This is a genomic window from Actinoplanes couchii (assembly GCF_016862075.1).
Lineage (GTDB): Bacteria > Actinomycetota > Actinomycetes > Mycobacteriales > Micromonosporaceae > Actinoplanes > Actinoplanes couchii.
This window is the reverse complement of record NZ_BOMG01000048.1, coordinates 1-113,826: the sequence shown is the minus strand read 5'-3', so window position 1 is coordinate 113,826 and position 113,826 is coordinate 1. Positions and strand designations below refer to the sequence as shown.

Here is a 113,826-nt window from a genome sequence, read left to right as displayed (position 1 = left end):
GGTCGGCAAGGGCATCACCTTCGACACCGGCGGCATCTCGATCAAGCCGCGGGACAGCATGAAGCTGATGAAGAAGGACATGGGCGGTGCGGCCGCGGTCGCCGCCGCGACGCTGGCCGCGGCAGACCTCGATCTGCCGGTACGGGTGACCGCGCTGCTGCCGCTCGCCGAGAACGCGATCGGGGCGGGCGCCTTCCGCCCCGGTGACGTGATCACCCACTACGACGGCTCGACCAGTGAGAACACGAACTCCGACGCGGAGGGCCGGCTGGTCCTGGCCGATGCCCTCGCCTATGCGGCGGACCGGCTGAAGCCCGATCTGACGGTCACCGTCGCCACCCTGACCGGAGCGAACGCGGTGGCCCTGGGCAAGCGCACCGCGGCCCTGCTGAGCCCGGACGACGAGCTGGCCACGGCACTGTCCGCGGCGGGCGCGGCGGCCGGTGAGCAGATCTGGCGGCTGCCGCTGGCCGACGAGTACTCCGAGCTGATGCGCAGCGACATCGCCGACCGGGTCAACGCATCGCCCGGCCCGGGGATCGTGATGGCCGCGCTGTTCCTGCGGGACTTCTTCGGCGACACCCGGTGGGCGCACTTCGACATGTCCGCCCCGAGCTGGGCCGAGGCGGACGATCGGGAGCTGACCAAGGGCGCCACCGGCTGGGGCGCCCGCACCCTGCTGCGGTGGCTCTCAGCGCTTGACGGCGGCCAGCAGGCCGGCGCCTGACGGGATCACCGCGGGGATCCAGTCCTCGGACTCACGGATCGCCTTCACCGTCTCCCGGACGATGAGGGTGTCCACGTCCCGGGCGGACGGGTCGTTGATCCGGCCGCCCGCGTGCGCCCCGTTCACGATCAGGATCCCGCCGGTCCGGAGCAGCCGCAGGGCGGCCTCGGTGCAGGCGGCGAACTCGGTGGTGTCGGCGTCCACGAAGATCAGGTCGTAGACGCCGTCCGCGAGCCGGGGGAGCACGTCCAGGGCCCGGCCGCTGATGATCCGGGTCCGGGACGGCGCGAACCCGGCCTCCAGGAAGACCCGGCGGGCGACCCGCTGGTACTCCCGCTCGACGTCGATGGTGGTGAGGATTCCGTCCGGGCGCATCCCGCCGAGCAGCCAGATGCCGCTCACGCCGGTGCCGGTGCCGATCTCGACGACGGCCTTGGCACTGCCCGCCGCGGCCAGCAGGCGCAGCACGGAGCCGGCGCCGGGCGAGACGCAGGGCAGGCCGAGCTCGTGCGCCAGGGCACGCGCGGTCTGCAGGACCGGGTCCTCTGTGGCGTAGGTCTCGGCGAACGGTATTGACTGAGTCGCCGGCTGACCGAATGAACGAGCAGGACCGATGATGACGACCTCCGTACGGCTGGGATGTCTCGTGGCCTAACCACACACATCGGATAAGAGAGTAGAGCGATGTTCTCCGGTGATGCACCGTGCCGTCGATGGATAAACCGTCCGTTCGTCGCAGGTGCGGACCCGTGGCAAGGTGTGAACCGGTGAATCCGTGTCATCCTGGATGCGCGGAGCCGGGCGAGTGGATGGAGGCACCGACGTGACCGACGGCTGGAACTGGCGCCGGCCACCGGCCCCCCATGCCTCTGGCGAGCCGCAGCAGCCCCCGTACGGGCCGCCGCCGGAGTCCGCCTTCTGGTCGGGCGGGCCCGCCGATCCGTGGCGTGATCCGTACGCGGCCTCCGCCGTGGTGCTGCCCCCGCCACCACCGGTCGGCGGCACGCCGCTGGACAGCGCGCCGGACCCGGACCAACCCCGCCGCGGATTCTTCCCGGTCCTGATGATCTGCCTGGTCACAGCCCTGCTGGCGGGTGCCGTCGGTGGCACGCTGGGGTTCGTCTTCGCGGTCCGCGGTGGTTACGCCGAGGGCGGCGGCACCCAGCTCGGGGCCTCCGGGCCGAACACTCCGGAGAGCACCCAGCGTGACCCCGGCAGCCTCGCCGGGGTGGCCGAGCGGGTCCTGCCGAGCGTCGTCACGGTCCGGGTCAGCGGGGCGATCGGCTCCGGTTTTGTGGTCTCCACGGACGGCTACGTGATCACCAACGACCACGTGGTGGAGGGCGGCGACGACGGCATGTCGGTCTCGTTCTCGGACGGGTCGACGGCGAGCGCGAAACTCGTCGGGCGGGATCCCGAGTCCGACGTCGCAGTGATCAAAGTCGCAAAGAACGGGCTCACCCCGGTCGCTCTCGGCAACTCGGACGAGATCGCGGTGGGTGACTCGGTGCTCGCTTTCGGTTCACCGCTGGCCCTGGTCAACACCGTGACGTACGGCATCGTCAGCGCCGTCGACCGGACCATCCAGGCCGGCGAGAGCGGCGGGACCACCCGCTACTACGCGGCCATCCAGACCGACGCCGCGGTCAACCAGGGCAACTCCGGTGGCCCGCTGGTCACCGCGAGCGGTCAGGTCATCGGGGTCAACTCGGTGATCCGGTCGGTCGGCAACAGCGACACCGAGGCCGGCAACATCGGCCTCGCCTTCGCCATCCCGATCAACCAGGCCAAGCGGGTCGCCGAGGACATCATCGACACCGGTAAGGCCCGGCGCACGGTGATCGGCGCCGAGGTGATGACCGGGGAGGGTGCGGCCGGCGCCCGGCTGCGCAAGGTCGAGACCGGAGGTCCGGCGGCCGCCGGTGGCCTGCGCTCCGGCGACATCGTCACCCGGCTGGACGGGCACCCGCTGGAGGACGGCACCGACCTGATCGCCCTGGTCCGGAAGTACGCTCCCGGCTCGGTGGTGGCGGTCGAGTACCGCCGCGGCACCAAGTCCGCCTCCGCCTCGGTGACCCTCGCGGCCGACACCAACTGACAGGCTCCTGGGGTGTTCGCGCACAGCATGCGTGCGTAGTCTTGGCGCGGGAAAGGCTGGGAGGCCGGACGTGTTCGAGAATCTGAACTGGTGGGAGATCGGCGCGCTGCTCATGCTGGCGCTGCTGATCTTCGGGGAGAAACTCCCCAAGGTGATCGGTGACGGCCTGCGCATGCTCCGGGGCCTGCGCAACATGGCCCAGGGCGCGACCGCCGACCTGAGCCGTGAGCTCGGCACCGACATCCAGCTCGAGGATCTGCACCCGAAGGCGTTCATCCGCAAGCACCTGCTCAGCGAAGAGGACGAGCAGGCGCTCCGCAAGCCGATCCAGACGCTCTTCGACGACGTGAAATCCGACCTCAACGGGGTCAAGACCGAGCTGAACGACGTGGCCTCGGCCGTCGACGTCCGGAAAGGCAGCGCGCCGGCCGAGAAGGCCCCCGTGGAGGCTCCTCGACCGGCGCAGCGTTACGACCTCGACGCGACCTAGGGTCAGCCGCGCTTGGCGTTGACCATCAGGCCCAGCGGCTTGCCGACCAGCGACTCGCGGCGGACCGCCAGCTTGTCGGCCACCCCGTCCAGCGCCTTCGCGGCCGGGGCGTCCGGCTCGGCCAGCACGATCGGGGTGCCACCGTCGCCGGCTTCCCGGACCCGGGTGTCCAGCGGGATCTGACCCAGCAGCGGCACCCGCGCGCCGATCGTGGTGGAGAGCGAGTCGGCCACCGTCTCACCACCGCCGGAGCCGAAGACCTCCATCCGGGAGCCGTCCGGCAGCTCCAGCCACGACATGTTCTCCACCACGCCGACCAGGCGCTGGTGGGTCTGCAGGGCGATCGCGCCGGCCCGCTCGGCCACCTCGGCGGCGGCCATCTGCGGGGTGGTGACGACCAGAATCTCCGCGTTCGGCAGGAGCTGGGCCAGGGAGATGGCCACGTCACCGGTGCCCGGCGGCAGGTCCAGCAGCAGCACGTCCAGGTCGCCCCAGTAGACGTCGGCCAGGAACTGCTGCAGCGCGCGGTGCAGCATCGGGCCACGCCAGACCACCGCGGCGTTCCCGGCGGTGAACATGCCGATCGAGATCACCTTCACGCCGTGCGCCTGCGGCGGCATGATCATTTCCTCGACGCGGGTGGGCCGGCCCTCGACACCGAGCATCCGCGGCACCGAGTGGCCGTAGATGTCCGCGTCGATCACACCGACCGACAGGCCTCGCTTGGCGAGCGCCGCGGCCAGGTTGACGGTGACGCTCGACTTGCCGACCCCGCCCTTGCCGCTCGCCACGGCGTAGACCCGGGTGCGGGATCCGGGTTGGGCGAACGGGATGACCGGCTCGGCGGACTCGCCACCACCGCGCAGGGTGGTCTGCAGCGCCTTGCGCTGTTCCTCGGTCATCACCCCGAAGTTGATCTCGACCCGGTCGATGCCGGGGATCTTCGTCAGGGCGGCGGTGATGTCGCTGGTCAGCTTGTCCCGCAGCGGACAGCCGGCGACGGTGAGCAGCAGATCGACCTTGACCAGGCCGTCGCCCACGGTGAAGCCCGAGACCATGCCGAGGTCGGTGATCGGGCGGCGGATCTCGGGGTCGTCCACGGTCGCCAGTGCGGCCTGGATGGCGTCCTCGAGCGTGGAGGCAGGAGCGGACATGCAGCCCACTCTACGTCGCGGTCAGGTGTGCTCCTCGTCGCGCTCCATACGCAGCCGCTTCTCCCGCCGGTGGGCCGCCTCGTCCAGCTCGTCGGCCAGCCGGGACAGCTCCGAGCGCAGGAAATCCCTGGTCGCGACCTCGCCCAGAGCGATCCGCAGCGCGGCGATCTCCCGGGCCAGGAACTCGGTGTCGGCCTTCTGCATGGCGGCCCGGCGCCGGTCCTCCTCCATGCCCAGGCGGTCCCGGTCGGTCTGCCGGTTCTGGGCCAGCAGGATCAGCGGCGCGGCGTACGACGCCTGCAGGGAGAGCGCCAGGGTGAGGAACATGAACGGGTACGGATCGAACTGCAGGTGCTCCGGCACGAGACTGTTCCACAGGAACCAGCCGGTGATGACCACCGTCATGTAGACGATGAACTTCGCCGTGCCCATGTACCGGGCGATCCCCTCCGACCAGCGGCCGAACGCCTCCGGATCGAATTTCGGCAGCTTCACCCGGCCGGGTTCACGGGGCTGGTCCAGGCGATCCCGCCGGTTGTCGCTCACGGCGCGACCTGCTCTTCCTCGTGGCTGTCCCGGTCACGCCAGTCCCGCGGCAGCGAGTGGTCCAGCACGTCGTCCACGGTCACCGCGCCCAGCAGCCGGTTCGTCGAATCCACCACCGGCATCGCCATCAGGTCGTACGTCGCCATCCGCCGGGTGATCTCCATCAGCCCGGTCTCGGTGCGCAACGGGTCGATGCCGCTGTCCACCAGGCCACCCACGATCGAGGCCGGCGGCTCCCGCAGCAGCCGCTGGAAATGCACCATACCCAGGTACCGGCCGGTCGGTGTGGCACTCGGCGCCCGCGCCACGAACACCTGCGCGGCGATCACCGACGACAGCTCCGGGTTCCGGATCCGGGCCAGCGCCTCGGCCACCGTGGCGTCCGGGGTGAGGATCACCGGCTCCGAGGTCATCACACTGCCCGCGGTGCCCGGCCGGTAGCTCATCAGCTGCCGCACCGGCGCCGCCTCCTCCGGCTCCATCAGGTCCAGGAGCACCGCCTGCTCGGTCTGCGGCAGCTCGGCCAGCAGGTCGGCGGCGTCGTCCGGGTCCATCCGCTCCAGCACGTCGGCGGCCCGCTCCCGTTCCAGCGCGATCAGGATCTCCACCTGGTCGTGCTCGGGCAGCTCCTCCAGCACGTCGGCCAGCCGCCTGTTGTCCATCGCCGCGGCCACCTCGTTCCGCCGGGCGTCGGGCATGTCCTGCAGCGTGTTCGCCACGTCGGCCGGGCGCATCTGGTCGAGCAGCGCGATCATGTTCGCGGTGCCCTGCGCGTCGGTCGGGCCGACCAGCCCGCGGACCCGGTCGTACTCCGCCTGATAGACGTGACCCCGGCGGGCCAGTCGTCCGGTGTGCTCCCGGACCGCCACCCGCGTGATGATCCACTCGGTGTTCCGGTTCAGCTCCATACCGATGTCCACCACGGTCCCGACATGATCCGGCCCGTCACCCTGCTCCGGCGCCACCGACACCCGGCGGTCCAGCAGATCCTCCAGGACAAGCAGCTCGTTCGGGCGTTTCTCGAACCGGCGCAGGTTCAGCGAGCCCGTCCCGAGCATCACGGACTCGGCGTCCATGCTGGTCACGCGCCCGATCGGCAGAAAGATCCGGCGTCGCAGGGCCATCTCACCGACCAGGCCGACGATCTGCGGCGGCCGGTTCGTGGTGCGCAGCCGGACCACCGCGTCCCGCACCCGGCCGACCCGATCGCCGATCGGGTCGAACACCGGCAAGCCCGCGAGGCGAGCCAGATAAACCCTCGTCCCCATGGTCACGACCTCAGACTAGGTTAGGGTCCGGGCATGTCCACCGTGGCGTACGAGATCGTCGACGTGTTCACGGACCGGCCGTTCGCCGGCAATCCCCTGGCGGTCGTCTTCGGCGCCGAGGACCTGGCCACCACCCAGATGCAGACCCTGGCCCGCGAGTTCAACCTGTCCGAGACGGTCTTCCTGCTCCCGGTCACCGCCGCGACGGCCGGCTACCGGGTGCGGATCTTCACCCCCGAGTCCGAGATCCCGTTCGCCGGCCACCCCAGCGTCGGCGCCGCCGTGACCGCGATGCGCCGCGGCCTGATCCCACCCGGCGACGTGATCCAGGAGTGCGGCGCGGGCCTGCTGCCGGTCACCGTCACCCCGGCCGGCACGGCGACCCTGACCGGCGCGTCCCCCACGCTGGGCGCCCCGATGCCGCCCGGCCCGCTGCTGGCCGCAACCGGCCTGACGGCCGAGGATTATGCGGGTGACGAGGCGGCTGTCCCCCGCACGGCGAGTTGTGGCCTCCCTTGGACCTATCTGCCGGTACGCCGGGAAGCCCTGTCCCGGATCCAGATCGACCAGAGGGCGATGTCTGCCCTGAACCTGACCGACATCAGCATCTTCACGTGGACCCCGCCCACTCCCGCCGCCGGCAGCGCGTCTGCCGTTTCCGGTGGTCCCGCCTCTTCCGCGTCGATCGGTGAGGCCCACGCCCGGGTCTTCAGCGCGGGAAGTTCGGTGCCCGAGGATCCGGCAACCGGTTCAGCGGCCCTGGGCCTGGGAGTGTGGCTGGTCTCCGCGGGTTGGCTACCGGCGGACGGCACCTCCACCTACCGGATCCACCAGGGCGTCGAGATGAAACGCCCGTCCCGCCTGAACTGCACGGTCACCGCAACGGACGGCAGGGCCGTGTCCGCCACGGTCAGCGGCCAGGTCTGGCCGGTGGCCGAGGGCCGCATAGCCGTCCCACCTTTCATCGGCTGACCCACCTGCCACGGACCGTTCCCAACCTCCAGCGGCTCGCCCGCTACCGCCTTCCAGCGGCTCGCCCGCCACCGCCACTTGCGGGTTGCGGGTGGGTCAGGTGGTGGGCTTGCGGACGTGGTGCAGGCGGAACGGGCGGCGGGTCTCCACCCGGGCCGGGGTCTCTCGCGGGGGTGCGGCGTGTGACTCGGCGGGGACGTCGGAGGAGCCGACCGCGGTCTCGGCTGCCGGGGTCAGGCGGACCAGAGCGCATCCGTCGGCGGACCAGCGGCTCACCACGTCGTCGGTGCTGCCCGAGGCGTTGAGGCGTTTGCCGGCCAGCTGCGGGGCGATCTGCTCCCACTCCTCGGTGCCCGGGGTCAGGCGGGCGACGGTCGCGTCCGCCAGCACGATCAGTCCGCCGTGGTCGCCGCGCAACCGGACGGTCGCCTGCCGCGCCTCGGCCAGCCCCGGCGCGAACTGCTCACCCGGCCCGCTGACCACCACCAGCGACGTCTCGAACGGCATGCACCAGAGCGCATAGGCCGGCCCGTCGGCCACGGAGACCCAGGCGATGGCCGCTTTCTTGATCGCCTCTTCCAGCACCCCAGAACTCACCCCGCCATCCTCCCACGACGACCGAGCCCTCCCCGGCCGTCGACGCCGACCTTTCCGGCCCGGCGGAAGTGGTCCGCGGGCAGGGTCGGTAGCCGGTGCGGGTCGCTCCCGGCCCGGCGGGCGCGGGGTGGGCCCGGAGGGGCGCCTGCCTCGCGGTGTGGTCCGGTTCGGGGGATTGCGGTTGTCCAGCCCCGGTGGCGTACCGGAAAAAGGGGTGGGAAAGAACCTCGCGAACGGTGCGCGGGCCGCAAAGAAGTGACCTGTGCCACCGATGACGGAAAACCCGCGGAATGGCTCGTGGAACGGGAACGCTCCGCGCGACGCAGTGGCAGGCGTCAATGGTTGTGCGGCATCCGGGAACGGCCCGGCCGGAATGGGGTCAGACCATGGCGGGCATCGGGTCGAGGAGGGCGACGACTTCGGTGAGGGATCGGACGGTACGGCCGGCGAAATTGGTGTCGGCGTCGAAGACCAGATGGTTGGCGAGATCCGGAGCGGTCAGCCGGACCGGGGTCATGCCGACGGCCGCGGCGCCGGTGAGTTCGTGGCTGCCGCCGTCGCCGATGTACAGGCAGTCGGCCGGGGCCACCCCCAGGCGGTCGCAGGCGGCCAGGTAGATCTCCGGGTCCGGTTTGCAGACGCCCAGCTCAACCGAGAAGATCTGGGCGTCCAGCAGCGGGGCGACGGGCAGGCTGGGCAGGAAGGCGGGGAGTTCGTGGGTGCAGTCGCTGATCACGGCGGTGCGCACGCCACGGCTCCGGATGGCGGTGAGGGCCCTGATCGCTTCCGGTCGGAGCTGGGTGTCGGCGCGGAGGGCGTCGACGCGGGCCGGCATGGCGGCGCGGATGGCTCCGGGGCGTGGGCGGCCGCCCGCCTGCTCGATGACCCAGCGGAGGGTGGCCTCGGCGGATCCGTAGCGGCCGCAGGCCCGGGCCCGGAAGGTGCGGTCGAGGACGCCGACGACGGCTTCCGGATCGGCGCCGAGCGACCGGGCGATGGCCGCGTGTTGTGGACCGCGCTGAACGGACCGGGTCAGAGTGCCGAAAAAATCAAAGACGACCGCGCGGTACGAAGGCATGGAATTCGGCTTCCGAGGCATCGAGGGATGGAAACGGACAGTGAGCCGTCGGTGACTGTATCGACTCCGTCACTGTCCGCCAATAGAGGGTCGCAAACTGTGGTGTACGACTGTGCGAGAAGCGACGGCCGGGGATGAATATGCGCTCACCAGCACCTACCGTCGCCGCGCTGGCCGTCGCGATTCTGGCGGTCAGCTCCTCGGGGCCGCTGATCGCTTTCGCGGCCGCACCGGCTCTGGCCATTGCTTTCTGGCGGAACGGGATCGCCGCGGCGGCCCTCACCCCGTTCGCGATCGGGCCCCGGCGGGCCGAGGTGCGCGGGGCGGTCCGCAACTGCGCGGGGGTCTTCTCGGTGCTGGCCGGTTTGGCGCTGGCCGCACATTTCGCCACCTGGATGCCGGCCGTGCAACTCGGCTCGGTGGCCACCGCGACGGCGCTGGTCGCCACCCAGCCGGTGTGGCAGGGCCTGATCGCGGCGGCGCAGGGGCGCCGGCCGTCGGCGGCGGGCTGGGTCGGGATCGCCCTGGCGGTGGCCGGCGCGGCCTGGGCCACCGGCGCGGACGTCGGCGTCTCCGCCCAGGCCGTGGCCGCGGACGTGCTGGCGCTGCTCGGCGGGATCTTCGCGGCCGTCTACACCGCGCTCGGCGAACGGGCCCGGACCGAGTTGAGCACCACCGTCTACACCTGGATCTGCTACGGCACCTGCGCCGTCGTACTGCTGGCGGTCTGTCTGGTCTTCGGGGTGGATCTGGGCGGTTACGACGGCCGGACGTGGGCGGCGATCCTGGCGATCGTGGCCGGCGCCCAGTTGCTCGGGCACTCGATGTTCAACTACGCCCTGCAGCACACCTCGGCGACCACGGTCAGCGTGCTGATCCTGCTGGAGGTGCCGGGCGCCGCGCTGCTGGCCTGGTGGTGGCTGGACCAGGTGCCGCGGGCGGACGCGCTGCCCGGCCTGGTCCTGCTGCTGGCCGGAGTCGCCGTGGTGATCCTCAGACCGGCCTCTTTCAAGGTAATTCGGCGCTGATCGCACCGTCGTACCCCGGTGATGCCGTTGTTTGGTCTGGCGGGCCTCACCGGGGTATTGAAGGGGGATGCGATGCATCGCGAACGAGTGGTCCGGCTCCTTCTCGCCGGAGCGCTCGTCATGACCGCCGCGGCCTGCGGTGAGGGCGACGGGTTCCGGGCCGACGGCGCCGGGCCGACCGGTGACTGGCGCACGGTCGGCTGCGAGTTCAGCCGTCCCGCGCAGTACACGACGTCCGGCCGGCACCGGATGCTGGTCACGCCGCCGGGCCTGGCCGCGGTGATGGAGCGGATCGACCGGGGCGGGCGGGAGCGGTTCGCCGACAGTTTCGCCGGTCTCGAGGTCGATCAGGAGAAGGTCCGGGCGGTGATCTACCGGGTTCCGTCCGGCGACTTCGACGACTTCGTCCGGGCCAGCGCCGGCGACGAGTGCGTCGTGGTGCGCGACGCCGCCCACCCGCTGTCCGAGCTGACCACCTGGCACGAGCGGGTGGTGGCCGACCTGGCGTTCTGGTCCGCGCAGGGCCTGCACATCACCACTGTCGGCGGGCGGCACGACGGCTCGGGGGTGGAGGTCGGCACCCGTGATCTGGAGCCGACCCGGCGGGCGCTGCTGGGCCGGTACGGGGAGCACGCTCCGCTGATCTTCGTCGCCGAGGGGCCGTTCCGCCCCTTGGCCCCGAGGACCGGTGACTGATACGCCACAGCGGCACGATGTTTGCTCCGGCCCTCCGGAGCAGGCAGGATTCCGGCATGGTCTTCGACGCCCGTTCGACCGGGGGTAGTCCGTCCCGGCGCGACACCACCCGCCCCGCCGCCGGCCGACCACCGCGTTCCGGCGCACCCGATCACCCGGCCGAGTCCGGCGCACCGGTCGCCCTGGACCCGCCCGCCACCGAGACGGACGCCCCGTCCTCCGACATGCAGGAGCTTGTCGAGGCGGAGATCGAGGCGGCCGCCGACGGCCCGGTCACGCTCCGCCTGGACGGGAAGGTCGCCCTGGTCACCGGGGCCGGCAGCCCCGACGGCATCGGTTACGCGATCGCCCGCCGCCTGCGTGACCTCGGCGCCCGGGTGGCCATCGTGTCCACCACCCGCCGCATCCACGAGCGCGCCTCCGAGCTGGGTGTGACCGGCTTCGTGGCCGACCTCACCGACGAGTCCGAGGTCGGTGCGCTCGCCGACGCGATCTCCGACCAGCTCGGTGACGTGGAGGTGCTGGTCAACAACGCCGGTCTGGCGAGCCGGGCCAGCCCCGAGGTGCTGCGCCCGGTGGCCCAGCTCACCTACGACGAGTGGAAGGCGGAGATCGACCGGAACCTGAGCACCGCGTTCCTGTGCAGCCGCGCCTTCTGCGGCAGCATGTCGGAGCGGGGCTGGGGCCGGATCGTGAACCTGGCCGCCACCGCCGGTCCGGTGAACGCGCTGCCCACCGAGGCGGCCTACGCGGCGGCCAAGGCCGGCGTGGTGGGTCTCACCCGGGCGCTCGCGATGGAGCTGGTCGCCGACGGGATCAACGTCAACTGTGTGGCCCCGGGGACGATCTACACCGGCTCCTCGACGGTCACCGAGATCAAACAGGGTCTGGGTACGCCGATCGGACGCCCCGGCACCCCGGACGAGGTGGCCGCCGCCGTGGCCTTCCTCTGCTCGCCGGCGTCGTCCTACATCACCGGGCAGATGCTGGTGGTGGACGGCGGCAACAGCGTCCGTGAGGCGCAGTTCCGCTGACGATCCCGTCGTGCCGGCCGGCACCCCCGTCGGCCGGCATGACCCGGTCGTCTCAGGTTCTGTGTGGTAGACCCCACGAGGTCTGCCACACAGAACCTAGTACGACGTGGTGGTGCCGCCCGTCCCGATGCCGAAGGCGATCGCCGCGACGAAGAAGGCGCAGTACAGCACGATGATGACGGTGCCGATGTAGCCCAGGATCAGGCCCGCGGTGGCCAGGCCACTGCCCTGCTCACCGGTCTGCGAGATCTGCTTCTTGGCGATGTGCCCGAGGACGACCGCGGCCGGCGAGAAGATGAACGCGAAGACGAGCGCCAGGATCGCCATGGTGTTCGTCGGCATGACCTGCGGGCCGTACGGCGAACCGTAGGCGGGCTGGCCGTACTGCGCCGGGCCACCGAACGGGTTCTTGTCGGTGCCCGGGGCGCCGTAACCGGGCGGCGGCGGATAGCCCTGCGGCTGGCCGTAACCGGGCGGCGGCGGGTAACCACCGGGCGGCGGCGGGTAACCCGAACCGCTGGTCGGCTGCCCGGGCGGCGGGTAACCGGAGCCACTCGTCGGCTGCCCGTAACCCGGTCCGCTGGTCGGCTGCCCGTAACCCGAGCCGCTCGTCGGTGCGGGACTCGTCGGCGGGGTGTAGGGCGGCGGGTAGTGCAGCGTCGGGTCGGCCGGCGGGGGCGGCGGGGTCTGATATGGGTCCGGCGCGCCGTCAGCGGGCGGCGGCGGGGGATAGCTCATCGATGTCCTCCTAGACAGAGTCCTCGCACCGTACAGCAGGTTTCCATCTTTGCCGGTCCCGTCGACTCCCGCGCACTGCTCAGGACGGTGGTGTGAGGTGGCCGACAGCCCGCTCGACGGCCAGACAGCGGTCCTCGACGTAGTCGATGCCCGCCTCCTCGGCGATCGCCCGCGCCTCGGCCGAGACGATGCCGCTCTGCAGCCACACCGCGGGCGCCCCGGCGGCGACGGCCTGGCGCACCACCTCGACCGCGTCGCGGGCCGGACGGAACACATTCACCAGGTCGACCGGCTCGCCCAGATCGGCCAGCGTGGGAACCGCCGGAACCCCGAACACCTCGGGCACGAACGGGTTGACCGGGATGATCCGCCAACCGTGCCGGATCATCTGCAACGGCACGGTGTGTGCCGGTTTGGACGGGTCACGGGAGGCGCCGACCACCGCGATGACCTTCGCTTCCGCCAGGATCCGCTGAGCGCTCCGCATCCGTCGAGTCTAGGTCCTGTGTGGCAGACCCCGCGGGAGCGAGGCGAGGTCCAGGTGGTGGCTGGCGCCAGCCGGATAAAGGTCCATACCGGTGTTTTATGTGGCCTTTGTCCGGATGCCGTCAGGCGCCGCCTTGGCCACGCCGTAGCCACACGGGGTCTGCCACACAGGACCTGATGCTCAGAGCAGGGTCAGTTGCTCGGACTGCTTCTCGGACCGTCTCTCGGCCGGTGGGCGCCGCTGGTGCTCGGGACGGTGCAGCCCGTGCCGCCGGGCCGCCAGCCGGACCCGGGCGCCGATCTCCTCCTGGTAGACCTTGGGCAGGTAGGAGCCGTTGCCGTAGAGCTCCCGGTAACGAGCGCTCAGGTGCGGGTGCTCCCGGCCGATCCACGCCGCGTACCACTCGCGGGCGCCGGGGCGCAGATGAAGTGCGAGCGGGGTCACGCTCGCGGCGCCGGCCGCCGCGATCCCGGCGACGGTCTCGTCGATCGACTCCTCGGTGTCGGTGAGGCCGGGCAGGATCGGGGCCATCAGCACACCGACGGAGAAGCCGGCGTCGGTGAGCCGGCGGATCGTCTCCAGCCGGCGGCGCGGGCTCGGGGTGCCGGGCTCGGCCGACCGCCAGACCGTCTCGTCCACGAATCCCACCGAGAACGACAGGCTGACCCGGGTCACCTCGGCGGCCTGCCGGAGCAGGTCGAGATCCCGCAGGATCAAAGTGCCCTTCGTGAGTACGGAGAACGGGTTGGCGTGGTCGCGCAGCGCGGCCAGGATCTCCGGCATCAGCCGGTACCTGCCCTCGGCCCGCTGGTAGACGTCGACATTAGTCCCCATCGCGATCGGCGCCCCGGACCAGCGCGGGCTCGCCAGCTCACGACGGATCAGCTCACCGGCGTTGACCTTGACCACCACCCGGGTGTCGAAGTCGTGGCCGGAGTCGAGGTCCAGATAGGTGTGGGTGTTGCGGGCGAAGCAGTTGTGGCTGACCACCCCGTCGGCGATGAAGTCGCCGGTGCCGGTGGAGATGTCGAACAGCGGCAGGGTGAGCCCGAGGTCCTCGATGTCGACGACGGTCAGCCGTCTCTCCCGGCGCACCCCGACCCCGGACGCGTCCAGCGGGGGCATGGTGGCCCCGGTCAGGTGCCGGAACCGCAGGGCGGCGTCGAGGTGGCGCTCGGTCTCCACCCGGCCGACGGCACCGGGGCGGACCCGGCCCGGCCCACGGGCGACCAGGCCGAGGTGGGTGAGCGCCTCGGCGATCCGGTGCAGGTAGGCCGTCTCGCCGCACTCGAACAGGACGGCCAGCCGGTCGGTGCGCCCGATCGCGCCGAAGGCCCCGGCCAGGAACCCGCGGAACCAGTCGCCGGTGGGTGTCTCGGGCCAGCGGACCGCCTCGGTGAGCGAGACGTCCTCGAGATAGCCGTCGGCCCGGATCCACGCGTCGCTCTCGACCGCGCCACCGCCCCCGGCCGCGTCCCCGCGGACCAGGCCGCAGACGAAGCCGGACTGGTAGTCGGGTGACTCCTTGGGCGGGTCGGCGAACCGGCCGACCCCGAACATCAGGTCGCCGACCGCGAGCGCCGGCAGGTGCGGCTCGGAGGGGCTGACGTGTCGCCAGCCGCGGTCGGTGAGGAAGCGGTGGTCGCCGCTGGAGACCAGCCGGGTGCCGTCGGCCAGGGTGACCCGGAAGGACGGCTTGCTCGTCTCCCAGTGGTCCCGCACGGTGGTCGGCACGTAGCGGCGGTGGGCCCCGGCGCCCATCGTGCCCATCACGGCGTCGCCGGGGCGGATCTGGGCCAGCGGCCGGGTGGAGCCGTCGGCCAGCAGGATCGGGGTGTCACCGGCCAGGCAGTAGGTGCAGGCGTGGGAGCAGCCGCGATAGGGGTTGACGGTCCACTCGAACGGCACCCGTGAGGTACCGGGCACCCGGTTGATCAGAGACTTGGCGCGGACCTCGTAGAACGTCATCCCCGCGAAGCCGGGCGTCTCGAACGTGCGGACCACGGCATCCGGCAGCGCCAGCGGCAGGGGCTGGTCGTCGCCGGGCCGGGTCGACAGGTTGGACCATCGCATGGCGGATATTCGAACACACGTTCTATGGCCTGTCCATGACATTCCTCGAACGAGCGTACGATGAATCCGGGCACGAGAAAGCCCGCGGACCGAACCGGTCCACGGGCTTGTCGGTGGTGCTGGTCAGCCGCGCGCGGCAGCCGGCTCGTCCGCGGATGTCGCGGGCTTGCTCTGCGCGGCGATCTGCTCACGCACCTCGTCCATGTTCAGCTCCTCGACCTTCTCGATCAGGCTCTCCAGAGCCGTCTCGGGAAGGGCGCCGGGCTGGGAGAAGACCACGATGCCGTCGCGGACGGCCATGATCGTCGGGATCGAGCGGATGTCGAACTTGGCGGCCAGGAGCTGCTCGGCCTCGGTGTCGACCTTGCCGAAGGTGATCTCCGGGTGCTTCTCCGAGGACCGCTCGTAGGTCGGCGCGAAGCGGACGCAGGGCCCGCACCAACTGGCCCAGAAGTCCACCAGGACGATGCCGTCCTTGTTGGTGACCTCGTCGAAGTTCGCTGCTGTCAGCGCAACCGTCGCCATGATGCCTCCGTCTGCGGGAATCGCTTTCGTCGGGTGAAACTCCACGCACCCACTCGTCATTCCCGTTTCGGGCTCCGCGACACGTGTCGTACGGCACCCTCATGGGTTCGACCCGTCAAACGACCATGGGCAACTCATAGTAACTGAAAGTAGGCGGACAGTGTCCGGTAACCGACACGATCGTGGTGGGGGTTCCGCACCAGATCTTCGGACGTGAGTGATTTGCCCTGCCTGTGGGCCGCCTGTGGGAGCGATCCCGCCGGTCCGAGACATTAGTAAAGAAACCTAATTGTGACCTGGCTCACACCTGAAGGTCCTTCACATGGATACGGACGGTAAGGCAAAATCTCTTCCAACAGAGCGTGGGCGGCGGGTGCCGGGGAGGGCCCCGCCGCTCATTGCGTCTCCTGAAGGTTTCGCCGATCCCTTGATCACCTGACCGGTGCTCCGGGTCGAATCGGTAGCCTAACGCCCCATGACTGCGGGCGACGACCAATCCGGCGAGGATCGATCCATCGAGGTCGGCGTGGGCCCCTGGCCGGGTGACCGGCCGGCCGGCGACCACTGGGATCCGGAGCTGCTGGAGCAGGGTGACCGGCGCAACGTGGTGGACCGCTACCGGTACTGGACCCGGGAGGCCGTGGTCGCCGACCTGGACTCCCGTCGCCACGGTTTCCACGTCGCGATCGAGAACTGGCAGCACGACTTCAACATCGGGACCGTGGTCCGCAACGCCAACGCCTTCCTCGCCGCCGAGGTGCACATCGTCGGCCGGCGCCGCTGGAACCGCCGGGGCGCCATGGTCACCGACCGGTACCAGCACGTGCGCCACCACCCGACCATCGAGGAGTTCGCCGCCTGGGCGGCCGCCGAGGACCTCGCCGTCATCGGCATCGACAACCTGCCGGGCTCGCTGCCGATGGAGTCGGCCACCCTGCCGCGCCGCTGCGTGCTGCTGTTCGGTCAGGAGGGTCCCGGCCTGTCCGACCCGGCCCGCGCCGCCTGTACCGACTTGTTCTCGATCGCCCAGTACGGCTCTACCCGGTCGATCAACGCCGGCGTGGCCAGCGGAATCGCCATGCACGCCTGGATCCGGGCGCATGCCGGCCCGCCCCCGGCTCAGAACTAGCCTTGGGTTGGGCCCGTCTTCGGCTGATCCGCTTGACGGCGGCCGTCGCGGCAAGCACGGTAGGTGATGTGAGTGTCACCGTGAGTTGCCCTCGATGTGCTGCTCAGGTCCGGAAGCCGGACCTGATGCACAGCAGCTGGCGGTGTGACAACTGTGGCGACGTCCCGCCGTTCCACGTCGCCGAGCACATCAGCGCGGAGATCGTCGGAGCGGTGCTGCGGGAGTCGGCGTCGAGCGCGGAGCGGATACCGCTCTGGTGCCCGTGGCCGCTGCCCGCCGGGTGGATGGTCACCGGGGCGGGCTGGTCCGGCGACGACCGGTTCGGGGTGCGGGCCACGGTCCTGGCGTGCAGCGGCCCCGAGCCGCTCGGCGGTGGGCCCGCGGACCTGGTCCTGATCGCCGAGCAGCCGGGTGTCGGTCTGGGCACGCGGTTCGCCGGGATCCCCGGGATCGACCCCGGCCACCTGCTCTCCGAGGCTCTCGCGGACCGGGGGCCGCACGCCGGTCCACACGCGAAGATCAAGGCCGCCGGGCACCCCACTCCACTGTGGTGTGTCAAATCGCCGGAGGATCGAAGCGCATACGTGAGTGAGGCCAAAGGCATGTGGCTCTATGCGGTAGCGTGGCCCGCGAGCGCGGGCTATCTTCTCGCGGAGCATGTCGTCCTGCACGACCTGTCCGAGGGGGTGCCGCCCGAGCTCGTGTTCGGAGCGCCGTCGCCCTACCTGCACGGACGCGCCTAGACCCCTAGGTGTGACCAGCTGTTATGGCAATCGACTTTCTGGCCACTTTGTTCACACGAAGCGACGAAGCTGATACCGTCAGTGTTGCTGCGGCGCTGAACGTACACCTGCACCGGAGGAGAAGGCCCCCATGGTCAAGAAGGTCCTCACCTGGCTCGGTATTGCATTCTTGATCTTCTTTATCGCCTTCAACCCGAGCTCCGCCGCGGCGGTGTTCGAGTCACTCGGCGGCACGATCGCCGACATCGCACGGGGCTTCGGCACCTTCTTCACCGACCTCGTCGCATAGCATCTCTACATGGATCCTGGTGCGCCGCGCGACCCGCGAGGTGAGGGTGCTCGTCACCCTCAGGACGACGATGAGAGCTATGGGTACAGAGACCCCGCCTTCGACGACGATCCTGATTACCCGGACGCCGCCTTCGACGACGATCCGGCGTATTCACGACGTCGTCGGACGCCTGACGACTCCTTCGACGACACGGACGAGTATCAGGCGCCGAGCTTCACGGCGGAGGAGTTGGAAGGCCTCGATCGCGGGGGCGGCCCACGCCGCTTCCTGCCGCTCGAGGACGAACCGACCACTCTGGTCGCCCGCTACCTGTTCCCCACGGAGCGATACCGCGGTGAGTGGAAGCGGCACTGGATCCACCTCTCCAAACCACTGGCGATCGGTGCCGGGGCCACATTGGTCCTCGGCTACCTCGCCGGCTTCCTGACCCGCCAGGAGATCAACGGCCTGGTCACCGTCGCCGTGCTGATCTGGCTCGGCGTGATCGGCTGGGTCGCCTGGGAGGTCTTCGACTGGTACTTCGACAGGTTCATCCTCACCAACAAGCGGGTGATGGTGGTGAACGGCATCGTCACCCGAAAGGTGGCCATGATGCCACTCGCCCGGGTGACCGACATGAAGTACGAGCAGTCCGCCCTCGGCCGGATGCTCAGCTACGGCACGTTCGTGCTCGAGTCGGCCGGTCAGGACCAGGCGTTGCGCGAGGTCAAACACCTGCCGAACCCGAACGAGCTGTACCTCCGCGTGGTCGAGGAGATGTACGAGCCGCAGGCCGTCGAGGCCCGTCTGGGCAAGGAAGAAGAGGGCGACGACGCCTGACCGTCGACGCCCGGCGGTAGCGTGGCAGTGATGACCGATATAGATCTTCACTGCCATTCCACCGCCAGCGACGGCACGCTGACGCCCGCCGAGCTGGTCCGGGCGGGCGCCGCGGCCGGCCTCGCCGTCATGGCGATCACCGATCACGACACCACCGGCGGGTGGGCCGACGCCGCGGCGGCCCGGCCCGACGGGCTGCGACTCGTCCGCGGCGCCGAGCTGTCCTGCCGCTGGCACGGTGCCGAGCCGTCGATCCCGCTGCACCTGCTCGCCTACCTCTTCGACCCGGCCGAGCCGGTGCTCGCCGCCGAGCTGCTCCGGCTGCGGGTGGACCGGGAACAGCGCGGCGAGAAGATCGTGGAGAACCTGCGGGCCGCCGGGGTGCCGATCACCTGGGACGAGGTGCGCGGTTACGCGGCCGGCGGCTCGGTCGGGCGCCCGCACATCGCCCAGGCCCTGATCCGGGCCGGGCTCGTCACCACGACCAGTGAGGCCTTCGCCTCGGACTGGCTCGGGGCCCGTTTCCTCGTACCGAAATCGGACCTTGATGTCTTCGAGGCCGTGGCAGCGGTGCGGGCGGCCGGAGGCGTCGCGGTCTTCGCCCACCCCCGGGCCACCAAACGGGGCCGGGTGGTGCCGGACGAGCTGATCGTCGAACTCGCCGACGCCGGGCTGTTCGGCCTGGAGGCCGACCACGAGGACCACTCACCCGCCGAGCGGGCCGAGATCCGGGCGCTGGCGGAACGGCTCGGGCTGGTCGTCACCGGATCCTCCGATTTCCACGGTTCGCACAAGACGGTCCGGCTCGGCGCCTTCACCACCGACCCCGCGGCGTACGAGAAGATCGTCTCCGCCGCGACCGGAGTACCGGTGCTCGGGTGACGCTCGACGCACCCGCCTGCGCCGGAGGGTGACGGACCCTAACCTGCTCGGGTGAATGTCAAGCTGTTCGGCGAGTTCTTCGTGACTCTGCTGGTGATCGTCGATCCGCCCGGGATGGTCCCGGTCTTCCTCGCGCTGACCGGATCCCTGCCCGCCAAGGCCCGCAACCGGGCCGCCACCCAGGCCGTGCTGCTCGCCCTCGGCGTCATCATCGGGTTCGCCGTCGCCGGACAGACCCTCCTGGACTATCTGCACGTCCAGCTCCCGGCCCTGCAGGCGGCCGGCGGTCTGCTCCTCGTCCTGGTGGCCCTGCAGCTGCTCACCGGCAAGACCGATGAGCCCTCCGACCAGGGCGGCGGCACCACCAACGTGGCACTCGTCCCGATCGGCACCCCGCTGCTGGCCGGTCCGGGCGCCATCGTCGCCACCATGCTGTTCGTGCAGCGGGCCAAGAGCCCCGACGAATACCTGATCCTGGCCGCCGCGATCCTCGCCGTGATGGCCACCGTCTGGCTGGTGCTCCGCTTCTCCGGCGTCATCGTCCGCCTGCTCAAACCGGCCGGCATCGAGGTGCTCACACGCATCGCGGGTCTGCTGCTGGCGGCCATCGCGGTCCAGTTGATGGCCGACGCGATCTTCGCTTTCGTCCAGTCGTACGCCGGCCGGGTCTGAAAATCCTGTCGGGGGGTGCTGGCAGGATTGGTCCCGTGCCCCCCACCCGACCCCGTGCCACCAAAACCGCGATCCCCGAGCAGCTGGGCTTCGCCGGCATGCCCGAGCGGCTCTTCGTCTGCACACCGAGCAAGCTCGGGGCCTACACCGACTGCCCCCGGCGATATCGGTATTCGTACGTCGATCGCCCCAGCCCGGCCAGGGGCGCGCCCTGGGCGCACAACTCGATGGGCGCGAGCGTGCACACCGCCCTGAAGAACTGGTTCGGCCTGCCCGTCGAGCGGCGGGTGCGCGAGTCGCTGCCGGGCCTGCTCAAGGCCACCTGGGTGCGGGAGGGTTATCGCGACGTCGAGCAGGAGCGGATCGTCTACCGCAAGGCGCTCGACTGGCTGGACACCTACATCGCGACCCTCGACCCCGAGGAGGAGCCGCTCGGTGTCGAGCGGGTGGTCGCCGCCAAGACGAGTGTGCTCGCTCTCAATGGCCGGGCCGACCGGATCGACGAGCGGGTCGGTCCCGAGGGCTCCGAGGCGGTCATCGTCGACTACAAGACCGGCCGGTCCGGTCTCTCCGCCGACGACGCCCGAGGATCACAAGCCCTTGCGCTGTACGCGTTCGCCGCCGAGCGGGTCTTCCGGCGGCCGTCCCGGCGGGTCGAGCTGCACCACCTGCCGACCGGCACGATCGCGGTCCACGAGCACACCGAGGAGTCCCTGGCCCGGCAGGTGCGCCGGGCCGAGGAGACCGCGACCGACATCATGGCCGCGGAGAAAGCGGTGGCCGCCGGGGAGTCGCCGGACGACGCCTTCCCGGTCAACCCCGGGGTGCTCTGCGGGTGGTGCGACTTCCGCAAGGTGTGCCCGGCCGGCGCGGAGGCTACCGGGAAGGAACCGTGGGCCGCGGTGGAGCATCTGACCGCCTGATCCGTTCCAGAGCCTCGAGACGCTGGGCCGATGTGCGGTACTGCTGCGGCAGCGCCGCCATCAGCGCCCGGATGCCGCGCGCCGAGAAAGCAGCGGCCAGATCGGTGGACGGCCAGCCCAAGCCGCCGTAGATCCGGCGCGCCCACGGTGGCAGCAGGCCGATCGCGGTCGACGCGATGCCCAGGTAGGCCCAGCGGGGCGGGCCCAGGGACAGGCTCAGCCGGAGCGGCAGCCCACCCCAATTCGACGGCACCGGCGGTACGGTCAGGAAGAGGGCCGTCTCCGCGCCGTCCTTCGTCAGGGCCAGCTCCGGGCGGATCGCCTCGTAGTACTCCGCCACCTCGGCAGCCGTCGACGGGACCGTGGCCGGATCCAGGCCGACCAGCTCGGCCGATCGCAGCTGCTCGGTGAAGTAACCGTCCACCTCGGCCGGGGTCAGTCGCACCCCGGCGCGAACCGCGGTGGACAGGAACGAGTCGACCTCGGTCACGTGCACCCAGCGCAGCAGATCCGGCTCGTCGATGCGGAACCGCTCACCCGTCCGCGGGTCGGTGGCCGACAGGCTCGCGTGCAACCTTCGGAGCCTGCTCGCCGCCTGCTCGGCCTCTGCCGTGGTGCCGTAGAGGAGGGTGACGATGTAGTCCGAGGTGCGGTTCAGGCGGCCCCACGGGTCGGTTCGGTAGCCGGAGTTCTGGGCTATGGCGGCTACCGCTCGGGGGTGCAGTGCCTGGAGGTATAGCGAGCGTAGGCCGCCCAGGAACATGACCGGTTCGCGGTGCAGTTTCCAGGAGACCGAGTTCGGTCCGTACAGTCCGGTGTCTGCTGTCATGTTCGCCTTTCAGGCTCTTTTATGCCCTTTTTGGTGCTGCCTCGGCTTCCTCGTTCTTCGTGTCGCTCGCCTCGGCTCTTTCGTTTTTTGTGCGGCTCGCCCCGGTCTCCTCGGTCTCCTCGGCCTTTTTGCTGCTCGCCTCGGTTTCGTCGTCGCGGCGGGCTCGGCAGGACGGGCACAGGCCCCAGAAGGTGATCTCGGCTTCGTCCAGCTCGAAGCCGTGCGCCTCGGCCGGCATCAGACACGGCCGGCGGCCCACCACACAGTCCACGTCGGTGATCTCGCCGCAGCCACGGCACACGATGTGATGATGATTGTCGCCGACCCGGGCCTCGAACCGGGCCGGACTGCCGGCCGGCTCGATCCGCCGCGCCAGACCGGCCCGGGACAGCGCGCCCAGCACGTCATAGACCGCCTGCGTCGACACCGAGTCGAGACGCGACCGCACCTGCCGGGCGATCTCGTCGACCTCCAGATGGCCGCCGCCGGTCAGTATGTCGAGCACGGCGAGCCGCGGACGGGTCACCCGCAACCCGTGCGTACGCAGCAGTTCCTCACCGGTCGACACCGATCCATGACAGCACGCCGAATCCGATTCACCAACCGGGATGCCCGTCACACACTGTCGGGCGCGGTTCGATCACGCTTTGGGCCCCGGGGATGTTTGCGTAGTCAATGACTTCTAAGCTGCCTAGAGCCCGGGCCCTCGTTGCGTTTCCCTCCGGATCGCCGCGGGAATGTCCGCCCGGACTGCCCGGACCGAGGAGGAATTGTGTTAGATCAGGTCAACGGCTTACCGGTACACATCCTCGTGCTGCACGCCGCCGTCATCTTCGTGCCCCTGCTCGGCCTGGGCGCAGTCGTCTACGGTTTCGTCCCGGCGTGGCGCCCGAAGATCGGCTGGGCCGTAGCACTGCTGGCAGTGGTCGCTCCGGTGGCGGCCCTGATCACCAAGCTCTCCGGAACCGAGTTCTACAACCGGCTCCTCAGCGAGGAGCGCGTCTCCCCGGCCGGCAAGGTGATCCTCGACGGCCACATGCAGAACGGCACCACCACCCTGTGGCTGACGTTGGCACTGGGCGTACTGAGCCTGATCCTGGTGGTCCTGACCACCCGGAACCCCCGGGCCCTCCCGAAGATCGCCGACCTGCCTTGGGCCGTGGTGCTGTTGGCGCTGGCAGCAGCAAGCGCCTACTACCTGTTCGAGACGGGCGACTCCGGGGCAACCGCAGTCTGGGGAACCTACTGACCCACCCGGCCCCGGCCCCGCCCCGGCCGTTGTCGCTGTCGTTGTCGTTGTCGTTGTCGCTGTCGTTGTCGTTGTCGCTGTCGCTGTCGCTGTCGCTGTCGAGAGCCCACCGCCCTCGAGGCTGAGCCCTTACCTGGTTCCGCCGCACTCGCGGCCCGGGCTTTCGCCGGCCACATCCACCTCCGCGGCGCGGGTCTGCGCCTGTGACCCGCACAGCGAGCCCCGCGCCGTCCAGCGCAACACTCGTTCGCGGTTCCAGATCCTGGCCGCTTCATCCGAGTTCATGGGCCGGGGTAACGCCGTTCGGTCTGCGGTCGTGGCCGAGGGCCGCGCCTGGCCGGTCTGCGGTCGTGGTCGGGGGCCGCGCCTGGCCGGTCTCCGTTTGGGGTTCCGGGAACCCGCCGAGACGCCAAGCGTTCAGCTGGCCTGGCATGCGTCCAACCTGCCCTGCGTTCGGGGTTCCGGGAACCCACCGAGTGTCGGTGACGCCACCCAGCAGTGAACACTGCCTAGCGGGCACGATCCGGTCCGCCGACGCCAAGCGTTCAGCTGGCTGGCAGGCGTCCAACCTGCCTGCCAGGCAGCCGATTCGCCCGGTGTGCAGCCCGGATCGGGTGGCCCTCCGATATGAGCCACCCCATCCGCCGCTGAAACCGGCACCGCCGACTCAGCGCGTCGGAGAGCGTCGCCACGCCCCGGCGCATCCCAGTCGGAATCAGGCCCTGGAGTCTGTCGACCAGCTGGCACGAGGGAGTCGTGCGGCGTCTGACGGCTGGCTGGGAGCCTCAGAAGACCAGGCGTGCGGCGTCTGACGCCGGCTGGAAGCTTCGGAAGACCAGGCGTGCGGCGTCTGACGGCCGGCTAGGAGCCTCGGAAGACCAGGCGTGCGGCGTCTGACGGCCGGCTGGGAGCCTCAGAAGACCAGGCGTGAGCAGAGCAGGCAGACGACGACCAGGGAGATGGCCCCGGCGATCAGGCCCACCCCGTAGGTGAAGGTTCGGGCAGAGCCCTCGGCCTCGTCCAGAGAGTCGTCGTCCTGAGCCGGCAGGCGACGCGGCGGCGGCGGATGTGCGATCGTCGGCGGGCGCCAGTCGGCGGGCGGCGGCTCGGCGCGCGGCGGACCCGAATAGCTGATCGGCTCGGCCGCCGGAACGGGCTCGGGACGACCGAGTGACTCGGCTGCCGGGTCGGGCCGCTGCCAGTAGGCGTCGTCGCCCGGAAGGTTGGGGGAACTCACGTTCACCGACGGTACAACCGGAGGGGGACGACGGCTGCGGTGCTGTCCGCTTACCCTCATAGACGTGGACATCCTGGACCAGCCCGAGCGTGACAACGACGCCGAACGCGAAGTCGACTTCGAGTCCGAAGAGGCCCCGGTGCTGCCCGAGCAGACCCGAGACGACACCGAACGAGGCTGGGGCGAACGCTCCTACTCCAACGACGACCGCCTCCTCGAAGACCGCCCGCCGCACTGGGGCTGACCCACCCTCCCGCCGGAGACCAGAGATCACCGGCGAAGAAGGGCAATCTGTCGCGCCCGGACTACACCGCCCACGTCCGGGCGGGCCCGGATTTCACCGCCCACGTCCGGGCGCGGGCAGGTTAAGGGCCCGCTGGCCGCGCCTTGCACCCAGCCCACCGCGGATAGCCCCGCCACGCTCGGCCCCGCTGCGCTGCGCTGCACCTGCCCGCTGCGCCGGCCCAGCCCGCCGCGCTGGCCCGGCTGGCCGTGCCTTGCACCCAGCCCACCGCGGATAGCCGCGCCACGCTCGGCCCTGCTGCGCTGCGCTGCACCTGCCCGCTGCGCCGGCCCAGCCCCGCTGCACCTGCCCGCTGCGCCGCCCTGCCCGCTGCGCCGCCCTGCCCGCTGCGCCGCCCTGCCCGCTGCGCCGCCCTGCCCGCTGCGCCGGCCCGGCCTGCCTCACCTGATCGGCGTGGACGGTCGTGTCCTACTTGGGTGGCGGGTGCCAGCTTGTGGGGGTGGGTGGCGGGTGTCAGCTCGGGCGGATCACGATGGCGAAGCCTCGACCGGTGGTGGCTATTGCCTGTTTGGCCTCCTCGGGGGCCAAGGCCAGCAGGAGGCCGCCTAACACCGGGTCGTCGGCTCCGGTCACCTCCAGGACCAGGGCTGCGTTGGCTACCGGGGTGGTTCTGTCCTTGTCCGACTCCAACCGCAGGAGATCTACTCGGTTTCCGGGGCGGACCACGGACAGGGCTGTCGGGTCGGCCAAGCGGATCGGTACGCCGACGCTGCCCGATGGGATCGCTCGGGCTGCTGGCTTTCCTTCGGTTTGGTCTCGGGCCTGGTTCTGGGTGGAGGACTGGGGTGCTGCCTTGCCTGTGCTGGACGCTGTCGGGCCTGGGGCGGTCAGGAGCGGGGTGCAGGTGGCCGGCTTGAACCAGAGGACTGCGGCTGCTGTGAGCAACAACACTGCCACCGAGATCAGGCGCAATGTGGTGCCGCGGGTCGGGCGGTGCCAGCGGACCGGGTCCAGGCGCTCGTCGCGTTCTGCCGGGGATGCTCGGGACATCTGACCTCCAGGATCTGTCGCTTCGTCAGCGGACGCCGTGGAGGTCGAACGTTAGGACTCCGCGAAGCGCCGTGGGCGTGAGCCTGTGGACAACCGGGCGCTGTGGATATCGGCGGAAATTGCAGCAGATCTTGGTATGGCCGTTGCTGATGACAAGGCGAATGAATCCGGCGGAGGCAGGCCCGCTCCACGAGGTGGGAGGGAAGGGCGCAGACGGGAAAGGCGGAAGGGCTGGAGGGCAGAAGCATTGAAGGGCGTGAGGGCGTGAGGGCGTGAGGGCGTGAGGGCGTGAGGGCGTGAGGGCGTGAGGGCGGAAGGGCGGAAGGGCAGGAGGACAGGAGAGCGGAAGGGCGGAAGAGCGGAAGGGCAGGAGGGCAGGAGAGCGGAAGGGCAGGAGGGCAGGAGAGTGGAAGGGCAGACGGGCTGGAAGGCGGGAGGGCTGCAGGTCAGGAGGGCAGGAGGTCAGGAAGGCGGGAAAGTAGGAAGGCAGGGGTAAGGGAGAGGCGGTAAGGGCAGGGCCAGCGAGGGCGAGACCAGCGAGGGCGAAGGGTGGGCCTGGGCCGGGCGTGGGACTGACGAGGCACAACGACTACGCGCCGGGCCGGAAGTCCGGCTCGGCGCGTAGGGAGTCTGGTTGAGCTGTGGTGTGGCCTCGTGTCAGGAAGCAGCTGCGGTTTTGGTGCTGCTGCCTGATGACGACGAGGACGACGACGTCGTGGAGGACGTTGACGAACCTGACGAGGTCGACGACGACGTGGATGAGGTGGACGCGGGGGTTGCGTCCGGCTTCTTCGTGGGGGTGTCGGAAGATGCCGCGGACTTCTCGGCGCTCACGCTGCCGGAGCGGGAGTCGTTGCGGTAGAAGCCGGAACCCTTGAAGACGATGCCGACCGAGTTGAACACCTTGCGGAGTTTGCCCTGGCAGTTGGGGCACTCGGTGAGTGCGGGGTCGGAGAAGGACTGCACGGCTTCGAGCTGCTCACCGCACTCGGTGCAGGCGTACTGGTAGGTAGGCACGGCCCCTCCGGATCGATCGGCTGCTGGCACTCGCCAACTCCGAGTGCCAATGTTGCGGCATCGGAGGTCAATTCGTCCACTCGGCGCCCGGTCTGAGCGCGAAGCCGTAGGTGGCTGTGGTCACAGCTGGCCGGGACAAAAGGGCAGGACCGGGCCGTGAGCCTAACGGATGTCGCGGTCGGATCGCAGGCTACGAGACCCTCGATATCGGCTTGCAGGCGACCACCGGGCAGTTCGACGGCGATCCTCGACGGCGGTCGGCGAGAAGTTCGACGGCGATTACCGGGCGGCTCGAAGGCGACCACCGGACAGCTTGAAGGGTGATCAGCGAGCAGCCTGACGACGATTGCCGAGCACGGCGGCCGGATCTGGAGATGGCTGCGGACGCTCGGCCCGCCGGGCGCGAGGCTTTCGGGTCATGGATGTCCGGACGGTGTGGGCCCGGGGCCGGGCCCGGGGCAGAAGGTAAAGCCTCCGGAAGGGGTCACGACAGCCTGGACGGCTCGGTCGTGAGGGTCGGCGGGCACGGATGGCAGGGCCTCGCCGTCGTGGAGCAACGCCACCGTCAGCGGGCCAAGAGTAGGACCAGAACTAGGACCGACATCGGAACTGGGACCAAGGTGAGAACCATGGCTGGGGCTGGGGCTGGGGCTGGGGCTGGGGCTGGGGCTGGGATCGGGGTCAGGGCTGGGGGCGGCGCGGGGGTCGATACCAGGATCGGGGCTGTGGGCAGGGTGAAGGGCCGGGTTGGGGCCAGGGCTGAGGTCGGGCTTGGCGGCGAGGTCGGGGCTGGAGGCCGGGTCAAGGTCGGACGCGGGGTCGGAGGTGGGGCCGCGGAAAGTGGGCAGGTTGCGGTGGGCGGTGGTGGGGGTGGGGAGGCGGGACAGGGCTCGGTCGTAGGAGCCGCCGCCGCGGCCCATTCGGGTGCCGTTGTCGGCTACTGCCAGGGCTGGGATCAGGGCCAGGTCCACGTGCCGGATCGCTGCGGGGCCCAGGCGCGGGCCGGTCGGCTCCAGGAGACCTCGGGGCGCGGGGCTCAGCGTGCCCGTGAACACCCCCCAGTCCAGGTCGTTGTCGGGGAGCAGGATCGGCAGCAACAGGCGGCCACCGGGCGACAGAGTGGCCGCCAGCCGGTACGGAAGGTCGGGACCGCCGGGCTCGGACCCCACCGGCACGTAGGCGGCGATGTCACGGGCGTTGATCAGGCGTACCAGCGCAAGAATTTGATCTTGAACTTGAATCGCAGCCAGGGACCGCGCCTCGACCGAAAGTGATCGACGGACGGTGAGCAGGCGCGCGCGCAGCGCGATCTTTATTTGGTGTGATTTTTCGGCATCAGCGGTTAAATCCGACATGCAACACCCCCTTTTGGAACCCGGCAAACGGCGCACACTATGTCAGCATCGCTGGAACGCTCACGTCACTCCGGGAGGACGTGTGACACTTCGTGGCCGGCTGACCAGCGCATTTCTGGTGGTCGTGCTCGGTCCGGTTCTGCTCGGATCCGTTTTCGTCGCGCTGACCGTCGGCACGGTCAACCGGGAGCGGGCCGTCGAACGCCTCGATCACGCCGAGACCACCGTGGGCACCGCCGTGGGCGCGATCTGCCGCCAACTGCAGGCGGCGGCCGACGCGGTGGCCGTGGTCCCGCCGGAGAACCGGGCCGCAGTCGCCGATCAACTGGTCACCCGAGGCCTCGCGACCGAGATCAACGTGTCCGATCCAGATCAGTTGATCATGGGCCGCGCAAAAGCGAGCGTGAACAGAAGCGGCGGAAACTGCACGAGCCCCACCAGAACCCCGACATCCGCGATCTCCGCCACCGCGTACGCGCAAGGAATCTCGGTGACCGCCACCCACCGCATCGACACCGCCTTCCTGGACCGTCTGAGTGCGGCGTCGGGAACGACGGTAACCCTGGGCGAGACGAGGATCCCCGGGCAGAAACGGGAGATGCCCCCCGAACCGGGCCAGCCCCTGACCCTGGTCCTGACCGCCACCCCGGCCGCCGAGGCGCCGTTCCAGAGCCTCCTCCTCCCCCTGATCGTCCTGGTCACCGCGGTTCTGGCAGTGGTCGCGGCCCGCTGGCTGGCGAGATCCACCACCAGGCCCCTGGGTGACCTGGCCTGGGCCGCCGACCGGGTGGCCAACGGCGACCTGGACACCCGGGTGCCGATCCCGCGCCCGGACGAGCTGGGCCGCCTGGCCGGCACGTTCAACCGGATGACCCGGGAGCTGCAGTCGTACGTGCAGGCCTTGACCGCGAGCCGCGACCAGCTGCGCCGCCACCTGGCGATCCTCGGCGACACCCTGTCCAGCACCCACGACCTGGACCGGATCCTGCCGGTGATCCTGCGGACCGCGATGACCGCGACCGGCGCCCGGGCCGGGTTGATCCTGCTGATGGAGGACGGGCGGCTGGCGGCGCGGCACGGTGACGGGCTGACCGGCGACTGGGCGGGTGACCTGTCGCAGCGACGGCTGACGCCGGGCCGCGGGATCCTCGGCGCGGTGGCGGCGACCGGTTCACCCTTGCGGGGGACGACCGGCGCCGACCCGGACGAACCGGCGTGTGAGTCGTATCTCGCCGTGCCGATCTGCGCACCACCCGGCGAGGACACCGATCAGGGCCCCGGGATCCTCGGGGTGCTCGCCCTCTACGACCGGCTCGGCGGCCCCGGTTTCGAGGACAACGATCTCCGCACGGTCCGTACCTTCGCCGGTCAGGCCGGGGTGGCGGTGCACAACGTCCGGGTGCACGAGGAGGCCCAGCGGCTGTCGTTGACCGATCCGTTGACGGGGCTGTGGAACTACCGGTACCTGCGTGAGGTGCTGGGCCGTGAGGTGGAGCGGGCGAACCGGTTCGGCCGCACGCTCACCGTCCTGGTCCTCGACCTCGATCACTTCAAGGAGGTCAACGACACGTACGGCCATACCGCCGGTGACCAGGTGCTCGGTGAGTTCGCGCGGCGCATCCGGATCGGCCTGCGGGAGGTGGACGTGGCGTTCCGGCAGGGCGGCGAGGAGTTCGTGGTGCTGCTGCCGGAGACCGACGCGTACGGCGGGATGATCGTCGCCGAGCGCCTGGGCACCGCGGTGCGGGAGCGGCCGGTGCCGGTCGACCCGCGACGGCCCGGCCTGGACGACCGGATCGCGATCAGCGTCTCGATCGGGATCGCCGTCTTCCCCGAGCACGGTGAGACGGCGCAGCAGGTGCTGGACGCGGCCGACGAGGCGTTGTACGCGGCCAAGCACGCCGGCCGTGACACGTACCGCTTGGCCGAACGGGTTTCCGGCGTCGTACCGGAAGGGCATCTGGATGCCGCGAGACAGGCCCCTGGCCGCTAGTCTCGGCGGCATGCTTGAGGCCGAACCAGCCGGGCACGACAGCGAAGGTGAAGTGACTGAATGACGACGAAGCGCGCCGTCAAGGCAGTGATCCCAGCGGCGGGGTTGGCTACCCGCTTCCTGCCGGCCACGAAGGCGGTCCCCAAGGAGCTTCTGCCGGTCGTCGACCGGCCGGTCCTGCAGTACATCGTCGAGGAGGCGGCGGCTGCCGGCCTGAGCGACGTCCTGCTGGTCACCGGGCGCGGCAAGACCGCCATGGTGGACCACTTCGACCGCCGTCCCGACGTGGAGGCGCGGCTCGAGGAGAAAGGCGACAAGACCAGGCTTGCGGCGGTACGCCGGACCAGTGAACTCGCCGACATCTACACCGTCCGCCAGGGTGAGCCGCTCGGGCTCGGCCACGCGGTCGGTTGCGCCGCCTCGCACGTCGGCGACAATCCGTTCGCGGTGCTGCTCGGTGACGAGTTCGTCGAGGAGGACAAGCCGCTGCTCCCGCAGATGCTCGACCTGCAGGCCGAGACCGGTGGCATCGTCCTGGCGTTCATGGAGGTCGCGCCGCACGAGACGTCCCGTTACGGCATCGCCTCGATCCGCGAGACCGGTCTCGGCGAGAACGTGGTCGAGGTGACCGGCCTGGTCGAGAAGCCGTCGCCGGAGGAGGCCCCGAGCAACCTGGCGGTCCTCGGCCGTTACGTGCTGCCCGGCAAGATCTTCGACGTCATCGCCGACACCAAGCCCGGCAACGGCGGCGAGATCCAGCTGACCGACGCGATGGCGACGATGCTCGCCGACGGCGTTCCGGTGCACGGCATCGTCTACCGCGGGCACCGCTACGACACCGGCATGCCGCTCGGGTACCTCCAGGCCGTCGTTCAGCTCGCGGTGAAGCGGCCCGATCTGGGCGAGGAGTTCCGGGCCTGGCTCACCGACTTCATCGGCGCCCCGAAGGGATGACCGCCACGGCCGATCGCGAGGCGGCCGCTGCCAACAACGAGCTGATGCCTCTCGCCGAGTACCTGGGCAGCGTGCTGCGCAGGCTCCGCGCGCTGCCTCCGCTCGACCTCGACCTCACCGAGGCGCACGGGAACACGCTTGCGGCCGATGTGATCGCCCCGCACCCGTTCCCGGCGTTCGACCAGGCCGCGATCGACGGGTACGCGGCCCGATGGGAAGACCTGGCCGGCGCCGGGCGCATCGGGTCGCACCCGTCGTTCGGGCAGTTCGAGAACACCGCCCGGACCGTCCGGCTGAACGTGGTCGGCGACATGGGCGCGGCGCACTGGCGACCGGTTCGGATCAGTCCCGGCACCTGTTTCTCGGTGGCCGCCGGGGCGCCGCTGCCGATCGGCGCCGACGTGGTCGTGCCGGTGCACTGGACCGACCAGGGCATGGCCGCGGTGGAGATCATGCACGCCCCGAAACGGGGCTCCGGGGTGCGGCGGGCCGGTGAGGAGATCGCCGTCGGGCAGGTCCTCGCGTCGGCCGGGTCGTACGTCACGCCGCCGATAGTGGCCGTCTTCGCCGCCGCCGGCATCGGGCACGTCCTGGTCCGCCCCAGCCCGCGGGTGGTGGTCGTGGCCACCGGTGACGAACTGGTCGACGTGGGCCGGCCCAGCCAGCCCGGCCAGGTGGTGGACGCCAATTCGCACGCGCTCACCGCGGCCGCCGTCGAGGCGGGCGCGATGGGCTTCCGGATCGGCATCTGCGACGACGACCCGGAAGGTCTGCGCGGCCTGCTGGAGGACCAGACGCTGCGCGCCGACCTGATCATCACGACCGGCGGCACCGGCACCGGGCCCGGCGACATGCTGCGCCGGGTGCTGTCACGTCCCGGGCCGGGCCGGGGGACCGTCGAGTTCATCGACGTGGCGCTCTCGCCCGGCACCTCCCTCGGCTTCGGCACGGTCGGCGGCGAGGAGGTGCCGGTGGTCTGCCTGCCCGGGGAGCCCGGCGCCGCCCTGATCGGCTTCGAGGTGCTGGCCCGGCCGGTGATCCGGCTGCTCGCCGGGGCGGAGCCGGTGTTCCGCCCCGGGGTCAAGGCGCATCTGCTGGAGACCGTGTCGTCACCCGGTGGCCTGCGCGAATTCCGGCCGGCACACGTCGCCGAACGACGAGGTGGCGGTTACACGGTGCAGCCACTCGCCGGTGGGCCTTACACTCTCTCCGGTTTGGCCGAGGCGAACGGCCTGCTGGTGCTCGGCGAACGGGTCACCACCGCAGCCGCCGGCTCGACCGTTGACGTCCTGCTGCTCGACCGGAGGCGATGAATGCTGGGGGCCACCACACCCGGATGGCCCGCTGTGCTGACGGAGGGAGCGGTGCTGCTCCGGCCGTACAAGCGGAGTGACGCCCGGGCCTGGTCCGAGGTCCGGATCGCGAACCAGGCCTGGCTGGCGCCCTGGGAGTCGGCGCCGCCCGGCCCGTGGGCGGAGATGAACTCGCCACGGGCCTTCGGCTACGTCTACCGCGACATGAAGCGGGCCGCCCGCAACGGCGACAGCATGCCCTTCGCCGTCTGTCTGCTCGAGAACGGCCGGGAACGCCTGGTCGGGCACGTCAACCTGGGCAACATCGTGCGGCGGGCGTTCGCGTCGGCGTACGCGGGCTACTGGGTGGACCATCGGGTGGCCGGCCGGGGTGTGATCCCGACCAGTCTGGCGCTCGCCGTCGACCACGCGTTCGGGCCGGGCGGGCTGCACCGCATCGAGGTCAACATCCGGCCGGAGAACGGGCCGAGCCGTCGGGTGGTGGAGAAGCTGGGGTTCCGCGAGGAGGCGTACCACCAGCGCTACATGCACATCGACGGCGGCTGGCGCGATCACCTCGGCTACGCGATGACCAGCGAGGAGATAGCCGGCGAGGGCGGATTGTTGGCACGCTGGCGCCGCGCTCGTACCGCTAAATGATCTTGTACGTCGCGTCGCTACCGGCGCGGCGCGCGAAATAATGTCGCTACCGCCCGTAACCTCGCATCCGTCGTGTCATTTTTCCGTGGCGGAACGGAGGGGTGAGGGTGCCGACCTCGGTGCTCCTCGCCGTCCTGGCCGCGGCCGGGCTGCTCGCCCTCGCCCCGGCGCTGGTGCGCCGGTACGACGCCACCGAGCGCCTCGCCGCGGAACGGGCGTCGTCCACGGCGCGGGTGCTGCAGCGCCAACGCCGTCGCCGCACCGTGCCCGGACGTCGCCCGATAAACCCCGCCCGCCAGGTCACGGTTACGGTACCGGCCCCAACGGGTGATCCCGCCCCACCGGAACGCCGCCTGCGCCTGGTCACCGGCCGCCGCCCCGCCCGTTCCGCACGGCGCCGCGGCACCCCCGCGGTGGTCCGCCGCCGCCGCGTCTTCGCCGCCCTCGTCCTGCTCAACGCCATCGAGCTGGTAGGCGTGGTAGCCGTCGGCCCCGGCTTCTGGATCAGCTTCGCCGTCACCGGCAGCCTCCTCGGCCTCTACCTGGTCCACCTGCGCAACCGCGCCATCGCCGACCGCCACCGGCGCCGCATCCAGGCCCGCGAGGCCGCCTGGCTGGCCGCCCGCCAGGCCGAGGTCCGCCGCGAACAGGCCCGCAGAGCAGCCGCCCGCCGCGAGGCCCAGCGCCGCCTGGCCGCCCAGCGCGAAGCCGTCCGCCGAGCCGCGATGGGCCTGGACCGCGAACCCACCGACCTCCCAGCGGCAGCCGGCGGAGGCTCGGTTTCTTACCGTCGGCGCGGGGGTCTGCGCGGCCGCGCCTACGAGGCCGGGGGAAGACACCACAACGCCTCATGATCTGGTACGGGGTCAGCGTGGCCCCGCACCAGCCGTCATGCGACCGTGGGAGCCCGGCGACGGGGCTGCCTGGTCCGGGCGGCCAGGGCCACCATCCGGGCGGTTGCCCTACCGCACGCCCACCGGCCTTGCCTCGCCTCACCCACACCTCCGGGCGAGTTGATGGAGGGGCGGTTCGCGGGGCGAAGAGCCGACCTGTTAGCCTTTCATCGTTCCAAGGCGACGACGTCACCGGAAGAACATGGGGCTGTGGCGCAGTCTGGTAGCGCACCTCGTTCGCATCGAGGGGGTCTGGGGTTCAAATCCCCACAGCTCCACCAAGGCGATAGGCGATCCTTGTCCGCGGAAAGCGCGGACCTGGGTCGCCTTTGTCATATCTACTCCGGGGGCCGAGCCCCCGGAAACCCCGCATCACGGTGGGCGCGCTCTGCGAGTCGGCTGCGGGTGGCGTTGCGGTGGTCGTGCCTCGCGAGTTGGCTGCGGATGGCGGTGCAGTGGTCGCGCGCTGCGAGTCAGTTGCGGTGGACGTGTCCTGTGAGTCGGCTTTGGGTGGCTTTGCGGTTTTTGCGCGTTTCGGGTTGGTGGCGGGGGTTGGTGGCTAGCGGGATCTGGTGCGGAGCTGGTGTGCTCGGTTTGCCAGGTTGGTGATTTCGGCTGTTGCGGTGGGTGCCGTGCCGTCCGGGGTGCAGCAGGTGGGCTTTCGGCGTTCTCCGGTGGGGATGTCGGCCAGGCCGGCCAGGCGGTACAGCTCGGTGTAGACGTCCACGCCCGGGTCGGCTCGGGCATGCAGTCCGACCAGTAGTACCCAGGCCACACCGGGGGCCTCGAATCCCACTACGACCCGCAGGCTTCCGATCAGATGCTTCACGCAGAGGTGATCGATGGGCAGGTCGCCGGTCAGCCGGTATCCGAGGGCCGCGCAGCCTTGTGCTTCGAGCATGTCGAGGAACTTTTCGTAGGCCGCGCGATCCTTCTTCCGCAAGCCCCCGACCTGCTGTGCGGCGCGTGGAGTTTCGATGACCCGGGTGCGCATCGGTCCATGTTAGACAGACGTCTGCCCGGCTTTTCGGGTGTCGCCCGATCGGACGACGTTGCCCTCGCCGCGCTTCATCTGCTCGGCGCTCTCGGTGAAGTCGTCGCGTTCGATCAGCGCCTGGTCGTTGAGGCGGTACCAGACGACTTCGAGCAGGTTGCGGTCGCGGCCTCTAGCGCGGAGGTCCCGGACCAGATGCAGCACCTCGTGCAGTCGTTCCGCGTCGAGCAGCAGGCGCTTGTGGTCGCCGGGGGCCGCGGCCAGAAGGCCTTCCCTGGTCCACGCCTCCACCGTCTTGCGGCTCAGGTTCAGCAGCCGGGCCGCGATGGTGACTCGGACCGGATCGCACTCCTGGATGGCCTGGCGGACCGTGGCCAGGATCTCCCGGCGCTGCTCCTCCTGGATGTTGTCGGCGCCGGCCACCGCTTCCAGGCGCTCGGCCCTCTCGAACAGGTGGAGCACGCGCGTCTCTTCGGCTGCGACAGTCATGGCGACCTCCCCGGTGACCTGACTTCCGATTATGCGCCTCTTTTTAGGAAGCGTGAAGGTCCCGTACCGCGACGGTCTGGGATTCGCTCATTTCGCCTGTGGGGTGGAAGCCCAGAGCCTTGTAGAAAGGGGCCGGGCCGCCCTCCCGGGGCTCGTACGTCACGTACGCCTGGGTTTCGCCCTGAGCGCGCAGTTCGGCGCAGACCGCCTCCACCGCGTACGTGCCGTAACCCCTGCCCTGGTGGGCCGTGTCGATGTTCAGGCGCCACAGGCCGGAGCGCAGGTCTTCGCCGGGGACGTCGTTCCAGGGGGTTCGGATGAAGGCCATCACGAAACCGACCGGCTGCTCGCCGTCCATGATCAGGCGGGGCCAGGCGTGATCTCCGTGGACGTAGGCCTCGGCCAGGGATTTGACCACCGGGGCCACCAGGTCCTGCTGGTCGGGGCGGACCGTCACAGCCAGGGCGGCGTCCAGATTCGCGGGGGTGATCCTGCGTAGCTCCATCCGGTGAAGGTTACCGATGCAGGTGGAAGGAGGCGATCTCCTCGACCCGGGCCCGGGTGATGCCGGCCAGCTGCTCGACCGCCAGCGGGTGGCCGGTGGGCTCCAGCTCGATGTACGGCAGTTGGCCCACGGCTCTGGTGTGCACGTTGGTCCGCAGGTTGAGCGTGGACGGCTCGTACCCGGCGATGATGTTGGAAAGCCAGCCGAAGTAGGGCGGCTCCGCCTCGCGGCCGGCCTGCTCCCACACGTCCACGGCCCGGGTGAAGTTGGAGCGGCTCAGGGACACCCACATGCTGTACGTGAAGACGTCCCCGGTGTCCCAGACCGGCAGTTCGATCAGGCCGCGGACGAAGAACTGTTCCCCACTGATCACGCACAGGTCGGCGTCCAGCAGGCATCCCTCCTGGCCGGCCATCTCCGGGCGCCAGAAGTCCGGTGCCGGCGCCGCGAAGCTGAGCGGCGGGCCGTCGTGCGTTTCCCCGCACGTGCCGCAGGAGAACTGCTCGGTGCTCATGGCCGGGAAGCATACGGCCGTGACCGCCTGTGATCAGCGGTGCGTTCGGCCAGTCGGGAAGATCTGGGCGAAAAGCAAGGGTTGCTACTTATGGGTGGTAACTCTGAATCATGAAAGCACCGCTGCCCGACAACGAGATCGAGCGGTTGGCCGCTCTTTACTCGCTCGACATCCTCGACAGCCCGCCGGAGAAGGACTTCGACGACATCGTCGCGCTGGCCGCGACGGTCTGCGAGACCCCGGTGGCGATGGTCAGCCTGGTCGATGCGGACCGGCAGTGGGCCAAGGCCCGGACCGGCGCCGGCATCGAGCCGGTGGAGTCGCCGCGGGACGTGTCGTTCTGCGCCCACGCCATCCTCAGTCGCGAGCTGCTGGTGGTGCCGGACGCCCGGGACGACGCCCGGTTCGCCGACAATCCGGGGGTGACCGCCGGGAACGGGATCCGGTTCTACGCCGGCGCCCCGCTGATGACCACCGACGGCTTCGCGCTCGGCACCCTCTGCGTCTCCGACACCGTGCCCCGCCAACTGGACGTGGAGCAGCAGCAGGCGCTGCGCGCGCTGGCCCGGCAGGTCACCGCCCAGCTGGAGCTGCGCCGGTACGCCGTGGCGCTGGCCAACACCACGGCCCGGCTGCAGGAGCTGGAGCGGCGCAAGGACGACCTGGCCGGGCTGGTCGGCGGGGAGTTGCGCTCGTCGCTGCGGCTGATGGCGGCGTACCTGGAACGCCTCGGCGACACCGGGTACCACGACGCCGAGATGGCCGACCTGGTCGGCCGGGCCACCGCGGCGCACGTGCGGGGCTTCCGGGAGTTGCTGGACCACCTCACCACGATGGCCGAGGCCGGGCTGGGCGGGGAGAGCCTGCACATGCGGCAGTGCGACCTGACCCGGGTCACCCAGCGCGCGGTGGAGGCGGTCCGGCCGATCGCCGCCAGCAAGCACATCTGGATCCTGAACCAGGCCGGCGGCCCGTCGCTGCCGATCATCGCCGACCCGGTACGCCTCGAACAGGTGCTGACCCACCTGCTGTTCGCCGCGGTCAAGTACACCCCTGAGGGCGGCCGGGTCCGGGTGGGCACCGAGATGGAGTCCGGGCCGACGGTGCGCCTGGACGACATGGACCTGCCCGACGGCATGCGCCCGGACCTGTTCCCGCACCTCTACTACGGCGCCATCGCGAACCCGGGCGACGTGCCCGGACCGGACCGGGGCCTGGCCGTGGCGAAGCGGATCCTGGACGCTCACCATGCCACGGTGGCCCTCTCCGACCGGCCCGGCGACGGCACCTCCCTGCACGTGGTCTTCCCGTACGCGGAAATGATCCCCAGCGAGTTGATCAGGGACCTCGCCGTGGCGTGACGGCCGGAACCGCCAGGCCGGCCCGGTTGAGTTTGTGCCACCGGAGCCGGCCGCCGGTCAGGGCGGTGGTGGCGGACTGGAGCAGGACCAGGTACATCAGCTGCCGGTACGCGAACTGTTGCAACGGCAGCCGGAGCAGCGGCCGGTACGACTCCCGGTCGAAGCGGAACGCCACCGCCGCGGTGAACAGTTGCAGCGCCAGCATGCCGAGCCAGGCCGTCACGGTCTCGCCCAGCTCCCAGAAGACCAGCCCGTAGACGAGCATGATGTCGACGACCGGCGCGAGCATCGGCAGCGCCAGCCCGAACAGCGCCAGGAACGGCAGCCCGACCCGCCCGAAGCGCCCGGACGGCCCGGAGTCGAGCAGCGCCTTGCGGTGCTTCCACATCGCCTGCATCGTGCCGTAGCTCCACCGGTACCGCTGCCGGTACAGCTGCTCCATCGTGGTCGGCGCCTCGGTCCAGGCGCGCGCCTTCTCCTCGTAGACGACCCGCCACCCGGCCCGGCACATCGCCATGGTGACGTCGGTGTCCTCGGCCAGGGTCTCGTCGCTGATCCCGCCGACCTGGGCGAGCGCCTCCCGCCGGAACGCGCCGATCGCACCGGGCACGGTCGGCATGCAGTTCATCACCTCGTACAGCCGCCGGTCGAGGTTGAAACCGATCACGTACTCGATGTGCTGCCAGAGCGCGACTGTCGTCTCCCGGTTGCCGACCTTCACGTTGCCGGCCACCGCGCCCACCGACGGGTCGGCGAACGGCTGGACCAGCAGGCGCAGCGAGTCGGGTTCGAAGACGGTGTCGCCGTCGACCATCACGATCAGGTCGTGGCGGGCCAGGGCCACCCCGGTGTTCAGGGCGTTGGGTTTGCCGCCGTTGGGCACCCGGACCATCCGCACGTTGGGCAGGCGCAACCGGTCGACGATGTCGGCGGTGCCGTCGGTGGAGCCGTCGTCGACCACCACCACCTCGATCCACGGATGGTCGCCGCCGGCCAGGGACCGGACCGCGGCCTCGATGCCCTCCTTCTCGTTGTAGGCGGGCACGATCACCGACACCGGTTCGGTCACCGGCGGGCCCCAGGTCCAGCCGGGGCGGCGGCGCTGCCGGGCGTTGCGGGTGGCCAGGATCAGCAGCAGCAGCGTACGGCCGATGGTCAGTGTCCCGACCACCAGGAACAGGCCGGCGATCAGGAAGACCATGCCGTCGGCGAGGTTGACGGTCCAGATCAGCGCGGTGCCCCGCCACTGGTCGGCGGAGGGCGCACCGGGGTTGAGCGGCAGCGGCGTGACCGTTTTCGCGGTGTGTTCGGCGATGGCCAGGTTGAGGCCCTCGGTGACGGTGGTGAACCGGTAGCCGCGGGCCTTCATCGCCGGGATGAACCGGTCGAGGGCCGCCACGGTCTGCGCGCGGTCGCCGCCCGCGTCGTGGAAGAGCATGACCGCCGGCTGGTCGCCGGGCGGCGTGGCGTTCTGGACGATCCTGTCGACGCCGGGCCGTTGCCAGTCCTCGCTGTCGGTGTCGTTGACGACGACCAGGTAGCCGAGCGCCCCCGCCTCCTGGACCAGTTTCCAGTTCACCTCGTCGATCGCCGCGTTCTTCGACGAGTAGGGGAACCGGGCCAGGTGGGTGCGTGTCCCGGTCGCCTTCGCGATCGCCATCTGGGTCTGGGACAGCTCCAGCTCCCGCCGCCACGGGGCGAGCCGTTGCATGTTGGGGTGGGTGAAGGTGTGCAGGCCGAGCTCGTTCCCGCCGGTCACGATCTGCTTCGTGAGCTGCGGGTGGCGGGCCACCTGGGAGCCGACGACGAAGAACGTGGCGTGCGCGTCGTGCCGTTCCAGCACCTCCAGGACCTTCGGCGTCCACTCGGGATCGGGGCCGTCGTCGAAGGTGAGCGCGATGGTGCGGGCCGGCAGCCGGTTGGTGCTCGCCTGGCCGCCCGTGGTGTTGATGATCGGGCCGCCGTCGAGGATCGCGGCCGGCACCCCGTCCTGGTCGCCGACCTCGCTCTCCAGATGGTCACCGGTGAACTCGGCGTTGATGTAGGCCTGCACGATCAGCACCGCGAGGAACGAGCCGGCCAGCAGGACCCCGAGGAGCACCCGGGGGCGGGGCAGGACGCTTCTCACGGCGCCGCCCGGCTGGGGGCGACGGGCGGCTGCGGTGTCGGTGAGGTGGCGCTCGGTTCCGGGGAGCGGCTGACCGACGCCGACTCCAGCGGCTTGGTGACGCTCGGGCTCGGCGCCGTGGAGACCGACGGCTTCGGGGTGGGGGACTTCGACGGGACGGGCGAGGCCTTGCGCGACGTCGGGGCGGCGATCGGGCGCCGCTGCTCCGGGGTGCGGGTCGCCGACTCCAGGATCCGGGCCGACGCGGTGGCGCTGGGCGCCGGTTCCGGGGTCGGGGGCGGGGTGGCCTCGGGTTCCGGCTCGTCGTCGAGTCCGGGGAGCGGCAGCACGGCGCTGGAGCTGATCGGTCCACCGGCCAGGCTGACGCTGACCAGTCCGACGTACCCGATGAGGACGACACCGAACGCCAGGGCCACCCGCCGCAGGAGCCGGCTGCGCCGCCCGGTCGAGTCCACGAACACCGGTGCGGGCTCCGGTACGGCGATCACTTCGGTGTCCGGGGCATGGGGGTCGATGTTGTGCTCAGTCACCCGGCGAAGCTTAAGAACATTTATCGCGATCTTGGCACGTATCACTCACAAGGGGGACAGCCGACTGATCACAAGAAATGGGACGAAATGGCGGGGCCTCGAGTTTGGCCCGGTCGGGACGGGTGCCGCAGCTGGGCTCCAGTGGTGGGACAAAAAAGTTACGGCTGCCCGCCTGTCAATTTTTTGTCGCTTTCCCGACTCGTTTTCCGAGCAGTTTTCGTGAATCGATTAAACCGATAAGAGAGCTAGGCGGCATATGTCCGAAGCGATAATCTGGCCCGGCCACCCGTTGTGCACGCCATCTCACCTCGTTAAGCTTCAGATGCACGCCCCAATCGCCCGCTTCCCCCGTGGCAGGCGATCGGGGCGTGCTCTATTTGCCGGCCGACGCGAGACGCGCGGCTCAGGCGCCGTCAGATCCGGCGCCCGCGCCGTCAGATCCAGCGCCCGCCCAGCCACATGCGCACCGACCAGTCGTCGTAAGGCATCAGCGTCCCGACGAAGACCGGGTAGAAGTAGGCGAAGCAGAGCGCGACCAGCGCCACGAAGGTCGCCGCCACCACGGTGCCGACGATCTGGCGATCGGAGCGTTCCGCCCCGGCCAGCATCCCGTCCGGTGGCGTCATGATCGCCCCGAGGGCGTAGACCACCGCCAGGATCAGGAACGGCAGCGCCGGCATCGCGTAGAAGGCGAACATCGTCCGGCCGTCCTTGACCGCGAAGTAGAACCACGGCAGCAGCCCGGCCACCACCCCGGTGAGCAGAGCGAACGCCCGCCAGTCGCGCCGGGTGATGCCGAACCAGGTCACGATGCCCAGCGCGGGCAGGAACGACCACCACAGGATCGGCGTGCCGAGCAGCAGGATCTCGGCCGCGCAGCTGGTGGCCCCGCAGGCGCCCGCCGAACTCCAGTAGAACGCGACCGGCCGGCCGAGCAGCAGCCACTGCCAGGGCCAGGACTGGTAGGTGTGTTTCTGGGTCAGTCCGGTGTGGAAGTTGAAGGCTTCCGAGTGGTAGTGGGCCAGGTTGAGCAGCGAACCGATGACCGGGGGCTCGCTCCAGCCGTTGTCGGCGCGGTAGTGCCGGAAGTAGCCGTCGTCGGTGACGAACCAGCCGGTCCAGCAGGCCAGGTAGACCAGGATCGCGATGCCGAAGCTGAGGAACAGCCAGCCCAGGTCGCCGAGGATCCCGGCGATGATCGGCCCGTGCACCCCGGCGGACCGGCGGGTCTGTGCCCGCCAGACGAGCACCAGGGCGGCCAGGAACGGGGCGAAGAACAGCGCGCTCCACTTGACCCCGCAGGCCATGCCGAAGGTGATCCCGGCGACCAGCAGCCACCACGGCACGAACCGGGGCAGGTGCGGGGTCTTGTCCGGGTCGTAACCGTCGTCCAGGGCCTGCTGCAAGCGGCGCCGGTAGTGATCCCGGTCCAGCAGCATCGCGGCGAACGTCATCAGGATGAACAGGGAGATGAAGATGTCCAGCAGCGAGGTGCGGGACAGCACCATCTGGAAGCCGTCGAGGGCCATCAGCAGGCCGGCCGCTCCGGCCAGCACGATCGAACGGAACATCCGATAGGCGATCCGGATCAGGATCAGCACCATCAGGGTTCCGGCCACGGCGGTGGAGAACCGCCAGCCGAACTCGTTGTTGCCGAACAGGTACTCACCCGCCGCGATGAGCCATTTGCCGAGCGGTGGGTGCACCACGTACGCCGCGCTGTCGGTCTTCTCGTCCCACTCCACGCCGTGCTGGAGCATGTCCCAGGCATCGGTCGGGTAGTACACCTCGTCGAAGATGTAACCCTTGGGTTTGTCGAGACCCGCGAACCTCAGGAGCCCGGCGACCACCGTGATGAGCACGGTGACCAGCCAGGAGTAGGGGTCGAAGCGCCGGTCCAGCGTCGACAGGCGGCGCCGGACGATGTCGGGGATGGCACGCACGCCCGGCGACTCCGCCTCGGCGGGGGAGTCCGCGGTGGTGGTGTCTTTCTCAGCAGTCGCCGCCGTCGTCACCCCGCGATCGTAGGACCTGGCCCTGAGAACCGATGCCCACCGTCGGCGCGTCCTGGGATGTGATGGACTTTTCCGATGTCGGATGCAGAAGAAGCCGGTGGCCGGGTCGTGCTGGCGGGCGCCCCGCTGGGTAACACGGGCGACGCCTCGGCGCGCCTCCGCGAGGTGCTGGCCTCGGCGGACGTCGTCGCCGCCGAGGACACCCGCCGCCTGAGCAGGCTCGCCAAGGACCTCGGCGTCACGGTCACCGGGCGTGTAGTGTCCTACTTCGAGGGCAACGACGAGCGCCGCACCCCCGAGCTGGTCGAGGCGCTGGAGTCCGGCAAGGTCGTGGTGGTGGTCACCGACGGCGGCATGCCGAGCGTGTCCGACCCCGGGTACCGGCTGGTCCGGGCCGCGCTCGACGCCGGGTTCCCGGTCACCTCGGCGCCCGGCCCGAGCGCCGTGACCACCGCGCTCGCCCTCTCCGGGCTGCCCAGCGACCGGTTCGTCTTCGAGGGCTTCCTGCCCCGCTCCGGCTCGAACCGGCGCTCCCGCCTGCGGGAACTCGCCGCCGAGCAGCGCACTCTGGTCTTCTTCGAGGCGCCGCACCGGATCTCCGGCGCGCTGGAGGATCTGGCGTCGATCTTCGGCGCGGACCGGCCGGCCGCGCTCTGCCGAGAGCTGACCAAGACGTACGAGGAGATCCGCCGGGACGGCCTGGGCGCGCTCGCCGCCGGCGCCGTCGAGGACCCGCCGCGCGGCGAGATCACCCTGGTGGTGGCGGGTGCGCCGGCCGGTCCGCCGACTCCGCCGGACGACGACGAGCTGCGCGCGGCGGTGGCCGAGCGGGAGGCCGGCGGGCAGTCCCGGCGGGACGCGATCCAGGCGGTCGCCGACGCTTACGGTCTGCGCAAACGCGAGGTCTACGCGCTGGTCCACGACAAAACCTGATTTTGTACGCCTACCGAAACGGTCCCGTGGCCACACCGCGAGGCCCGGCCGGGGTCCGGGCCCGTCCGGCGACCGCCGGGAGAGGGGTGCCGGGTCACGGTCAGACCCTTCAACAGGCGGCCACCATCTCGTCCTTTCAGTAGGCGGCCACCAGGAAACCGCCGAGCAGCAGGACCGGGCCGAGGAAGCTGGCGATGGTGGCGCCCCGCCGGGCCAGCCGGGAGGGCAGCCGCCGGGCCCCGGTCGTGACCGCGATGGCGTACCCGCAGATCAGCACCAACAGGAACCCGAGGCCCCACCGTAAGTGGGTCAGCGGCCCGGTGGCCGTGGTGTAGACCTGATCGCTGTCCGGGCTCACCATCCGGGCCGGCGCGATCGACCCCGGCTGCCGCCCGGTGCCGGAGATCCCGAGCAGGGTCACCCGGGCGGCGACGACGGCACCGTCCCGGGTGACGAACCGCCCGACGCAGCGCTGGGTGATGCCGTCCCCGGCGCACCGGGTGGTGGTCGCGTACCCGCGGTCGCCGTGCCCGACGGCCAGCCAGAACGGTTCCGCGCTGACCCAGCCGAAGAACGCCGCCAGCAGGCCGAGCAGCACCAGCGAGGTCAGGGCGGTCACCGGGTGCCGGGCCGGGAGCCGCTGGTGGCGGGGTGGTGACTCGAAGTCGGCCGGCCGGTGTTCCGCGGCGCGGCGTTCCTCCTCGCTGAGCCAGAACGGCGAGTTCTCCAGCCGTTCCAGCCGGGCCGTCACCTCCGGGTCGCCGGAGAACTCCGGCAGCGGCGTGACCCCCGGCCCGTGGAACTCGAGCTCCGGGAGCGGCAACGCGACGGGTGGAATCCCGAAGGGCGGCGTCTCGGCGCGCGGCGTCTCGGGGCGCGGCGTCTCCGCTCGCGGCTCGATGATCATCAGCTCGCCGGTGGTGACGAGGGGCGGGTCGCTTGGTCCGTCAGGCGTTTCCCCTGGATGAGGCGGGTTTCCGGTCACCGTTCCATTGAACGCCCGACCCCTCCGCCGAGCCCGCCAATGATCGGGCGTGTCGGGACAAATCGGCCCGTCGGCGCAGAGAGAGGCAATCCGTTCGCGGATCGGCCGGAGCGGTCACTACGCTTGGTCGCCATGAGTCACGTTCTCGCCGCGGTCGCCTGGCCCTACGCCAACGGCCCGCGCCACATCGGTCATGTCTCCGGCTTCGGGGTGCCCTCCGACGTTTTCAGCCGGTTCATGCGGATGTCCGGCCACGACGTGCTCATGGTCTCCGGCACCGACGAGCACGGCACCCCGATCCAGGTGCAGGCCGACGCCGACGGGGTCACCCCGCGGCAGCTCGCCGACCGGTACAACCGGGTGATCGTCGAGGACCTGCACGGGCTCGGCCTCTCCTACGACCTGTTCACCCGGACCACCACCCGCAACCACTACGCGATCGTCCAGGAGCTGTTCGAGGGCCTCCACAAGAACGGGTACATCGTCGCCCGGACCACGCTGGGCGCCATCTCCCCGTCCACCGGCCGCACCCTGCCGGACCGCTACATCGAGGGCACCTGCCCGATCTGCGGTTACGACGGCGCCCGTGGCGACCAGTGCGACAACTGCGGCAACCAGCTCGACCCGGAGCAGCTGGTGAACCCGCGGTCCCGGATCAACGGGGAGACCCCGAAGTTCGTCGAGACCGAGCACTTCTTCCTGGATCTGCCGGCGTTCGCCGAGGCGATCGGCGGCTGGCTGGACCACCGGGAGAACTGGCGGCCCAACGTCCTCAAGTTCTCCCGCAACCTGCTCGACGACCTGCAGCCCCGGGCCATCACCCGGGACCTGGAGTGGGGCGTGCCGATCCCGCTGGACGGCTGGCGCGACCGCGGTGACAAGCGCATCTACGTGTGGTTCGACGCGGTCATCGGTTACCTGTCGGCGTCGATCGAGTGGGCCCGGCGCACCGGCGACCCGGATGCCTGGCGGCAGTGGTGGTCGGCCGACGCGCAGGGCAAGGACGCGCTCGGCTACTACTTCATGGGCAAGGACAACATCGTCTTCCACTCGGTGATCTGGCCGGCCCTGCTGCTCGGTTACTCGGGCGAGGGCGACAAGGCGGGTGTCGCGGGCGAGCTGGGCAAGCTCAACCTGCCGACCGAGGTGGTGTCGAGTGAGTACCTGACGATGGAGGGCAAGAAGTTCTCCTCGTCCCGCCGGGTGGTCATCTACGTGCGTGACTTCCTGGAGCGCTACGACGCGGACGCCCTGCGCTACTTCATCGCGGCGGCCGGGCCGGAGTCCAACGACACCGACTTCACCTGGGCCGAGTTCGTCCGGCGCAACAACGACGAGCTGGTGGCGGGCTGGGGCAACCTGGTCAACCGCTCGGTGTCGATGGCCGCGAAGAATTTCGGCGTGATCCCCACCCCCGGTGAGTTCACCGCCGAGGACCTCGCGCTGCTGGAGGTGGCCAGGGCCGGGTTCGCCACGGTCGGCGAGCTGATCGGCAAGCACCGGCAGAAGGCCGCGATCGGCGAGGCGATGCGGCTGGTCGCCGAGGCGAACAAGTACCTGTCCGACCAGGCCCCGTGGAAGCTGAAGTCCGACGAGGACAAGCCGCGGCAGGCGACCGTGCTGCACGTGGCGCTGCAGGCGATCAGCGACGCGAACACGCTGCTGACCCCGTTCCTGCCGCACTCCGCGCAGAAGGTGTTCGAGCTGCTCGGCGGCGAGGGTGTGCACGCCCCGATGCCGCGGATCGAAGAGGTCGAGGATCTGGACGGCGGCCCGGGTTACCCGGTGCTCACCGGTGACTACACAGTGGGTGCTCGCTGGGAGTCGGTGCCGCTGGTGGCCGGCACCCCGCTCGCGGCGCCGACGCCGATCTTCCGCAAGCTCGACCCGTCGGTGGTCGAGGAGGAGCTGGCCCGCCTCGGTGGGGACGACGCCTGACCTGCTGTTTCGCTTGAGGATGCCCGTCGGCGCGCACTGCGCCGGCGGGCATTTTCGTCAATGTGTCCGATCACACTGGTGGTGATCGAAAATGGGATTGATGGTCGTGTGTGGATCCGATACTGTCACTCCGCCACGGGGGAACGGGGGCGTTTCATCGGTACCGGTACGTAACGGCGCTGGTTTCTCGTGTGGCTCCCATCTCTTAAGGAGTCTCCTTGAAGTCACGCCTCATCCGGCCGGCGCTGACCGCCCTGGTCAGCGGCGCGATCATCGCCGGCGGTGCGGTCTACGCGTCGCCCGCCCTTGCTGAAGAGCCGTCCACTCCGGCCACCGTGACCGAGTCCGAGTCCGCGGAGCCGTCCGAGTCCGCTTCGGTCGAGCCGTCCGACTCCGCGTCGCCGGTGCCGTCGGCGCCCACGTCGGTCGAGCCGTCGGTGGAGCCGTCGGGTTCCGCTTCGGTGGAGCCGTCGGTGCCGGTCCCGTCGGACAGCGTGTCCTCCTCCCCGACGCCGAGCCAGAGCCCGGTCAAGGACACCAAGGGCCCGACCAAGGCCAACTTCAAGCTGAACTACTCGTCGATCTGGCTGGGCCAGGTCGTCACGTTCACGCAGACGGCCGCCGACCTGGCCGACCCGACCGACGCGACGTCGAAGCTGTCCCGGGTGATCAACTGGGGTGACGGCACGACCAGCCCGCTCGCGGCCAGCACCACGACCGTGCGGAAGACGTACACCAAGAAGGGGTCCTTCAAGGTCGTCGTCACGGTCAAGGACCCGGCCGGCAACGCTCTGGTCACCCCGGCCAAGACCGTCGCGGTGACCACCGCGACCGGCACGGTGACCCTGAGCAAGAAGAACCTGTACCAGGGTGAGCTGTTCACCGTCACGACCAAGACGATCCCGGCGGGCGCGACCCACTTCCGGATCGACTGGAGTGACGGCTGGCCGTCGGTCCACAAGGCGAAGAAGGGCGCGGCCATCCGTGGCCACGTCATCTACCAGTGGAAGTGGGACGCCGTCCAGAAGCGGTACGTCCCGGTCAACGGCAGCAAGGTCACCGGCAAGCGCATCATCAAGGTCTCCTGGTACAACGCCAAGGGCTACAGCGTCAACCAGAACGTCGGCACCGTCAGCCTGGCCAAGGACTCCTGGAAGCCGACGCTGACGATCACCAAGCCGTCCCCGGCGAACAAGGCCAGCTCCTGGCGCACGATCAAGGGCACCGCGACCGACAAGGGCGCCGGCGTCCGGTTCGTCTACATGACCGTGCTGCGGGTCACCGCCGACGGCAAGACCTACTGCCTCAACGGCAAGAAGCAGTGGAAGCGCTACTACAGCGGCGCCGACCAGGAGCGGCTGTGCCTCCGGAGCTCGGTCGCCCTGTGGACGAAGGTCGTCAAGGGCAAGTGGTCGGTCAAGGTGCCGGCCGGCTCCAAGAAGAACCAGGGTGTCCTCGCCTACGCGTGGGCCTGGGACGACGCCGAGAACTTCCGGAGCAAGACCCGCGAAGCGTGGCTGACCCGGAACTGAACCTCGTAGCTGGGTCTTTCGTTCGATGCCCGCCGAGCCCGATGGCTCGGCGGGCATCGCCGTCTTCACGATTGATCATGCCGTTGACCTCGGGTACCTTCGCCGAAACCGCGGGGAGACGTGGGCGTTTCGTCGTGTGAGCCACCTGCGAAGGAGCCCCGTTGAAACCACGCCTCGCCGCCCTGACGGCCGCTGCCCTGAGCGGCGTGCTGGTGGCCACCGGCGTCGTCCGGACCACTCCGGCCTCGGCGGTCCCGGTGCGGGCGAACGTCCTGGCCGACGAGTCGGGCGAACCCTCCCCGGAGCCCTCGGACAGCGTGGCCCCGTCGGACATCGGCACCCCGTCCAGCAGCGCCCCGGAGCCGGAGCCCGAGCCGTCCAGCGTGTCGCCGGCCCCGTCGGTTCCCGGTGACGTCACGCCGCCGACCGGCACCTTCCGGCTCAGCGCCACCGCCCTCTGGCTGGGCCAGACGGTCCGCTTCGACCAGCGTGCCGCGGATGTCAGCCCGGACACCGCCACCCGGGTGATCCACTGGGGTGACGGCACCACCACCGCGCTCTCCGCCGGGACCGCCACGGTCACCAGGCAGTACGGCCGGACCGGATCGTTTCCGGTCACCGTGGTCCTGACCGATCGCGCCGGGAACCGGTCGACGATCGCCGCGAAGACGGTGCGGGTGAGCACCCCGGCCGGGAAGTGGGCGCTCAGCCGTACCAAGGTCTATCAGGGTGTGCCGTTCGCGGTGAACGTGTCGTCGATGCCGTCCGGAACCACCCGGATCCTGATCGACTGGAGCAACGGCAAGGTCGTCCAGTACGCCGCGCGCAAGGGCGCGTTCACCGGCGACATCCTCTACAGGCCGGGCACGGACACCCGGATCAGCGGCGTCCAGACGCTGCGGATCTCGTTCGGCAACGCCAACGGGTTCAGCACCTACCAGACCGCCGGGCGGATCACCGTCCTCGCCGACCGGACCAAACCGACACTGACCATCACCAAGCCGTCGTCACCGACCCGGATCGCGTCCTGGCGGACGGTCCGCGGAACCGTCACCGACAAGGGCTCCGGCGCGCCGTACGTCCGGCTGACCGTCGCCCGGTCCACCAGCGCGGGCAAGCTCTACTGCCTGACCCCGGCGCGCAAGTGGAAGCGGTTCGCCAACGACGCCCAGTTCTGGAGCTACTGCGCGGAGAAGGGCGTCCGGGTCACCGCGAGCCAGGGCAGATGGTCACTGAAGGTCCCGGCCGGCACCACCAAGGGCCAGTTCCTGGTGTACGCCTGGGCCTGGGACCGCTCCGACAACCTGACCCAGAAGTCCCGCCAGGTCACGCTGACCCGGAAGTAGCGTCAGATCTGGTAGCCGATGTCGGCGATGTGGTGATCGGACAGTTCGTCGACCGCCGCCCACGACTCGTAGATGCCCCGCTCGTAACACCGGGCGCCGGTCGCGCTGATCGTGTCGGCGTCCGGGCGGAGCAGCCGCAGCCGGGCCCACGTCTCGTCCCGCTGCAGCACCCAGCACGCGGCGCCGCGCCAGCGTGCCTGTTCGGCGCGCCGGCTCAGGGTCTGTACCGGGTACCGGGCGGCCCGGGTCAGCGCCCGCACCCGGAACTCGCCGGGCGGGTCGGCGACCGCCTCGTACTCGTTGTCGTCTATCCGGCCGACCAGCCGGGCCGAACCGGACGCGGTGCACGGGACGTACTCGCGGTCCGGGCTGCCGCCGGGGATCTCGCCGAGCAGACTGCGCCAGCGCGGGCCGGCCAGCCGCAGCCAGCCGTGCTGCTCCGGCTGGTACGTGTAGAGGATCACCTCGTCGCCGCCCGGCACCGAGGCCAGGATCTGTGCGTTCGCGGTCAGCGGCAGATCCGCGAAACCGGCGGTCACGTACTCCGGGATCAGATCGTCGGCGCTCGGGGTGAAACCGGTGCCCAGCACCATCGCGCCGACCCGGGAGTGCCCCGGCAGTGCGGCCAGCCCCGGATGGGACGGAGCCGCCGGGATCTCGTAGTCCAGCGGATCGACGGCCCGCCAGCGCAGCGCGAACGTCACCTGTCCGTCGCTGGCGCCGTCGGTGCGCAACAGGGCCAGATCCTGGGGCTCACGCAGGTGGGCGATGTCGCAGGCGCGGTAGCAGAAGCCGTACGGCAGCCAGCCGCCGAGATGGCCGGCGACCTGGGCCGGTGAGAGGACCTTCGTCATCCGTGTGCCCCGGCGGATCGCCGCGGTGGCCCGGATCGAGCGCAGCACCGGATCGTCCCGGTACCCCGCCGACTGACTCATCGATTGCACCTGCTGCCAGTTCAGATCCCGGCGCAGCGGTGCCATCAGCGGTGGTTCCAGCGGGTCGGTACCTATCTCACTGTCCTCGCCCGTCATGGTCACGCGGCGCAACCTAAGCGACCCTGGTGGACTCAAGGTGAACGCCCGGTTACACAAAAATACGCGGTGCACAATGTCTCACATGTCTACCCCATCGGCTTCGCGCCGCAAGAAGGACGCCCGTCGGTCCGGGGAGTTCCCGCCGGCGCCCGAGCCGTTAGCGGTCCCGGTCTTCGACAGCCACACCCACCTCGACCTGACGATCCAGGAGGCCGGTGCGGTGCCCGGCGACGACGGCGCCGACCCGGTCGAGGCGCTGATCACCGCCGCGGCCAAGAGCGGAGTCGACCGGTTGGTCCAGGTCGGAGTGGACGTCGCCTCCTCGGTCTGGGGCGCCGACCTGGCCGAACGGCACGGCTCGGTGCTGGCCGCGGTGGCCCTGCACCCCAACGAGGCGCCCCGGCTCGCCGACCTGGACGAGGCCCTGCGCGCGATCGAGGCGCAGGCGGCGAGACCGCGGGTGCGGGGCATCGGGGAGACCGGGCTGGACACCTTCCGTACCGGCGAGGAGGGCCGGGCCGCGCAGGAGGAGAGCTTCCGGGCCCACATCGCGATCGCCAAGCGGTACGCCAAGGCGCTGATCATCCACGACCGGGAGGCCCACGCCGACGTGCTGCGGGTGCTCGACGAGGAGGGCGCGCCGGACCGGGTGGTGCTGCACTGCTTCTCCGGGGACGCCGAGTTTGCCGCCGAGTGTGTGCGCCGGGGCTACTACCTGAGCTTCGCCGGCACGGTCACCTTCGCCAGCGCGGTCAACCTGCGCGAGGCGGCGGCGATCACCCCGCCCGGGCAGATGATGGTGGAGACCGACGCGCCCTACCTGACCCCCACGCCGTACCGGGGGCGCCCCAACGCGTCCTATCTGGTGCCGCTGACCGTGCGGACGCTGGCCGCCGCCTCCGGCGCCGATCTGGACACCCTCTGCGCCACCGTCTCGGCCACCGGCGACGAGGTCTTCGGCGGCTGGCGTTAAGACCTAGTCCGTCTCGACCCAGGCGGCGACGCCGAGGAGCCGGCTGAGCTGCTCCAACTGGGTGGCGAAGCCGGTCGGGGCGGACAGCAGCGGGCCGCGGGAGACCATCCGGACCGCCCAGCCGTGACCGGGGGCGACGTTGTAGACGCGGTGGATCACGTGGGAGCCGCGCGGATCGGGCTCCACCGTGGTCACCCCGCGGTACCACCACTCACCCTGCTGGATCACCGAACGGGCGGCGCGATCGACGGTCACGCTGATCCGGCTGCCCTCCAGGACCACGGTGAACTCGTCGCCGTCGCCGGGGGCCTCGACCTCGCCGTGCACCAGCAGAGGGGACCGGCCGCCCGGGCGCACGTCCAACAGGATCGCGGCGACCGCCTCCGGGGTCGCCTCCACCACCCCGCGCAGCTCGAGCAACTCCTTCATGACGTCCTTCCTACCCGGCGGTGTCCAGCGGCCTCAACGGGCCACCGTAGGCTTCGGTCATGGCGGAAAGACTTCTCGGCCCGGCGGAGATCCGGGAACTGGCCGCGCGCCTCGGCGTCGCGCCGACCAAGAAGCTCGGCCAGAACTTCCTGCACGACCCGAACACCATCCGGCGCATCGTCGGAGCGGCCGGGCTGCGACCGGACGACGTGGCCCTGGAGGTCGGTCCCGGGCTCGGTTCGCTGACGCTGGGCCTGGCCGGGGCGGTGCGGCACGTGCACGCCGTGGAGATCGACCCCAACCTGGCCAAGGCGCTGCCGGAGACGGTGACCGCGCCGCACCTGACCGTGCACCTGGCCGACGCGATGCGGGTGACCGGCGACCGGTTCGACCCGGCGCCGACGATGCTGGTGGCGAACCTGCCGTACAACGTCGCCGTCCCGGTGGTCCTGCACCTGCTGGCCGAGCTGCCCGCCCTGCGCGGTGGCCTGGTGATGGTGCAGAAGGAGGTCGCCGACCGGCTCGTCGCCGGGCCCGGTTCCAAGGTGTACGGCGTGCCCTCGGTCAAGCTGGCCTGGTACGCGGAGGCAAAACCGGCCGGCAAGGTGCCGCCCGCGGTGTTCTGGCCGGTGCCCAACGTGGACTCCGGTCTGGTCGCGTTCACCAGGCGGGAGACCCCGGCCGGAGCGAGCCGGGCGGACGTGTTCGCGGTGGTGGACGCGGCGTTCGCCCAGCGGCGCAAGACCCTGCGGGCCGCGCTGGCCGGCTGGGCCGGTGGCCCGGACCGGGCGGAGTCGGTGCTGCGCGCGGCCGGGGTGAGCCCGCAGGCGAGGGGCGAGGCGCTCACCGTCGGCGAGTTCGTCGCGATCGCGGCAGCGGCGAAGCAGTCCGGTCCCGGCGGTAAGCTCACCCCGTCCGACGTGCAGCCCGAGGAGATGAACTCATGACCGCGCCGTTCGAGATCGAGCTGCCGATCCGGGAGATCACTCCGTGACGGAGGCTTGGGGACCGGGCGACGACGAGCCCCGTCCGCACCGTGGCCCGGTCAAGGTGCGCGTCCCGGCGAAGATAAACCTGCACCTCGGGGTGGGTCCGCTGCGGCCGGACGGTTTTCACGAGCTGAACACCGTCTACCACGCGATCAGTCTCTTCGACGAGCTGACCGCCCGCCGCGGGGACACCCTCACGCTGACCATGGAGGGTGAGGGCACCGGCGAGCTGGAGCTGGACGAGTCGAACCTGATCATCCGGGCCGCCCGGGCGCTGGCCGCCCGCGGCCGGGTGCCCGCCTACGCCCGCCTGCACCTGCGCAAGAGCATCCCGCTGGCCGGCGGCCTGGCCGGGGGCAGCGCCGACGCGGCGGCCACCCTGATCGCCTGCGACATGCTGTGGGGTCTCGGCATGTCCCGGGACGACCTGGCCGAGGTGGGCGCCGAGCTGGGTTCGGACATCCCGTTCCTGCTGCACGGCGGCACCGCCCTGGGCACCGGGCACGGCGAGGCGGTCAGCCCGATCCTGGCCCGCCCGACCACCTGGCACTGGGTGGTGGCGATCGCCGACGGCGGCCTGTCCACCCCGGCGGTATACCGCGAGCTGGACCGGCTGCGCGACGACTCCTGGCCGCCCGCTCCGCTGGGCGGGCCGGACAGGCTGATGACCGCGCTGCGCCAGCGTGACCCGGAGGTGCTCGGCGCCGCGCTCGGCAACGACCTGCAGCCGGCCGCGCTCTCGCTCCGCCCGCAGCTGGCCGAGGTGCTGAAAGCGGGCCACGAGGCGGGCGCGATCACCGGTCTGGTCTCCGGTTCCGGGCCGACCTGTGTCTTCCTGGCCGCCGACGCGGCGCACGCGCAGGAGGTAGCGGCCGCCCTGACCGCGGCCAAGGTGTGCCGGGCCGCGGTCACCGCCCGGGGACCGCAGCCGGGCGCGCGGGTAATCTAGGGGCATCGTGGCAAACATCATCAACCTGGACCGGGTCAGCAAGGGTTACGGAGCTGCCGGTCAGCTGCTCACCGACGTGTCTCTCGGGCTGGACGACGACGCCCGCATCGGCATCGTGGGTCTCAACGGCGCAGGCAAATCGACCCTTCTCCGCATGCTCGCCAAGACCGAGGAGCCGGACTCCGGCCGGGTCACCCACCGGCGCGACCTGCGGGTCGCCTCGCTGCCCCAGACGCTGAACCTGGCGGGTGAGGCGACCGTGCGCGACGTGGTGCTCGGCACCGCCTGGCTGCCGGTCGGCATGGGCGCCGAGCACGAGTGGGCCGGTGACGCCGGGGTGCGCACCATCCTCGACGGTCTCGGCATGGGCCACCTCGGCCTGGACACGCCGGTCGGCCCGATGTCCGGTGGCGAGCGCCGCCGGGTCGCGCTGGCCGCGCTGCTGGTCCGGGAGAGCGACCTGCTCATCCTCGACGAGCCCACCAACCATCTGGACGTGGCCGGTGTCGACTGGCTCGCCAAGCACCTGCTGACCCGCCGTGGCGCGCTGCTCGTGGTCACCCACGACCGCTGGTTCCTGGATGCGGTCTGCACCGCGACCTGGGAGGTCGTGGACGAGCAGGTGCACAGCTACGAGGGTGGTTACGCCGCCTGGATCCTGGCCCGCGCCGAGCGTCAGCGGGTCGCCGCCTCGATCGAGGCCCGCCGGCAGAACCTGCTCCGCAAGGAGATCGCCTGGCTGCGCCGGGGCCCGCCGGCCCGCACGTCGAAGCCGAAGTTCCGGATCGACGCGGCCAACGAGCTGATCGCCGACGTCCCGCCGGTGCGCGACCAGGTCAGCCTGCAGCGGCTGGCCACCACCCGGCTCGGCAAGCAGGTCTACGACCTGGAGCAGGTGGAGCTGAAAGCCGGCCCGAAGACGATCTTCCAAGATCTGACCTGGCAGGTCGGCCCGGGCGACCGGATCGCGATCCTGGGCGCCAACGGAGCCGGCAAGACCACGCTGCTGCGACTGCTCGCCGGGGTGACAAAACCGGACGGCGGCCGTCTGGTCACCGGTTCCACGGTGCGGCCTGCGTTCCTGTCCCAGGAGCTCAAGGAGCTGCCCGGGCACCTGCGCCTGCTGGAGGCGGTGGAGGAGGTCGCCAAGCGGGTCAAGCTCGGCGACCGGGAGCTCTCCGCCGGTCAGCTCGCCGAGGTGTTCGGCTTCACCGACAAGCGGATCTGGACCCCGGTCAGCGACCTGTCCGGTGGTGAGCGCCGGCGGCTGCAGATGCTGCGCCTGCTCGCCACCGAGCCCAACGTGCTGCTGCTCGACGAGCCCACCAACGACCTGGACACCGACACCCTGGCCTCGCTGGAGGACCTGCTGGACTCGTGGCCGGGCACGATGGTGGTGGCGAGCCACGACCGTTACCTGGTGGAGCGGGTCACCGACAAGGTCTTCGGCATGTTCGGCGACAGCCGGATGGTGCACCTGCCCGGAGGCATCGACGAGTACCTCGATCGGGTGGCCACGCCCGGCTCCCCGGCCGTACCGGCGAAGGGTCTGTCGTCAGCGGCGCCGGCCGCGAGCGGTCTGTCCTCCGGTGAGCTGCGCCAGGCGAAGAAGGATCTGGCGAAGCTGGAACGGCAGATGAGCAAGCTGACCGAGAAGCAAGCCAAGATCAATGAAAGCCTGGCGGTGCACGGCAGCGACTACGGCAAACTGGTCGAGCTGGAGGCTCAGCTCAAGGCGGTTCAGCAGGAGATATCCGATACCGAAGAGGCGTGGCTGCTTCTCGCGGAACAGGTGTCCGAAAGCTGATCCGGGGGGTGTGCCTGCGCCGCTTGTCGGGGATACGCGAGAATCTGCACGAAGACACCTGACCTTGGAGACGGAACCATGGCGCACACCCCGGTCAATCACCCGCTTCGGCCGATCTACCGGATCGTCGGCTTCGTCACCGGCGCCTACCTGGTGGCGTTCGGGATCATCGGGTTCATCTCGACGTCCGGTGAGGCGTTCACCGGCCCCGGCGCCCGGGCGCTCGGCCAGGGCAGCAACCTGCTGTGGTCGATCGTCGTGCTGGCGGTCGGCGCGCTGGTGCTGCTCGGCACCGCGGTCGGCAAGAACATCGACGTCCTCATCGATCAGTACCTGGGCTGGGGCCTGCTGGTCCTGGGCAGCTACTCGCTGGCCGTGCTGCGCACCGACGAGGTGAACTTCTTCGGTTTCACCATGTCCACGGTGATCGCCACCTACCTGGCCGGCCTGCTGCTGATCACGGTCAGCCTCTACAGCAAGTCGGCGCCGCAGTCCAAGGCCGGTGCGCCGCGCCAGGTCCGCGAGGGCCGCGTCACCGCCTGAGTCCGGCTCGTTCCGCCGGGTCCGGTCAACGGACCCGGCGGGTCCGCAGTCCCGGCTTCGGTTCCAGGTGGGACAGCCCGTTCCAGGCCAGGTTGACCAGCTGGGCGGCGACGATCTCCTTCTTCGGCGGTTTGCGGGTCTCCCGCCACCACTGGCCGACCAGCGCCACCATCCCGACCAGAGCCTGTGAGTAGAGCTCGGCGAATTTCGAGTCGAGCCCCCGGTTCTTGAACTCGGCGCCGAGGATGTGCTCCGCCTGGTGTGCCACATCGGTCATCACGCTGGAGAAACTGCCCGACGCGGACAGCAGCGGCGAGTTGCGGGTCAGCACCTGGAAACCGTGCGGTTCCTCGTCGATGTAATCCAGCAGCGCCAGCGTCGCCTGCTCCAGCATCTCCCGCGGGTGGCCCCCGGTCAGCGCGGTCGTCAGCCGGTCCAGCAGCGCCCGCACCTCACGGTCGACGACCACCGCGTAGAGGCCCTCCTTGCCGCCGAAGTGCTCGTAGACCACCGGCTTGGACACTTTCGCCCGGGCCGCGACCTCCTCGACGCTGGTGGCGTCGTAACCCCGCTCGGCGAACAGCTGACGGCCGACCGTGATCAGTTGCTCGCGGCGCTGGGCGGCCGGCATCCGGACCCGCGGCGCGGCCGTCCGCCGCTGTCTGTCGCTGTTCTCGCCCCGCTCCGTCACCCGGTCATCCTGCCATCGGGGGTGTCGTAGTCCGACCGACATAACCGCTTATCGCGATCGGGAGGCGAGACGCTACTCTGTCTCCAGCAGCAATCGGCCGTGGTGTAATTGGCAACACCTCTGGTTTTGGTCCAGATATTCCGGGTTCGAGTCCTGGCGGCCGAGCAATTCTTGTGGTGAGCCCCGATGCCACTGCGAATCGATGGAGAACCACTTTGAGCCAGGCTGCCAGCCGTACCGTCGTCGTTCTCGCCGCCGGTGAGGGCAAGCGGATGAAGTCCGCCACTCCCAAGGTGCTCCAGCCGCTGCTGGGCCGCACCCTGCTCGGGCACGTGCTACACGTCGCGTCGGAGATCCACACCGACCGCACCGTGGTCGTCGTCGGTCACAAGGCCGAGCAGATCACCGCGTTCGTCGGCGAGGTCGCGCCGGATGCGGTGCCGGTGCTCCAGGCGGAACAGAACGGGACCGGCCACGCGGTGCGCATCGCGCTGGACGCCACCCCCGACCTGACCGGCACCGTGGTGGTGCTCAGCGGTGACGTGCCGCTGCTGCGCCCGGAGACGGTGGAGGCGCTCCTGGTCACCCACGAGAAGGCGGGCGCCGCGGCGACCGTGCTGAGCGCCGAGGTCGAGGTGCCGGGCGGGCTGGGCCGGATCGTCCGGGGCGTCGACGGCAACCTGGAGCGGATCGTCGAGGCCAAGGACGCCACCGACGAGCAGCGCCGGATCCAGGAGATCAACTCGGGGATCTACGCGTTCGACGCGGTCCTGCTGCGGGAGGCGCTGGGCAAGCTCTCCACCGACAACGCGCAGGGCGAGGAGTACCTGACCGACGTCTTCGGGATCCTGGCCGGCCAGGGGCACCCGGTGGCGATCGAGGTGGCCGAGTTCGCCTACGAGACGCTGGGCTGCAACGACCGGGCCGAGCTGGCCAAGCTCCGGGTGCTGATGCGCGACCGGGTGAACGAGGCCTGGATGCGGTCCGGTGTGCTGCTGCTCGACCCGGCGACCACCTGGATCGACGTCACCGCCACGCTGGAGCCGGATGCCGTCGTCGACCAGAATTCGCAGATCCTCGGCACCACCACGGTGGCCACCGGCGCGGTCATCGGGCCGGACACCACGCTGATCGACACCACGGTCGGGGCGGGCGCGACACTCCTGCGGACCCACTCGATCGGTGCGCTGGTCGGGCCGGAGGCGACAGTCGGGCCGTACTCGTACCTCCGTCCCGGCACGAAGATGGGCCGGAAGTCGAAGGTCGGCGGTTTTGTCGAGACGAAGAACGCTGAACTGGGTGACGGCGCCAAGGTCCCGCACCTGACCTATGCGGGTGACGCCACGATCGGGGCGAAGGCCAACATCGGCGCCGGCACGATCTTCGCGAACTACGACGGGGTGAAGAAGTACCACACGACGGTGGGCGAGGCGGCGTTCGTCGGGTCCGACTCGGTGCTGATCGCGCCGGTCGAGATCGGCCCGGGCGCCTACGTCGCGGCCGGCAGTGCGGTCCAGAAGAGCGTCGGTGCTGGTGAGCTCGGAGTGTCGCGGGCGCAGCAGCGCAACATCGAGGGCTGGGTCGCGCGCAAGCGTCCCGGCACGGCCTCCGCGGAAGCCGCCGCGAAAGCCACGGATACCACCCCTGAGCAGGACTGATCCAGCCGGGGTGAGGCATGCCACCCGGGGGCCCGGAAACGTGGCGGTTACGTTCCCGCAAGGGATACTTCACTGCGAACCCACCCTCTGATCAACGGGAGCAGCGAGCCGATGGGCAGCATCGTCGCGGAGAACCGTAAGAGTCTGATGCTTTTCTCCGGCCGGGGCTTTCCCGAGCTGGCGGAGGAGATCGGCCAGGTGCTCGGCGTGGCGCCGACGCCGTCGGATTCCTACGAGTTCGCCAACGGGGAGATTTTCGTCCGGTTCAAGGACTCGGTGCGGGGCTCGGACGCGTTTGTCGTCCAGTCCATCACCGAGGGGGTGAACCGGTGGGTCATGGAGACCCTGATCATGATCGACGCGCTGAAGCGGGGGTCGGCCAAGCGGATCACCGTGGTGCTGCCGTTCTATCCGTACTCGCGGCAGGACAAGAAGCACCGCGGCCGGGAGCCGATCTCCGCCCGCCTGGTCGCCGACCTGCTGAAGACGGCCGGCGCCAACCGCATCCTCACGGTCGACCTGCACACCGCGCAGATCCAGGGCTTCTTCGACGGCCCGGTGGACCACCTGTTCGCGATGGACATCCTCGCCGACTACGTGCAGAAGAAGTACGCGGGCCGGCCGATGACCGTGGTCGCGCCGGACTCCGGCCGGGTCCGGGTGGCCGAGCGCTGGACCGACCGGCTGGGCGGCTGCCCGCTGGCCTTCATCCACAAGACCCGTGACCCGCTGAAGCCGAACCAGGTGGTGGCGAACCGGGTGGTCGGTGAGGTCGAGGGCCGGGTCTGCCTGATCGTCGACGACATGATCGACACCGGCGGCACCATCGCCAAGGCCGCGGACATCCTGTTCCAGGAGGGCGCGGCGGACGTGATCGTGGCGTCCACCCACGCGCTGCTGTCCGACCCGGCGACCGAGCGCCTGAAGAACAGCCGGATCAGCGAGCTGGTGGTGACCAACACGTTGCCGCTCGCCCCGGAGAAGCAGCTCGACAAGATCACTGTGCTCTCCATCGCCCCGCTGCTGGCGCGGGCGATCCGTGAGGTGTTCGACGACGGCTCGGTGACCACCCTCTTCGGTGGCCTGAGCTGATCTCTCCGACCCCACTGGTGCAACTTGCACCAGTGGGGTCGTTTTTTCGCAGGCGTCGCCACCGGGGCGGACCCGCTGACCGATGCACGATCGTGGCAGGTAAGCTAGTACGGTTGCCACGGCGAGGGTGCTTCGTGGGCTGTTGAGGTTCGCAGTCCGCTCGAGGCGCCGTCATCGACGCGGTGCTCCGGGCCTGTGCCCAGCGCGCCCCCTTGCCCGGCAGCGCACAGAAACACCGCCGCCGTCGAAGGCCGCCGCCGTCGAGGGTCACCACCGCAGCACTGCCGGATACCGCAGCCGCAGACTTACGCCGCAGCCCGCATCGAAGAGTTTCAGGAGTTTCCCCGTGTCCGAGGTAAAGATCAGCGCCGAGCCCCGCACCGAGTTCGGCAAGGGTGGTGCTCGCCGCACGCGCCGGGCCGGCCTCGTGCCTGCCGTGCTGTACGGCCACGGCGAGAAGCCGCAGCACGTCGCCCTCCCGGCCCGTGAGTTCGCCGCCGCCATCCGCAAGGGCGGCATCAACCAGATCTTCACGATCGACATCGCCGGCAACGACGCCGCCACCCTGGCGCTGCCGAAGGCGATCCAGCGTGACCCGATCAAGGACACGTTCGAGCACGTGGACCTGCTGATCGTGAAGCGTGGCGAGAAGATCCAGGTCGACATCCAGGTCACCCTGACCGGTGAGGCCGCCAAGAACACCCTGATCGTGCACGAGTCGAACACGGTCTCCGTGGTCGCCGAGGCGCTGCACCTGCCGTCCGAGCTGGAGGCCTCGATCGAGGGCCTGGAGGCCGGCTCGCACGTCACCGCCGGCGACGTCAAGCTCCCCAAGGGTGTCGAGCTGGCTGTCGACGCCGACACGGTGCTCGCGGTCATCAACGCCGCCCAGTCGAACGAAGAGGCTCCGTCCGAGGACGAGGCCGCGGCTGAGGGCGTCGCCGCGGAGTAAGCAGTTCGCAGCAGCGGTAAGCCAGATATCAGGGAAAGTGCCGTCCGGCACTTTCCCTGATGTGCATGTGGAGGCGAAAAGGTGAGCGACGAGGCGCCGTGGCTGGTCGTCGGCCTGGGCAACCCGGGCAAGGAGTACGCCGGTAACCGGCACAACGTGGGCTTCATGGTGGCCGACCTGCTGGCCTCCCGGACCGGCGGCAAGTTCGGCCGGGCCAAGCGGGCGGCGACCGAGGTGGCCGAGGGCCGTCTGGGGTTCGGTGGCCCGAAGCTGATCCTGTTGAAGCCGCTGACCTACATGAACCTGTCCGGTGCCCCGGTGGTGGCGCTGGCACAGTTCTTCAAAGTCCCGGTGACGCAGGTGATCGCGGTGCATGATGAGCTTGATGTGCCGTTCGGTGAGGTCCGTGCCAAACGGGGCGGTGGTGAGGGCGGGCACAACGGCCTCCGCTCGATGTCGAAGTCGCTGGCGAGCAAGGAGTACGCCCGGGTGCGGTTCGGGATCGGCCGGCCGCCGGGGCGGCAGGAGCCGGCCGACTACGTGCTCTCGGACTTCGCCGCGGCGGAGCGCAAGGAGCTGGACTTCCTGATCGACCGGGCGGCCGACGTGACCGAGGCGATCGTCCAGCACGGCGTCGAGTGGGCACAGAACCGCTACCACGGGGTCTGATCCGGTCCTCGGCGTGACGCCTCCGCCGTCCGTCCGTTGGTCACACGGACGCACGAATTCGGTGCGACGGCTGACGTGCGGGAGGTTCGAGGATGTCGCAGGACGTGTCCGAGGACCGTGCGGGCGCGTTTACCGACGACCCGACGGTGCCGCTGCCGGTGGCCGACCCGGATCCGGCCGGGCCGCCACCCGGGTACGGTGCCGCGAACCATCCACCCGGCAATCGGGGTCCACAACGGGCGGCCGGGCGGCGTGGCGGACGTAACAGCCGGATCCCGGTGCCGGCCGCGGGTGTGGAGAACACCCCGCCGCAGGGTGTGTTCGGCGAGCCCGGCCCGGCCCGGAACCAGGCCGCCGACCGGCACTCCGGCCCGGAGCGCAACCGCTCGTCGGCGGCCCGCCCGGCCAACCGGCCGTTCGTCCGGGCCCGGGGGCGGCACGCGGCGATGTCGCGGCGGCAGGACTGGGAGCGTCGGTACGTGCGGGCGCTGGTCCTCGCCGATCTGTCCGCCGGGACGGTGGCCGGGGCGGGCACCTTCGTCGCCCGTTTCGGGGACACCGTCACCGCGTACAACCGGACCTATCTAATCTGGTCGGCGCTGTTGCCGGCGGTGCTGCTGCTGGTGCTGGTGGCCTGCCGGGCGTACGAACGCCGCTATCTCTTCGTCGGCTCGGACGAGTACCAGCGAGTGATCCGGGGCGGCGCGGGCCTGGTCGGCGGCGCCGCGGTGGTGTCGTACGCCCTGAACCTGGATCTGGCCCGGTCGTACGTCCTGGTGTCGTTCCCGCTGGCGATAGCCGCGATCGTGGTGCTGCGGTTCGTGTTGCGCAAGCGCCTGCACCGGGAACGAGCCCGCGGCCAGAGCCTGCGCCGGGTGATCGTCGTCGGTCACGAGCTGTCGGTGATCGGGATGGCCCGGCAGCTGCGCCGCGAGCGTTACCACGGTCTGGAGGTGGTGGGCGCCTGCCTGCCGCCGCAGTCCGACGGGATCGGGGTCACCGATCTGCCGGTGTACGGCACCTTCGACGACGTGGCGAGCGCGGTCGAGCAGGCCGAGGCGGACACCGTGGTCGTGTTGAGCTGCCCGGAGCTGGACGGCGCCGCGGTGCGCCGGCTGGCCTGGCGGCTGGAGCGCGACGAGGTGGACCTGGTGGTGGCCAGCGCGCTGGTCGACGTCGCCGGGGCGCGCACCACGATCCGCCCGTTCGACGGTCTGCCGATGCTGCACGTCGAGCATCCCCGGCTGCACGGTGGATCGCGTCTGGTGAAAGAACTGGTCGATCGGGTCGGTGCGCTGGTTCTTCTGATCCTTTTCGGTCCGGTGCTCTTGGGCGTGGCGCTCTGCGTGGGACTTACCTCACGTGGCCCGGTACTCTTTCGCCAAGTACGGGTGGGACGCGATGGCCGTTTGTTCCGGATCTTCAAGTTCCGCAGTATGTACATCGACGCCGAGGCGAGGCTCACCGAGCTGAGGCACCTCAACGAGCACGACGGTGTGCTCTTCAAAATCCGCGACGACCCGCGTGTCACCCCGGTCGGGCGCTGGTTGCGCCGGTTCTCCCTGGACGAGCTGCCGCAGCTGCTCAACGTCCTGTCGGGGCGGATGTCGCTGGTCGGACCCAGGCCGCCGCTACCCACGGAGGCGGCCGAGTACGCCGACGACGTCCGCCGCCGGCTGGCCGTCAAGCCGGGGATGACCGGGCTCTGGCAGGTGTCGGGCCGGTCGGACCTCTCCTGGGAGGAGGCGGTCCGGCTGGATCTGCGCTATGTGGAGAACTGGACACTGAGCCTGGATCTGGTGATCCTGCTCAGGACCGTGACCGCGGTGGTGCGGTCGTCGGGGGCGTACTAGAGGACCGAGCGAAGGAGCGAGACGATGAGCGAGCAGACGAAGACGTCGGCACGCATAGCGGGGCCCCGGGAATCCGAGGGCGGTACCCCGCCGGTCAACGACTCCGCCTTCGCCCGCTGGCTGGCGGACCGGGCCGGGGAGGTTCTCCTCCAGGTCCGCGCCGAGACCGGCCACTCCGACGGCAAGGCCCTCAAGACGGCCGGCGACCAGGCCGCCCACGAACTGCTCCGGGCCGAGCTGGCCCGATGGCGCCCGGCCGACGCGGTGCTCTCCGAGGAGGACGAGGAGTCCCGGGTCGCCTGGACCGAGGGGAACCACCCGGACCGCCTCGGTGCGAACCGGGTCTGGATCGTGGACCCGCTCGACGGCACCCGCGAGTTCTCCGAGGAGGGCCGGGACGACTGGGCCGTGCACGTCGCGCTCTGGACCGCCGACTCGTCGGCGCCGGCCAGGCTGACCGCCGGCGCGGTGGCCATGCCGGCCCGGCACTGCACGCTGGCCACCGACCACGCGCCGGCCTACCCGCCGATGCCGCTGGAGTCGGCGACCGGTGGCGCGATCCGGATCGCCGCGAGCCGGACCCGCCCGCCGGCCTTCGTCACCGCGCTCGCCGAGGAGATCGGCGCCGAGCTGGTGCCGATGGGCTCGGCCGGGGTCAAGATCGCCGCGGTGATCAACGGGGAGGCGGACGCCTACGTGCACGCCGGCGGCCAGTACGAGTGGGACTCCGCCGCCCCGGTCGCGGTCGCGCTGGCCACCGGCCTGCACGCGAGCCGGATCGACGGCACCCCGCTGGAGTACAACCGGGCCGATCCGAAGTTGCCGGACCTGGTGGTCTGTCGGAAAGATCTCGCTCCTCGGTTGCTTGCTGCACTACAGAGGCACCTTCCGTCACAATGACGTCTGCCCTGCCCGGCCGACACCGGAGAAAGGTCTGGGGACGCAACCCATGAGCCAGACGAAGCCCTATCGCGTATCACATCTGGATGCTCTCGAAGCGGAGAGCATCTTCGTCATGCGTGAGGTCATGGCCGAGTTCGAGCGCCCTGTGCTGCTCTTCTCCGGCGGAAAAGACTCGATCGTGATGCTGCGCCTCGCCGAGAAGGCGTTCGCGCCGGCGCGCATCCCGTTCCCGGTCATGCACGTCGACACCGGTCACAACTTCGCCGAGGTCCTCGAGTACCGGGACAGCCGGGTCGCGACCCTGGGCCTGAACCTGGTGGTCGCCAGCGTGCAGGAGGCGATCGACGCCGGCTCGGTGCGCGAGCTGCCGGACGGCACCCGCAACCGGATCCAGACCCCGGTGCTGCTCGCCGCGGTGGAGAAGTACCGCTTCGACGCGCTCTTCGGCGGCGCCCGCCGGGACGAGGAGAAGGCCCGGGCCAAGGAGCGGATGTTCAGCTTCCGCGACGAGTTCGGCCAGTGGGATCCGAAGAACCAGCGTCCCGAGCTGTGGTCGCTCTACAACGGACGGCACCACCCCGGCGAGTCGATCCGGGTGTTCCCGCTCTCCAACTGGACCGAGCTGGACGTCTGGCACTACATCGCCAAGGAGAACATCCCGCTGCCGAGCATCTACTACGCCCACGACCGTGAGGTCGTCGAGCGCAACGGGATGTACTACGCGGTCAACGAGTTCATCAAGCTCCGGGACGGCGAGACCTCCGAGGTGCGCCGGGTGCGGTACCGCACGGTCGGCGACGCGTCGCAGACCGCGGCCGTGCTCTCCGAGGCGGACACCGTCGACAAGGTGATCGACGAGGTCGCCGCGACCCGGATCACCGAGCGTGGTGCCACCCGCGGTGACGACAGGGTCAGCGAGGCCGCGATGGAAGACCGTAAGCGAGAGGGTTACTTCTGATGAGCCAGGCAGTTCTCGAGCCTGACGCCGCCGCCTCCCGCGGCATGGACCTGCTGCGGTTCGCCACCGCCGGAAGCGTCGACGACGGCAAGTCCACGCTCATCGGCCGGCTGCTGTACGACACCAAGACGATCTTCGAGGACCAGCTCGAGGCCGTCGAGACGGCCAGCGCCTCCCGCGGCGACGAGTACACCAACCTGGCCCTGCTGACCGACGGCCTGCGCGCCGAGCGGGAACAGGGCATCACCATCGACGTGGCCTACCGCTACTTCGCGACGCCGCGGCGCAAGTTCATCATCGCCGACACCCCCGGGCACATCCAGTACACCCGGAACATGGTGACCGGAGCGTCCACCGCGGACCTGGCGCTGATCCTGGTCGACGCCCGCAAGGGCCTGGTCGAGCAGTCCCGGCGGCACGCGTTCCTGACCAGCCTGCTGCGGGTGCCGCACCTGGTGCTGTGTGTGAACAAGATGGACCTGGTGGACTGGGACCAGGCGGTGTTCGAGAGGATCGCCGACGAGTTCACCTCGTTCGCGGCCAAGCTCGACGCCCCGGACCTGACGATCATCCCGATCTCGGCGCTGAACGGCGACAACATCGCCAGCCGGTCGGAGAACACCCCGTGGTACGAGGGCCCGTCCCTGCTGCACCACCTGGAGCACGTGCACATCGCCAGCGACCGGAACCTGGTCGACGTGCGCTTCCCGGTGCAGTACGTGATCCGCCCGCAGTCCACCACGGTCACCGACTACCGGGGTTACGCCGGTCAGGTGGCCTCCGGCATCCTCAAGCCGGGCGACGACGTCATGGTCCTGCCCTCCGGCATGACCAGCACGATCGCGTCGATCGAGACGGCGGACGGCCCGGTCGACGAGGCGTTCCCGCCGATGTCGGTGACGGTCCGGCTGAACGACGAGATCGACATCTCGCGCGGTGACCTGATCTGCCGGCCGAACAACGCTCCGGCCGTCGCCCAGGACATCGAGGCGATGATCTGCTGGATGGACGAGACGGCCCCGCTGCGGGTCGGCGGCAAGTACACGATCAAGCACACCACCCGCACCGCGCGGACCGTGGTGCGCGGGCTGCAGTACAAGCTCGACGTGAACACGCTGCACCGGGACGAGGCCGCCGGGGAGCTGAAGCTCAACGAGATCGGCCGGGTCAAGCTGCGCACCACGGTGCCGCTGCTGGCCGACGAGTACCGCCGGAACCGTACGACCGGCGGCTTCATCCTGATCGACGAGAGCACCAACCGTACCGTCGGCGCCGGCATGATCATCGAGGCCCGTTAGGGCCGGATCGTCGCCCAGACCACCTTGCCCGTCTCGGCGGGCACGGCGCCCCACAGGGTGGCGGCTTCCTGAACCGCCCGCAGCCCGCGGCCCCGCTCGTCGAGCGGCAGGTCCGGGCGCGGGCGGGACGGCCGCATCACCCGGGGCAGGCGCGGATTGCCGTCGGCGACCGTCAGGTGCAGGCCGGACCCGCGCCGGCTGACCACCACCCGGATCTCGGTGCCGGCGTGCTCGACCGCGTTGGTCACCAACTCGGAGACCACGGCTCGGCTGCGGTGCAGCAGATGGACCAGTCCCCAGGACAGGCAGGCGTCGCTGACCAGGTTCCGGGCCGTGCAGGGGGCCTCGGTCTCCGGCCGCAGGGTCGCGCTCAGTCGTTCGTCGCCGGGGATCCGCCCGGCCAGCGCCACCCGCGCCTGCCGCACCTTGGCGTAGACCGGCAGGTGCCGCCCGGCGCACAGTCCCTGCATGCGGTCGGCCAGGGGCAGATCCGGCGGTACGCAGATGGCCAGGTGCACCGGTGGTTCCAGCCCGGCCGCGAGTTGCCGGGCGGTCAACCAGGTGGGTGTGCTCTCGCTGCGTGGATCGGTCAGTCCGGTGAGGTCCACGATCAGGCCGTCCGGATGCTCGGTGAAGCAGCGGCGCAGCGTGGTGGCCACACTGAGGCGCAACTGCTCGTCCCATGGCCCGCGGACCGTGAGCAGAGAGACCGCGGCGTTGTCGTCGGCGTCGACGCTGACGATGACTCCTCGCTCGGTGTCATCGTGAAGATACGGTGGGCTTACCCCCATGGGGCCACGATAACCGTCGCCCGACCGGTGAGCCGCCTCGCTCGCTCTTGTGGGTGATCAGGTGAAAGGAGGACGGCCACCCCCGGTTGAGGGTGACCGTCCGCTCTTTCGATGTCTGCCACACAGAACCTAGATCCGCGCGGCTCCGGGTCCGGCGGTCGCCACCCAGCTCGTCGGGGCGGTGAAACCCTTTTGCGCGTACGCGTCGGCAACGGCTGCCGCGGTCGACTCGGCCCGATCCGCGTCGATCAGGGCCAGCACACAGCCACCGAATCCGCCGCCGGTCATCCGGGCCCCGTGCGCGCCGGCGGTCAGCGCCGCCTGCACGGCGGTGTCCACCTGGTCCACGGTGATCTCGAAGTCGTCGCGCATCGAGTCGTGCGAGGCGGTCAGCAGCGGGCCGATCTCCCGGACCCGGCCCTCGTGCAGCAGCGCGACGGTGTCCAGCACCCGCTGGTTCTCGGTGACGATGTGCCGGGCCCGGCGGCGCAGCACGTCGTCACCCAGCTTCTCCAGCGCCCCGGCCAGCTCGGCCACCGAGACGTCGCGCAGCGCCGGCACACCCAGGGCCGACGCCGCCGCCTCACAGCTCTTGCGGCGGGCGCCGTACTCACCGTCGACGTGCTGGTGCGGCGCGTTGCTGTTGATCACCAGGATGGCCAGGCCCTGACCGGCCAGGTCGAACGGGATCTGCTCGATCGCGTAGCTGCGGCAGTCCAGGAACAGCGCGTGGCCCTCCTGGCAGCGGATCGAGGCGGACTGGTCGAGGATGCCGGTGGGCGCCCCGACGTAGTCGTTCTCGGCACGCTGGGCGATGGCCGGCCGGCGCTCCAACGGGACGTCCAGGCCGCCGAGGTCGATCAGCGCGGTGAGGACCGCCGACTCCAGGGCCGCCGACGAGGACAGGCCCGAGCCGAGCGGCACGTCCGAGGCGAGCGCGATCCGGGCCGGCGGGACCTCGAAGCCGGCCTCGGTCAGGGCCCACACCACTCCGGCGACGTACGCCCCCCAGCCGGTGACCTCACCCGGCCTGGTGACCCCGAAGACGACCGGGTCGGGCGCCAGCGTCGAGCAGACCGACCACTTGCCGTCCGGCGCCGGGCCGGCCGCCGCGACGGTGCGCTGCGGCAGCGCGAAGGGCAGCACAAAACCGTCGTTGTAGTCGGTGTGCTCGCCGATCAGGTTGACCCGGCCGGGCGCCGCCCACAGCCCGGCGGCCTCCTCGCCGTACGCCTCGGTGAATGCGGCCCGTGCGGCCTCAGGAATGCTCATGCTGTGCCTTTCTCGGCATGCGCTCCCGGCCCTTGCTTCGCTGCGGTGCAGTCGCTCATGCCACGTGCTTCCGATAGAAGGTCCATGCGTCACCGATCATGTCCTGCAGCGTGTTCTTCTCGGGAACCCACCCCAGATCGGCGCGGGCCCGGTCGGACGAGGCGACCAGGGTGGCCGGGTCGCCGTCGCGGCGGGCGGCGATCTCCACCGGGATCTCCGCGCCGGTGACCTGACGGGCCGCCTCGACGACCTCCTTGTTGGAGAACCCGTTGCCGTTGCCCAGGTTGTAGATGCGGTGCTCGCCGGCGACCGTCGCGTCCAGCGCCAGCAGGTGGGCCCGGGCCAGGTCCTCGACGTGGATGTAGTCGCGCACGCAGGTGCCGTCGGCGGTGGGGTAGTCGTCGCCGAAGAGCGCGAGCTTCGCCCGCTTGCCCGCGGCCACCTGCAGGGTGATCGGGATCAGGTGGGTCTCCGGGTCGTGCCGCTCGCCGATCTCGTGGTCACCGGCGATGTAGGCGCCCGCCACGTTGAAGTAGCGCAGCGACACCGCGGCCAGCCCGTGGGCGAACGCCTCGGAGGTCAGAGCCAGGTCGAAGGTCAGCTTGGTCGACCCGTACGTGCTGGTCGGGGCCTTGATCGCGGTTTCCGTGATGGGCAGCTCGACCGGGTTGCCGTAGACCGCCGCGGTGGAGGAGAAGATCACCCGGGGCACCTTCGCCGCACGGATCGCGTCCAGCAGGGCCAGCGACTTCACCACGTTCTCGTGCCAGTAGAGCTCCGGCTTGGCCATCGACTCGCCGGCCGCGATCAGCCCGGCGAAGTGCAGGACGGCGTCGAACCCGGCCTCCGGCGTCAGCACCCGGGCGGCGTCGGCGATGTCACCCTCCACGAACGTGGCGTCCGGGGCGATCGCCTCCCGGAACCCGGTGCGCAGATTGTCCAGTACGACCACCTCGTGGCCCGCGTCCAGCAGCAGCCTGCTGGTCACGCTGCCGACATAGCCGGCACCGCCGGTGACGAGCAATTTCACGGCTCAGGCCCTCTCTGAAGTCTCCGACGATCCTAGAATTCCCCAGAAACGCTCATAGGTCAACAGGTTCGAACATTGCCGCGACCCCCCTGGGGGATTCGCGGATCACGGACCGGGGCTGACACAATGGCGGCCATGTCCGACGTTGCCCGCCGCCCGCGTGTGCTCTCCGGCATCCAGCCGACCGCCGATTCCTTCCACCTCGGCAACTACCTGGGCGCTGTGCGCAACTGGGTGTCGATGCAGGACACGCATGACGCGTTCTACTGCGTGGTCGATCTGCACGCGATCACCATGGGCCATGATCCGGCAGTTCTCCGCAACCGGAGCCGGATTTCCGCCGCCCAGCTGCTGGCGGCCGGCCTCGACCCGGAGCGCTGCACCCTCTTCGTGCAGTCCCACGTGCCCGAGCACGCCCAGCTCGGCTGGGTGCTGAGCTGCATCACCGGGTTCGGCGAGGCCGGGCGGATGGTCCAGTTCAAGGACAAGTCGGCCAAGGCCGGGCAGGACAGCACCACCGTCGGGTTGTTCTCCTACCCGATCCTGCAGGCCGCCGACATCCTGCTCTACCAGGCCGACCAGGTGCCCGTCGGCGAGGACCAGCGCCAGCACCTGGAGCTGACCCGCGACCTGGCGCAGCGGTTCAACACCCGGTTCGGCAAGACCTTCAACATGCCCTCGCCGTACATCGTGAAGGACACCGCGAAGATCTACGACCTGCAGGACCCGTCGATCAAGATGTCGAAGTCGGCCTCCGCGCCGAACGGGATCATCGAGCTGCTGGAGGACCCGGCCCGCTCGGCCAAGAAGATCCGGTCGGCGGTCACCGACACCGGCCGCGACATCATCTTCGACGAGGTGAACAAGCCGGGCATCAGCAACCTGCTGACGATCTACGCGGCGCTCACCGACCGGGCCGTCGACGAGCTGATCGAGGCGTACGACGGCAAGGGTTACGGCGATCTGAAAAAGGATCTGGCCGAGGTGCTGGTCGGGTTCGTCAAGCCGATCCAGGAGCGGACGACGCTCTACCTGGACGACCGGGCCCAGCTGGACAAGATCCTCGCGATCGGCGCCGAGAAGGCCCGGGAGGTCTCCGCGGCCACCCTGGCCCGGGCGTACCAGAACGTGGGTTTCCTGAGCCCCGCCCGCGGAGCCTGAGCGACATGTCCCAGCCGGGTATCACCCGTATCGGCGTCGCCATCGACATCCCCGAGCCCTGGGGTTCGGCGCTCACCAGGCGGCGCGCCGAGGCGGGTGACCCGCAGGCCGCCTACACCCCGGCGCACGTCACCCTGCTCGGCCCGACCGAGGTGGCGGCCGACGCGCTGCCCGGTATCGAGAAACATCTCGAGGCGCTCGCAGCGGCCCAGGAGCCGTTCACCATCCACCTGCGGGGGACCGGCACGTTCCGGCCGGTCACCGAGGTGGTGTTCGTGACCCTGGCGCAGGGGATCAGCGAGTGCGAGCTGCTGGCCGAGGCGATCACCCGGTCCGAGGACGTCAACCGGGACACCCGGTTCCCGTACCACCCGCACGTGACTGTCGCGCAGGACGTGCCGGCCGCCGCGCTGGACGCGGTCTTCGACGATCTGGCCGGTTTCTCCGCCCGGTTCGAGGTCTCCTCCTTCACCCTGTTCTCACACGGGGGTGAGGGGCCGTGGCGGCCGCGCCGGGACTTCCCGCTGGGCGACTGACGTGTCCTGTCCCCCGGTGGGCTGAAGTGTCCGATACGGTCGGCCGGTGGTGAACCCGATCGACCGGGCGCTGGACGCGGCCGAAGCCAGAATCATGGCCGTGCGGTACCGGTCGCCGTACTTCGATCACTTCTGCCGGGCGATTCTGCGGTACGAGAGTGTCCAGGGTGGCCGGCTGGCCGCCGCGATCGCGTACTACGGCTTCTTCGCGGTCTTCGCGCTGCTGCTGATCGGCTACTCGGTCTTCGGCTTCCTGCTGACCAACAACGTCGAGCTGCTCGACCTGGTCCGCGACTTCCTGCGCCAGAACCTGCCGTTCCTGGACGTGCAGGCCATCCTGGAGAGCAAGGGGAGTGTCGGCCTGGTGGGCCTGGCCGGCCTGACGTTCACCGGGATCGGCTGGGTGGAGGCGATCCGCTCGTCACAGCGGCTGATCTGGCGGCTGAACGAGCAGCCCGGCTTCATCGGCGTACGCCAAGCGGTCGATCTGATGGTCTTGATCGGTCTGTTGCTCCTGCTGGCATTGACCCAGCTCGCCGTCTACGGCCTGGAGAGGCTGCTGCACTGGCTGGCCGGTGGTGGCTTCGCCGTGGTCCTGTCGATCGTCAGCTGGGTGCTCACCTTCGGTGTCAACCTGCTGCTGGCGGCCGCGCTGCTGGCCGCGGTGCCCCGGCTGAGGATGACCGCCCGCCGGATGGCCCCGCCGGTGCTCCAGGTCGGCACCGGACTGCTGCTGCTCAACACGGTGGGCAAGTCGTTCGTCGGGCTGGTCGAGCGGAATCCGGCGTACGGCCTGGTCGGTTCCGCCGTCGGCGCGCTGGTCTATCTCTACGTCTTCAACCAGCTGCTGCTCTTCGGGGCGGCCTGGGCGGCGACCAGCCCGCACGGCCGGGTGGTCGATCTGTCGGCTGATGACAAGACCGCCCCGGTGGGGCAAAACACCTGGATTCGCCACTCCCGCCCGACATGATGAGCCGGTGGGCACACTAGTCACGTTGCACCTGCCGCCGGACTCGCCGCTCGCCGACGAGCCGTGGGTGATCACCATCGCCGCGCAGGGCTCCGTCCCGGACGACGAGGACGACTGGGAGCCGGTCGTCTGCGGGCCGTACGAACGGGACCACGCGCTCGCCCTGGCCCGCGCGGTGGTGTCCGACGACGACCTGATGGCCGTGGTCGAGCCGATGCTGCCGCTGGACTCGCCGGCGGCGATCCGGGCCGCGATCGAGGAGGCCCGGGCCCCGGCTGGCGAGGACTTCCCGCCGCGCCCGGCCGGGCAGCACCCGGGTCCACCGCCGGAGCCCGCGGAGGTACGGGCCGGCTGGCGACGGATAGCCGCTGGGATACTGGGCATGTGATGATCAACAGACGATGGTCGGCGTTCCTGATCGCGGTCGGCCTCTGGACGTGGCTGATCTGGCCCCGGTTCGGGCTGGCCATCTGGAACGACGAGCGGTCCTTCGCCGCCGGATCACCGACCGCGTTCCTGTGGATCCACGCCCTGCTGATCGGTGCGTCGCTGGCGATCGGCACCACCGTCGGGGTCCTCGGGATCACAGCTTGGCGACGTTCTGTGAAGACTGCCCCGGCCGAACATTAACTGTCTGTTTCGGCGAGCGGGTGCAATTGCCACCTGAACCAGCCGAAAGCGACGGGCCAACAGACCTGTGATTGCGGTGGTATAACAGTGCGCCAACAGTCCGTACCGATGTCCTGACGGGCCTCCGACCCGGGGATACGCTCCCGACCTGAGATTCACCCTGGTACTCGAACCTCGGTGTGCAGCGGAAGGAGGGCGTCTTGCGCCCAGTACGTGGGAAGCGGATCGTGGCGATTCTCGCGGCAGGTGGGCTGACGCTCGCTGCCGCTGCCTGTGGCGAGGCTCCGGCCGAGACCCCGGCAGCAAGCGGCAGCACCGCCGCTGAGGCCGCCTACAAGGCCTGCATGGTCACCGACCTCGGCGGCATCGACGACAAGTCGTTCAACGCCTCCGCCTGGGCCGGTCTGCAGGCCGCGCAGAAAGAGGTCAGCAACGTCGACCCGAAGTACGTGGCGTCCTCCTCCGAGGCCGACTACGAGCCGGGTCTGCGCAGCTACGTCTCGCAGAGCTGCAACTTCATCCTGGCCGTCGGTGGCCTGATGGGTGAGGTGACCACCAAGGTCGCCAAGGAGAGCTCCTCCTCGCAGTTCGCGATCGTGGACAGCAACAGTGGCAACAGCAACATCTACCCGATGCAGTTCGCCACCCACCAGGCCGCGTTCCTGGCCGGCTACCTGGCCGCGGGCTACTCGAAGTCGGGCAAGGTCGGCACCTACGGCGGTCTGAAGATCGCCCCGGTGACCATCTTCATGGACGGTTTCGCCGACGGCGTCGCGCACTACAACACCGTCAAGGGCAAGAAGGTCGAGGTCCTCGGCTGGAACAAGGCGTCCCAGAACGGCACCTTCGCCGAGAGCTTCATCGACCAGAACAAGGGCAAGTCGGTCACCGAGACCCTGGTCTCGCAGGGCGCCGACGTGATCATGCCGGTCGCCGGCGGCACCGGCCTCGGCACCGCCCAGGTCGCCAAGGACTCGGCCGGCAAGGTCTCGGTCATCTGGGTCGACCAGGACGGCTGCACCAGCGCCGCGCAGTACTGCGACGTGTTCCTGAGCACCGTGGTCAAGAACATCGAAGAGGCCGTCAAGGAGGCCGTGGTCAAGGGCGCCAAGGGCGAGACCCTGGCCGCCGCCCCGGGCTACGTCGGTGACCTGTCGAACGAGGGTGTCTCGCTCGCCGAGTTCCACAGCTTCGACAGCAAGGTCGACGCCGGTCTGAAGACCGAGCTGGAGACCCTCAAGGCCGACGTGATCTCCGGCAAGGTCAAGGTCGAGTCGGCCTCCGCGCCGAAGTGACTCTCGGGTAGGTAACATCTGGCCGCCGCCCGGCCACGGGTTTACGATCCGTGGCCGAGCGGCGGCTCGCATTACAGCGTCCACCAGGCTCGATCACCGAACTTCGGGAGATTCCGCTGAAACTGGAACTGCGCGGCATCACCAAGCGCTTCGGCGACCTGGTGGCCAACGACCACATCGACATCACTGTCGAGCCGGGCGAGGTTCACGCCCTACTCGGCGAGAACGGCGCCGGCAAGTCGACGCTGATGAACCAGCTGTACGGCCTGCTCCAGCCGGATGAGGGCCAGATCGTCGTGAACGGCGAACCCCTGGTCTTCAAGAGCCCCCGGGACGCCATCTCGGCCGGTATCGGCATGGTGCACCAGCACTTCATGCTCGTGCCGGTCTTCACCGTGGCGGAGAACATCGCGCTCGGCGCCGAGGAGACCCGCGGCGGCCCGCTGGGCTGGCTCGACCGCCGCCGGTCCCGCCGGGACGTGATCGACACCTCGAAGAAGTACGGCCTGCCGGTCGACCCGGACGCCCTGATCGAGGACCTGCCGGTCGGCGCGCAGCAGCGCGTGGAGATCGTCAAGGCCCTGACCCGCGAGGTCGACCTGCTGATCCTGGACGAGCCGACCGCGGTCCTGACCCCTCAGGAGACCGAGGAGCTGCTCACCGTCATGCGGTCGCTGACCGACATGGGCAAGTCGATCGTCTTCATCACCCACAAGCTCAAAGAGGTCAAGGCGATCGCCGACCGGATCACCGTGGTACGCCGCGGCAAGATCGTCGGCACCGCCAGCCCGGACACCAGCGAGGACGAGCTGGCCGCCCTGATGGTCGGCCGCGCCGTGAGCCTCGAGGTGCAGAAGGGCCCGGCCGAGCCCGGCGACCCGATCCTGAAGATCGACGGCCTGGTGGTCGACGACGACCGTGGTGTCCGCGCGGTCGACGGCGTGGACCTGGAGGCCCGGGCCGGTGAGGTGCTCGGCATCGCGGGCGTCCAGGGCAACGGGCAGACCGAGCTGGTCGAGGCCGTGATGGGCCTGCGCGCGGCCCGGGCCGGAGCGGTCCGCCTGGACGGCGCCGACCTGGTCGGGCTGAGCACCAAGAAGATCCTCGGCTCCGGCGTCGGCTACGTCCCCGAGGACCGCAGCCACGACGGTGTGGTCAAGGAGTTCTCGGTCGCCGAGAACCTGATCCTGGACATGTACGACCGCGCCCCGTTCGGCAATCCGATCCGGATCGACGGCAGCAAGGTCGGCAGCAACGCCACCGAGCGGATCGAGCAGTTCGACATCCGGTGCCAGTCGCCGGCGACCCCGGTCGGCACGCTGTCCGGCGGTAACCAGCAGAAGGTCGTGGTGGCCCGGGAGATGTCCCGCCCGCTGCGCCTGTTCATCGCATCGCAGCCCACCCGCGGGGTGGACGTCGGCTCGATCGAGTTCATCCACAACCGGATCATTCACGAGCGGGACCAGGGCACCGCGGTGCTGGTGGTCTCCAGCGAGCTGGACGAGGTGGTCGGCCTCGCGGACCGGATCGCGGTGATGTACCGCGGCCGGATCCTGGCGATCGTCTCGCCGGACACGCCACGCGAGGAGATCGGTCTGCTGATGGCCGGCATCACCGGCGCGACGGCCGAGGGGGAGAAGTGACCGCCGAGACTCAGACTCCGGCTGTGAAGAAGCCGGAGCCCGCCGGCGACGACTCGTTCATGAACGTGTTCCTGCGCAATCTCTGGTCAGCGAACAACGTGCTGCTCACCGCCCTGTCGGTGGTGCTGGCGGTGGTGATCGGCGCGGTGCTGATCGTGGTGTCGGACGCCGAGGTGCTGGCCAAGTTCGGCTACTTCACCGCCCGCCCGAGCGACGCGCTGAGCTCCAGCTGGGAGCTGATCAGCACGGCCTACTCCGAGCTGCTGATGGGCGCGTTCGGTGACCCGGCGGTATTCCAGGCCTGGTTCGCCGGGACGGCCACCTGGCAGCAGGCGTTCACCCCGCTCTCCGAGACCCTGACGTACGCCGCTCCGCTGGTCTTCACCGGTCTCTCGGTGGCGCTGGCCTTCCGCGGCGGCCTGTTCAACATCGGCGCCCAGGGCCAGGCGGTGCTCGGCTGCATCGTGGCCGGCGTCGCGGGCTTCTCGTTCGGCCTGCCGATCGTGCTCAACCTGGCCGTCGCGCTGGTCGCCGGCGTGATCGGCGGCGCACTGTGGGGCTTCATCCCCGGCCTGCTGAAGGCGCGCACCGGCGCCCACGAGGTGATCACCACGATCATGCTCAACTACACCTCGGCGCTGTTCCTGTCCTGGCTGGTCATCCAGAAGGGTGTCCAGGCCGAGGGCCGCAGCGACGCGATCAGCAAGACGGTCGCCGAGTCGGCACAGCTCCCGTCGCCCGGCGGCGTTCTGCGGGTGCACCTCGGCATCATCCTCGCGGTGCTGGTCACCGCCGGGGTGGCCTGGCTGCTGAAGCGGTCCGCCTTCGGTTTCGAGATCCGCGCGGTGGGCGCCAACCCGCACGCGGCCAGGACCGCCGGCATCAGCGTCGCCCGGACGTACGTGCTGCTGATGGCCGTCGCCGGCGGCCTGGCCGGTCTCGGTGGCGCGACCCAGGTGCTCGGCACCGCGCACGCGCTGACCCCGGCGGTGGCCGGCAACATCGGCTTCGACGGCCTGCTGGTCGCCCTGCTGGGCCGGAACCGGCCGTGGAGCACCTTCTTCGCCGCCCTGCTGTTCGGCGCGCTGCGGGCCGGTGGCAACCGGATCCAGTCGTTCGCCGGCATCTCGCTGGAGCTGGTCACCGTGCTCCAGGCGCTCATCGTCATCTTCATCGCCGCCCCCGCACTGGTGAAGGCGATCTTCCGTCTGCGTGCCGCCCGGTCCACCGGTCTCGGCGCCTCTCTGGCGAAGGGCTGAGGACATGTCGACCGCGACTGTGGAGGACCTGACCGAGGTCGCCGCGCCGGAGCCGTTCTGGTCCCGGCCACGCAAGCTCGGCACGGCCCTGATCCTGCTCGGGGTGGTGGCCGCCGGGGTGTTCGGTTCGCTGGCGCCCGGTGAGGACGCCCGGTTCACGCTGAGTGAGAACGCCGAGGGCGCCGCGCTCTCCATCCACGGGCCGTTCGGGGCGGTGCTCTTCGGGGTGCTGACCGTGATCGCCGGTGGGGTGATGGTCGCCGGGCTGCTCAAGCGCCGCTCCAACCTGCTGCTGGTGCTCGGCATCCTGACCTTCGTGCTGTCGTTCCTGTGCTGGCAGGTGGCCGGCCACTTCATGCCGCTGGTGGACACCACCGAGGGCACGTTGCAACTGGCGCTGCCGCTGATCCTCGGCGCGCTGGCCGGTGTGCTCGGTGAGCGCTCCGGCGTGGTGAACGTGGCGATCGAGGGCCAGTTCCTGATGGGCGCCTTCGCCGGCGCCCTGGTCGGCACGATGGCCACCAGCGTCTGGGCCGGCCTGATCAGCGCGGCCGTCGGCGGTGTGCTGATCGCCGGCATCCTGGCCGTGCTGTCGATCCGCTACCTGGTCGACCAGACGGTGGTCGGCATGGTGCTGAACCTGTTCGCGCTCGGCATCACCGGCTTCCTGTACGAGCGGCTGATGCAGCCCGACGCGCAGACCTACAACCAGCCGCCGCAGCTGCCCGAGTGGCGGATCCCGGGGCTGGCCGACATCCCGGTCGTCGGCCCGGTGCTGTTCGAGGCGAACCTGCTGGTCTGGCTCGCGCTCGGGCTGGTGCTGGCGATCCACTTCGGGTTGACCCGGACCCGGTGGGGCCTGCGGACCCGTGCGGTCGGCGAGCACCCGACCGCGGCCGACACGGTGGGTATCCGGGTGCGTGGCCTGCGGTACCTGAACGTGCTGCTCGGCGGGGTGGTGGCCGGTATCGGTGGCGCCTACTTCACGCTGGTGGCGACCGGCAGCTTCACCAAGAACATGACCGCGGGCGCCGGCTTCATCGCCCTGGCCGCGCTGATCTTCGGCCGGTTCACCCCGTTCGGGGCGTTCGGGGCGGCGCTGTTCTTCGGGTTCGCCCAGAAGCTGGCGTTCTTCCTGAGCGCGATCGAGAGCCCGCTGCCCAGCCAGTTCCTCAACATGCTGCCGTACCTGGCGACGCTGGTCGCGGTGGCGGGGCTGGTCGGCCGGGTGCGTGGTCCGGCGGCGTCGGGTCAGCCGTACATCAAGAGTTGATCTTTCGGTAAAAAACCGGGACAGGGCGGGGACCTCGGGTTTCCGTCCTGTTTCGGTTTTCCGGGGGCCGGTGCCGCGGTGAAACCGCCCGGCCGGATACGGCAGAATCGGCGTCATGGAGATCGACTGGGCATCGTTGCGGGCGGCCGCCATCGAGACGATGCGGCTGGCGTACACCCCGATATCGGATTTCCCGGTCGGTGTGGCCGGACTGGTCGACGACGGCCGGGTGATCGTCGGCTGCAACGTGGAGAACGCGTCCATCGGGATGACCCTGTGCGCCGAGTGCGGCCTGATCAGCGCGCTGTACGCGAGCGGCGGCGGGCAGCTGGTGGCGATCTCCTGCGTGGACGCGGCGGGTGCCCCGCTGATGCCGTGCGGCCGCTGCCGTCAGCTGCTCTGGGAGCACGGCGGCCCGGACCTGCTGGTCGAGGCGCTGCCCCAGCCGCTGCGGATGTCCGAGCTGCTGCCGCACGCGTTCGGCTACCCGGACATGGACCGGGTCACCGGCCGCGTCGGCGGCGCCGCCGACGTGCCACCGGAACTGGCCAAGTGGCGCGGCCGGGGGACGGTCTTCGTCCACCCCGACATCTCCGGCGGGGAGACCATCTGGACCGGCTACTGGGAGCGGTCCTCCGGAGAACCGGGCAGTGCCGAGGAGAAGGGCATCCTGGAAGAGGGGCCGAACCTGGCGAACACCGCCGCCGCGGTCGCCTGGGGCTTGGTCCGGACGCCGCGGATCGTGGTGGTGGACGCCCAGGGCAATCTGTCCTGGGCAGGCGAGGGTGAGGCCCCCGAGGGCATCCCGCAGCGTTGGGAAGAAGGAAGATCGTGAGTGCTTTCGCCGCCGTGGACGTGATCCGCGCCAAGCGGGACGGGCAGGTCCTGTCCGATGCCCAGATCGACTGGGTGGTGGACGCCTACACCAAGGGCGTCGTCGCCGACGAGCAGATGTCGGCCCTGGCCATGGCGATCCTGCTGCGGGGCATGACGCCCGCCGAGATCGCCCGCTGGACGGCCGCCATGATCGCCAGCGGGGAGCGACTGGACCTCTCCGCGGTGACCCGGCCGACCGCCGACAAGCACTCCACCGGCGGTGTCGGCGACAAGATCACGCTGCCGCTGACCCCGCTGGTCGCCGCGTGCGGCGTGGCCGTGCCGCAGCTGTCCGGCCGCGGGCTGGGCCACACCGGCGGCACCCTGGACAAACTGGAGTCGATCGCGGGCTGGCAGGCCCGGATCTCCAACGACCAGTTCAAGAGCCAGCTGCAGGAGATCGGCGCGGTCATCTGCGCGGCCGGCGAGGGCCTGGCCCCGGCCGACCGCAAGCTGTACGCGCTGCGCGACGTCACCGGCACCGTCGAGGCCATCCCGCTGATCGCCAGCTCGATCATGAGCAAGAAGATCGCCGAGGGCACCGGCGCGCTGGTGCTGGACGTGAAGGTCGGCACCGGCGCGTTCATGAAGGACCTCGCCACCGCGCAGGAGCTGGCCCGGACCATGGTCCAGCTGGGCAAGGACAGCGGCGTCACCACGGTCGCGCTGCTGACCGACATGAGCACCCCGCTCGGTCTCGCCGTCGGCAACGCCAACGAGGTGGCCGAGTCGGTGGAGGTCCTGGCCGGCGGCGGACCGTCCGATGTGGTGGAACTCACGCTGGCTCTGGCCCGGGAGATGCTGGCCGCCGCCGGAGTCGACGCCGACCCGGAGAAGGTGCTGGCCAGTGGGCAGGCGATGGACACCTGGCGGGCGATGATCCAGGCACAGGGCGGCGACCCGGACGCGCCACTGCCGACCGCTGCGCACACCGAGGTGCTGCGGGCCACCGAGGACGGTGTGGTGACCTCGGTCGACGCGTACGGCATCGGGATCGCCGCCTGGCGCCTCGGCGCCGGCCGGGCCCGCAAGGAGGACCCGGTCAGCTTCGGCGCCGGGGTGCAGCTCAAGGTCCGCCCGGGCGACCGGGTCAAGGCCGGTGACGTGCTGCTCGAACTGCGCGCCGACGACGAGTCCCGGATCCCGGTGGCCCGCGCCGACGCGGCCGGGGCGATCGTCCTCGGGGCGGAGGCCACCTCCCCTGTTCCGCTTCTGCTCGACCGCATAGCCTGAACCGCCATGATTAAGGCCGCCCCCGACCCCCGTGCGGTCCGCGAGGCAAGTCTCGACGAACTGGCGCGGCTCGGCCTGCCCCTGCCCCCGCTGGCGTTTCCGCTGGTGTGGGAGCAGGGCGACACGGTCGAGCTGCGCCCGGTCGCCGAGCTGGAAGCCCGGGCCGCGATTCTGCACGTCGTCGTCGCCAGGTGTTTCGGCATGCCCACCGAGGCGGCGATGAGCTGGCTGCTCGGCTCCCACCTGGTCGAGCTGGTCACCCCGCCGGAGTGGCAGTTCGTGATCGGCGCGAAGGGCGACCACCGCTCCTTCGTGCTGCACCACGACGCCGTCTTCGCGCTGGCTTGGCTGCTCGGCCTGAGTCGGCACCTGGACCCGACGGTCCCGCCGGACGACCGGATGATGGCCCAGATGCCGGACCTGCCCGCCGGGGAGAGTTTCACCAGCTGGCGGTCCCGGTCGCTGATGGCGATCCGGGATCCGGCCGAGGCCGCCGTGCTGCTCGATCTCTACTACTGCCTGGACTGGGCGTTCCAGGAGGCGGAGCAGAGCGGGCGGTCACTGCCCGGCGACGTGGACGGCAACGCCATCGGGCAGCGCCGGTGGGCGCTGGAGTGGGCGGTCATCTTCACCGGGCCGTACCACGACGTGCCCCCCGAATGGGAAGAGGTCGACCTCTCCGTCTGAGGGGCCGTCAGCGCCGCTGATAGGCCGTCACGTCCACCGCGGCGGTCACCGTGACGTCCACTGTGGGCAGAGTGTCCGCGGGCACGTGGCGGGCGCTGGGGGTCATGCCGATCAGGGTGCGCGCCTCGGCCGCGGTCAGCTTCAGCTCCCGGCGGTGCCCGGCGGTGGCGATCGCGGTGAAGTGCTCGCCGAGACTGCCACTGACCCGGGCCGCCTTCTCCGGGTCGACCTGGATCAACCCGTACCCGCTGATCAGCTCGGTCAGGTGGTCGGCGGCCGGGGTGACCACCAGCAGCAGCCCGGCCGGCCGCAGGATCCGGTGGAACTCCGGCCCGTTACGGGGCGCGAAGACGTTCAGGATCACCGAGGCCGCCCCGTCCGCGACCGGAAGTGGACGCCACAGGTCGGCCAGCGCGGCCGCGGCCCGGTGATGCGCCCGGGCGGCCCGCCGCAGTGCCGGTTTGGAGACGTCGAGTCCGAGACCGATTGCTTCCGGCGACCCGTCCAGGAACCGGGCCAGGTAGTCGCCGGTGCCGGTCCCGGCGTCCACCACCAGACCTGCTGTTTCCGGCGCGCCGGCCGTCAGGGCGTCGGCGATGAACCCGTAGTGCCCGGCGGCCAGGAAGCCGGCCCGGTCGGCGACCATCTCGGCGCTGTCCCCGGTGTGCGGCAGCCGTCCGCCGCTGAGGTCGGCGTAACCCTGCTTCGCCATGTCGAAGCTGTGGCCCCGCGGGCACCGCAGTGTCCGATCCTGCCTGGTCACCGTGTTGTGGCACACCGGGCACCGCAGAAACGCAACTACCGCGTCGATCATCGGACGATTCCCTCTAGGCTCTTCTGATGGTTGGCATCGCACACTCCGACATCATCAAGGCGCCGAAGGTCCTCCTCCACGACCATCTGGACGGTGGCCTGCGGCCGGGCACCATCGTCGAGCTGGCCGCGGCGGTCGGTCACGAGCTGCCGTCCACGGACCCGGAGCGACTCGGCGAGTGGTTCGTCGCGGCCGCCGACTCCGGCTCGCTGGAACGGTACCTGGAGACCTTCGCGCACACCGTGGCGGTCATGCAGACCGAGGAGGGCCTGCACCGGGTCGCCAAGGAGTGCGCCCTCGACCTGGCCGCCGACGGTGTCGTCTACGCCGAGGTCCGCTACGCCCCGGAACAGCACCTGGAGGGCGGTCTGACCCTGGACCAGGTGGTCGAGGCGGTGCACGCCGGTCTGCGGGAGGGCTCCGCCGAGGCAGCGGCGAACGGCACGCCGATCCGGGTCGGCACCCTGCTCACCGCGATGCGGCACGCCGCCCGGTCCCAGGAGATCGCCGAGCTGGCGGTCCGCTACCGGGACACCGGTGTGGTCGGGTTCGACATCGCCGGCGCCGAGGCCGGCTTCCCTCCCACCCGGCACCTGGACGCCTTCGAGTACCTGCAGCGGGAGAACTTCCACTTCACCATCCACGCCGGTGAGGCCTTCGGCCTGCCGTCGATCTGGCAGGCGATCCAGTGGTGCGGCGCGGACCGGCTCGGGCACGGCGTGCGCCTGGTCGACGACATCACGGTCACCGCGGACACCCCGAGCGCCCCGACGGCGACCGGTGGCACCCAGGCCGCCCCGCCGGTGCTCGGGCGGCTCGCGGCGTACGTCCGGGACAAGCGCATCCCGCTCGAGCTGTGCCCGTCCTCCAACGTGCAGACCGGTGCCGCGCCGTCGATCGCCGAACACCCGATCAAGCTCCTGCACGATCTCCGCTTCCGCGTCACGGTCAACACCGACAACCGATTGATGAGCGGTACGTCCATGTCCCGCGAGATGACGTTGCTGACCGAGTCGTTCGGCTGGGGATGGGCGGAGTTGCAGTGGTTGACCATCAACGCCATGAAATCCGCGTTCATCCCGTACGACGAACGTCTCGTTCTGATCAATGAAGTGATCAAGCCGGCGTACGCCAAGCTGCTGGCCTGATATCCGGCATGTCAGGTTATATCCGGATCTGAACGAACGTACGTCAAAAGAAATCGACCGTCCGCCTCTGGTGCCCCGACGTTCGGCTGGACTGGCGCCTGCAAAGTCGGCATACTCTGGCGTCGCACCTTGCCGATCGCGGGGAACCGAGTCATCGTCACTTCTATCGCGATCGACTACGATCGGGACCCGGTCGGCCTGCATCCACCCCCCAACGCTGCGCCGACCTACGAAGTGACCTTGAGAGATGTGCAGTTCCACAGGTAGTGATATTGAGACCGGCGATGTCCAACTACGAGGTTGCAACATCGCGTCACACAACCGGTCCGTGTCAGCCTGCTCTTTCTCTTTGACACTTGTCGTGATGGAATCTCGGGGGCCCGACGTCGGCGAGTCGGCCGTGTGCGGTGTCCGGCGAGCCGAAAGCCGGGCCCGAATCAGGAGGACGGTGACGTGAGCAAGCGCCCCAGTAGCGCGAACGGCGTCATGTCGCGTCTCAGTCGACCCGCGAGTCGACTTCGAGACCTGCCGATCTGGTCCAAACTTGGCCTGATCATGTTGGTCCCGACGGTGGCGACCATCATCGTCGGTGTCAACGGTCTGGTTGACCACATCGAAGAAGCCAGTAACGCGGAGCGCGCTCGCACCCTCGCGGTGCTCTCCGAAGCCTCCGGTGGTCTGGTCGACCACCTGCAGACCGAGCGCACCTACGGCGTGATCATCACGAAGGTGCAGGTCGCTTCCAAGACTTCCGCCACCTTCAAGACCGCCGTCGAGCGCTACAGCAAGGAGCACGGTGAGGTCGATACGGCCAAGGTGCCGTACGTCCAGCAGAAGGCTGCCCTCGAAGACATCCCGGACAGCGTCGGCGACCTGCTCGTGCGCCTCGAGCGCAACCTCGAGGACCTGCCCACCTTCCGCAGCCGGGTCGCCAAGGGCGATGAGGACGTGTCCAACGTCCTCACCACCTACGACTCGCTGATCAACGACCTTCTCCAGGTCCGCGAGATTTCCGCACAGCTCGCCAACAACCAGGACCTGAGCGAACGGCTCCGGGTCGTGGCCGCGGTGGCCCGGGCCAAGAACTACGTCGCCGAGGAGCGGTACATCGGGCAGGAGATCGTGGACGCCAAGGCGCTCACGAACGGCCTGCGCGCCCGCTTCCTGGAGACGCAGACCGGTTACCAGCTCGCTGAGGAGACCCTCACCGCGGTCGGTACCACCCAGGAGACGGACTACTTCAACAACACCGTGACCGGGCCGAAACGCCAGGCCGCGGAAAACTGGATCACGCCGCTGATGGCGCTCCAGGGCAACAACGCCTCCGCCATCCCGTTCTCCTCCGCGGAGTGGGAGCAGGACCTGGCCGGCTACAACGAGTTGTTCCGCCAGGTCGAGGTCGAGTTCGACAAGAAGATCGTGGACCAGGCGACGACCCTGCGGAACAAGACGAACCAGGACGTCTTCCTGGAGACCAGCATCCTGCTCGGCATGCTGCTCCTGGCCATCCTGTTCGCGTGGTTGGTCGCCCGCTCGATGGCGCGCTCGCTCCGTGAGCTGCGTCAGGGTGCCCTCGCGGTCGCCCAGTTCGGCCTGCCGCACGCGGTCAGCCGGCTGCGTGACCCGGCGCTGTCCGCGTCGCTCACCCCGGCACAGGTCGCCGACCAGATCGCCGAACCACTTCCGGTACGCAGCCGGGACGAGTTCGGGCAGGTGACCGAGGCGTTCAACGCGGTTCACCTCGAGGCGGTACGTACCGCCGCGGAGCAGGCCGCACTGCGTGCCTCCGTCGCGACGATGTTCGTCAACCTGGCCCGCCGTTCGCAGATCCTGGTCGACCGGCTCATCGGTCACCTGGACCGGCTGGAGCGCGGCGAGGAGGACCCGGACCGTCTGGCCGAGCTCTTCCAGCTCGACCACCTGGCCACCCGAATGCGCCGTAACGACGAGAACCTCCTGGTTCTCGCGGGTGCCGACTCGACCCGTGTGCAGCGGGAGCCGGCCGCCCTGATCGACGTGCTCCGTGCCGCGCAGTCCGAGGTCGAGCACTACACGCGCATCGAGTTCGGCATGATCGACCGGGACATCGAGGTCGCGGCACACGCCGTGAACGACATGGTCCACCTGGTCGCCGAGCTCTTCGACAACGCGACCGCGTTCTCCCCGCCGAACTCCAACGTCCTGGTCGAGGCCCGGCGCGTCGGTGACAACGCCGTGCTGACGGTCGAGGACCACGGCATCGGCATCAGCCGGGAGCAGCTCCGCGACCTCAACGAGCGGCTCGCCAACCCGCCCACGGTGGACGTCGCCGTCTCCCGGATGATGGGCCTGGTCGTGGTCGCCCGGCTGGCAAGCCGGCACGCGGTCCGGGTCGAGCTCCGGCCGGCCGACCGCGAGCGCGGCACCGTCGCCGAGGTGGGCCTGCCCGTCTCGGTGCTGGCCAGCGGCGCGTCCGCGCCGGTCCAGGGTCTGCCCGGTGGGCGGAGCGCCTTCGACGGCGGTCCCGGCTCCGGGATGCCCGGCTTCGGCGAGCCCCTCGCTCTGGAGAGCGGCGGCTACAACGGGTCGAACGGTCACAACGGCGGTTCGAACGGCTCCAACGGTTCGGTCCCGGCGTGGTCCGACCTCACCGGCGCGGCGCCGTCCGGCTTCGGCGGCTTCAACGCCGGCAACAGCAACGGTTTCGGCGGCTCGTCCAACGGGTTCGGTGGCGGCTCCTCCAACGGCTTCGGCGGGGGTTCCTCCAACGGCTTCGGTGGCGGCGCACCGAACGGGTTCCACGGTCCGCGTAGCAACGAGGTCATCCCGCCGTTGCCGTCCGGCCCGCAGGGCTTCGCCGGTCTCGACGACCTGGCTCAGCGCCGCAACGGTGGGGACTTCCAGCCCCAGGGTGACGGCGGCGGGTTCGGCGCGACCATCCCGCGTCAGCTCCCGGCCAACCCGAACTCGTTCACGCCGCCGGTCTCGGCACCCCCGGTTCCGCCGGTCTCGGCGCCTCCGGTCTCGCCGGCCCTTCCGCCGGTGTCGGCAGCGCCGTACTCCGCGCCGCCGGCCGAACCGGTGTCGGCCCAGCCGATCTCACCGGCCGACCGTAACCCGTTCGCCTCGGCGCCGCCGGCCTGGCCGCCGGTCGCCGCGGAACGCGACGTCACCCCGCACGTGCCGGAGAACCTGGCCGCCGCGCTCGACATGACTGCCGAGATCCCGCGGTTCCGCCCGGAGAACTTCGAGCCGCAGCCGCAGGTGACTCCGCCGATCAACCCGCAGACCATCCCGGTGATGCCGAACTCGGCGCCGCCGGCGGACGTCCGGGATCCGGCAGAGGCCCAGGCCACTGCCGCCGCGCAGATGGCGTCGGCCCGTGAGGGCGCGGCTCCGTTCGCGGACGAGACGATGGAACTGCCGATCTTCCGGGAGTTGGAGTCGGCGTGGTTCGTCACGTCGACCGAGCCGGCCCGTCCCAAGGTCTCCGGTGTGGGCGACGAATCGGTCGTCTCGCAGCGGATCCCGACCGGCGAGCCGACCCGGAGCGCTCCCCCCGTACCACAGCAGGTGCCGGTGCCCGAGATTCGGGACTTCGATGCCGCTACTGTTGGTGCACCGGCGGCCGCTCCCGCGGCCTACGGGAGTGGGGAAGCCCCTGCGGCCAACCCGTGGCGTACCGCGGCTGACGACGGATGGCAGGCCGCCCGTCAGGCGGCTGAGGCACCGATCGACGCCACCACCACGGCGGGTCTGCCGAAGCGTAAGCCGATGGCTCAACTCGTCCCCGGTGGTGTCGAGCGGGCCGGTACCTCGGTCCAGCGTCGTACACCTGAGGGGGTTCGCGGTCTCCTGTCCGCTTACCACCGTGGTGTGGCACGTGGTCGCACCAAGGAACAATCGACCAACCTGGAGGACACTCCGGGAGGGCAGCAGCCCTCGCAGGCTGGCAAGGAGCATGAGGCATGACATCTACGCAGGATCTGGGTTGGCTTCTGGCCAACTTCGCCGATCGCGTTCCCGGGGTCGCGCATGCGATCGCCGTCTCCGCCGACGGGCTGCTCCTGGCGTCGTCGCGAGACCTCCCGCGTGACCGCGCCGACCAGTTGGCGGCCATCGCGTCCGGCCTGGTAAGCCTGACGCAGGGCGCCGCGCGTTGCTTCGAGGGTGGCGCCGTCCTCCAGACGGTTGTCGAGATGGACAATGGTTTCCTGTTCCTCATGTCCATCTCCGACGGTTCCTCCTTCGCGGTCCTGGCCGCTCGGAGCTGCGACGTCGGTCAGGTCGGCTACGAGATGGCCCTCCTGGTCGACCGTGTCGGCGAAGCTTTGACCCCCGCGCCGCGGTCCGCGGCCGGGGTACTGGGCTGAACCGGTAGTGGGCTGGCACCATCCAGGGGTTTGTCAGGGGTTTTGCGACCCCGGTAGGCTCAGCCGGCTACAGGTGAAAGCTTTGATAACCAATACACTTCGAGGGGCCGAGGGAGGGGTTGACGGTGACAATGCCTGAGCGCGATGAGCCGACCGGTGCTCTGGTCAGGCCGTACGCCGTGACCCGAGGTCGGACCCGGCCGAAGCTTGAGATAGCGCTGGAAGCGCTGGTCGAGACAACCCAGCGCGGGCGTTCCGGAATGGGCCGCGGGCAGGGTGGAAGCGAGCATCAGTACATCGCGGCGATGTGCGACAACGGCCGGGTTCAGTCGTTGGCCGAAATCGCCGCACGCATGCAACTGCCGCTCGGTGTGGCACGTGTGATCGTCGCGGACATGGCCTCTGATGGTCTGGTCGCTGTGTACGAGCCCACCTCGCTCGAAGACGAGACCGACGCGGTAGGCACGGATCTGCTGGAAAGGGTGCTGAGTGGACTTCGCAGGCTCTGACATGTCGCACCGTCCCGCTGCGGGACGCGTGACATCGGCGAAGATTGTGATCGCCGGTGGCTTCGGCGTCGGTAAGACGACGCTGGTGGGGTCGGTCTCGGAGATCACCCCACTGACCACCGAGGCGATCATGACCTCGGCCGGTGTGGGTGTCGACGACAACCGGCAGGTGCCGGGCAAGATGACGACCACCGTCGCCATGGACTTCGGCCGTATCAGCATCGACCGGGACCTGATCCTGTACCTCTTCGGTACGCCGGGTCAGACACGTTTCTGGTTCATGTGGGACGAGCTGGTCCGGGGCGCGATCGGTGCGGTCGTCATGGTGGACACGCGTCGGCTCGCCGACTGCTTCGCCGCCATCGACTTCTTCGAGCATCGGAGGCTGCCGTACCTGGTGGCCATAAACTGCTTCGACGGGATGCAGTACCACAACGCGCAGGACGTGCGAGACGCTCTGGCGATCTCGAGCGACGTGCCCGTGGTGAGCTGCGACGCTCGTAACCGCGAGTCGACGAAGAACGTCCTCATCTCGCTTGTCGAGTATGTGCTGACGATGCGTCGGACCCGCGCTACCGCGCCCGCCTGAGCTTCACACCGCGAATCTGAAGGTCAGGCCGCACCCGCCTGACCTGAAGCCCCGCTTCGACGGCCTGGATCAACGCCACCGGCCGGAGCGGGGCTTTCGCGCGCTTTCCGGCCATTCGTCATAGTATACGAGTGGTCACCCATTGTCATCGCGCCATGCCGCCATTCCGATCAACCCACTGAGACGGTCACCACCCCAACCAGCACTAAATCACGGCCACGAACCCACCGCGCCAGGCGAGGCGACCCGTGGCGGGCGGGGCCGTGATGGGGGCGCGGGCGGGCCGTGGCGCGGCGTTGCCGTGGGGCAGGACGGGCCGTGGCGCGGCGTTCCGTTGCGTTGCGGAATGGGGTTGGCCGGAAGCCGAGACACTTCGGGCAGCTAACCGACCATGCGGCCAATCGACTGACCATGCAGCTAGACGACCGACTACGCGGCCGGGCAGCCGACCACGCGGCTGGTGGCCGGGCAGCCGACCACGCTTCGGGCAGCTGGATGGTCCAATTTGACGGTTCCCCAAGCCCGGACGGTGACAAAGGCTCTGGCGCAGCCAGAGGCTTGCCGCCGGCAGAAGCCGGACGGTGCGAAGGCTTGGCGGGCCGGAGGCCGGATGGTGAAGGACCGGGCGGTGGCGAAGGCTTGCCGGCACCGGAGGCCGGACGCTGGCACAAGCCGGGCGGTGACGGCGAAGGCCAGACAGCGACGGCGAAGGCTGGACGGCGACGGCTGGACGGCGATGGCTGGTTGAATGGCAGCAAGGCCGCGATGACAGAGGCTGGCGGTGACGAGGCCTTGGTTGTCCAGCTCGGCTTTGTAAATCTCGGCGGGTCACTGAGAAGCTCTGAGCGGCGATTCAGCGTCGCGAGGTGGACGAGTTAGCGTCACCCGACGAAAACGGCGTGTGGAGGTACTCAGCCCGCGCCAGGCAGGGTGGGTGATGGCCCCGCCCTGGCCGCTGCACGGCGGGATCGGAGGCTGCGCTGTCGGTGCCGTGGCCGCAGACGGGCGGCGGCATGTCTCGCCTTCGTGGTTGGCGGTTCGAATCGCGACGTGATGGCTGCGAGGCAGCGTTGTGGCTATGACGGTGTCGCTGGCCCCACCCATGACGGCTTGCGGTGGCCCCACCTGAAGCCGACAGAGACGGCTTGAATCGGCCCCACTTCCCGATCTTCACGGCGAGTAATGCCTGGTGAGAACCGGGGCCAGATGAAACCGTCATGGTGGGGATCTTCGGCTCAGGTGGAGCCACTTCAAGCCGCCCCTGGTGGGGCCAGCGACACCGTCATAGGCAGTCTTGGCCGGAAAGCCGGGTGTGGTGGTCGCCGGACGGTCTTGGTGGAAGTCCGGGCGTGATGGCTGCGGGCTCGTCTTGGGTGAAGAGCCGGGTGTCATGGGGCGGCGCTGAGCGGACGTCACGGGGCGGTGCTGAGTTCGGGTGTCACGGGGCGGTGCTGAGTTCGGGTGTCACGGGGCGGTGCTGAGCGGGCGTCATGGGGCGGTGCTGAGTTCGGGTGGAAACGGCGAGGACCGCGGCCCCGGGTGGGGTGCGGTCCTCGGTCGGGTCGGGTCGGGCCGGGTGGTGGGTCGGCCGCCATGACGGGTCGGCACCATGGCGGGTCGGCGGCGGCCGTGGGTCAGTGCGGCCGTGGGTCAGTAACGGCTATGGGGCAGTGGCGGCTGTGGGTCAGCGGCTGTTGTGGGGGGCGCTGTTGCTTCGGAACTCGTCGGCTGGCTGGCCGTCTCGGCTGAAGTCCCAGCCTCCGGCTGCCTCGCGGCCCGGGCGGCCGCCCATGGCGAAACCGCCGATCTCCTGGCCTCGGCGCCAACCGCGGAAGTAGCCGGTCGTGTGGGCCGCGATCGAGGCCGCGTCGCGGACGATGCGGACCGGGCGCTCCTCGGTGCGGGACGAACCGGGGACCAGGTTGGCCTGGGGCACCCGTTTCGGCAGGCCGGCGTTGGTCTCCGCGGCGACGGCGGGCGTGGCGGCCTTCTGGGCGGCACGCCAGGCGTCGTCGTTCGGGTTGGACCAGTTGACGTCCGTCGAGTCGGGGGCGCCGCCGGTGAACCACGCCGACCTGGCCGCGGCGAAGATCAGCAGGTCGCCGTCGTTGCCGTCGGACGGGACCGGCGGGGCACTGCTCCGGTCCAGCGCGGTGATCCGGGACGGGTCGTCCCGGCGGGCCGGCGGCGGGGTGCCGCCACCGAGCTGGTCCAAACCGGGCAGCCGGGCCCGGCCACCGTTGCCGCGGGCCTGGTCGACCAGGCGGCGGGCCGGTTCCTTACCGACGTCCAGCGGCGACGGCTCCTGCGGCATGTCCTGCCACGGCGGCTTGACCCGGCCCTCGGCGGGGGCACCGCTGACGGACGCGGCCGGCGACTGTCGGGACGACCGGGTCGGCAGCGACGGCGTGGACGACGACCGGGACGGCAGACCCGAGGACGGCGAGGCCGATGAACGGGACGGCAGGCCGGACGACGGCGAGGCCGATGAACGGGACGGCAGGCCGGACGACGGCGAGGCCGACGACCGGGACGGCAGACCCGACGACGGTGCCGCCGACGAGCGGGACGATGCCGACGCGGAGCGGGACGGCAACGAGGTCGAGGAACGGGGGTTCAGCGGCGGCGCCGTCGGGCGGGACGGCAGCTCCGAGCGGGACGGTAGATCGGGCCGGGCGGCCTCGTCCTTCTCGCTGTTGAGCAGCGGCCAGTTGGCCCGCGAACCGGGCTCCGGCGACTCCTGCGGGGTCCGGGCGGACTGCATCGGCAGGCTGAAGTCGGTGGCGCCGGAACCGGCCGGTGCGGGCGACCGCGGGCTGGTGGCCGGGCGCGGCGGGATGACCGTGCGCCGTTCGGCCCGGGCCCGGTTCAGCTCGGCGTTGGTCAGCGTCGGCCGGAACGGCTCGCCGGCGTCGGCCGGGGAGCTGCCGGGGCCGGGCGGCACCGAGGTCGGGGTGGCCGGGTTACGGCCGGGCGCCGCCGGGCGGGTGCCGGGGGTGATCGGGGTCATGCCGGGCGGGGGCGGCGGCACCGAGACCGGCCGGTTCAGCGGGCCGGTGGCGCGGCCGGGCATCCCGTTGGCGGCGGCCGGGGCGACCGGCGGGGCCATCAGCGGGTCGGGCGCGGTCGGCATGGTGGTCAGCGGCTGGGGCGTGACCGGGCCGGTGCCGGTGGAGACCGGCTCGGGACGGTTGCGCCGGCCGAAGCGGGCGGCGTCACCGGTGCCACTGCTCGGCACCGGCTGGAGCGTGGGTGTCTCGGTGCCCCGGCGGGCACTGCGCCGGCCGACGTTGGGCCCACCGGTGGCGGGCGGGGTGGCCCGGGCGGCGAGCGTGCCGACCAGGGCGGAGCAGGCGGAGTCGCAGGCACGGACGGCCGCGATGGACTTGCGGACCGCCTCGGCGGCGGCTGGCGACAGGGACTTGTTGACGCCGCCCCGGCGCGGGGACTCGCTGACCGCGACCTGCAGCGCGGTGATCGCGGCGGTCAGCTCGCTCTCGCTGCCGGAGCCGGCGCGCACCAGCTCGGTGGCGATCTCCCGGGCGGCCGGGGCCGACCCGCTGAGACGGCCCGGCTCGGGCATCGCGTCGAGGACGGCCAGCGCGGTCGGGTGCGCCGGGTCCGGGAACGCCCGCAGCGCCGCCGGGTACAGCTCGCGCAGCACCTCACGCAGGGCGACGGCAGCCGCGTTCCGCCCGACCAGCATGGCCACGTGGGCGGCCAGGACCGGCTTGTAGCTGACCAGCTCGCGCGGTGCCGGCAGGGTCACCGCGGCGATCGCTCCGGCCTGCAGCGCCCGGGCCAGGCCGACGGCCCGGCGGGCGGCTGCCGGCGCGGAGATCTCCTCGGGGGAGTCGTCGTCGGAGAAGCGCTCCGCGTAGTCGTCGGCCGCGTCGTCGTCGACCACCACCAACGGCCGCCCGGCCGCGGTGAGGAGTGACGTGACGACGTGGTCGTCGCTGTCCGCGGCGACCGCCGCGTCGCTGAAGCCCGTCGTGCGTTCCACGAGCAGCGTCCCCAGCTGGGCATAGCCAGACGGGTCGTCGCTGATCTCGTGGACGCCGAGCAGCCGGCCCGCGTCGTCCACCACGGCGACGGTCAGCGGAGCGGCCGAGGCCGAACGCGCCGAATCATCAGCCGACGCCAGACCGCAGTACACGCGCACGAGCGCCACGTCGTCGTCTCCTCCCGCCAAGTGCTTCTCTTCTTACGACCAACGATTGATGTTCCCTGGTGATCGGTCAGTCACGCCAGTCCACAGCGGCGGAGATCTTTCCGATCACCGAGCGCCACCCGAGACTGGCCTGCTGGGCACCGATCTTCTTCAACCGTCGGCGGCCGAAGAAACCACCCATCCCGCCCTTCTCGGCGGTCCGGAGGGATTCGTCGAGGTCGTCCAGCGGCGATCCGGGCGACAGTGCCAGGATCACCGGCTTGATGCGGAGTGCGAAACCCAGGTCGCGGGCCACTTCACCGGCGTTGATGAGCAGCGGCAGGTCCCACGTGTCGTGACCGCCGCGCAGGTTTTCCACCACGAGGTCGAGCTCGTAGCGGTCCTCCGGCAGGGGGTCGATGTCGCTCGACTGTACCCGCTCGGCCAGGTCGGCCCAGGTGTCCAATTGTGCGAGATCGTGCGGAGCACCCGAACGAAGGAAGGAGACCAGCGCTTCGGAACTCTTGAAAGTGAGCAGTCGGCCCTTGTGACTGAGGAACATGGGTACTTCCTCGTCATCCGCCTGGCCGGCGGGCTCCTCCTCGAAGTCGGCCGGGTCCGGCTCCTCGGAGGAGGACTCCTTGCCGTCGGCCTTCTCGGCCTTCTCGTCGTCGGCGAGCAGAGCTTCGTACTCCTCGTCGACGATCACCTCTTCCTCCTCCTCGGCGCGCTTGCGGCGGGCCTCGAAGGGGTCGTCCTCGTCGATGACGACCTCGGTCGGGGTGAGCTCGGATGCCTTCCGGTACGCCCGGAGGGTCAGCCCCACCCCGCCCGGCAGGGCGATCTCCACCGGCTCGACTCGGGCTAGCTCCCAAAGCTCCCGCCCGGAAGACCCCTCGGACGAGGACTTCTCAGCCACCGGCGCGGAGGCCTCGGGCTCGTCGGACTGGCTGGTCACGGTGACCTCCGGGTGATCTGGGAGTGGTGGGACGGGTGACTCTGGGCACACACCCTAGTCGGCAACGCTGTGTGACAGCCGCCCCGGTGGGCCCTCAGTAGCCCTTCGGATGCCACACGGTCTTCGTCTCCAGGAGCGCCGTCATCGGCCGCAGACCGGGATCGGCGGTGAAATCGGTGGCCCCGGACGGGCGGATCACCCTCTTCAAGGTCCCTGCGGCGGCCCGTTCCCACTCGACGGCGAGTTCCGGATCCGTCACCCCGGTCAGGTCGAGCGCGTTGACGTCATCGTGTGAGGCGAGCCACGGTGCGGTCTCCGGGTGCCGGCCGGTGAGCAGGTTCACCACGCCGCCCGGAACGTCGGAGGTGGCCAGCACCTCGGCCAGGGTGATGGCGATCTGCGGCGCGTCGGCGAGCACGACCACCGTGTTTCCGGTCACGATCGCCGGGGCGATGACACTGACCAGACCGAGCAGCGAGGCGGGGGCGACGATCCCGACGACGCCGGTCGGCTCGGGTGCGGAGATGTTCAGGTACGGCCCGGCGACCGGGTTGGCGCCACCGGTCACCTGGGCGATCTTGTCGGACCAGCCCGCGTACCAGACCCAGCGGTCGATGGTGGCGTCCACCTCGGCGTCCGGGACACCGAGCGCGACGAACTCGGCCCGCCGGGCCTCGATCATCTCGGCGATCCGGTAGAGCACCTGGCCCCGGTTGTACGCGGTGGCGCCGGCCCACTTGGACTGGGCGGCCCGGGCGGCGAGCACGGCGTCCCGGGCGTCCTTGCGGGAGGCGAGTGCCACGTTGTCGCCGTCCACCACGAAGGTCCGTCCTGACTCGCTGCGGGGGAACTTGCCGCCGATGTAGAGCTTGTAGGTCTTCCGCACGGCGAGCCGAACCGGCGCGGCGGTGAGGGGCGCGGCGGTGACGGGCGCGGCGGCGGGCGACGCGGCGCCCGGCGTGGTGGCGGCACCCGGCGTGACAGCGGCGGACGGCGTGGTGGCCGGTGCGGCGGATGACTTGGCTGACTTAGGCAAGGTAGGCCTCCAGGCCGTGACGGCCACCCTCCCGGCCGTAGCCGGATTCCTTGTAGCCGCCGAACGGCGACGCCGGGTCGAACTTGTTGAACGTGTTGGCCCAGACCACACCGGCCCGGAGTTTGTCGGCCACCGCCAGGATCCGGGAGCCCTTCTCGGTCCAGATGCCGGCGGACAGTCCGTACGGAGTGTTGTTGGCCTTGGCGACCGCTTCGTCCGGGGTCCGGAAGGTGAGCACGGACAGCACCGGCCCGAAGATCTCCTCACGGGCGATCCGGTGGGCCTGCGTCACCCCGGTGAAGATCGTCGGCGCGAACCAGAACCCCCGGTCGGGCAGCGAACACTCCGGCGACCACCGTTCCGCGCCTTCTTGTACCCCTATTTCCGACAATTCGGTAATGCGGGCCAGCTGGGCAGCCGAGTTGATCGCCCCGATGTCGGTGTTCTTGTCGAGCGGGTCACCGACGCGCAGCGTGGCCATGCGCCGCTTCAGGGACTCCAAAACCTGATCAAGAACGGACTCCTGCACCAGCAGCCGCGATCCGGCACAGCACACGTGCCCCTGGTTGAAGAAGATCCCGTTGACGATGCCCTCGACCGCCTGATCGATCGGCGCGTCGTCGAACACGATGTTGGCCGCCTTGCCGCCCAGCTCCAGGGTGAGCCGCTTGCCGGTGCCGGCCACCGAGCGGGCGATCTCCCGCCCCACCTCGGTCGAGCCGGTGAAGGCGACCTTGGCCACGTCCGGGTGCCGCACCAGGTAGGCCCCGGTGTCGCCGGCCCCGGTGACGATGTTGACCACACCGGCCGGCAGCTCGGCCTGGCGGCACACGTCGGCGAAGAAGAGCGCGGACAGCGGCGTGGTCTCGGCCGGTTTGAGGACCACGGTGTTGCCGGTGGCCAGCGCGGGCGCGATCTTCCACGCGAGCATCAGCAGCGGGAAGTTCCACGGGATGACCTGGGCGGCCACACCGAGCGGTCTCGGGTCGGGACCGAACCCGGCGTACCGCAGCTTGTCGGCCCAGCCCGCGTAGTAGAAGAAGTGCGCGGCGACCAGGGGCAGGTCGACGTCGCGGGACTCCCGGATCGGCTTGCCGTTGTCCAGCGACTCCAGCACGGCCAGCTCACGGGACCGCTCCTGGATGATCCGGGCGATCCGGAACAGGTATTTCGCGCGCTCGCTGCCGGGCAGCGCCGACCAGGTGGTGAAGGCGCGCCGGGCGGCGGCCACCGCACGGTCGACGTCCTCCGGGCCGGCCGCGGCGACCTCGGCGAGGACCTCCTCGGTGGCCGGGTCGACGGTCTTGAAGACGTTGCCGTCCTTGCCGCCGTCGAACGAGCCGTCGATGAAGAGGCCGTAGGACGAGGCGATCTCGACAACCGACCGTGATTCCGGCGCTGGTGCGTACTCGAACATGGGCCCCTCAGTCCAGGGTGAAGTAGTCCGGGCCGGCGTAGTGGCCGGTGGTCAGCTTGGTGCGCTGCATGAGCAGGTCGTTGAGCAGCGAGGAGGCGCCGAACCGGAACCGGTCGGGGTGCAGCCACTCGTCGCCCACGGTCTCGTTGATCAGCACCAGGTACTTGATCGCGTCCTTGGTGGTCTTGATGCCGCCCGCCGGTTTGACCCCGATGATCCGGCCGTGCCGCTCCCGGAAGTCCCGCACCGCCTCCAGCATGACCAGCGTGATCGGCAGGGTGGCGTTGACGCTGACCTTGCCGGTCGAGGTCTTGATGAAGTCGGCGCCGGCCAGCATCGCCAGCCAGGACGCGCGCCTGATGTTGTCGTAGGTGGCCAGCTCGCCGGTCTCCAGGATCACCTTGAGATGGGCGTCGCCGCACGCTTGTTTGACCGCCACGATCTCGTCGAAGACCCGGCGGTAGTCACCGGCCAGGAACGCGCCCCGGCTGATCACCATGTCGATCTCGTCGGCGCCGGCGGCCACCGCGTCGCGGGTGTCGGCCAGCTTGACCTCCAGCGGGGCCTGACCGGACGGGAAGGCGGTCGCGACGCTGGCCAGATGAACCCCGGAACCGGCCAGGGCGGCGGCCGCGATCGGGGCCATCGCCGGGTAGACGCAGATCGCCGCGACCGGCGGGCAGGCCGGATCGGCCGGGTCGGGGCGGATCGCCTTGGCGCAGAGCGCGCGCACCTTGCCGGGCGTGTCGGCGCCCTCGAGCGTGGTCAGGTCGACCATCCGGATGGCCAGGTCGATCGCTGCCGCCTTGGAATCCGCCTTGATCGAGCGAGTGGCGAGCGCCGCCGCCCGCGCCTCGACGCCCACCTTGTCGACCCCGGGCAGGCCGTGCAGGAAGGAGCGGAGATCGGACAGTTCAGCGGACGCTGTCACAGTCATGAAAGGGATTCTACGCAACCCTGTGACAGTTGATCTTGATTGAACGATAGGTTGTCAGCCGTGGACGTCCTTGTAGTAGATCACCCGCTGGCACAGACGCGACTCACCGCGATGCGCCGCACCGACACCGAATCCGGTGTCTTCCGCGCCTCGCTGCACGAGTTGACCACCATGGTGGTCTACGAGGCCGCCCGGCTGTTCGCCGTCGAGAAGTACCCCATCGAGACGCCGGTCGCCGCCACCGAGGGCACCCGGCTCGCCAACCCGCCGCTGATCGTCCCGGTGCTCCGGGCCGGCCTGGGCATGGCCGACGCCGCGCTGGGCCTGCTGCCCGAGTCGTCGATGGGCTTCGTCGGCCTGGCCCGTGACGAGGAGACGCACGAGCCGCGCGCCTACATGGAGTCGCTGCCGGTGGACCTGTCGAACCAGCCGGTGCTGGTCCTCGACCCGATGCTGGCCACCGGCGGCTCGCTGCTGCACTGCTGCAAGCTGCTCGCCGACCGCGGCTGCACCGACATCATCATCTGCTGCGTGCTCGCGGCTCCGGAGGGCGTCGACCGCCTGGCGAATTCGGGCCTCCCGCTGCGCCTGGTCACCGCCTCGATCGACCAGGGCCTGAACGAGAAGGCCTACATCGTCCCCGGCCTGGGCGACGCCGGCGACCGCCAGTTCGGCGGCATGCGCCGCTTCTGAGGCCAGGCTAATCGCAAGGCTGGCTGAGGGCCCTTCTCTCGACTAATCGCAAGGCTGGCTGAGGGCCCTTCCCTGGCAACCGCAAGGTCGGCTGAGGGTTCTCCCTACGGCAAACCGCAAGATCAAAGCAAAGCTGCAAGATCAAGACCGTTTGCTGTTACGCCACACGGCACCACAACCGCACCACCTCGCTCTGCCCCGCCCCGCGAGCCCGGCGACACCCGAGGCCGACCCGCGACCGCCGGGCGTATGCGGTGCCTTTGCCGCGTGGTGATTCGCGACGCGAATCACCACGCGGGGCCGTGCCCCGAGCCGTCACCGCGCGGGCCGTGCCCCGAGCCGTCACTACGCGGGGGCGCGCCCCCGAACCGGATCCCGCTGACGTCGAAGCGCGAGCCGCCATGCCGGAACCACCGCACACGCCCGGCGGTCGCGGGGTGACCGGTGACACCGCCCGCCTCGCGTGACGAGACGGCAGGGGCCGCTGCGGTTGTGGGGCCGGGCGGCGTACATCCGCTAGATGGTGTTGAAGTTCCAGCTCAGCGCACGGCCGGAAGCGAACGGCATGACGCCGTGGAACACTTCCGGCTTCTCGGCGAAGACCAGTGGCAGGAAATGGCGGTCGGACTCCCACATCGGGAGTTTCCCGGCCAGCACGTCGGCGACCTCGACCCAGTGCAGACTGCCCTCGTCGTTGCCGTCCAGGGGCGTGCCGGTCCAGGCGGTGATCCGGAAGAGGAACCCGAACCAGTTGGCGCCGTCGCGGCCGAAACCGGGCCAGGAGACCGTGCCGGCCAGCTCGAGCCCGGTGCAGTCGATCCCGGCCTCCTCGCGGATCTCCCGGCGCATGCCGTCCACCACGTCCTCGCCGGGCTCCAGCTTGCCGCCCAGGCCGTTGTAGTACCCGTAGTGGACGTCGTCGGGCCGGGTGTTCCGCCGGATCATCAGGATGCGCTGACGATCCGGCGAGAAGACGTAACCCAGAGTAGCGATGATGGCTTGCATCCCGCAGACCTTAACGGTCCAGCAGGGTGAACAGCGCCTCCCAGCGGTCCATGATGCTGTCCGGGGTGTAGCGCTGCACCGTCTCGCGCCCGGCGGCGCCCAGCCGGACCCGCAGATCCCGGTCCTCGATCAGCCGGGTCAGGGCGGCGGCGAAACCGGGAACGTTACCCGCGGTGATCACCAGGCCGCCGCTGACGTCGTCCTCGATCAGCTCGCGGATGCCTGGCGCGCAGTCGAACGACACCGCCGGCAGACCGTAGGCGAGCGCCTCCATCAGCGCGATCGGGAAGCCCTCCTGGCGCGACGGCAGCACGTAGACCGACGACGAGGCGAGCACGCTGTCGATGTCGTTGGTCTTGCCCCGGAACAGCGCGGTGTCGTCCAGCCCCAGCTCCCGGGCCTGGTCCCGCAGCGCCTGCTCGTTCGGGCCGGCGCCGTAGATCTCCAGCGACCAGTCCGGGTGCGCCGGCGCGACCTGCGCCCACGCCTCGAGCAGCATGTCGATGCCCTTCTCGTGGGAGAGCCGGCCGAGCGTGACGATCCGCTTCTCGGTCAGCGTGGGCAGCGTCTTCGGCGTGACCATCAGCGGGTTCGGCATGGCGCCGACGTTGGACATGCCGGCCCGGGCCCAGGCGTCGGCGTCCGCGTCGGTCAGGGACAGGTGCATGTCCATGCCGGTGTAGAACGTCTTCACCCGGGCGAACCGGCTGCTGGCCCGGCACGCCTCGTACGACTCGTGGGACATGCCGATGACCTGCATGCCGGTGGTGTCCGCGGCGGCCACCCACTCGCCGGCCCAGACCTGGGCGGCGATCACCACCGAGCCGGTCCCGCCGGTGCTCAGGATCCCGGACAGCTTGCGGACGCCGCCCTCGAAGATCTGCTGGCGTTTGCGCTCCTGGATGCCCCGGCCCAGCGCGGCCAGGCCGGACACCTTGCCCCGGCGCGGCAGCTGCTCGGCGTGCAGGGTCATCGTCTCGTAGGGCAGGTCGGTGCCGAAGTCGCGGACGTTGACCGCGGGCTCCACCCCGATCAGCCGGACCCGGTGCCCGCGGGCGGTGAACAGCCGGGCGACGTCGTGCGCCCACTGGTTCAGGCCGCCCAGCTCGTTCACGGTGTTGCAGACGATGAAGATGTCCCGGTGCTCAGCCACGGCGGTTCCCCGTCCCGAAGAAGCGGTCGACGACGGACTTGGCGGCGTCCCCGGTGTCGTACTCCCCGAACTCGGCGACGAACTGCCGCCTCTTCTCGGCGAACGTGGTGGTGTTGGCGTCCAGATCGGCCAGCGCGGCGATCAGATCCTCCGAGGTGCGGGTCAGCGGGCCGGGCGCGGTCTCGCCGAGGTCGAAGTACGACCCACGGGTGGCGCCGACATAGTTGTCGTAGTCCGGCACGTGGAAGATCATCGGCCGGTCGAGCAGCGAATAGTCGAACATCAGCGACGAGTAGTCGGTGATCAGCGCGTCCGAGATCTGCAGCAGGGGCGTCACGTCGTGCACACTCGCGACGTTACGTACCGAGTGGCCGTACGCCGGCGGCAGGGCGAACGACACCAGGTAGTGCGGGCGGACCAGCAGCACCATGTCGTCACCGAACCGGTGGGTGAACTCGCTCAGGTCGAACGGCAGTTGCAGGCCGGAGCGGCGGTTCACCTCCTCCGGGCGGAAGGTCGGCGCGTACAGCACCACCTTGCGGTCGTCGGTGAGCCCGAGCTGCTTGCGCAGTTTCGCCAGCTCCTTGTCGTTACCGCCCTTGACCAGCGCGTCGTTGCGCGGGTAACCGACCCGCAGCAGCTCCGCACCGACCCGCATGCCCCGGGTGAGGGTCCGCTCGTCGTGCGCGGACCGGACCATGAAGAAGTCGAACCGGTCGATCGCGTTGCTCAGCCGGGTCTGCTGGGCCTCCGACTGCCGCTTGACGTCGGCCTGGTCGAAGCCCATCCGCTTGAACGCCGAGCCGTGCCACGTCTGGATGTACGTGGTCTCCGGGCGCTTGCGCAGGTCGTGCGGGAAACCCTGGTTGTCGATCCAGTACTCGGCCTGGGCGAGCGCCTGCAGGTAACCCCACGAGTTCCGTTTGACCAGCTTGGCGTCGGACGGGAACCCGGTCGGGTGCCCGGCGTACACCCAGATCGGCGAGAACTTGATCTTCTGCCGTTTCATCTCCTCGTAGATGGCCCGCGGGCTGTCCGAGAACTGCTTGCCCATGTGGCTCTCGAACACCACGGTGCCCTTCTTCACCGGCATCTTGAGGAAGACGTTCTCGTACCAGGAGAGCTTGGTGGCCCGGGTGTTGCGGCGCTGGCGCAGCGACTTCTGGAACTCGGCGGCCCGGGCCCAGGCGCGGGCGCCGAAGTTGGTGCTGCGCACCCCGGTGATCGCCGCGGTGCCCAGCTTGGCGGCGCCGCCGTCGGCCTCCAGGCGCAGCGCCAGGTTGCCGCTGTCGGTGCGGTAGCCCTGCAGCAGGTCGGCGGTGAGCCGGCTGAGCCGGGGCCGGGTGGGCAGCCGGATCGCGTCGAGCACGTCGTCATCGGCGAACAGCGCCAGGTCGGCACGCTCGGCGCCGACCGTGACGTGCAGCCGCACCGAGTAGAGCGGGTCGATCAGGCCGACCGGGCGCAGGATCTTCTCCGGCGCGAACGCGACGTGCCAGCCGATCCGCTGCTCGTCCACGGCCAGGTGCGCCTCGACCCGGAAGACCCGCTGCTTGCTGCGCCGGTCGGTGATGACCAGCTGCGCCTTCGGGTCGGACTCCTCGGTGATCCGGCCGAGCGGGTTGGTGAACGACCCGGCCACGGTGACCACGTCGCCGTCCTGCTGCAGGGCGTCGACGGTGCCACCGAGGCGCAGCTTGTTCAGCTGCCGGTCCTGGAACCCCATCTCGGTGACGTCCAGGACCTCACGGCCCAGCGGGTCGTCCAGGTGCCTGTCGCTCCAGTAGACGCGGCCGTCCCGGACCACCAGGTCGGCGGTCAGGTGCGGCTGGAACGGCTTGTTGACCATGTAGTCGTGCACCGCGGCGACACCGTGGAAGTCACCCTGCCGGACCAGGTAGGCGGCCATCGCGGGCAGCGGCTTGGCCTCCCGGAAGGCGTCGTCCTGCAGCGTCTGGACGTAGGGCCGGGCGGCCTCGACCAGGGCCCGCTGGTTCTCCTCGGGCAGCTGGCTCAGCCGGGCCAGGTGGACCCGCAGGTCGTTCTCGATGAACCGGACGTCCTTCTGCAACCGCAGGTCACCGGCGTCGTGCTTGGCCAGCAGCTCGTCGATCTTCTTGGTGACGATGATCCGGTCGGTGATGTTGCGGATGTCGGCGGCCCGGCGGGTGATCGAGAGATTCGCCGCCTTGCGCTCGATGTTCCACGTGTAGATGCGCTGCGGGATGACCGCGATCTTCTTGGCCGCGATGTACGCGCTCGCCGAGAACAGGTTGTCCTCGTAGAGGCGGTCCTCCAGGAAGGTCAGATTCTCCCGGACCAGGAAGTCGTGCCGGTAGAGCTTGTTCGTCGACAGCACGTCGTAGAGCAGCTCGGGCTGCTCCCGCAGCGACGTGTAGACCACCTTCTGCTTGACCAGCCACGGCATCCAGGAGGTCTCCTTGCCGGTGGCGACGTCGTGCCGCACACACCGGCCGATGACCATGTCCGCCTCGGTCTGCTCGGCCTCGGCCACCATGTTGCGGCAGGCGTGCACGTCGAGGGTGTCGTCACTGTCCAGGAACATGATGAACCGGCCGCGGGCGGCGGCCACCCCGGCGTTGCGGGGGGCGCCGCAGTGGCCGGAGTTGGCGGGCAGGCGGATGAACCGGACCGTGTCCGGGTGCTCGGCCACGAGCTTCTCGACCACGGCCGGGGTGCCGTCGGTGCTGTGGTCGTCGACCACGATCACCTCGTGGCTGCGCAGCGATTGGTCCAGGACCGAACGAACCGCGGTCGCGACCCGGCCCGCGTCGTTGTAGACGATGACCACAACTGTGACATCGGGGGGCCTGGGCTGGGACGAGGTCACGGTTGACGTGGTCCTTTCTGAAAGCTCACACGTCCACCGGAAGAACCATGAGGAGGTCGGGCGGGACGCGGGACGGGCAGCATCATAGGTTACAGCCAGGTGCCCAACAGCCCGCTCACGATCAAGGTGACGGTGAATGCCGGGGGTGGGCTAGCCTCGTGGCGGATATCGGGATAGGGGAGGACGTTCGTGAAGGTTCTGGTCGCGGGTGGCGCGGGGTTCATCGGCAGCACGATCTCCTCCTGCCTGCTGGATGCCGGCCATCAGCCGGTCGTCCTCGACAATCTGGTCACCGGCCGCCGGGAGTTCTGCGAGGGCCGCCCCTTCTACGAGGGTGACATCGCCGACACCGTTCTGCTCGACAGGATCTTCGACGAGCACCCGGACATCACCGCCGTGGTGCACTGCGCCGCTCTGATCGTGGTGCCGGAGTCGGTGGAGCGCCCGATCCACTACTACCGTGAGAACGTTGCGAAGACCCTGCAGTTCGCCGAGCACCTGATCGCCAAGGGCGTCACCCGGCTGCTGTTCAGCTCGTCGGCGTCGATCTACCAGCCCGGCGACGACTTCACCGTCGACGAGAGCTCCGCGCTGACCGCGCTGAGCCCGTACGCCCGGACCAAGCTGATCGTCGAGCAGATGTTCGCCGACATCACCGCGGCCACCCCGCTGCGGGTGCTGTCGCTGCGCTACTTCAACCCGATCGGCTCCGACCCGAAGATGCGGACCGGCCTGCAGCTGCGCTCGCCGAGCCACGCCCTGGGCAAGCTGATCGAGGTCTACCGGGCGGGGCAGCCGTTCCCGGTGACCGGCGTCGACTACCCCACCCGGGACGGCTCCGGCATCCGTGACTACGTGCACGTCTGGGACCTGGCCGGCGCCCACCTGCGCGCGCTGGAGGAGTTCGACGTCCTGCCGTTCGAGAACGGCTCGCTGGCGATCAACCTGGGCACCGGCACCGGCACCACGGTGATCGAGTTCGTCGAGGCGTTCAACCAGGTCGCCGACCGGCCGGTGGCGATCGAGACGGCGCCGCGGCGGCCCGGCGACTCGGCCGGCGCCTACACCCGCAGCACCCGGGCCGCGGACCTGCTGGGCTGGCGCGCCGAGCACTCGGTGGCCGACGGCATCCGCGACTCGCTGGCCTGGTTCGCGCATCGCGAGACGATCCTGCCGGATCTCGCCCGTTAGTTCCTCAACCCGCGGCGAGTGGTGGAGGCCCGGATCGTAGGACCGTCCCGGATCTGACCGACCTGGGGATCGGACCGGATGACCCGGGCCACTATCGTTGCGTTACATGACCCCCATCCCGCTCGCGGAGGAACTTCTCCTCCTCGCGTACGACGACCAGACCGGAAAGGCCACCGGCTCCCGCATCGGGCTGGACCTGGGCATGGCCGCCGCGGTGTTGATCGACCTCGCCCTGGCCAACCGGATCGCCTACGCCGCCGACGGTCACCTCGTGGTCACCGACGCCACCCCGCTGGGCGACCCGGTCGCCGACGCGGTCCTGGGAAAGGTGGCCACCGAGGAGCCGCACACGCCCGCCCAGTGGCTGCAGCGGCTCCGGCACCGGCTGCGCACCCGGGTGCTGGAGGACCTGTGCTCCCGTGGCGTCGTGCGTGACGTCGACGAGACCCAGCTCGGCGTGATCCACGTGCACCGCTACCCGACCTCCGACCCGGCGTACGAGGCCGAGATCCGGGGCCGGCTGGCCACCGCTCTGGTCGGCAACTCGCTGCCCGACGAGCGCACCGCCGCCCTGGCCACGCTGCTCGTCGCGGCGCGCATGGAGCCGGCGCTGAAGCTGCCCGAGGAGGAGGTCGAGCGAGCCCACGAGCGGCTCGCCGAGATCGCCAGCAACGCCGGTTTCGTCGGTGACGTGACCCTGGAGGACTCCATCGTGCGGCCGAGCGTCGCGCTGGTGGTGGCCACCCTGGGCAAGGCGATCCAGGCCGCGCTGGGCGCACCCAAGCCGATCTGAGCCGGGTTACCCGGGGGAGTCGTGCAGCTTCCCCCGGGTCGGGTCCGCTAGATACCGAGCGTTGCCGCGATCTCGGTACGGAGCGCCGTCAGGTCGGTCGCCGCCCGGGTCCGGGCGGTCACCGGGTCACCGTCCACCACCACTTCCAGGTACGCCTTGAGCTTCGGCTCCGTGCCGGACGGGCGGATCACCACACGTGTCGTCGCCGTGCGGAAGGTCAGCACGTCGTTCTCCGGCAGCATGTCGGTCACCTCGGTCACCGGCGCGCCGAGCAGAGTCGTGGGCGGATTCTGCCGTGCCCGGGTCATCGCCCGGCCGATGTCGGCCAGGTCGTCGACGCGTACCGACAGCTGGTCGGTGGCGTGCAGGCCGAACTCGGCGGCCAGCTCGTCCAGCCGCCCGGCCAGCGACTTCCCCTCGGCCTTGAGCCCGGCCGCCAGCTCGGCCACGGTCAGCGCGGCGGTGATGCCGTCCTTGTCGCGGACCATCGCCGGGGCCGCGCAGTAGCCGAGCGCCTCCTCGTAGCCGTACGCCAGGTCCTCGGCCGCCCGCACGATCCACTTGAAGCCGGTCAGCGTCTCCGCGTAGGGCACGCCCCGGGCCGCGCAGATCCGGCCCAGCAGCGACGACGAGACGATCGTGGTCGCGTACAGGCCCGGGGTGCCGCGGCGGATCAGGTGGTCGGCCAGGAGCACACCCAGCTCGTCGCCGCGCAACGGCCGCCAGCCGTCCGGCCCGGGGATCGCCACCGCACAACGGTCCGCGTCCGGGTCGTTGGCGATCGCCAGGTCGGCGTGGTTCGCCCCGGCCAGGGCCAGCAGCCGGTCCATCGCGCCCGGCTCCTCCGGGTTCGGGAACGCCACCGTCGGGAACTCCGGGTCCGGTTCGGCCTGCGCGGACACCACCGCGGGCGCTGGGAACCCGGCCGCGACGAACGCCGCCACCAGCGTCGAACCGCCCACCCCGTGCATCGGCGTGTACGCGACGGTCAGATCCCGCGGCCCGCCCTCGGTGAGCACCGCGGCGGCCTGCGCGACGTACCCGGCGAGGATCTCGGCGCCCAGAACCGTGCCCGGACCGCCCAGCGGGACCGACGCCACGCTGGTGACCGCCCGGATGGCCGCCTCGATGCCGGCGTCGGCGGGCGGGACGATCTGCGCGCCCGCGCCGTCCGCTCCGCCCAGCGACGCGCCCAGGTAGACCTTGTAACCGTTGTCCTGCGGCGGGTTGTGACTCGCCGTGACCATCACCCCGGCGACCGCGCCCAGGGCCCGCACCGCGTACGCCAGCACCGGCGTCGGCAGCGTCCCGGGCAGCAGCAGCGCCTCCCGCCCGGCCCCGGTCGCGACCTCGGCGGTGCGCTCGGCGAACTGCCGCGAACCGTGCCGGGCGTCGTACCCGATGACCAGCGGGCCCTCGCCGCCCTGCGCCGCCAGCCAGCCGACCAGACCGGCCGCCGCCCGGGTGACCACGGCCAGGTTCATGCCGTTCGGCCCGGCCCGCAGCCGGCCGCGCAGCCCCGCGGTGCCGAAGGTGAGCGGCCCGGAGAACCGGTCGCCCAGCTCGGCCGCGGTGCCCGGCAGCCCGTCGAGCACCGCGCGCAACTCGTCCCGGCTGGCCGGATCCGGGTCGTCGGAGAGCCAGGCCTCGGCCCGGTCGATCAGGTCAACATCAACTTGTGGTGCCATCAGGGATTGATAGCACAGTGCGATCAGAGGTTGAGCTGGAACGTCTCGGTCATGACGTCGTAGTACTTCTTGTAGTCGGCGTACTTGGCGTCGGTCGTGGTCAGGAAGAAGGAGTACATCTTGCCGCCGACCGTGGTCATCCGCCAGATGCCGTGCCGCATGTCGGCGCCCTCACCGCAGGTGTACTCCAGCTCCGCGCCCGGGTTGCCGGAGATGGTCACCTCGGTGGTGGCGACCGAGGTGAACGGCGCCGGGCAGGACTTGCCCTTCTTCAGCCCGGCCGGAGCGGTCGAGGTGACGAACTTGTTCGGTGTCACCTTGCCCGTCTCCACCAGGATGCGGACCTTGGTGGTCTTGTCGTCGGGCTCGATGTACTCCACGTAGACGCCACCGGCCGACCTGGTCCAGCCGGCCGGGACCTGCACGCTGACCGCGGCGTTGCCCTTGTACGGCTGGGTCTCCACGGCCGGGGCCGCCGGAGCGCTCTGCTGCGGTGCGGCCTCGGTCGGCGCGGCCGAGTCGTCGGCGTTCCCGGTCATCGCGAAGACCAGCACCAGGATCAGCACCACCGCGGCGGCCGCGCCACCGGAGATCAGCTGCTTGTTGCGCGGCCACGACTGGAACGTGCTGACCGCCTTGGCGGTGGTCTCCTTGGCGGTGCCGACCACGTTGTCGATCGTGGCCTTCCGCTTGGCGGCCGGGCTCATCACCACGGTGCCCGGGCGGGGACCGCCGCCGGGCGGCTGCTGCCCCCACGGGCTCTGCGGCGGGATGACGCTGGTGGTCTCGCCGCCGGCCCGGCCCCGGCCGCCGTCCTGCTGGCTGCGGCCGCCGTCGGGCAGCTTGAAGGAGGGCATCTGGCCGGTGGGAGCGCTCGGGCCCCCGGCGGGCAGCGCGGGCGGCGGCTCGGGCGCGCGCCGGCGGCCACCGCCGTTCTGCTGCTCCAGCTTGGCCAGGTGGTCGGTGAGCGACTCGCTCGGGTCCAGCATGGCGCGCCCGCCGATCTGGCCGCTGGGCTGCGGCGGGATCGGCTGGGTCTCGGCCGCCGGCGGCGGGCTGACCGGGCGCGACGCGGGGACGACCGAGTACGGATCGGTCATCATGTGCGGCGGGTTCTTGCTGGCCAGCGGGCCGGCCAGCTGCTGCCGCAGAATGGTCCGGGCGGTCGTCACGTCCATCCGCTGGGCCGGGTTCTTCTCCAGCAGGCCCATCAGCACCGGGGTCAGCGAGCCGGCCCGCACCACCGGGGCGGGCGGGTCCTCGACCACCGAGTGCATCGTCTCGATCGGGTCGCCCTTGTCGAACGGCGGCCGGCCCTCGATCGCGGTGTAGAGCGTGACGCCCAGCGAGAACAGGTCACTGGGCGGGCCGAAGTCGTGGCCCATGGCCCGCTCCGGCGAGATGAAGTGCGGCGAGCCGAGCACCATGCCGGGCGTGGTCAGCTGCACGTCGGTGGGCATCCGGGCGACACCGAAGTCGGTCAGCACACAGCGGCCGTCACCGCAGATCAGCACGTTGGCCGGTTTGACGTCCCGGTGCAGGACGCCGTGCGCGTGCGCCACCTCGAGCGCGCCGAGCAGGGCGATGCCGATCTTCGCGACCACCCGCGGGGAGACCGGGCCGTCCTCGATCACCATGTCGGCGAGGCTGCGGGCGTCCAGCAGCTCCATCACGATCCACGGGCGGCCGTTCTCGTGCACCACGTCGTAGACCTGCACCACCGCCGGGTGCTGGAGCGCGGCCGCGGCCCGGGCCTCGCGCATGGTCCGCTCGTACATCGCGTCCCGGTCGCTGGGAGCCAGGCCGGGCGGGAGTATGACCTCTTTGATCGCCACATCGCGGCGCAACAGAGTGTCCGCCGCGCGCCACACGGTGCCCATGCCGCCGTGTCCCACCGCGGCACGCAGTGTGTAACGCCCGCCGATGAGCGTGCCAGGAGCTGCGCGTCCGCTGGTTGGAGATGTGTTCCCACCGCTCCACGTCGGAATTTGAGTCACTGAGGATGCCACCGAGGGGGTATAGGGGCTGTCGGCCAACCACGCTATCTTGCCCGCAGGGTGGCCCCGAACGAAAGCCGCCAGGTCACTGTTAACCGGACTTCGACCCTGTGTAGTGACCGGGTAGCCCACTGTGGGGGTGCGTGACCTTGATCGGGGTACTGGTGTCACCGGTGGTGTGAACGTCTTACCGTTGACAGGATCACCCCATCGAGCGGTTCCTAGCCGATCGACGGACCGGTAGTGTGTCGCGTCACCTCTGCGATCCTCTACCCGTTGAAGTGCTGGCGTGCCGGGACGATCTCCCCTGAGAGCACCTCTTTACGCGACCGTTACACAGCGTTACCAGGATCGGGACTAAGCTGTCGCGCGTTGCGAAATCCGACGAAGTACGAGAGTGATACGGAATCCGACGTGACTACTGCTCTGGAGGCGCCCGAGGGTGCCGATACGTCGTGGCCCGGCCAACTGCCCGGCACCGACCCGCTCCCCGGCCGGCTCGACCGCTGGCTCGCATCGAGGGGCGCCGAGCTGGTAGCGATTCGCAGACACATTCACGCGCACCCCGAACCGTCACACTCCGAGTTCGAGACCGCGGCCCTGATCGCCCGTGAGCTGACCGTCGCCGGTCTCAGCCCGCGGATGCTGCCCCGCGGCAACGGCGTCATCTGCGACATCGGTGAGGGCTCGCGCACCATCGCGTTCCGCGCCGACATCGACTCGCTGCCGCTGCAGGACCTCAAGGACGTGGCGTACCGCAGCACCGTCGACGGCCAGGCGCACGCCTGCGGCCACGACGTGCACACCACTGTCGTGCTCGGCCTCGGGATGGCCCTCGCGCAGCTGAACGAGCAGGGTCTGCTGCCCGGCCGGGTGCGGCTGATCTTCCAGCCGGCCGAGGAGGCGATGCCGTCCGGCGCGCCCGAGGTGATCGCCGCCGGCGGTCTCAAGGACGTCGACGCCATCTACGCCCTGCACTGCTACCCGCAGCTGCCGGCCGGCCTGGTCGGGGTGCGGTCCGGGCCGTTCACCGCGGCCGCCGACGCGGTCGAGGTCAAGCTCACCGGTCCCGGCGGGCACACCGCGCGGCCACACCTGACCGCCGATCTGGTGTACGCCCTGGGCAAGCTGATCGTGGACGTCCCGGCACTGCTCAGCCGCCGGGTCGACCCGCGGTCCGGGCTGTCGCTGGTGTGGGGCGCGGTGCACGCCGGCCAGGCGTTCAACGCGATCCCGGGCGCGGGCGAGCTGCGCGGCACCATCCGGGTGCTCAGCCGGGAGGCCTGGCGCGACGCGCCGGAGCTGATCACCAAGCTGATCCGGGACGTGGCCGCCCCGACCGGCGCCGAGGTGGACGTCAACTACATCCGCGGCGTCCCGCCGGTGATCAACGATCGGATGGCCTCGGCCGTCATCGCCGGTGCCGCCGGCGCCGCGCTCGGCCCCGACCGGGTGGTGGAGGCCGAGCTCAGCATGGGTGGCGAGGACTTCTCGTTCTACCTGGAGCACGTGCCCGGCGCGATGATCCGGCTCGGCACCGGGCGGGCCGGCTCCGACGTCCGGCACGACCTGCACCAGGGCGACTTCGACGTGGACGAGAGCTGCATCGCGCACGGTGTCCGGGTGATGGCGCACACCGCGCTGGCCGCCCTCGCCACCGGCGCGTTCTAGGGAGTGGTCGGAGCGGTGCGGCGACGGTAACGCCGCACCGCGACGACGACCGCCCACGCCGGGAGCCCGATCGCCAGGACCCAGGGCAGCAGCGCGCCGAGCACGGTGAGCAGCACGCCCATCGACAGGACCAGCGCGTTCCAGCCGCCGAGCAGCCCGCCCAGGAACCCGGTCGGCTCGTCGCCGTCGGCACGGACGGCCGCCGGATCCAGCAGCACCACGGTGATCGTGGAGAGCGCGGTCAGGTCGTCCAGCCGGCGCTTCTTCGCCTCCAGCGACGCCAGGTCCGACTCCCGGGTGGCCACCTCGCGCTCCAGCATCACCAGGTCGTTCAGCGACTTCGCCTCGGCCAGCAGACGGCGGCCGCTGTCCACCCGGGCCTTCTGCACGGCGATCCGGGCGTCCAGGTCGACCACCTGCTCGGTGACGTCCTCGGTGCTGATCCCGCGGGACTCCTCCTTGCCCAGCTTGCCGAGCTGGTCGACCACCGAGGTGAACTTGTCGGCCGGGATCCGCAGCTGGATGTTCGCGCTGGCCGAGCCGTCACCGCTGGTCCGCTCGTCGCCGCTGACGAACCCGCCCGAACCGGTCGCGATCCCGGTGACCTGGGCCGAGGCGGCGGTCACGTCGTCCACCCGGACGGTGATCGAACCGGTGTAGACGATCGAGCGCTGGTCCACCGCCAGTTTCGGCGCCTCGGCCGGGACGTTCTGGCCGGCCGCCGGCGCCGCGGCCTTCTCCTCCGCCGCGCCACCCGCCGCGTCCTGCCGGGCCGCCTGCGGCGCGACGGCCGAACTGGTGGTGCCCTCGTCACTGTTGTCCGCGCCGCAACCGGCAAGCATCAGACCCGCCAGCAATGCGGCGGTGAGTCCCCGTTTGTTCATGTGGCAGCCCCGATCCTCAAGTCTTCACTGCCCGTGGGACGCACGGCGGGCACCTCCCGGTTCCGGCAGACTGCGAGATGAGTGGTCACATTTCAGCAGCGGAGGGGTCCTGTGCGCGTCACGAAGTTCACGCACTCCTGTTTACGCATCGAAGGCGGGGGAGTACTCGTCGTAGATCCTGGTGAATTCTCCGAGGCGTCCGCATTGGACGGCGCCGACGCGGTGCTCGTCACGCACGAGCACTTCGACCACCTCGACGTCGCGGCGGTGACGGCGGCCGCCGCCCGCAACCCGGCGCTGCGGATCTACGCCCACGAGGCGGTGCTGAAGCTGCTCCCGGACGCGGCGGAGGCGACGGTCGCGGTCGGCGCCGGCGAGTCCTTCGAGGCGGCCGGTTTCCAGATCCGCGGGTACGGCGGACAACACGCGATCATCCACCCGTACGTGCCGGTCTTCGCCAACCTCGGCTTCCTGATCTCGGACGGCGCCGCGAACCTCTACCACCCGGGTGACTCCTTCGTCGCGCCGGACGAGCCGGTGGAGACCCTGTTCGCGCCGATGAACGCGCCCTGGGCGACCATCGCCGAGTCCCTGGAGTTCGTCCGCGGGATCCAGCCGGGCCGGGCCTTCGCCCTGCACGACGGGCTGATCAACGAGCGGGGCGCGGCGGTCTACGGCAGCCACCTGGAGAAGTTCTCCGGGACCACGTTCCGTCAGGTGACGCCCGGCAGCGTGCTGTGACCACTGGTGACGACACCGTCCGGGAGCTCTACGAGGGGCCGCCGGACGGGTTCGTCACGGCCCGGGCCGCCGCCGTCGCCGCCGCCCGCACGGCCGGGGACCGGGAGGCGGCCAAACGGCTCGCCGCCCTGAAGAAGCCGACCGTGGCGGCCTGGATCGTCAACCTGGTGGCACTGCGGCGGCCCGACCTGCTCGACGAGCTGGCCGGGATCGCCACCGCGCTGCGGGCCGCCCAGCGCGACCTGCAGGGCGACCAGATGCGGGAACTCTCCCTGCACCGGCGGCGTTTCGTCACGTCGCTGGTGGAGGCCGCCCGGCGGCTGGCCGTGGAGTCCGGTGCGGGCGGGGCCAAACTGCCGCTCGCCGAGGTGGAGGCGACCTTCACCGCGGCGCTGGCCGAGCCGGAGATCGCCGGACAGATCCGGAGCGGGCGGCTGATCCGGGCGGTCAGTTACGCCGGGTTCGGCGAGGTGCCCCGCCCCCGGCTGCGCCTGGTCACCGACGACGGTTCTTCCGGTTCTTCCGGCTCGGACGATCGCCGCCCGCCGGAGGAGCCACGAGAGTCGCCGGAGCCGGAGGAGCAGGAGGAGCAGGAGGAGCCGCCGGAGCCGCCGGAGCCGCGGGAGAGCGCCGCCGATCAGCTGCGCCGCCGGGAGAAGGCCGCCGCCGAACAGCGTCGCCGTCGTGGGCTGGAGCGGGAGATGGCCGCCGCGGAGGACGCCGAGAAACGCGCCGACCTGCGGCTGCGCCGGGCCGAGGAGGCCGAGCGGGACGCCGAGCACCGGGTCGAGGACCTCGACGCGGAACTCGCCGAGCTGGAGCGGCGGCGCACCGAGGCGACCGCCGACGTGGCCCGCCGCAAACTGGCCCGCCGGACCGCGGAACGGGAGGCCGCCACCGCCCGTCGCGCGGTCGGCGACGCCCAGGCCGCCCTCGACGAGCTGTCCTGATTTTGTTAGCGGACAGCAATGATTTTCTTTAGACGGTCAAGGGGAGCAGAATCGGGCAGGTGACCCCGGAACAGGCTGCCGCCAACGCCCGAGTGGGACTCGCCGCGATCATCCGTGCCTTCTCCGAATCACCGCGCACCCTCCAGGGTGCCCGGCTGCTCGGGCTCTCCGGCTGGGCGTACCACGTCTCGGCCCGGGCCGGGGCGCTCGGCGACGTCAAACCGGAGACCGTGGCGGCGGCGCTGGCGTTCATCGCCCCGGAGGCGGTCACCGACGGCTGGGAGGCGGCGGTGAAGTCGTCCGCGCCGGCCAAGGTGGCCACCTGGCACCTCGCCGAGCTGTGCAACTGGGGCGCCGAGCACCTCGGCGGGTTTCCCCGGCTGACCCGGCTGCTCGACCTGTCCGAGCGGGTGGTGGACCGGATCGACGCCGCCGGGCTCCCGTTGTTCGCGGCGTGGCGGGCGATGGTCGCTCCGAACACGCTGCCCGGCGCCCGCGCGGCGGTGCTCCTGCACCTGTTGCACGAGCACCGGCAGGGGGTGCACGTGATCGCGGTGCGGGCCGGTGGTCTCACCCCGCTGGAGGCGATCATCGCCGGCCCGGAGGGCGAGACCGGCGCGGTCGCGCTCGGCTGGCAGGCGCCCTACCCGCCGGCCGGCCCGCTGATCCGCCGCATGCTGTGGGCCGACGCGGTGGCCGACTCGCTGGCCGGCCAGGCTTATGCGGCTCTGGACCAGCCGGAGCGGGTCGAGTTCGCCGGCCTGCTGGAGTCGCTGGGGCACCGGCTGGCCCGCTGAAAATCGGGGCACCGGTCGGCCCGCTGAAAATCGGTGGTGGGCGCGGAGCGGGGCGTGGTCCGATGCCGGGATGACGGAACTTCCCCCGGGCTGGAGCACCCGACGGCCCACGCTCGACGACGTGCCCGCGATCCTGGCGATGGTGCACGCCAGCGACATCGCCGCCGTGGGGGAGCTCGACTTCACCGCCGACGACGTGCGCGAGGAGCTGACCGCGCCGCACACCGATCCGGCGCGGGACTGCTGGCTGGCTCTCGATCCGTCCGGCCGGGTGTCCGGGTGGGCCTACCCGGGCAACAACACCGGCGGCGCCCGGGAGTTCGTCAACGTCTACACCTGGCCGGTGACCGGTCTTCCGGCCCTTCAGCCGCTCCTGGAGACGATTCTGGCCCGGGCCGCTGAGTGGGGCAGGGAGTTCGGTCACGACGTCTACGAGGTCCGTTCCGGGGCGGTTCCGGGGGAGGACGCGTTGATCGCCGCCCTGACCGGGGCCGGCTTCGTCTTCCTCAAGCAGTTCGCCCGGATGCAGATGCCGCTCGACGGGGTCGGCCCGGTCGCGCCGGAGCCGCGGGCCGGTGTCACGGTCCGGCCGGTGCGGTCCGGCGACGAGGCCGAGATGCGGCGCTTCCACCGGGTGATCGAGGAGGCGTTCCAGGACTCCGACCATCCGGCGATGGGTCACGCCGGCTGGCGCGAGCAGTTTCTGGGCGAGTCGGTGCCGGTCTTCGACGAGTGGTTCGTCGCCGAGATCGACGGGGAGATCGCCGGTGTGCTCCAGTCGTCCGACAGTGAGGACGCCGGCGAGGGTTTCGTGCGTTATCTAGCGGTGGCCCGCGAATTCCGCAAGCGCGGGGTCGGCGAGGCCCTGCTGCGCCGGGCCTTCACCACCTATGCGGCCAAGGGCCGGGTGAAGGCCGGGCTGGGCGTCGATCTGGAGAATCCGACCGACGCCGCGAGCCTCTACCTCAAGGTCGGCATGACCCCGCTATACAGGGTGAACATCTACCGCACCGAGATCCGGACGACCTAGG

105 protein-coding genes, 2 tRNA genes and 2 pseudogenes (1 of these 109 only partly in view) are annotated in these 113,826 nt (G+C 70.4%); 67 read left to right on the top strand and 42 right to left on the bottom strand.

Features of this window, described 5'->3' with window-relative positions:
- Positions 1-727 carry the 3' portion of a leucyl aminopeptidase family protein gene (locus tag Aco03nite_RS18690; RefSeq protein ID WP_203796644.1) on the top strand. 683 nt of this gene lie to the left of the window's left edge, so the window shows 727 of its 1,410 coding nt (coding positions 684-1,410); its start codon lies beyond the left edge, outside the window; it ends in the stop codon at positions 725-727.
- Here Aco03nite_RS18690 and Aco03nite_RS18685 read toward each other — a convergent pair.
- On the bottom strand, positions 692-1,300 hold the full coding sequence (locus Aco03nite_RS18685) for an O-methyltransferase (protein ID WP_203796664.1): 609 nt from the start codon (positions 1,298-1,300) through the stop codon (positions 692-694). The genes Aco03nite_RS18690 and Aco03nite_RS18685 overlap by 36 nt on opposite strands.
- A gap of 250 nt (positions 1,301-1,550) precedes the next feature.
- On the opposite strand from Aco03nite_RS18685, the gene Aco03nite_RS18680 reads away from it, so the two are divergent.
- Together Aco03nite_RS18680 and Aco03nite_RS18675 are read left to right on the top strand one after the other, a co-directional pair.
- Positions 1,551-2,825 (top strand): S1C family serine protease, encoded by a 1,275-nt coding sequence (locus Aco03nite_RS18680; RefSeq protein ID WP_239145250.1) that lies wholly within the window; start codon positions 1,551-1,553, stop codon positions 2,823-2,825.
- 70 nt (positions 2,826-2,895) lie between these two features.
- Positions 2,896-3,315, top strand: coding sequence for a twin-arginine translocase TatA/TatE family subunit (locus tag Aco03nite_RS18675; protein WP_203796643.1), 420 nt, complete (start codon positions 2,896-2,898; stop codon positions 3,313-3,315).
- A 2-nt stretch (positions 3,316-3,317) separates the two neighbouring features.
- Here Aco03nite_RS18675 and Aco03nite_RS18670 read toward each other — a convergent pair whose 3' ends face one another.
- From Aco03nite_RS18670 to Aco03nite_RS18660, 3 genes are read right to left on the bottom strand one after another with little or no spacing between them, the layout of a single operon-like run.
- Entirely contained in the window at positions 3,318-4,469 is a 1,152-nt protein-coding gene (locus tag Aco03nite_RS18670) for an Mrp/NBP35 family ATP-binding protein (protein ID WP_203796642.1), read from the bottom strand.
- A gap of 21 nt (positions 4,470-4,490) precedes the next feature.
- The gene (locus tag Aco03nite_RS18665) at positions 4,491-5,015 is read right to left on the bottom strand and encodes a DUF1003 domain-containing protein (protein WP_203796641.1); all 525 of its coding nucleotides are present in this window, start codon (positions 5,013-5,015) and stop codon (positions 4,491-4,493) included.
- Positions 5,012-6,289: a magnesium transporter MgtE N-terminal domain-containing protein gene (locus Aco03nite_RS18660; protein WP_203796640.1), complete on the bottom strand. Its 1,278-nt coding sequence runs from the start codon at positions 6,287-6,289 to the stop codon at positions 5,012-5,014. Before Aco03nite_RS18660 ends, Aco03nite_RS18665 begins: the two co-directional genes overlap by 4 nt.
- Positions 6,290-6,316: 27 nt before the next feature.
- On the opposite strand from Aco03nite_RS18660, the gene Aco03nite_RS18655 reads away from it, so the two are divergent.
- Positions 6,317-7,255, top strand: a complete 939-nt coding sequence (locus Aco03nite_RS18655) for a PhzF family phenazine biosynthesis protein (RefSeq protein WP_203796639.1) — start codon at positions 6,317-6,319, stop codon at positions 7,253-7,255.
- Between the two features lie 96 nt (positions 7,256-7,351).
- Here Aco03nite_RS18655 and Aco03nite_RS18650 read toward each other — a convergent pair whose 3' ends face one another.
- Positions 7,352-7,852 carry a hypothetical protein gene (locus tag Aco03nite_RS18650; RefSeq protein WP_203796638.1) on the bottom strand — a complete coding sequence of 167 codons (501 nt, stop codon included), beginning with the start codon at positions 7,850-7,852 and terminating at the stop codon, positions 7,352-7,354.
- A 379-nt stretch (positions 7,853-8,231) separates the two neighbouring features.
- Positions 8,232-8,930 carry an HAD family hydrolase gene (locus Aco03nite_RS18645; protein WP_203796637.1) on the bottom strand — a complete coding sequence of 233 codons (699 nt, stop codon included), beginning with the start codon at positions 8,928-8,930 and terminating at the stop codon, positions 8,232-8,234.
- A gap of 140 nt (positions 8,931-9,070) precedes the next feature.
- Between Aco03nite_RS18645 and Aco03nite_RS18640 the strand changes: the two genes are divergently transcribed.
- From Aco03nite_RS18640 to Aco03nite_RS18630, 3 genes are all read left to right on the top strand, one after another.
- Positions 9,071-9,958 carry a DMT family transporter gene (locus Aco03nite_RS18640; protein ID WP_203796636.1) on the top strand — a complete coding sequence of 296 codons (888 nt, stop codon included), beginning with the start codon at positions 9,071-9,073 and terminating at the stop codon, positions 9,956-9,958.
- A gap of 72 nt (positions 9,959-10,030) precedes the next feature.
- A complete protein-coding gene (locus tag Aco03nite_RS18635; RefSeq protein WP_203796635.1) occupies positions 10,031-10,654 on the top strand; it encodes a hypothetical protein in 624 nt (207 codons plus the stop codon).
- Between the two features lie 56 nt (positions 10,655-10,710).
- Complete coding sequence (locus Aco03nite_RS18630) at positions 10,711-11,688, top strand: SDR family NAD(P)-dependent oxidoreductase (protein WP_203796634.1); 978 nt, start codon at positions 10,711-10,713, stop codon at positions 11,686-11,688.
- 96 nt (positions 11,689-11,784) lie between these two features.
- Here Aco03nite_RS18630 and Aco03nite_RS18625 read toward each other — a convergent pair whose 3' ends face one another.
- From Aco03nite_RS18625 to trxA, 4 genes are all read right to left on the bottom strand, one after another.
- Positions 11,785-12,426: a DUF4190 domain-containing protein gene (locus Aco03nite_RS18625; RefSeq protein WP_203796633.1), complete on the bottom strand. Its 642-nt coding sequence runs from the start codon at positions 12,424-12,426 to the stop codon at positions 11,785-11,787.
- Between the two features lie 79 nt (positions 12,427-12,505).
- Complete coding sequence (locus tag Aco03nite_RS18620) at positions 12,506-12,913, bottom strand: CoA-binding protein (RefSeq protein WP_203796632.1); 408 nt, start codon at positions 12,911-12,913, stop codon at positions 12,506-12,508.
- Between the two features lie 180 nt (positions 12,914-13,093).
- Positions 13,094-14,986, bottom strand: coding sequence for an intein-containing Rv2578c family radical SAM protein (locus tag Aco03nite_RS18615; protein ID WP_203796631.1), 1,893 nt, complete (start codon positions 14,984-14,986; stop codon positions 13,094-13,096).
- 123 nt (positions 14,987-15,109) lie between these two features.
- Entirely contained in the window at positions 15,110-15,511 is a 402-nt protein-coding gene (gene trxA / locus Aco03nite_RS18610) for a thioredoxin (protein WP_203796630.1), read from the bottom strand.
- Positions 15,512-15,986: 475 nt separating this feature from the next.
- On the opposite strand from trxA, the gene Aco03nite_RS18605 reads away from it, so the two are divergent.
- The 7 genes from Aco03nite_RS18605 to Aco03nite_RS18575 all read left to right on the top strand — a co-directional run bounded on the left by Aco03nite_RS18605 (position 15,987) and on the right by Aco03nite_RS18575 (position 20,971).
- On the top strand, positions 15,987-16,640 hold the full coding sequence (locus Aco03nite_RS18605) for a TrmH family RNA methyltransferase (RefSeq protein ID WP_203796629.1): 654 nt from the start codon (positions 15,987-15,989) through the stop codon (positions 16,638-16,640).
- A gap of 68 nt (positions 16,641-16,708) precedes the next feature.
- Positions 16,709-17,383, top strand: a complete 675-nt coding sequence (locus Aco03nite_RS18600) for a DUF6758 family protein (protein WP_307837649.1) — start codon at positions 16,709-16,711, stop codon at positions 17,381-17,383.
- Positions 17,384-17,513: 130 nt separating this feature from the next.
- Positions 17,514-17,672, top strand: coding sequence for a hypothetical protein (locus Aco03nite_RS18595; protein WP_173476757.1), 159 nt, complete (start codon positions 17,514-17,516; stop codon positions 17,670-17,672).
- A gap of 9 nt (positions 17,673-17,681) precedes the next feature.
- A complete protein-coding gene (locus Aco03nite_RS18590) occupies positions 17,682-18,494 on the top strand; it encodes a PH domain-containing protein (RefSeq protein WP_203796627.1) in 813 nt (270 codons plus the stop codon).
- A gap of 27 nt (positions 18,495-18,521) precedes the next feature.
- Positions 18,522-19,376, top strand: coding sequence for a PHP domain-containing protein (locus tag Aco03nite_RS18585; RefSeq protein ID WP_203796626.1), 855 nt, complete (start codon positions 18,522-18,524; stop codon positions 19,374-19,376).
- 51 nt (positions 19,377-19,427) lie between these two features.
- Positions 19,428-20,048 carry a MarC family protein gene (locus Aco03nite_RS18580; protein WP_203796625.1) on the top strand — a complete coding sequence of 207 codons (621 nt, stop codon included), beginning with the start codon at positions 19,428-19,430 and terminating at the stop codon, positions 20,046-20,048.
- Positions 20,049-20,146: 98 nt separating this feature from the next.
- Positions 20,147-20,971 carry a RecB family exonuclease gene (locus Aco03nite_RS18575; RefSeq protein ID WP_203796662.1) on the top strand — a complete coding sequence of 275 codons (825 nt, stop codon included), beginning with the start codon at positions 20,147-20,149 and terminating at the stop codon, positions 20,969-20,971.
- On the opposite strand, the gene Aco03nite_RS18570 is transcribed toward Aco03nite_RS18575, so the two are convergent.
- Both Aco03nite_RS18570 and Aco03nite_RS18565 read right to left on the bottom strand, forming a co-directional pair.
- Positions 20,925-21,800, bottom strand: coding sequence for an oxygenase MpaB family protein (locus Aco03nite_RS18570; RefSeq protein ID WP_203796624.1), 876 nt, complete (start codon positions 21,798-21,800; stop codon positions 20,925-20,927). The two genes, Aco03nite_RS18575 and Aco03nite_RS18570, sit on opposite strands and share 47 nt — an antisense overlap.
- A gap of 154 nt (positions 21,801-21,954) precedes the next feature.
- Positions 21,955-22,368: pseudogene (locus tag Aco03nite_RS18565) on the bottom strand (Fur family transcriptional regulator); the annotation flags it as partial.
- A 204-nt stretch (positions 22,369-22,572) separates the two neighbouring features.
- Between Aco03nite_RS18565 and Aco03nite_RS18560 the strand changes: the two are divergent.
- The gene (locus Aco03nite_RS18560) at positions 22,573-23,049 is read left to right on the top strand and encodes a DUF2231 domain-containing protein (RefSeq protein WP_203796622.1); all 477 of its coding nucleotides are present in this window, start codon (positions 22,573-22,575) and stop codon (positions 23,047-23,049) included.
- 913 nt (positions 23,050-23,962) lie between these two features.
- On the opposite strand, the gene Aco03nite_RS18555 is transcribed toward Aco03nite_RS18560, so the two are convergent.
- Entirely contained in the window at positions 23,963-24,286 is a 324-nt protein-coding gene (locus Aco03nite_RS18555; protein ID WP_203796621.1) for a translation initiation factor 2, read from the bottom strand.
- 64 nt (positions 24,287-24,350) lie between these two features.
- Here Aco03nite_RS18555 and Aco03nite_RS18550 point away from each other — a divergent pair, with 64 nt between their 5' ends.
- On the top strand, positions 24,351-24,530 hold the full coding sequence (locus tag Aco03nite_RS18550) for a hypothetical protein (RefSeq protein ID WP_203796620.1): 180 nt from the start codon (positions 24,351-24,353) through the stop codon (positions 24,528-24,530).
- Positions 24,531-25,043: 513 nt separating this feature from the next.
- Here the strand turns inward: Aco03nite_RS18550 and Aco03nite_RS18545 are convergent.
- Entirely contained in the window at positions 25,044-25,580 is a 537-nt protein-coding gene (locus Aco03nite_RS18545) for a hypothetical protein (protein ID WP_203796619.1), read from the bottom strand.
- Between the two features lie 679 nt (positions 25,581-26,259).
- Between Aco03nite_RS18545 and Aco03nite_RS53000 the strand changes: the two genes are divergently transcribed.
- Entirely contained in the window at positions 26,260-26,442 is a 183-nt protein-coding gene (locus Aco03nite_RS53000) for a hypothetical protein (protein WP_239145258.1), read from the top strand.
- A gap of 14 nt (positions 26,443-26,456) precedes the next feature.
- On the opposite strand, the pseudogene Aco03nite_RS55040 reads toward Aco03nite_RS53000, so the two are convergent.
- Both Aco03nite_RS55040 and Aco03nite_RS54700 read right to left on the bottom strand, forming a co-directional pair.
- A pseudogene (locus Aco03nite_RS55040) lies at positions 26,457-26,597 on the bottom strand (FmdB family zinc ribbon protein); the annotation flags it as partial.
- A 416-nt stretch (positions 26,598-27,013) separates the two neighbouring features.
- Positions 27,014-27,952 (bottom strand): 5-formyltetrahydrofolate cyclo-ligase, encoded by a 939-nt coding sequence (locus Aco03nite_RS54700; RefSeq protein WP_373872606.1) that lies wholly within the window; start codon positions 27,950-27,952, stop codon positions 27,014-27,016.
- 82 nt (positions 27,953-28,034) lie between these two features.
- Between Aco03nite_RS54700 and Aco03nite_RS18530 the strand changes: the two genes are divergently transcribed.
- The 6 genes from Aco03nite_RS18530 to Aco03nite_RS18505 all read left to right on the top strand — a co-directional run bounded on the left by Aco03nite_RS18530 (position 28,035) and on the right by Aco03nite_RS18505 (position 34,025).
- Positions 28,035-29,945, top strand: coding sequence for a GGDEF domain-containing protein (locus tag Aco03nite_RS18530; RefSeq protein ID WP_239145249.1), 1,911 nt, complete (start codon positions 28,035-28,037; stop codon positions 29,943-29,945).
- 60 nt (positions 29,946-30,005) lie between these two features.
- Positions 30,006-30,899, top strand: coding sequence for a UTP--glucose-1-phosphate uridylyltransferase (locus Aco03nite_RS18525; protein WP_203796616.1), 894 nt, complete (start codon positions 30,006-30,008; stop codon positions 30,897-30,899).
- The gene (locus Aco03nite_RS18520) at positions 30,896-32,212 is read left to right on the top strand and encodes a molybdopterin molybdotransferase MoeA (protein ID WP_203796615.1); all 1,317 of its coding nucleotides are present in this window, start codon (positions 30,896-30,898) and stop codon (positions 32,210-32,212) included. Before Aco03nite_RS18525 ends, Aco03nite_RS18520 begins: the two co-directional genes overlap by 4 nt.
- Positions 32,213-32,851 carry a GNAT family N-acetyltransferase gene (locus tag Aco03nite_RS18515; protein ID WP_203796614.1) on the top strand — a complete coding sequence of 213 codons (639 nt, stop codon included), beginning with the start codon at positions 32,213-32,215 and terminating at the stop codon, positions 32,849-32,851. It abuts the gene before it with no gap.
- Positions 32,852-32,952: 101 nt separating this feature from the next.
- Positions 32,953-33,705 carry a divisome protein SepX/GlpR gene (gene sepX, locus Aco03nite_RS18510; RefSeq protein WP_203796613.1) on the top strand — a complete coding sequence of 251 codons (753 nt, stop codon included), beginning with the start codon at positions 32,953-32,955 and terminating at the stop codon, positions 33,703-33,705.
- A gap of 243 nt (positions 33,706-33,948) precedes the next feature.
- Positions 33,949-34,025: transfer RNA gene (locus tag Aco03nite_RS18505), tRNA-Ala, on the top strand.
- 278 nt (positions 34,026-34,303) lie between these two features.
- Here the strand turns inward: Aco03nite_RS18505 and Aco03nite_RS18500 are convergent.
- From Aco03nite_RS18500 to Aco03nite_RS18485, 4 genes are read right to left on the bottom strand one after another with little or no spacing between them, the layout of a single operon-like run.
- Entirely contained in the window at positions 34,304-34,738 is a 435-nt protein-coding gene (locus tag Aco03nite_RS18500) for a hypothetical protein (protein ID WP_203796612.1), read from the bottom strand.
- Between the two features lie 9 nt (positions 34,739-34,747).
- On the bottom strand, positions 34,748-35,227 hold the full coding sequence (locus Aco03nite_RS18495) for a hypothetical protein (protein WP_203796611.1): 480 nt from the start codon (positions 35,225-35,227) through the stop codon (positions 34,748-34,750).
- 43 nt (positions 35,228-35,270) lie between these two features.
- Entirely contained in the window at positions 35,271-35,732 is a 462-nt protein-coding gene (locus Aco03nite_RS18490) for a GNAT family N-acetyltransferase (RefSeq protein ID WP_203796610.1), read from the bottom strand.
- Between the two features lie 10 nt (positions 35,733-35,742).
- Complete coding sequence (locus Aco03nite_RS18485; RefSeq protein ID WP_203796609.1) at positions 35,743-36,246, bottom strand: DUF2199 domain-containing protein; 504 nt, start codon at positions 36,244-36,246, stop codon at positions 35,743-35,745.
- 110 nt (positions 36,247-36,356) lie between these two features.
- Between Aco03nite_RS18485 and Aco03nite_RS18480 the strand changes: the two genes are divergently transcribed.
- Positions 36,357-37,607, top strand: coding sequence for a GAF domain-containing sensor histidine kinase (locus Aco03nite_RS18480; RefSeq protein ID WP_203796608.1), 1,251 nt, complete (start codon positions 36,357-36,359; stop codon positions 37,605-37,607).
- On the opposite strand, the gene Aco03nite_RS18475 is transcribed toward Aco03nite_RS18480, so the two are convergent.
- From Aco03nite_RS18475 to Aco03nite_RS18465, 3 genes are all read right to left on the bottom strand, one after another.
- Entirely contained in the window at positions 37,585-39,735 is a 2,151-nt protein-coding gene (locus Aco03nite_RS18475) for a bifunctional polysaccharide deacetylase/glycosyltransferase family 2 protein (protein ID WP_203796607.1), read from the bottom strand. The genes Aco03nite_RS18480 and Aco03nite_RS18475 overlap by 23 nt on opposite strands.
- Complete coding sequence (locus Aco03nite_RS18470) at positions 39,732-40,265, bottom strand: superantigen-like protein SSL4 (protein WP_203796606.1); 534 nt, start codon at positions 40,263-40,265, stop codon at positions 39,732-39,734. The genes Aco03nite_RS18475 and Aco03nite_RS18470 overlap by 4 nt, the downstream gene beginning before the upstream one ends.
- A 434-nt stretch (positions 40,266-40,699) precedes the next feature.
- On the bottom strand, positions 40,700-42,280 hold the full coding sequence (locus tag Aco03nite_RS18465) for a dolichyl-phosphate-mannose--protein mannosyltransferase (protein ID WP_203796605.1): 1,581 nt from the start codon (positions 42,278-42,280) through the stop codon (positions 40,700-40,702).
- 75 nt (positions 42,281-42,355) lie between these two features.
- On the opposite strand from Aco03nite_RS18465, the gene rsmI reads away from it, so the two are divergent.
- On the top strand, positions 42,356-43,213 hold the full coding sequence (gene rsmI, locus Aco03nite_RS18460) for a 16S rRNA (cytidine(1402)-2'-O)-methyltransferase (protein WP_203796604.1): 858 nt from the start codon (positions 42,356-42,358) through the stop codon (positions 43,211-43,213).
- Between the two features lie 136 nt (positions 43,214-43,349).
- Here rsmI and Aco03nite_RS18455 read toward each other — a convergent pair whose 3' ends face one another.
- Positions 43,350-44,120: a hypothetical protein gene (locus tag Aco03nite_RS18455; RefSeq protein WP_203796603.1), complete on the bottom strand. Its 771-nt coding sequence runs from the start codon at positions 44,118-44,120 to the stop codon at positions 43,350-43,352.
- Positions 44,121-44,330: 210 nt separating this feature from the next.
- Between Aco03nite_RS18455 and metG the strand changes: the two genes are divergently transcribed.
- From metG to Aco03nite_RS18440, 3 genes are all read left to right on the top strand, one after another.
- Entirely contained in the window at positions 44,331-46,136 is a 1,806-nt protein-coding gene (gene metG / locus Aco03nite_RS18450; protein WP_203796602.1) for a methionine--tRNA ligase, read from the top strand.
- 218 nt (positions 46,137-46,354) lie between these two features.
- Positions 46,355-47,668: a PKD domain-containing protein gene (locus Aco03nite_RS18445; RefSeq protein WP_203796601.1), complete on the top strand. Its 1,314-nt coding sequence runs from the start codon at positions 46,355-46,357 to the stop codon at positions 47,666-47,668.
- Between the two features lie 161 nt (positions 47,669-47,829).
- A complete protein-coding gene (locus tag Aco03nite_RS18440; protein ID WP_203796600.1) occupies positions 47,830-49,014 on the top strand; it encodes a PKD domain-containing protein in 1,185 nt (394 codons plus the stop codon).
- A gap of 2 nt (positions 49,015-49,016) precedes the next feature.
- Here the strand turns inward: Aco03nite_RS18440 and Aco03nite_RS18435 are convergent, their stop codons facing one another.
- Positions 49,017-50,045 carry a hypothetical protein gene (locus tag Aco03nite_RS18435; protein ID WP_239145254.1) on the bottom strand — a complete coding sequence of 343 codons (1,029 nt, stop codon included), beginning with the start codon at positions 50,043-50,045 and terminating at the stop codon, positions 49,017-49,019.
- An 85-nt stretch (positions 50,046-50,130) separates the two neighbouring features.
- Between Aco03nite_RS18435 and Aco03nite_RS18430 the strand changes: the two genes are divergently transcribed.
- Entirely contained in the window at positions 50,131-51,021 is an 891-nt protein-coding gene (locus Aco03nite_RS18430) for a TatD family hydrolase (protein ID WP_203796598.1), read from the top strand.
- Positions 51,022-51,024: 3 nt separating this feature from the next.
- On the opposite strand, the gene Aco03nite_RS18425 is transcribed toward Aco03nite_RS18430, so the two are convergent.
- On the bottom strand, positions 51,025-51,450 hold the full coding sequence (locus Aco03nite_RS18425) for a hypothetical protein (RefSeq protein WP_203796597.1): 426 nt from the start codon (positions 51,448-51,450) through the stop codon (positions 51,025-51,027).
- 59 nt (positions 51,451-51,509) lie between these two features.
- On the opposite strand from Aco03nite_RS18425, the gene rsmA reads away from it, so the two are divergent.
- The 4 genes from rsmA to Aco03nite_RS18405 all read left to right on the top strand — a co-directional run bounded on the left by rsmA (position 51,510) and on the right by Aco03nite_RS18405 (position 55,738).
- The gene (rsmA, locus tag Aco03nite_RS18420; protein WP_203796596.1) at positions 51,510-52,397 is read left to right on the top strand and encodes a 16S rRNA (adenine(1518)-N(6)/adenine(1519)-N(6))-dimethyltransferase RsmA; all 888 of its coding nucleotides are present in this window, start codon (positions 51,510-51,512) and stop codon (positions 52,395-52,397) included.
- Between the two features lie 43 nt (positions 52,398-52,440).
- Entirely contained in the window at positions 52,441-53,388 is a 948-nt protein-coding gene (locus tag Aco03nite_RS18415; RefSeq protein ID WP_203796595.1) for a 4-(cytidine 5'-diphospho)-2-C-methyl-D-erythritol kinase, read from the top strand.
- A gap of 7 nt (positions 53,389-53,395) precedes the next feature.
- A complete protein-coding gene (locus Aco03nite_RS18410) occupies positions 53,396-55,195 on the top strand; it encodes an ABC-F family ATP-binding cassette domain-containing protein (RefSeq protein WP_203796594.1) in 1,800 nt (599 codons plus the stop codon).
- 78 nt (positions 55,196-55,273) lie between these two features.
- The gene (locus Aco03nite_RS18405) at positions 55,274-55,738 is read left to right on the top strand and encodes a DUF4383 domain-containing protein (protein ID WP_203796593.1); all 465 of its coding nucleotides are present in this window, start codon (positions 55,274-55,276) and stop codon (positions 55,736-55,738) included.
- 25 nt (positions 55,739-55,763) lie between these two features.
- Here the strand turns inward: Aco03nite_RS18405 and Aco03nite_RS18400 are convergent, their stop codons facing one another.
- Positions 55,764-56,369, bottom strand: a complete 606-nt coding sequence (locus Aco03nite_RS18400) for a TetR/AcrR family transcriptional regulator (protein ID WP_203796661.1) — start codon at positions 56,367-56,369, stop codon at positions 55,764-55,766.
- A gap of 153 nt (positions 56,370-56,522) precedes the next feature.
- Here Aco03nite_RS18400 and Aco03nite_RS18395 point away from each other — a divergent pair.
- From Aco03nite_RS18395 to cysN, 9 genes are all read left to right on the top strand, one after another.
- Positions 56,523-56,594: transfer RNA gene (locus Aco03nite_RS18395), tRNA-Gln, on the top strand.
- A 50-nt stretch (positions 56,595-56,644) separates the two neighbouring features.
- A complete protein-coding gene (gene glmU / locus Aco03nite_RS18390) occupies positions 56,645-58,087 on the top strand; it encodes a bifunctional UDP-N-acetylglucosamine diphosphorylase/glucosamine-1-phosphate N-acetyltransferase GlmU (protein WP_203796592.1) in 1,443 nt (480 codons plus the stop codon).
- 111 nt (positions 58,088-58,198) lie between these two features.
- Complete coding sequence (locus Aco03nite_RS18385; protein WP_203796591.1) at positions 58,199-59,179, top strand: ribose-phosphate diphosphokinase; 981 nt, start codon at positions 58,199-58,201, stop codon at positions 59,177-59,179.
- Between the two features lie 346 nt (positions 59,180-59,525).
- Positions 59,526-60,131 carry a 50S ribosomal protein L25/general stress protein Ctc gene (locus Aco03nite_RS18380; protein WP_203796590.1) on the top strand — a complete coding sequence of 202 codons (606 nt, stop codon included), beginning with the start codon at positions 59,526-59,528 and terminating at the stop codon, positions 60,129-60,131.
- A gap of 81 nt (positions 60,132-60,212) precedes the next feature.
- On the top strand, positions 60,213-60,800 hold the full coding sequence (gene pth, locus Aco03nite_RS18375; RefSeq protein ID WP_203796589.1) for an aminoacyl-tRNA hydrolase: 588 nt from the start codon (positions 60,213-60,215) through the stop codon (positions 60,798-60,800).
- Between the two features lie 92 nt (positions 60,801-60,892).
- Positions 60,893-62,653: a sugar transferase gene (locus Aco03nite_RS18370; protein ID WP_203796588.1), complete on the top strand. Its 1,761-nt coding sequence runs from the start codon at positions 60,893-60,895 to the stop codon at positions 62,651-62,653.
- A gap of 24 nt (positions 62,654-62,677) precedes the next feature.
- Positions 62,678-63,553, top strand: coding sequence for a 3'(2'),5'-bisphosphate nucleotidase CysQ (locus Aco03nite_RS18365; protein WP_203796587.1), 876 nt, complete (start codon positions 62,678-62,680; stop codon positions 63,551-63,553).
- A gap of 49 nt (positions 63,554-63,602) precedes the next feature.
- Positions 63,603-64,514, top strand: a complete 912-nt coding sequence (gene cysD, locus Aco03nite_RS18360; protein ID WP_203796586.1) for a sulfate adenylyltransferase subunit CysD — start codon at positions 63,603-63,605, stop codon at positions 64,512-64,514.
- The gene (gene cysN / locus Aco03nite_RS18355; protein ID WP_203796585.1) at positions 64,514-65,812 is read left to right on the top strand and encodes a sulfate adenylyltransferase subunit CysN; all 1,299 of its coding nucleotides are present in this window, start codon (positions 64,514-64,516) and stop codon (positions 65,810-65,812) included. Before cysD ends, cysN begins: the two co-directional genes overlap by 1 nt.
- Here the strand turns inward: cysN and Aco03nite_RS18350 are convergent.
- The 3 genes from Aco03nite_RS18350 to galE (Aco03nite_RS18340) all read right to left on the bottom strand — a co-directional run bounded on the left by Aco03nite_RS18350 (position 65,809) and on the right by galE (Aco03nite_RS18340) (position 68,905).
- Entirely contained in the window at positions 65,809-66,603 is a 795-nt protein-coding gene (locus Aco03nite_RS18350) for an ATP-binding protein (protein ID WP_203796584.1), read from the bottom strand. The genes cysN and Aco03nite_RS18350 overlap by 4 nt on opposite strands.
- A 129-nt stretch (positions 66,604-66,732) precedes the next feature.
- Entirely contained in the window at positions 66,733-67,875 is a 1,143-nt protein-coding gene (gene galK, locus Aco03nite_RS18345; protein WP_203796583.1) for a galactokinase, read from the bottom strand.
- 55 nt (positions 67,876-67,930) lie between these two features.
- On the bottom strand, positions 67,931-68,905 hold the full coding sequence (galE, locus tag Aco03nite_RS18340; RefSeq protein ID WP_203796582.1) for a UDP-glucose 4-epimerase GalE: 975 nt from the start codon (positions 68,903-68,905) through the stop codon (positions 67,931-67,933).
- 135 nt (positions 68,906-69,040) lie between these two features.
- Between galE (Aco03nite_RS18340) and trpS the strand changes: the two genes are divergently transcribed.
- From trpS to Aco03nite_RS18280, 12 genes are all read left to right on the top strand, one after another.
- Positions 69,041-70,066, top strand: a complete 1,026-nt coding sequence (trpS, locus tag Aco03nite_RS18335) for a tryptophan--tRNA ligase (RefSeq protein ID WP_203796581.1) — start codon at positions 69,041-69,043, stop codon at positions 70,064-70,066.
- Between the two features lie 5 nt (positions 70,067-70,071).
- Positions 70,072-70,602, top strand: coding sequence for a 2'-5' RNA ligase family protein (locus tag Aco03nite_RS18330; protein WP_203796580.1), 531 nt, complete (start codon positions 70,072-70,074; stop codon positions 70,600-70,602).
- Between the two features lie 49 nt (positions 70,603-70,651).
- Entirely contained in the window at positions 70,652-71,572 is a 921-nt protein-coding gene (locus tag Aco03nite_RS18325; RefSeq protein ID WP_203796660.1) for a YihY/virulence factor BrkB family protein, read from the top strand.
- A 7-nt stretch (positions 71,573-71,579) separates the two neighbouring features.
- Complete coding sequence (locus Aco03nite_RS18320; protein WP_203796579.1) at positions 71,580-71,960, top strand: hypothetical protein; 381 nt, start codon at positions 71,580-71,582, stop codon at positions 71,958-71,960.
- Complete coding sequence (locus tag Aco03nite_RS18315) at positions 71,960-72,202, top strand: SCO4848 family membrane protein (RefSeq protein WP_307837648.1); 243 nt, start codon at positions 71,960-71,962, stop codon at positions 72,200-72,202. The genes Aco03nite_RS18320 and Aco03nite_RS18315 overlap by 1 nt, the downstream gene beginning before the upstream one ends.
- Before the next feature lie 200 nt (positions 72,203-72,402).
- On the top strand, positions 72,403-73,497 hold the full coding sequence (locus tag Aco03nite_RS18310; protein WP_203796577.1) for a BMP family lipoprotein: 1,095 nt from the start codon (positions 72,403-72,405) through the stop codon (positions 73,495-73,497).
- A 50-nt stretch (positions 73,498-73,547) separates the two neighbouring features.
- Complete coding sequence (locus tag Aco03nite_RS18305; RefSeq protein WP_275415879.1) at positions 73,548-75,140, top strand: ABC transporter ATP-binding protein; 1,593 nt, start codon at positions 73,548-73,550, stop codon at positions 75,138-75,140.
- Positions 75,141-75,199: 59 nt separating this feature from the next.
- Positions 75,200-76,399, top strand: coding sequence for an ABC transporter permease (locus Aco03nite_RS18300; protein WP_203796658.1), 1,200 nt, complete (start codon positions 75,200-75,202; stop codon positions 76,397-76,399).
- Positions 76,400-76,403: 4 nt separating this feature from the next.
- Positions 76,404-77,672, top strand: coding sequence for an ABC transporter permease (locus tag Aco03nite_RS18295; RefSeq protein WP_203796576.1), 1,269 nt, complete (start codon positions 76,404-76,406; stop codon positions 77,670-77,672).
- A 115-nt stretch (positions 77,673-77,787) separates the two neighbouring features.
- Entirely contained in the window at positions 77,788-78,507 is a 720-nt protein-coding gene (locus Aco03nite_RS18290) for a cytidine deaminase (RefSeq protein WP_203796575.1), read from the top strand.
- Positions 78,504-79,781, top strand: a complete 1,278-nt coding sequence (locus tag Aco03nite_RS18285) for a thymidine phosphorylase (protein WP_203796574.1) — start codon at positions 78,504-78,506, stop codon at positions 79,779-79,781. The genes Aco03nite_RS18290 and Aco03nite_RS18285 overlap by 4 nt, the downstream gene beginning before the upstream one ends.
- A gap of 6 nt (positions 79,782-79,787) precedes the next feature.
- Positions 79,788-80,468: a DUF4272 domain-containing protein gene (locus Aco03nite_RS18280; RefSeq protein WP_203796573.1), complete on the top strand. Its 681-nt coding sequence runs from the start codon at positions 79,788-79,790 to the stop codon at positions 80,466-80,468.
- A 7-nt stretch (positions 80,469-80,475) separates the two neighbouring features.
- Here Aco03nite_RS18280 and Aco03nite_RS18275 read toward each other — a convergent pair whose 3' ends face one another.
- Entirely contained in the window at positions 80,476-81,282 is an 807-nt protein-coding gene (locus tag Aco03nite_RS18275) for a putative RNA methyltransferase (protein ID WP_203796572.1), read from the bottom strand.
- 26 nt (positions 81,283-81,308) lie between these two features.
- Between Aco03nite_RS18275 and Aco03nite_RS18270 the strand changes: the two genes are divergently transcribed.
- The 5 genes from Aco03nite_RS18270 to Aco03nite_RS18250 all read left to right on the top strand — a co-directional run bounded on the left by Aco03nite_RS18270 (position 81,309) and on the right by Aco03nite_RS18250 (position 87,880).
- On the top strand, positions 81,309-82,430 hold the full coding sequence (locus Aco03nite_RS18270; RefSeq protein WP_203796571.1) for an adenosine deaminase: 1,122 nt from the start codon (positions 81,309-81,311) through the stop codon (positions 82,428-82,430).
- A gap of 453 nt (positions 82,431-82,883) precedes the next feature.
- A complete protein-coding gene (locus Aco03nite_RS18265) occupies positions 82,884-86,381 on the top strand; it encodes a sensor histidine kinase (protein WP_203796570.1) in 3,498 nt (1,165 codons plus the stop codon).
- Positions 86,378-86,782 carry a roadblock/LC7 domain-containing protein gene (locus tag Aco03nite_RS18260; RefSeq protein ID WP_067706828.1) on the top strand — a complete coding sequence of 135 codons (405 nt, stop codon included), beginning with the start codon at positions 86,378-86,380 and terminating at the stop codon, positions 86,780-86,782. Before Aco03nite_RS18265 ends, Aco03nite_RS18260 begins: the two co-directional genes overlap by 4 nt.
- A 131-nt stretch (positions 86,783-86,913) precedes the next feature.
- Positions 86,914-87,291 (top strand): DUF742 domain-containing protein, encoded by a 378-nt coding sequence (locus Aco03nite_RS18255; protein WP_203796657.1) that lies wholly within the window; start codon positions 86,914-86,916, stop codon positions 87,289-87,291.
- Between the two features lies 1 nt (position 87,292).
- Positions 87,293-87,880, top strand: a complete 588-nt coding sequence (locus Aco03nite_RS18250) for a GTP-binding protein (protein WP_183222624.1) — start codon at positions 87,293-87,295, stop codon at positions 87,878-87,880.
- Positions 87,881-89,564: 1,684 nt separating this feature from the next.
- Here the strand turns inward: Aco03nite_RS18250 and Aco03nite_RS18245 are convergent.
- The 5 genes from Aco03nite_RS18245 to deoC form a co-directional block, all read right to left on the bottom strand.
- Positions 89,565-92,054 carry a transposase gene (locus tag Aco03nite_RS18245; protein ID WP_203796569.1) on the bottom strand — a complete coding sequence of 830 codons (2,490 nt, stop codon included), beginning with the start codon at positions 92,052-92,054 and terminating at the stop codon, positions 89,565-89,567.
- Positions 92,055-92,121: 67 nt separating this feature from the next.
- Positions 92,122-92,991 carry a SatS C-terminal domain-containing protein gene (locus Aco03nite_RS18240; RefSeq protein WP_203796568.1) on the bottom strand — a complete coding sequence of 290 codons (870 nt, stop codon included), beginning with the start codon at positions 92,989-92,991 and terminating at the stop codon, positions 92,122-92,124.
- 94 nt (positions 92,992-93,085) lie between these two features.
- Positions 93,086-93,877 (bottom strand): aldehyde dehydrogenase family protein, encoded by a 792-nt coding sequence (locus Aco03nite_RS18235; RefSeq protein ID WP_203796656.1) that lies wholly within the window; start codon positions 93,875-93,877, stop codon positions 93,086-93,088.
- 142 nt (positions 93,878-94,019) lie between these two features.
- On the bottom strand, positions 94,020-95,444 hold the full coding sequence (locus Aco03nite_RS18230; protein ID WP_203796567.1) for an aldehyde dehydrogenase family protein: 1,425 nt from the start codon (positions 95,442-95,444) through the stop codon (positions 94,020-94,022).
- 7 nt (positions 95,445-95,451) lie between these two features.
- Positions 95,452-96,381, bottom strand: coding sequence for a deoxyribose-phosphate aldolase (gene deoC, locus Aco03nite_RS18225; RefSeq protein WP_203796566.1), 930 nt, complete (start codon positions 96,379-96,381; stop codon positions 95,452-95,454).
- Between the two features lie 60 nt (positions 96,382-96,441).
- Here deoC and upp point away from each other — a divergent pair, with 60 nt between their 5' ends.
- A complete protein-coding gene (gene upp / locus Aco03nite_RS18220) occupies positions 96,442-97,074 on the top strand; it encodes a uracil phosphoribosyltransferase (RefSeq protein WP_203796565.1) in 633 nt (210 codons plus the stop codon).
- A 516-nt stretch (positions 97,075-97,590) separates the two neighbouring features.
- Here upp and Aco03nite_RS18215 read toward each other — a convergent pair.
- The 3 genes from Aco03nite_RS18215 to Aco03nite_RS18205 are packed head-to-tail and all read right to left on the bottom strand — an operon-like array spanning position 97,591 to position 102,083.
- Positions 97,591-98,079 carry an NUDIX hydrolase gene (locus Aco03nite_RS18215; RefSeq protein ID WP_203796564.1) on the bottom strand — a complete coding sequence of 163 codons (489 nt, stop codon included), beginning with the start codon at positions 98,077-98,079 and terminating at the stop codon, positions 97,591-97,593.
- Positions 98,080-98,089: 10 nt separating this feature from the next.
- Complete coding sequence (locus Aco03nite_RS18210) at positions 98,090-99,232, bottom strand: glycosyltransferase (protein WP_203796563.1); 1,143 nt, start codon at positions 99,230-99,232, stop codon at positions 98,090-98,092.
- On the bottom strand, positions 99,225-102,083 hold the full coding sequence (locus Aco03nite_RS18205; RefSeq protein WP_275415878.1) for a bifunctional glycosyltransferase/CDP-glycerol:glycerophosphate glycerophosphotransferase: 2,859 nt from the start codon (positions 102,081-102,083) through the stop codon (positions 99,225-99,227). The genes Aco03nite_RS18210 and Aco03nite_RS18205 overlap by 8 nt, the downstream gene beginning before the upstream one ends.
- Positions 102,084-102,272: 189 nt before the next feature.
- Here Aco03nite_RS18205 and galE (Aco03nite_RS18200) point away from each other — a divergent pair, with 189 nt between their 5' ends.
- A complete protein-coding gene (gene galE, locus Aco03nite_RS18200) occupies positions 102,273-103,274 on the top strand; it encodes a UDP-glucose 4-epimerase GalE (protein WP_203796561.1) in 1,002 nt (333 codons plus the stop codon).
- A gap of 106 nt (positions 103,275-103,380) precedes the next feature.
- Positions 103,381-104,067: a GOLPH3/VPS74 family protein gene (locus Aco03nite_RS18195; protein WP_203796560.1), complete on the top strand. Its 687-nt coding sequence runs from the start codon at positions 103,381-103,383 to the stop codon at positions 104,065-104,067.
- Positions 104,068-104,114: 47 nt separating this feature from the next.
- On the opposite strand, the gene Aco03nite_RS18190 is transcribed toward Aco03nite_RS18195, so the two are convergent.
- A complete protein-coding gene (locus tag Aco03nite_RS18190; protein WP_203796559.1) occupies positions 104,115-105,755 on the bottom strand; it encodes a phospho-sugar mutase in 1,641 nt (546 codons plus the stop codon).
- Between the two features lie 23 nt (positions 105,756-105,778).
- Positions 105,779-107,752, bottom strand: a complete 1,974-nt coding sequence (locus Aco03nite_RS18185; RefSeq protein ID WP_203796558.1) for a serine/threonine-protein kinase — start codon at positions 107,750-107,752, stop codon at positions 105,779-105,781.
- Between the two features lie 414 nt (positions 107,753-108,166).
- On the opposite strand from Aco03nite_RS18185, the gene Aco03nite_RS18180 reads away from it, so the two are divergent.
- Positions 108,167-109,423 (top strand): amidohydrolase, encoded by a 1,257-nt coding sequence (locus Aco03nite_RS18180; RefSeq protein ID WP_203796557.1) that lies wholly within the window; start codon positions 108,167-108,169, stop codon positions 109,421-109,423.
- Here Aco03nite_RS18180 and Aco03nite_RS18175 read toward each other — a convergent pair.
- On the bottom strand, positions 109,420-110,307 hold the full coding sequence (locus Aco03nite_RS18175) for a DUF4349 domain-containing protein (RefSeq protein ID WP_239145246.1): 888 nt from the start codon (positions 110,305-110,307) through the stop codon (positions 109,420-109,422). The genes Aco03nite_RS18180 and Aco03nite_RS18175 overlap by 4 nt on opposite strands.
- Before the next feature lie 111 nt (positions 110,308-110,418).
- Between Aco03nite_RS18175 and Aco03nite_RS18170 the strand changes: the two genes are divergently transcribed.
- The 4 genes from Aco03nite_RS18170 (at position 110,419) to Aco03nite_RS18155 (ending at position 113,825) form a co-directional block, all read left to right on the top strand.
- Complete coding sequence (locus tag Aco03nite_RS18170; RefSeq protein WP_203796556.1) at positions 110,419-111,048, top strand: MBL fold metallo-hydrolase; 630 nt, start codon at positions 110,419-110,421, stop codon at positions 111,046-111,048.
- Positions 111,045-111,998, top strand: coding sequence for a hypothetical protein (locus Aco03nite_RS18165; protein WP_203796555.1), 954 nt, complete (start codon positions 111,045-111,047; stop codon positions 111,996-111,998). Before Aco03nite_RS18170 ends, Aco03nite_RS18165 begins: the two co-directional genes overlap by 4 nt.
- Before the next feature lie 59 nt (positions 111,999-112,057).
- The gene (locus tag Aco03nite_RS18160; protein WP_203796554.1) at positions 112,058-112,795 is read left to right on the top strand and encodes an SCO6745 family protein; all 738 of its coding nucleotides are present in this window, start codon (positions 112,058-112,060) and stop codon (positions 112,793-112,795) included.
- A 70-nt stretch (positions 112,796-112,865) separates the two neighbouring features.
- Entirely contained in the window at positions 112,866-113,825 is a 960-nt protein-coding gene (locus Aco03nite_RS18155) for a GNAT family N-acetyltransferase (protein ID WP_203796553.1), read from the top strand.
- Position 113,826 lies beyond the last annotated feature (1 nt).

Bases quoted from the DNA above. Each gene is read 5' to 3' on its own strand.
- Aco03nite_RS18670 (WP_203796642.1), bottom strand. From the start codon at position 4,469: ATGTCCGCTCCTGCCTCCACGCTCGAGGACGCCATCCAGGCCGCACTG.
- Aco03nite_RS18655 (WP_203796639.1), top strand. From the start codon at position 6,317: ATGTCCACCGTGGCGTACGAGATCGTCGACGTGTTCACGGACCGGCCG.
- Aco03nite_RS18645 (WP_203796637.1), bottom strand. From the start codon at position 8,930: ATGCCTTCGTACCGCGCGGTCGTCTTTGATTTTTTCGGCACTCTGACC.
- Aco03nite_RS18640 (WP_203796636.1), top strand. From the start codon at position 9,071: ATGCGCTCACCAGCACCTACCGTCGCCGCGCTGGCCGTCGCGATTCTG.
- Aco03nite_RS18635 (WP_203796635.1), top strand. From the start codon at position 10,031: ATGCATCGCGAACGAGTGGTCCGGCTCCTTCTCGCCGGAGCGCTCGTC.
- Aco03nite_RS18630 (WP_203796634.1), top strand. From the start codon at position 10,711: ATGGTCTTCGACGCCCGTTCGACCGGGGGTAGTCCGTCCCGGCGCGAC.
- Aco03nite_RS18625 (WP_203796633.1), bottom strand. From the start codon at position 12,426: ATGAGCTATCCCCCGCCGCCGCCCGCTGACGGCGCGCCGGACCCATAT.
- Aco03nite_RS18620 (WP_203796632.1), bottom strand. From the start codon at position 12,913: ATGCGGAGCGCTCAGCGGATCCTGGCGGAAGCGAAGGTCATCGCGGTG.
- Aco03nite_RS18615 (WP_203796631.1), bottom strand. From the start codon at position 14,986: ATGCGATGGTCCAACCTGTCGACCCGGCCCGGCGACGACCAGCCCCTG.
- trxA (WP_203796630.1), bottom strand. From the start codon at position 15,511: ATGGCGACGGTTGCGCTGACAGCAGCGAACTTCGACGAGGTCACCAAC.
- Aco03nite_RS18605 (WP_203796629.1), top strand. From the start codon at position 15,987: ATGACTGCGGGCGACGACCAATCCGGCGAGGATCGATCCATCGAGGTC.
- Aco03nite_RS18595 (WP_173476757.1), top strand. From the start codon at position 17,514: ATGGTCAAGAAGGTCCTCACCTGGCTCGGTATTGCATTCTTGATCTTC.
- Aco03nite_RS18590 (WP_203796627.1), top strand. From the start codon at position 17,682: ATGGATCCTGGTGCGCCGCGCGACCCGCGAGGTGAGGGTGCTCGTCAC.
- Aco03nite_RS18575 (WP_203796662.1), top strand. From the start codon at position 20,147: ATGCCCGAGCGGCTCTTCGTCTGCACACCGAGCAAGCTCGGGGCCTAC.
- Aco03nite_RS18570 (WP_203796624.1), bottom strand. From the start codon at position 21,800: ATGACAGCAGACACCGGACTGTACGGACCGAACTCGGTCTCCTGGAAA.
- Aco03nite_RS18545 (WP_203796619.1), bottom strand. From the start codon at position 25,580: ATGTCCCGAGCATCCCCGGCAGAACGCGACGAGCGCCTGGACCCGGTC.
- Aco03nite_RS54700 (WP_373872606.1), bottom strand. From the start codon at position 27,952: ATGTCGGATTTAACCGCTGATGCCGAAAAATCACACCAAATAAAGATC.
- Aco03nite_RS18525 (WP_203796616.1), top strand. From the start codon at position 30,006: ATGACGACGAAGCGCGCCGTCAAGGCAGTGATCCCAGCGGCGGGGTTG.
- Aco03nite_RS18520 (WP_203796615.1), top strand. From the start codon at position 30,896: ATGACCGCCACGGCCGATCGCGAGGCGGCCGCTGCCAACAACGAGCTG.
- Aco03nite_RS18515 (WP_203796614.1), top strand. From the start codon at position 32,213: ATGCTGGGGGCCACCACACCCGGATGGCCCGCTGTGCTGACGGAGGGA.
- Aco03nite_RS18500 (WP_203796612.1), bottom strand. From the start codon at position 34,738: ATGCGCACCCGGGTCATCGAAACTCCACGCGCCGCACAGCAGGTCGGG.
- Aco03nite_RS18495 (WP_203796611.1), bottom strand. From the start codon at position 35,227: ATGACTGTCGCAGCCGAAGAGACGCGCGTGCTCCACCTGTTCGAGAGG.
- Aco03nite_RS18490 (WP_203796610.1), bottom strand. From the start codon at position 35,732: ATGGAGCTACGCAGGATCACCCCCGCGAATCTGGACGCCGCCCTGGCT.
- Aco03nite_RS18485 (WP_203796609.1), bottom strand. From the start codon at position 36,246: ATGAGCACCGAGCAGTTCTCCTGCGGCACGTGCGGGGAAACGCACGAC.
- Aco03nite_RS18480 (WP_203796608.1), top strand. From the start codon at position 36,357: ATGAAAGCACCGCTGCCCGACAACGAGATCGAGCGGTTGGCCGCTCTT.
- rsmI (WP_203796604.1), top strand. From the start codon at position 42,356: ATGTCGGATGCAGAAGAAGCCGGTGGCCGGGTCGTGCTGGCGGGCGCC.
- Aco03nite_RS18455 (WP_203796603.1), bottom strand. From the start codon at position 44,120: ATGATCATCGAGCCGCGAGCGGAGACGCCGCGCCCCGAGACGCCGCGC.
- metG (WP_203796602.1), top strand. From the start codon at position 44,331: ATGAGTCACGTTCTCGCCGCGGTCGCCTGGCCCTACGCCAACGGCCCG.
- Aco03nite_RS18435 (WP_239145254.1), bottom strand. From the start codon at position 50,045: ATGACGGGCGAGGACAGTGAGATAGGTACCGACCCGCTGGAACCACCG.
- Aco03nite_RS18430 (WP_203796598.1), top strand. From the start codon at position 50,131: ATGTCTACCCCATCGGCTTCGCGCCGCAAGAAGGACGCCCGTCGGTCC.
- Aco03nite_RS18425 (WP_203796597.1), bottom strand. From the start codon at position 51,450: ATGAAGGAGTTGCTCGAGCTGCGCGGGGTGGTGGAGGCGACCCCGGAG.
- rsmA (WP_203796596.1), top strand. From the start codon at position 51,510: ATGGCGGAAAGACTTCTCGGCCCGGCGGAGATCCGGGAACTGGCCGCG.
- Aco03nite_RS18405 (WP_203796593.1), top strand. From the start codon at position 55,274: ATGGCGCACACCCCGGTCAATCACCCGCTTCGGCCGATCTACCGGATC.
- Aco03nite_RS18400 (WP_203796661.1), bottom strand. From the start codon at position 56,369: ATGCCGGCCGCCCAGCGCCGCGAGCAACTGATCACGGTCGGCCGTCAG.
- Aco03nite_RS18385 (WP_203796591.1), top strand. From the start codon at position 58,199: ATGGGCAGCATCGTCGCGGAGAACCGTAAGAGTCTGATGCTTTTCTCC.
- Aco03nite_RS18370 (WP_203796588.1), top strand. From the start codon at position 60,893: ATGTCGCAGGACGTGTCCGAGGACCGTGCGGGCGCGTTTACCGACGAC.
- Aco03nite_RS18365 (WP_203796587.1), top strand. From the start codon at position 62,678: ATGAGCGAGCAGACGAAGACGTCGGCACGCATAGCGGGGCCCCGGGAA.
- cysD (WP_203796586.1), top strand. From the start codon at position 63,603: ATGAGCCAGACGAAGCCCTATCGCGTATCACATCTGGATGCTCTCGAA.
- cysN (WP_203796585.1), top strand. From the start codon at position 64,514: ATGAGCCAGGCAGTTCTCGAGCCTGACGCCGCCGCCTCCCGCGGCATG.
- Aco03nite_RS18350 (WP_203796584.1), bottom strand. From the start codon at position 66,603: ATGGGGGTAAGCCCACCGTATCTTCACGATGACACCGAGCGAGGAGTC.
- galK (WP_203796583.1), bottom strand. From the start codon at position 67,875: ATGAGCATTCCTGAGGCCGCACGGGCCGCATTCACCGAGGCGTACGGC.
- trpS (WP_203796581.1), top strand. From the start codon at position 69,041: ATGTCCGACGTTGCCCGCCGCCCGCGTGTGCTCTCCGGCATCCAGCCG.
- Aco03nite_RS18330 (WP_203796580.1), top strand. From the start codon at position 70,072: ATGTCCCAGCCGGGTATCACCCGTATCGGCGTCGCCATCGACATCCCC.
- Aco03nite_RS18315 (WP_307837648.1), top strand. From the start codon at position 71,960: ATGATCAACAGACGATGGTCGGCGTTCCTGATCGCGGTCGGCCTCTGG.
- Aco03nite_RS18300 (WP_203796658.1), top strand. From the start codon at position 75,200: ATGAACGTGTTCCTGCGCAATCTCTGGTCAGCGAACAACGTGCTGCTC.
- Aco03nite_RS18295 (WP_203796576.1), top strand. From the start codon at position 76,404: ATGTCGACCGCGACTGTGGAGGACCTGACCGAGGTCGCCGCGCCGGAG.
- Aco03nite_RS18290 (WP_203796575.1), top strand. From the start codon at position 77,788: ATGGAGATCGACTGGGCATCGTTGCGGGCGGCCGCCATCGAGACGATG.
- Aco03nite_RS18280 (WP_203796573.1), top strand. From the start codon at position 79,788: ATGATTAAGGCCGCCCCCGACCCCCGTGCGGTCCGCGAGGCAAGTCTC.
- Aco03nite_RS18275 (WP_203796572.1), bottom strand. From the start codon at position 81,282: ATGATCGACGCGGTAGTTGCGTTTCTGCGGTGCCCGGTGTGCCACAAC.
- Aco03nite_RS18270 (WP_203796571.1), top strand. From the start codon at position 81,309: ATGGTTGGCATCGCACACTCCGACATCATCAAGGCGCCGAAGGTCCTC.
- Aco03nite_RS18260 (WP_067706828.1), top strand. From the start codon at position 86,378: ATGACATCTACGCAGGATCTGGGTTGGCTTCTGGCCAACTTCGCCGAT.
- Aco03nite_RS18255 (WP_203796657.1), top strand. From the start codon at position 86,914: ATGCCTGAGCGCGATGAGCCGACCGGTGCTCTGGTCAGGCCGTACGCC.
- Aco03nite_RS18250 (WP_183222624.1), top strand. From the start codon at position 87,293: ATGTCGCACCGTCCCGCTGCGGGACGCGTGACATCGGCGAAGATTGTG.
- Aco03nite_RS18230 (WP_203796567.1), bottom strand. From the start codon at position 95,444: ATGTTCGAGTACGCACCAGCGCCGGAATCACGGTCGGTTGTCGAGATC.
- deoC (WP_203796566.1), bottom strand. From the start codon at position 96,381: ATGACTGTGACAGCGTCCGCTGAACTGTCCGATCTCCGCTCCTTCCTG.
- Aco03nite_RS18215 (WP_203796564.1), bottom strand. From the start codon at position 98,079: ATGCAAGCCATCATCGCTACTCTGGGTTACGTCTTCTCGCCGGATCGT.
- Aco03nite_RS18195 (WP_203796560.1), top strand. From the start codon at position 103,381: ATGACCCCCATCCCGCTCGCGGAGGAACTTCTCCTCCTCGCGTACGAC.
- Aco03nite_RS18190 (WP_203796559.1), bottom strand. From the start codon at position 105,755: ATGGCACCACAAGTTGATGTTGACCTGATCGACCGGGCCGAGGCCTGG.
- Aco03nite_RS18175 (WP_239145246.1), bottom strand. From the start codon at position 110,307: ATGAACAAACGGGGACTCACCGCCGCATTGCTGGCGGGTCTGATGCTT.
- Aco03nite_RS18155 (WP_203796553.1), top strand. From the start codon at position 112,866: ATGACGGAACTTCCCCCGGGCTGGAGCACCCGACGGCCCACGCTCGAC.